Raw genomic sequence first — 112082 nt, 5'->3', positions numbered from 1 at the left:
TGAGACTTGGCCCTCGAGCACGACATCGCAAAAGCCCTTGTCCTCATCGCCCGCGAGCAAACGGCAAAAGATCGGATCGCCATCCAGTCGCGGAAAGCACCACCACACGATCCGTGCGCCTTGATCGATGAGCGCAGCAACGCGTCCGTTGCCGATTGCCGCGACGTCGAGCGATGAGCGATACGGTTGGGAGGTCGTCAGGGTCATCGGGTCCCCCTAGGGAGTGATTTGCAAACGGGAACAACTCTTAAGCAAGCGCGTTGGTTGCCTGCAGCGCAGAATGCGAGGACCCATGTACGGCGCGCCGGGCGAATTCCAGAAGACTTTGAAGCTCGGTGATTTGCATCACGGGATGAGTCTTCTCCAAGGTGTCCGCATCGATTGCTAGAACAGTATGCTCCGCGACGGAGATGGCTTCGTAGGAGATCGGGCCAACAAAAAGGCATTTCAAGAGCGCATTAAGGAATGGCGCTTGATCGGCGAACTCAAGAAACGCGCCGTTATCCATAGTGCGATCGATGATTTCGCCGCGGCCTCCGCGCCGCTGTCCCCCGCCGCACCCACCGGAAAACTCTCTACGCGACCTGGTTGGACGGGCTTTCTGCGGAGCGGCGCTGCTCGGCACCATGGCCCAGGAGCGCAACGAGATCTTTGACTTCAGCCGGATTGTAAGGCTTCGTCAGGTGCGGATAATCCCTGAGCCGCAGCGGCAAGAACACCAGATCGTTGTAGCCCGTCGTGAACGCGAACGGGATCCTGCGCCGGTCGAGAATCTCGGCGATGGGCGCACTGTTGTCCGCACCGAGATTGATATCGATGAGCGCGATGTCGAAGTTTGAATCCGTTGCAGCCTTGAGCCCCTCGGACAGCTGAGCGAACGGACCGACGACCGTGTGACCCTCGGCCTCGAGGTCGAGCTGCAACTGCATGGCGATCAGCGCCTCGTCTTCCACGAGGAGGATGCGCCAGGGACCGGGAACCGCCAAGTTGGGCGGGAGCAAAGGCACGCGCGGTCTTGGTACGATTGCGATGTGCCGCGTGCCAACCATATGGGCGCGCGACGACAGCTCTCCGAGGAAATTGAATTGAAAGCCTTCCGGCGCGAAAGTCATTTCCGCGACCCCGCCGCACTCGGATGCGGCACTGCGAATGACGGCCAGCCCAAATCCGTTGCGCTCGGGCTTGGTACAAAGAGGTCCCCCGCTTTCCTGCCAGGAGAACCTGATTTTATCGCCGTCCGGTGTCACGATCCGCGCCCAGTCGACAGATACGCGGCCGCCCGGCTTCGATAGAGCCCCGTGTTTGACGGCGTTCGTGACGAGCTCATGCAGAACGAGCGCCATTGACTGGCCGAACTTTGACGTGAGCCGCACACGTTCGCCTTCGACGACAATGTCGTTGTCCGAGCGGGAACGGAAAGGCGCAAGCGCCCCCTGAACGAGTTCGTGAAGATCGACGCCGGTCCAGCTGCTTTGCCGCAAAAGGTCATGCGCTGCCGACATCGCGTGAATGCGCCCATCGAGCGCCGCAGCGAACGATTTGACGGAAACGGCATTGGAACTGGAAAGCCGCGCGATCGCCGCGACGTTGGCGAGAATGTTTTTCACGCGATGGTCGAGTTCGGCCATGAGCAGCTGCTGATGGCTTTCGGCCGACTTGCGATCGGTGATGTCGAGCAGGGTGCCAAGTACGCGCGGCGTCTCGGCATTGTTGGTGTTGAAGGCCCTGGCGCGGGCGAGGATCCATGCAACTCCGCGCGCGCCCGTTACGCGAAACTCCAATTCTGCCGTCGTTTCGGCATAATTGGCCGTGCGAACGTAGCTGCGCACCATTTCGCGATCGTCTTCATGCACGAACGCCATGAACGACTCGAAAGTTTGATGCAGCGGAAGCTTGTTGTGAAGAACGTCGGAGATGTTGGCCGACCACTGCAGCGTTTGTGACTTCTGGTCGAATTCGAATGTCGCGAGCTTCGCTGCTTCGCTGGCGAGACGAAGGCGCTCTTCGCTTTCCTGCAGTCGCGCATGAGATTCTTCGAGCTGTTGCGCGCGCTGTTGCACGCGTGCCTCGAGCTCGGCATTGAGAGTGTCGAGTTCCCGGCTTTTTCTGTAAAGCTCGACGAAGATCTGGACCTTCGCCTTCAGAATTTCCGGCACGACCGGGACGGATACGTAATCGACCGCACCCGTCCGGTACCCCTTCAGGAGATCGTCGGTTTCAAGCCGGACCGCCGATATGAAGATGACCGCGGTCTTCTCGTGCCGCGGATGGTCTCTGATCATCGCCGCAAGCTCGAACCCGTCGAGATCGGGCATGCAGACGTCCATCAGGATGACGGCGATGTCGGTCTTGAGAAGCGCGGTGAGCGCTTCCTCGGCCGTCGTCGCCTTGATGAGCGTCGCGTCGAGACCATCGAGAATGGCCTCGTACGTGAGCAGCTTTCCGGGCTGATCATCGACCAGAAGAATATTGATGGGATCTATCGAAACGGATTCGCCTGCCATGTCGTCTCCGTTACCGGTGCAGCCACATGCGCAGCGCCGAAATCAGCTGCTCGGTATCGACAGGCTTCGCGAGATAATCGGATGCGCCGGCTTCAAGACACTTCTCGCGGTCGCCCTTCATCGCCTTTGCAGTCAGCGCGATGATCGGCAACCGCTGGTTCTTCTCGCTGCTCCGGATTTTCTGCATAGTCTGATAACCGTCCATTTCCGGCATCATGATGTCCATCAAGACGATGGAAACATCGGTCGAGCTCAAGGTTTCGATGGCTTCCAGTCCGGTGTTCGCCGTCAGGACTTCCATTCCGCGACGCTCGAGAAGACTGCTCAACGCAAATATATTTCGCGCGTCGTCATCAACGAGAAGCACCTTGCGTCCGATGAGATAGTCGTCCGTATCGTGCAGTCGTGACAAGAGTTCCTGCTTTTCGGCTGGAAGTTCGGTCACAACACGGTGCAGGAACAACGCAGTCTCGTCCAGAAGCCGTTCCGGGGATTCAACGCCCTTCACGACGACGGTACGGGCGTACTGACGGATCTGCAAGTTCTCCTCGCTCGACAATTCTCGTCCAGTGAAAACAATCACGGGGATATCACGCATCGTCTCCTGGCGGCTCATATGCTCAAGGATCTCGAAGCCGGACATGTCCGGCAGTTTGAGGTCGAGTACGACACAATCGACGTCTTCACGATTTAGAATTTCGATTGCCGATTGCCCGCTTGATGCGGACAAAATCGAGAGGTCGTGGTCTTCGAGCAGTGCCGAGATGCTCAACAGTTCTGCCGGGTCGTCTTCGACGATCAGGAGCTTCTTGGTCGTCGATGTCGAGAACGTGCCGATCTTGCGTAACGCCGATTTCAGCTGATCGGCCTGCAGCGGCTTAGTCAGGAACGAGTAGGCGCCGCGCGCCAGGCCATGATGGCGATCGTCATCGAGCGTCAGCACTTGCACCGGAATATGCCGCGTCAGCGGATTATGCTTGAGCTGACTGAGAACCGACCAGCCGAGTACGTCCGGCAAATGGATATCGAGTGAAATGGCCGTCGGATTGAAATCGGTCGCGATCGTCATTGCCTCAACGCCGCGCTGGCAGATGATGCCTTTGAAGCCGGTGTCGTGTGCGGCATCGAGCAGGATCCGCGCGAAGTTGATATCGTCCTCGACGATGAGAAGTACCTGGTCGCCGGCCGCGATGTTGTCGCGATCGTCCTCGACCGGGGCAGGCAACGGGCCGGCGAGAGACAACGGCGTCGGCACGGAGGGCGAAGCTTCGGGCTTTGTGCGAACCTCGCTCGCCAGCGAGGCGTATCGAAGCGGCAGGTAAAGAGTGAACACGCTGCCGGCGCCCGGCTCGCTTCTGAGCTGGATCTCGCCGCCGAGAAGGTGGGCGAGTTCGCGGCTGATCGCGAGACCGAGCCCGGTGCCGCCGTACTTTCGGCTCGTGCTGGCGTCGGCCTGCTGGAACGCTTCGAAGATGAGCTTTTGCTTGTCGGCCGGAATGCCGATCCCGGAATCCTCCACCTCGAACGCAACGACTGTCTGTGCCGTCGAGAGGATGGGATGATCGCTGCTCCACTTGGCGGTTGCGGGTTTGACTGTGAGCCGGACATGCCCTTCGCGCGTGAATTTGAAGGCGTTCGAAAGCAGGTTCTTCAGCACCTGCTGCAGGCGCTTCGAGTCGGTGAAGATTGTTTTCCCGAGATCGGCATTGAAGGTGACTTGGAAGTTGAGCGCCCGCCGCTCTGCCTCGTGGCGGAACGGCCGTGCCACGGCTTCGATCAAGCCATTGAACGCGATCTCTTCGGCATCGACGGAGACCGTTCCGGACTCGATCTTCGACAGATCGAGAATGTCGCTGATCAAATTCAGAAGATCGGTGCCGGCGCCGTGAATGGTGCGTGCGAACTCCACCTGCCTGTCGGAGAGATTGCCATCCGGATTGTCGGTCAGCTGCTGCCCGAGAATGAGAATGCTGTTGAGCGGCGTCCGTAGCTCGTGGGACATGTTCGCAAGGAATTCCGACTTGTAGCGTGACGTCAACGCCAGCTCGGCAGCCTTCTCTTCGACGGCGCGGCGGGCCTGATCGATTTCCTCGTTCTTGCGTTCCACTTCGAAGTTGCGTTCCGCCAACTGCTGCGCCTTTTGCGCCAGCTCCTCGTTCGTCTTCTGCATCGCCTTTTGCTGGTCTTGCAGCTCGGCCGCCAGCTGCTGCGACTGCATCAGCAGGCTTTCGGTTTGCATCGTCGCCTCGATACTGTTCAAAACGACGCCGATGCTGACCGAGAGCTGTTCAAGGAACGTCAGCTGCGCCGGTTCGAAATTTTGGAGCGAGCTGAGCGAGATGACGGCCTTGATCTGATCTTCGAACGTGATCGGATGCACGATGACGCTGCGGGGCGGGGCCCGGAAAACGACGGCGTCGATGCTGCCCGCCGGTTCCGGAATATCCGTCAGGACCCGGCGTTTCTTTTCGATAGCGCATTGTCCGATGAGGCTCGAACCAAGTTCCAGTCTTTCCGGATAGCGAGCGTCGACGTCGTCCGCGTATTTCGCGAGAATCTTGAGTTCGCTTCCTGTCGCGTCGTACTGATAGATGACGCCCTGGTGTGCATTGATCAGCGGCACGAGTTCCGACAGAAGTTTTCTGCCCACGGTGACGACGTCGCGCTGGCCCTGCAACATGCTGGTGAAGCGCGCGAGGTTCGTCTTGAGCCAGTCCTGTTCGGTGTTGAGCTGCGTTGTGAGGCGCAGGTTGCCGATCATCGTGTTGATGTAGTCTTTAAGCTCCGCGACTTCGCCGCGCGCTTCCACCTGAATCGAGCGCGTCAGGTCGCCCTTCGTCACCGCTGTCGTAACTTCGGCGATCGCGCGTACCTGTGTGGTGAGGTTCGCCGCGAGCAGGTTGACGTTGCCTGTGAGATCTTTCCACGTGCCAGCAGCGCCGGGCACGTTCGCCTGACCGCCGAGACGGCCTTCGACGCCGACTTCGCGCGCAACCGTCGTCACCTGATCGGCGAAGAGCGCAAGCGTGTCCGTCATGTCGTTGATCGTTTCGGCAAGCGCCGCGACCTCGCCCTTCGACTTCACAGTCAGCTTGGGCTTGAGGTCGCCGTTGGCGACGGCCGTCACGACCTTCACGATGCCGCGAACCTGTTCGGTGAGGTTCGCAGCCATGACGTTCACGGTGTCGGTCAAATCTTTCCACGTACCGGCGACGCCTGGCACGGCCGCCTGACCGCCGAGACGGCCTTCGGTGCCGACCTCGCGCGCAACACGCGTGACTTCGGATGCGAACGCGTTGAGCTGGTCGACCATCGTATTGATGGTGGTCTTGAGATCGAGAATTTCGCCTTTGACGTCGACGGTGATCTTGCGCGAAAGGTCGCCGCGCGCCACGGCGGTCGTCACTTCGGCGATGTTGCGAACCTGCGTCGTAAGGTTGGCGGCCAGAAGGTTGACGTTATCGGTCAGATCCTTCCACGTACCGCCGACGCCGGGCACGACGGCCTGACCGCCAAGACGGCCTTCGGTGCCGACCTCACGGGCAACGCGCGTCACTTCGGCCGCGAACGAGCGAAGCTGCTCTACCATCGTATTCAACGTCTCTTTGAGCAGCAGAATCTCGCCGCGAACGTCGACGGTGATTTTCTTCGACAAGTCGCCGCTCGCGATCGCCGTCGCGACCTCGGCAATGTTGCGAACCTGAGCCGTCAGGTTACCGGCCATGAAGTTGACGTTGTCGGTGAGATCCTTCCACGTACCGGCGACGCCCGACACCTGTGCCTGTCCGCCGAGCTTGCCTTCGGTGCCGACTTCGCGCGCGACGCGCGTGACTTCCGAAGCGAATGCGTTGAGCTGATCGACCATCGTGTTGATGGTATTTTTGAGTTCGAGAATTTCGCCTTTGACGTCGACGGTGATCTTGCGCGAAAGGTCGCCGCGCGCCACCGCCGTCGTCACCTCGGCGATGTTTCGCACCTGCCCCGTCAAGTTGCCGGCCATCGAGTTGACGTTGTCGGTGAGATCCTTCCACGTACCGGCGACGCCCGGCACGGTCGCCTGTCCGCCAAGTTTGCCTTCGGTGCCGACCTCGCGCGCAACGCGCGTCACTTCGCCGGCAAAAGCATTGAGCTGATCGACCATCGTATTGATGGTTTCCTTGAGTTCCAGCACTTCGCCGCGAACATCGACGTCGATCTTCTTCGACAAGTCGCCGCTCGCGATCGCTGTCGAAACCTCGGCGATGTTGCGCACCTGCGTCGTGAGGTTCGACGCCATCGAGTTGACGCTGTCGGTCAAGTCTTTCCATGTACCCGCGACGCCCGACACCTGCGCCTGTCCGCCGAGCTTGCCTTCGGTGCCGACCTCGCGCGCGACGCGCGTCACTTCCGAGGCGAAGGCATTGAGCTGATCGACCATCGTGTTGATGGTTTCCTTCAGCTGCAGGATCTCGCCCGAAACGTTGACGGTGATCTTCTTCGACAGGTCGCCGCGCGCGATGGCCGTCGCAACTTCGGCAATGTTGCGGACCTGACCCGTGAGGTTGCCGGCCATCGAGTTGACGTTGTCGGTCAAATCTTTCCACGTGCCCGCGACGCCGAGCACGGTCGCCTGGCCGCCGAGCCGGCCCTCGGTGCCGACCTCGCGCGCGACGCGCGTCACTTCCGAGGCGAAGCCATTGAGCTGATCGACCATCGTGTTGATGGTGTTTTTCAGCTCGAGAATTTCGCCTTTGACGTCGACGGTGATCTTGCGCGAAAGGTCGCCGCGGGCGACCGCCGTCGTCACTTCGGCGATGTTACGAACCTGCGTCGTGAGGTTGGCGGCCAGCAGGTTGACGTTGTCGGTCAAGTCCTTCCACGTGCCGCCGACGCCGGGCACGACGGCCTGGCCGCCGAGACGGCCCTCGGTGCCGACCTCACGCGCAACGCGCGTCACTTCGGCCGCGAACGAGCGGAGCTGCTCGACCATCGTATTGATGGCTTCCTTCAACTGCAGAATTTCGCCGCGAACGTCGACGGTGATCTTCTTCGACAAGTCGCCGTTCGCGACAGCGATCGTCACATCGGCAATGTTGCGAACCTGCGCCGTGAGGTTCGACGCCATAGAGTTGACGCTCTCCGTCAGGTCCTTCCAGACGCCGGTGACCTCGCGAATTTGCGCCTGCCCGCCGAGCTTGCCTTCGGTGCCGACTTCGCGAGCGACGCGCGTCACTTCCGACGTAAAGACCGAAAGCTGCTTGATCATCGTGTTGACGATCGTCGCCGAACGCAGGAACTCGCCCTTGAGCGGGCGGCCGTCCACATCGAGGCGCATCGGCTGCAGCAGGTTTCCCTGTGCCACGGCTTCGATCGTGCGCGTCACTTCCGTCGTCGGCTGCAGCAAATCGTCGATGAGCGAGTTCACCGACTGTTCCATCTCGCCCCAGGCGCCGTGCGCAAGGCCAAGCGTCACGCGCTGGTTGGTCAGCCCTTCCTTGCCGACAACATGGCCGACGCGTTGCAGCTGATCGGCCATGCGCTGGTTGGTAATAATAATGTCATTAATGGTGTCTGCGATTTTTCCAGGAAGCCCATCCCAATCGCCACGCATGCGCACGCTGAAATCGCCGGCCTTCACCGCCTGCAGTGTCTGGAGCATCTCGAACAAAATACTGTTCGGGCCCGTAGAAATTCGGTCGGACCCAACGGCGCCGAGCTGCTCCGACATACAAAACTCCCCTCGCGTGTGCTTAACCCCGGCAAACGCGCTGAACAGGGAATTGGTTCCCTGCCTGTTAATCACTGCGATTACACCGGCATTCACGGCCGTTTTTCGGCCGGGAAGCCGTTATGGAATATTAATTAGCCATACAAGATGAGCGGGATTTTATTATTCGCGCTCCCCACCTTATGTGCCGGTTTCGAAGACTGTCACGGTGATCCATTCGCTGAGCCAGCCCCGTTCCACTATTTGCGCACGATGAAGGGTTCCTGGTCGTCCGTCGCGGGACGCCCGGTCATCTCTTCGAGCAGCCGGCTCCGGGCCCGGTTGACCCGGCTCTTCATCGTTCCGACGGCGCAGCCGCAGACCTTTGCTGCGTCCTCGTAGGAGAAGCCTTCCGCGGTGATCAGCAGCAACGCTTCGCGATGATCGGCGGTAAGACGCATCAGCGCTTTCTGCATATCGTCGAATTCGAGATGCGTCAGCTGTGTCGCCGGAACGCTGGCGTTCATGGCGGCATGATCCTCGTCCAGTTCTTCGCGCTGCGATTTGCGATAATGTGTAAAATACGTGTTGCGAAGAATGGTGAAGAGCCAGGCCTTCAAATTGGAATCGGGCACGAACGAATCTTTATGCGTCCAGGCCTTGAGAAGCGTTTCCTGAACGAGATCGTTCGAAAGCTGCGCATCGCCGCTGAGCGAGTGAGCGAATGCCCGAAGATTTGGGATCGCTTGAATCAGGGCATCGCCGAAACTTGGAGATTCCGTCACTCTGAATCCTCCTTGCCCTCGAGCTTGCGAACGAGACTGAGGAGGTCGTCGGGTATTGGTTCCTGGACGATGTTTTCATACATGGCACGCATACGCTGGCCTATAAGCTGAGCTGCGAAGCCCGGGAGCCGCGGAACCGAGGGCTGTGCAGCGTCATGTTCCGGATGGCGCGTCAAATCCGGAAGCTCGTCGTCCGGCCGTGCGCAATCATCCGGCATATCGAGGCGCTTCTGCATGATAGCCTTGTGCCCTTGAAGATTTGGATTGGCCCCGATTGGGACAAACTCCTCTAGGAAAGTTGTGATGGGGGCTCGTCCGACGAACGTCGCGCGAGAGAAATTGTTCCTGCGGGGGAACCATCCCGATTACTCATGCGTTGGTGTTTCGGTGCATATTGGCCGCCATGCTGAAACACGCGGTGGAGTTGGCGGTTCCAGAGAACTGAAAAATGTTCTTCTGACTGTTTCGGGAGGCGCAGAATAAATGTCGATTGCCCAGACAATCCGCGTGCATTTGCCATATCTTCGGCGGTTTGCGCGCACGCTGACGGGGGCTCAGCAGACGGGCGATGCCTACGTTGCGATGCTGCTCGAAAGCCTGGTTTCCACCCCGTCCGATTTTCCGGCGAACATGCCGCCGAGAGTGGCGCTCTATAATTTATTCCTGAGGGTCTGGAATTCGGTCCGCCTCGATGGCGGCCCCCCCGAGGAAACCCCGAATTCCATAGGCACCGCGCAGAAGCGCATAAATTCCATCAGCTCGCTGCCCCGCCAGGCATTTCTGCTCGTCGCGGTGGAAGGGTTCACGTCTTCGGAGACCGCCGCAATTCTCGAGGTTGACGAGGCCGAGGTCGAAAAGCTGCTCGAGATCGCGGGACAGGAAATCGCGCATCAGGTCGCGACGAACGTCCTCATCATCGAGGACGAGCTGTTGATCGCGATGGACCTCGAGACGATCGTCACCAGTCTCGGTCACACCGTTCAGGATGTCGCAACGACGAAGAACGAGGCGCTCAACGCAGTGAAGCGTCAGATGCCGGGGCTCATCCTCGCCGACGTCAAGCTTGCCGACGGTAGCAGCGGCCTGGAAGCGGCCAAGGAAATTGTCTCCGAGCGTGAGGTGCCGATCATCTTCATCACGGCCTATCCGGAAAAAGTCCTGACCGGAGAACGACCGGAGCCGACTTTCCTGATTTCGAAGCCATTCCAGCGCGACACGGTCATGGCCATTATCAGTCAGGCCCTTTTTTTTGATACCAAAGCCCACCCGCGCACCGCGGCGGCTTAAGGGCGGCGAAACCGCCTTCTGCGCCGCCTTCAGCCGAAAGCGGTTGCGTCTACGCGACACTCCCTTCGTAATATAGTAACACGGTTGTGAACCCGCCCGTCGTCGTTTTTTCGTAAGAGCGGGGAGCAGAGAAGAAGGGGAGTGACATCAATGAAATTCACACAGGGCCTTGTGATCGCCGGCACCGTCGCCGGCGTGCTCGCCGGAGCTTCGCTCGCTCAGGCGGCAAGCATCGCTGTCGGCAAGAAGCTCGAGCTTAAAGTCAACCCGGCGAAGATGAAGGAAGAGCGCGAGAGGCTGTGGGCTCAGTTCGGCGGCTGGTGTGCGATCAAGGATTGGCATCCGGCAATTGCCAGCTGCGAGGAGAGCACCGAGGGTGGCGCAAAGTTCCGTACTTTGACTCTTAAGGACGGTGGCAAGATCAAGGAAAAGCTCCTCGACGAAAAGCCGAACTTCTATCGCTACGAGATTGTCGAGAGCCCGTTGCCCGTCAAAAATTATCAGGCCCAGTTCGCACTGACGCCCGACGATGATGACGAGGACGAAATCAATTTCGCCTGGTCGGCGGTTTTCGATGCTGCGGATGGCAAAAGCGACAAGGAAGCCAAGGATGTGATCACCGGAATCTTCAAAGCCGGTCTCGATAATATCAAGGCCACCGCTAGCGCCAAGTAAGGCGGCTGACCGTCGTCGAAGATCACGAAAGAGAACGAAGGCGCCGCTGCTCCGGCGCCTTTTTTCTTTAGGTCTTGAGTGTTTCGATTGCGAGCCGGATGAGATCGGCGGTGCGATCGACGCCGAGCTTGACCTTCATCTGCGTGCAGATGTTGGCGACGGTCTTGTAGGCAATCCCTAAGCTGTCCGAAATCGCAGTCATGCTCTTACCTTGGCCGAGCATGCGAAGGATCTCGACTTCACGTGTCGATAGCGATTGCAGCGGATCGTCGGACGAGATCTGGCTGACCGCAATTTTCGAGGCGAGATCACGATCGATATACTGCTCGCCCGCCCGAACTTTGCGGATCGCGCCGATTAGTTCCTCGACTGGCGCGCTCTTGCTGACGTAACCGCGGGCTCCACCGCGAAGCGCGCGGACCGCGTAGAGCGGTTCATGGTGCATGCTGAAAACGACGACGCGTGCCGCGCTGTCGATGGACGTAATTCGCCTGAGGACTTCGAGCCCGCCTGCGCCTTCGAGGTTGAGGTCGAGCACAACGACATCCGGCCGCTCTGCCGCATAGACCGCTAGTGCATCATCGATGCCTGCCGTTTCAAGCACGTTCGCTTCGAAATGCGCGACGAAGAGTTTGCGCAAGCCTTCACGAACGACGCCATGATCGTCGACGATAAGAATTTTCATGCTGCACTCGTTGTTATTGGTTCGTGCTTGTTGCCGCTTCCGTTCGTGGCGGGAAGGGGAATTTCGACAATCAACATAACGCCTTGGCCATTTTCCTGATCGCTAATGCTGAGCCGCCCATCGAGTGATGCGACCCGCTCGCGCATTCCGGCGAGACCGAAACCTCGCGTCGTCTTTGCGGTAATTCCAGAGCCGTCGTCAGAAACGACGATACGCAACACTTCGCCTGTCCGCCGCGTGGTCAGCCCGATCGTGTGTGGCTGCCCGTGGCGAACGGCATTGCTTGTTCCTTCCTGCAGGATGCGGAATGCCACTTCTTCGATGGCCGTCGAGAAGCGCTCGTCTTCGATGTCCATCTGAAAATCGATCTGCGGCCGTCGCGCCTTCCAGAAGGCGACGAGCTGCTCAACCGCGATCGCCAGTCCCTGATCGATCAGATGCGCCGGCCGCAGCCGGCTCAGCACGCCCCGCAGATGCACCTGCATATGCTGCACGGATTGCCGGATCGCCTTGCTGCGATCGACGACTTCTTCCGAAGCCTGTCGCGATACGAGAGAAGGGATAGCCTGCGCGTCGACATCCGCCGCGAAGAGAAACGGTCCGATTTCGTCATGAAGATCGCGCGCGATCTCGGAACGCTCTTCCTCTTGCACGGTCGAAAGCTGTTCGTTGAGCCGCTGGTTCCGCTGCTCGGAATCCTGCAATTGCTCGGCCATCCGATTGAAGGCGCGATAGATGCGTTTCAAATCATCGGGGCCGTCTTCTGAGACGTGCGCCGTGTAATCGCCCTCGCCCACGCGATCGAGCGCCGAGGAGAGCTGCTCGAGAGGTCTCAACGCCCGGCCGAGGGACGCGTAGATGAGCCCAAACACGATGGCGCAGAAGCTTCCGACGATCGCGAACTTGAGTTTGAGATCCTCCCAGACCTCGCTCACCTCGTTGTGCGAGTCCGCAGCGATCGTGATCGTGCCCATTTGCCCGAGATCCGCGGGAAGGTCGAACGTGCGCTCGCGTGGCTTGCCGGAGAGCAGCCAATAGAGCCAATGCGGCGGCGGATCCACTGGCTGTAGGAGATGTGAACCCTGGACGGATTTTCCGTCTGGGGAGACGAGTCTCACCTTGATATGGCGGTCACCGTCAAACGAAGAGAGCAGCCGGAGGACTTGTGATCTCGCATCTCCACCGGAGGCGATCGTCGAAAGGGCATCGCTGACGGCGCTCGAAGCCACATCGATCGCCGACGACATTTCGATGTCGACCTTTCTGAGGCCGTTCCAATAGGAGAGCGCGCCTCCGGCGATAAGGCAAAGCGCCAGGACGAGCGCGATAAGCGCGAGAATGCGGCGTCTCAGTGGCATCGTAGGTACGTCGGCGATTGTGTAACAATGTAGCTTTGAGGCACGCCGAAGTGGCAGTCAAGTTCCCTGATTATAAGGAAAAATTCCCGGCCCTCGCAGCTGGCAGAGAATCTGCATCCCAGAAGGGAAGAGTGCATCCGGGGCCGGAACCGTATCGTTTTATGTCAAATTTTAAATCATATGTCTCGAACTTGAACCGGGTGCGCCTTGGGGAGCTGATCGATCACCAACTGTCGCGGGCGCGGCGTGCCAATATCAGCCTTTCGATCGTCAACCGTCCGCTTGTCTTGACGTCCGCGACCGATCCAAACGCGTCGTCCGAGCGACCGGATTAACCACGCTGCCCCATGAGCTCCGGAACCCGAAGCTGCACCGAGCTTTACTCGACCTTGTCGGAAGGGAGAACGGTGCTCAGAAAAATCTCTCGTACACGTAGACGGTGTCGCTCGGCTTCACAGGGTAGTCGCCGGGAACCTCCAGTTCTTGCATGAAGCCGTTGTTGGCCCGCCGCTTCACCCGGAAGCTGCGCTCGCTCGCCCGCTCGGTGTAACCGCCGGCGATCGCGACGGCCGTTTCAACCGTCATTCCTGAAACGTAAGGATACTGGCCCGCATTCTTCACTTCTCCGAGAATGAAGAAAGGCCGGTTCTGCTGAATATCGACGGTCACTTGCGGGTCTTTGACGTACTCGGTGCCGAGCCGCGAGCGTATGATGTTTTGAAGCTCGTTCGTCGTCTTCCCGCGCGCGGTGACATTGCCGATCAGAGGCACGGAAATCTTGCCTTCCTGACTGACGATGTAGAGACGCGAGAGATTGGGCTGGCCGTAAACGAAAATGCGAAGACGGTCGCCGGTATCGAGCAGATATGGGCCGCCGGAGTTATCTGCAACTCCAGTGTAGACAGCCGGCGTACCCCACGCGACGGTCTCTGCCGAAGCGGGCAGGACCGGAACCGGGTATCCGTCCTTCACGGAAGCGCTGTCATTGAAGGTCGCTGTCTCGCCGGTGATCCGGGTGTCGAGGTGGGCAAGGTCCCGGTCTGGCGAACAGGCGCCTGCGAGCACCGACACAACGGCGGCAAGAATAGCGAGCAAACGGACCGACATCGGCAGCATTCCGGCAACAAATGAACGTGCGGAACATTAGGTCGCCGAGGGTTAACAAAACCTAAGAGATTGTATTTTTTCAGCGCGCTTAAGCAGTTGCTAACCTCGACGGCCGCTTATTGAAAGGTGCTGAAACCCCTGATCGAGCAATGATATGCCGCCGCGAGCCGCCGCTTCGCCCGACGAAATTCAGATGTCGACCGTCTTCGGAGCTTTAAAGCGCAAGAGCCGGTCACTCGTGCTTCTGAGCCTAGCAGCGGGATGCGCAACGTTCGGTGTGCTCACGATGATGGCGCCGCGCTATCAGAGCGAAGCTGAGCTGGCCATCGTGGCGAAGGGTACGTCGAGCACCTTTTCCGATCCGCGCAGCGCGCCCTCGGGTTCCGATCTCGTCATGACACGGATGGACAAGGAAGCCATCAACACGCACGTGCGAGCGCTCCAGGCACCCGATCTCATGCAGCAGATTGCGAGCAACCTGAAGCTTAACGAGCGGCGCGAATTCAATAGCGCGCTGGGGCCGGTGGATCAGCTCGACGCCGCACTTCGCATGATCGGCATCGGCGGACCGCGGAGCGGCGAAAGCGAAGTCGATCGCGTCATGTCCGCGTTTCGCAGCCGGCTCGAGGTCTACTCGCCGAAAGAAAGCCGATTCATCGGCGTTCGCATGACTTCGCTCGATCCGGAGCTTGCCGCCAAAATCGCCAACGCGATCACTGAGAACTACCGCGCATCTCTCGCCGAACAGGGCGTCACCGAGATCGACGAACTGCAGACGGTCTTGAAAGCCAAGATCGAGAAGCTCTCGGCCGAAGTCGCAAACGCCGAGACGGAGATTGATCGTTATCGCGGCAAGGTCGAGGCGTTTCGCAGCGGCGCGCAGAACTCGGGTCTCAACGAGCAACAGATGTCGGACTTGACCGCCGAGCTGACGCGAGCCAAGGCTGCCCGTGGCGAAGCGGAAGCACGTGCCGCATCCGCACGCGAGATGATAAAGGCAGGCTCCGCCGACGCCTTGGCCGATGTGCAGAAATCGCCACTCATTCAGAACCTCGTGCAGCAGCGCGTGCAAATCGAACGGCAGATCTCGGAGCTTTCCGCGACGCTCCTCCCGGGCCATCCACGCATGCGCCAGCTCAAGGCGGACCTCGCGGGCCTCAAGCTGCAGATCGATTCCGAAATCGGCAAGATCGTCGCGAGCCTCGAAAAGGATGCGAAGGTCGCGCAAGGCCGAGAGATCAGCATCGCGCAAAGCCTTGCCGACGTCAAAGCGCGCATCGTGACGACTGCGCCGGAAGAGGCGCAGCTCCGGCAGATCGAAGCCAACGCGAAAGCGAAGCGGTCCGAACTTGAAAATCTTCAGGTGCAACTAGAGGCCAATCGTAAGAAACGCGACGCGCGCGCCCAGCCCGTCGAGGCGCAAATTATTTCCAAGGCGCAGGCCGAAAGTGTTCCGGTCTTCCCGAAGAAGCTTCAGCTCTCGTCTCTGGTGACGTTCGCATCGCTCATGTTCGGAACGGCTTGGATCGCCATGGGGGCGCTCTTCCGAACCGTGCCGCGGCAAGGGTATCGCAAGAAAGACGCCTCCGACAGGCGCAACGCCGAGCCCCTGCTGGTCGCTTTGGACGAAGAGCCGCTTATCAGTGAGATGGTAGATGAAACAAATGAGCCGGCCGTTCCTGAGCCGCCGTCAATTTCGTTTCCTGCATCTGCTTCGGAGGCGCACACCGTCGCGCCAAAGATCGAGACGCCCGAAGACGTGGCCCCACCCGCGGCTTTCGCTGACGGCAACATGGAAGCCGTGGCGGAGCGCATCCGAAAACGGCGCACGGTCGGCGGGGGCTACCGGACACTGATAACGGGCGAGACGGACGAGATCGTTCCCTATGCAGAGGCAATCGAACTCGTTAAGGCGCTTGCGAAGGGAAGCACGCAATCGATCCTTGTTGATTGGAGTCCGAGCGGCAAAGGCTTTGCTCGCGACGCCGGTCTCGACACAAGCGCCGGCTTCAATGACTTGCTTTCGGGCAACGCGGGCTTCGACGAAATCATCCAGCGTCTTCCCGGAGCGAATGCGCACGCCGTCGCGAGCGGGAGAGCCGTCAGCGGTGACGAAGGCGAGATCGACGCCGATCATTTGAATCTCGTGCTCGACGCACTCGACGAGGCGTACGATCACATCGTTGTCGTCGGTCGTCGCGATGAGGCGAGAAGACTCTTCGAAGTCATCGAGGGACGCTTCGATGCGGGCATAGCCGTCGTATCGTCTCGGGGATCGCCCGCAAGCGAGGATCGCGGCAACATGTTCCTTGGCTTCGAGGTCGCCGAAATCGATGTCATTCGCTATGAGCGGCAGGAACGTGCTCCGGCTGATCTGATGCAACGCCTGGCGCGCGTTTCACAACAGGACGTGCCGATGGCCCGGCGGGCACAGCACGCCTGATCAGTAGCACGGGGTGGTGAGGCGCGCTTTCTCCGCTGCGCTCGGGCGGGACAGGGAAGTCACGCGTCGGGACGCTGCATCCAGGCGATAAGCCAGCCGGCGGGTAACACCCAGAGCAAACCCGCAACGATGTAGTAAACGAGTTCCGCAACCGTGCTGACGTTGCGCACTTGCAGGACGATCGCCACCGCGACCGCCAGAACCGCATAGACGGCGATCATCAATAGCAGCGCGACCGTGCCTACAAGCTTCCTTTTGCGTTGCGTCATCTCTCTCGAAATCGCCCCCGAATTCCAGGTTTTTGTACCGCCGCGCCGCATGGGCGCATTGTCCCGCCGCCATGAAAGGGTATCACACGCGCTCTGGGACGGCTTGAGGATATGTCCGACCGATGACGATGACGCAACTTTCGGAAGTACGAGAAACCGCCAGCAAGCTCGCAGCCGATACAGGTAACCGGGCCGTTTCGCTTTGGCTATGGTTTGTCGCGTCGCTTGTCTTTGCGATGGTCGTTGTCGGAGGCGCGACGCGGCTGACGGAGAGCGGCCTCTCCATCACCGAATGGCAGCCGCTACTCGGCGCATTTCCGCCACTCCACGAAGCCGACTGGATGACGGCCTTCGAAAAGTACAAACAAATACCTCAGTACACCGCGCTCAATCACGGCATGTCGCTGGAGGACTTCAAGTTCATCTATTGGTGGGAATGGAGCCACCGGCTGCTCGGACGCCTCATCGGCATCGTGTTCGCATTGCCGCTCGTGTTCTTCTGGTGGACCGGCCGTCTCGATCGCGGAACGGGAATGAAGTTCCTAGGCATCCTCGCGCTCGGCGCGCTGCAGGGTGCCATCGGCTGGTACATGGTGAAGTCGGGACTGAGCGACCGCATCGAAGTCAGTCAGTACCGCCTCGCGCTGCATCTGACCACTGCCTTCCTGATCCTCGGCCTGCTGGTCTGGCTCGCACTCGACGAGTGGCCGGCGGAACCGCACATCACCGGCGAAGTCGCGACGCCGCTCATAAAGCGCATGGCATCGATCATCGTCGCGGCCATAACTCTGCAGGTGGTTTTCGGGGCGTTCGTCGCGGGCCTCAGAGCCGGGCTGATCTACAATACGTGGCCGACGATGGACGGCCAGTGGTTCCCTAGCGATTACTGGATCAATCCGCCGTACCTGAGCTTTTTCGAAGGCCACGCCGCCGCTCAGTTCAACCATCGCATCATGGCTTATCTCGTGGTCGCGCTCGTTCTCGTGCAGATCGGGCTGACCCACCGGACGCCGGTCGATGACCGCATTCGCCTTACCGCGCTTTGGGTCGGCGGCGCGGTCATTCTCCAGGTTCTGCTCGGCATCGCAACGCTTCTCAGTCACGTTCCGTTGGATTTGGGCCTCGCCCATCAGGCAGGCGGGGCACTCGTGTTTGCAACCGCCATCGTGCATCTCTATGCGACGCGGCGCGCTGGGATCGTGCCTCGCGACTTCTCTAGTCGAGGCCGAGCATCAGCTTGATGTTCTGAACCGCCGCACCCGCCGCGCCCTTGCCGAGGTTATCGAGCCGCGCAACTAGGACAGCCTGGTTCAACGCCGCCTTGCCGAAGACGTAGAGCTCGAGCTTGTCCGTGCCGTTCAGCTCTTCGGCCTCGAGCCGCGAAAGGCTCGCCGACGGTTCGGTAGCGACGCGGACGATCTCGCTCCCCCGATAACGCTCGGCGAGTGCGGACTCGATATCGCGCAGGCACGGCTTTCCCGGCAGCACGTCGAGGTGCAACGGCACCGAGACGAGCATGCCCTGCCGGAAGTTGCCGACGCTCGGCACGAAGATCGGCCGGCGCGTCAGGCCCGAATACGTCTGCAGCTCCGGCACATGCTTGTGCTCGAGGCCGAGACCGTAAAGCTCGAACGCGGGTGCGGTTCCGGCCTCGTAGGCTTCGATCATGCTGCGGCCGCCGCCGGAGTAGCCGGAAACGGCGTTGACCGTCAGCGGATGGTCTGCCGGGATGATGCCGGCGTCAACGAGGGGCCGGATCAGCGCGATGCCGCCCGTCGGGTAGCAGCCGGGGTTGGCGACGCGTTTGGCCGCCCTGATTTTTCCGGCATGGTCCGCGGTCATCTCGGCAAAGCCGTAAACCCAGCCGTCGGCGACGCGATGCGCGGTCGAGGCATCGACGATCTTCGGGGCCTCAGCGCCGAGTTCATCGGCGAGCGCCACCGTTTCCCGCGCCGCGTCGTCCGGCAGGCAAAGCACGACGAGATCGACATTGCGCAACATTTCGGCGCGCGCGGCGCGGTCCTTGCGCTTCGCCGGGTCGATGCTCTTGACGCCGATCTGACCGACGCCTGCGAGCCGCTCGCGGATTTCGAGGCCCGTCGTGCCCGCTTCGCCGTCGATGAACACGGAAGCAAGTTTGGTTTTTGCCGTCGTCATGGTCATAACACTAACCGCCAAACAAGAGGCCAAGCCGGTGCTTGATGCCCTGGATGATCGTTTCTGAACAGCCGACCCCGTACGTCTGGCAGACGATACGATGGCTGTCGCGATAGATCATATCGGCCGCCACGTAGAGAATAATAAGGAGACCAAACCACGCGATCCAAGGATACTTGGCAAGAAGCTTCGCGATGAAGGTGGAAGCGACGGCCATCAGGATAATGGCAACGGCAAGCCCGATGACCAGCACCAGGGTGGATTCGCCCGCCGCGCCCGCCACCGCCAGCACGTTGTCGAGAGACATCGACAGGTCGGCGAGAATGATCGTCCAGAGCGCGGCCCAGAATGACGTCTCGTTGGGGTGCGGGACGTTGGACGCGAGATTTTTTTCCACCTCATGGATCGAGTGCGTGTCAGCCTCGACGATCTGCTTGTACATCTTCCAGCAAACGAAGAGCAGCAGAATGCCGCCCGCGAGCGTCAAGCCGATCACCTGCAGCATCTGCTGTGCGATGCTCGAGAAAACGATCCTGAGGACGACCGCTCCGAGAATGCCCCAGAAGATCACCTTGGCGCGCATGGACACCTGAACGCGCGACGCCGCCATGCCCACGACGATCGCGTTGTCGCCGGCGAGGGTGAGGTCGATCATCAGGATATTGAAGAGCGCCACGGCATGCGTGCGCCACCAGTGGGGGGACATGAGATAACCAATGTCGGTCACGAGTGTCGAAAACATCTCGTGCAACCCGTTCAGCAGCCAGTCCATTGTGTCTCCGAAACCCCGGGGGCCCCCATTTTACGGCCGAGCCGCGCTTGCCTGCCGGGCGTATGTGGCATTGAGGGGGCGTGCCCGCAACCCTTCTGCCACAGGAAAAAAACAGCCCGCCGAAGGGGCGGGCTGTTTTAGTCTCAGGTATCGGAAGCCGATTAGCGCTTCGAGAACTGGAAGGACTTGCGCGCCTTGACCTTGCCGTACTTCTTACGTTCGACGACGCGGCTGTCGCGGGTCAGGAAGCCCTGCTTCTTCAGCACGCCACGAAGGTCCGGCTCATAATACGTGAGCGCCTTCGAGATGCCGTGACGAACGGCGCCGGCCTGGCCGGAAAGCCCGCCGCCGGCGACCGAAATACGAATGTCGTATTGCGTTGCGCGGTTGGCGAGATTCAGCGGCTGCTGCAGAAGCATTTGCAGAACGGGACGGGCGAAATAGGCCTTGAAATCCTTTTCGTTGACCGTGATGAGGCCCTTGCCGGGTTTCAGCCAGACGCGCGCGACGGCGTTCTTGCGCTTGCCGGTCGCATAGGCGCGGCCAAGCTTGTCGAGCTTCTGGGTCCGGACAGGCGCGGCCTGCGGCTCGGCGCCCTTCACGGCGCCTAGATCGGCCAGGGTCTTAGTTTCGGTAGCCATGGATCTCAGACCCTCACATTCTTACGGTTGAGCTTCGCGACATCGAGCTTTTCCGGATTCTGCGCTTCGTGGGGATGCGCGCCGCCCTTATAAACTCGGAGGTTGCGCATCAGCTGACGGTGCAAAGGACCGCGTGCGAGCATGCGCTCGACAGCCTTCTCGACGATCCGCTCGGGATGCTTGCTGTCGAGGATCTGGCGCGGCGTCCGCTCTTTGATGCCGCCCGGATAGCCGGTGTGGCGGTAGTAGACCTTGTCTTCACGCTTGGCGCCCGTGAAGACGACCTTCTCAGCGTTGATCACGACGATGTTGTCGCCGCAATCGACGTGCGGCGTGTAAATCGGCTTGTGTTTGCCTTTGAGGCGCGTCGCGATGAGAGCAGCGAGCCGGCCGACAACGAGCCCTTCGGCGTCGATGAGAACCCACTTCTTCTCCACCGTGGCCGGCTTGGCGACATAGGTAGACATTATCTTGAAGCTCCTTGGCGGATGGCTGCGCACGCTTCAATCGTCCACTGCGCGCCGCATTCCGAGAAGCGGCGTGCATACGCGAAGATACCAGCGTCTTGCAACAAGAATTTGAGACATCTAAAAATATCAAGCAAATTCATAAGCTTGGTTGCGTAGGTATTATAATACCACCGAGCGGTATTATTTTACCACCAAAAACCTGCCGATTGTCGGCTTGACAAACCCACGGGGGTTTTCAACCGTTGCGTGCCGGTCATTTTGCAAAAATTGGGGGCCGTCAGCGCTTTTTGGGCGCGGCCTTCTTGGCCGTCGTCGGCTTCGCTGGTGCAGCCTTGGCGATGGCTCCCAGTGCTCGGTCAAAAGCTTCTGGCCGATCGTCAGTTTCAAATTCGCGCGCGGTGTCGATGAACTTCTGGCGCTGTGTGCGCGTGTCAGGCTTTTCAGGTTTGGTTCTCGTCATGAGCTAAGCATACATCTGTTCGGCGCGTGCCGCGAGACTTCGGCTCGAAGTGTCACTCATCCCGAGGATGGGGACGCATGATGACCCAGGATGGCGCAATTGATGCTTTGGCAGAATGCCTTTATCTGCGGTTCGAGCGCCTTGATCCGACCGGTCGCGGGGCGTGGCCAGATCTTTTAGAAGAGGAACGAGAGTACTACAGGAAAGGAATACGTGAGATTTTGCTGGAAAAAACTCTTCTAGCTCTTGCGATGGGCGTTTCGAGAGATTCGCCAACGACTACATAATATCTCGGCCCTCCGTAACGAGCAAATAAGCGTATGCGAGAGACAACATAGGTCTTCCCGTTTGAACGCTGATAGCCGAGTTCAATCTCGTGAAGCGAACTCGATTTTGGCGCAATCGTCTGGACTGGCTCCCCGCCAATCAGGCTCATGCTCTTTGTGTCGCCTCTGCATATCAAGTCTAATAATATAGGTCGAAATTTAGCGCTTCCCAACTCGGCAGCGGCGAATGCGTGACCGATTTTGGCGAGCATTCTGCAAAGCATCTGGTTATCCCAATAGGCCGTCGCGAAATTAGACACGTTATATTTTTTCAGTAACAGGGCTTGATCGTGCCTTAGTATCGCGACGCTCATACCTTCGAAAGCGCGGCCAGGACCATCATTTTCGGCGGTGAATGAAGATGGGGTGTAATTAGGCATTGAAAACACAATTGGGTAATCATCTATATCGACTTGGACGATAGTAGGTCGTCCGTCGACTGTCGTCTCAAGCGGAAGTTTGTTAGGATGCGGTCCGCTGCCAGGTTTCTTGAGACGAAGAAATACCCTCAAGGCCTTCATGGTTCGACCAAGAACATCACCCTCGACCATACGACCGGTAATGTCTTCATGTTCTTGGCAACTGGCCTGCGGCAGCTCAAGAGTTCCACCGATGCCTTCCGGGATAATGTGTTCCCCTCCTAAGGGATGCCGACGAATATTTGGTTTTGTGGAATAGGTGTCAGCGCCGCAGTAAATGCACTCGCTGACACTCTCGTACTTCTTCACGCCGTGATCTGGCGATAGTGTCGTCTTCCTAAACGGATGGTAGGATTTCCTGGAGAGAGCATACCGAATGCGACTGAGAATTAGCCGAGACTTTTTCTTAGCTCGGAGAACTATTTCGCTCACGATTGATTTGCATATGGCCCAGATATCAGATGCGGCATGGGCCAAGAGCATCCAAATTGATGTCGAAGGTTGCATTTGAGTCGCCGCGAATAGGGCGCGCGTTAAGGCCCGCAAGTCCGCGGCGCTCACTTGGAGTGGTACAATACTCTCTCCAATCTGAACAATAATGCCCGGGTTCGAGCGAAATCTGCCAAAGTTCCAGCGGGACATTGGTACTGGATCACGATTTACTAAGTTGATACCTGGGAGCGGCTTCCCAGATGCCAAGAACGCAGCGTGCGAGGCCCTTAGGAGATTGCTTGCGATGACGCCGACTTGGTCAGGAGCCAACACTCCAGCCAACAAGTTTGTGTTGTCAGTAACAATTTTGAACTCAACGGTCCCGTCTGGGCGCGGGTTAGTAAGTAGCTGGCAAGGTTTCTCTGATGGCGGTAGGTCGGACATCCTATCGCTGCTTTCCTTTACCGCTCGGCACGGGAATTTGCGCTGTCAGGCTGTCGATATGTCAACCGCTTGCCCTTGATCCCCATAAGCGCCTTCACCGTGCGCTCCGCATCATCAACGCCAAGCTTCACGCGATTGCTATAGCGAAAATCGAATTCCGCCAAATACCGGTGCAAGTGCTTTTCTGAACAGTGCTGATAAACACCCTTCATGCCGCGCTTGAAGATCGAGAAGTAGCCTTCAATCGTGTTCGTATGGATCTCGCCGCGTCCATACTGACCCGCCGAATGATTGATGAAGGCGTGTAGAAATTCCTTGTCGAGGTTGCGGTAAACACCGGCGTCGTCCGTGATCACCTTGGCCTCCTGCGCAAGGTTCTCGCGGATGATCGGCAAGATGTTCTCTTGGTTCGCTTCGTCGATGTGGAAGCTGCGGGCTTCGCCGTCGCGGCTGACGAGGGTCAGGACGGCGCGCTTGTGGGCCGTGCCAGCCTTGCGGACCTTGCCCTTGTTGCCGATGAAGGTCTCATCGATTTCCACGATCGATCCGCCACCACCCATAGGAGGCAGCAAGCCGCCAGAGCGCATCGCTTCGCGAATGCGATGGCTCATGAACCACGCGGCTTCGTAGTTGATCTCCAAGGTGCGGTGGAGCTGATGGCTCGAAATGCCCTTCTTGGACGAGCACATCAAATGCACGGCCTGGAACCACTTGTGCAGCGGGATGTGGCTGGACTCGAAAACCGTGCCAACGCGGACCGTGAACTGCTTCCGGCAATGGCCGCACTTCTTGAGACCGGGACGCTCGACGCCTTCCGGGTTTTTCTTGCTCGGCTTCGTTCGGACGCCGCTCAACTTATAGATGCGTTCCTTGCCGCCGCGCCGATATAATACTTGACGTACCCAACATTTTGGCCTATTCATTGAATAGGAGAAATGAGCCATAACAGCCCTTTCAGCGAAATATTTCCACGATGAAGAAGAAGCGTACCGCTTCGTGGAGGCGCGAGTCTGGCCAGATGGGCCCGTATGCCCTTATTGCGAGGGCAGCGACCGCATCTCCAAGATGAAGGGCAAGTCCACGCGGATCGGGACGTACAAGTGCTACGCCTGCCGGAAGCCCTTTACCGTGAAAATCGGCACTGTCATGCACGACAGTCATTTGCCGATGACTGTCTGGCTTCAGGCCTTCTTTCTGCTTTCGTCGAGCAAGAAGGGGATCAGCTCCAATCAACTGCATCGCACCCTTGGGATAACCCTCAAGAGTGCGTGGTTCTTGTCGCAGCGCATTCGCGAAGCCATGCGGGTTGGCGGGTTTTCGCCATTAGGCGGGGGCGGTTCAATTGTTGAAATCGACGAAACGTTCCTTGGCCGCAAAGGCAAAGTCGTAGGCAAGGGGCCGCATCACAAAAATGCGGTGCTGACGCTCGTTAGCCGCGAAGGCGAGGCGAGAAGCTTCCATATCGATGAAGCCACTCGAGCCAACATAATGCCGATTATTCGGGAAAATTTAGCGGCTGAGGCGCGCGTGGTAACGGATGATGCTGGCTACTATCGGAGCTTAGACAAGGAATACCTGCACGTATTCGTCAATCACTCCGCTGGACAGTACGGCCGGGGTGAAATTCACACGAATACGATTGAGGGTTACTACTCAATATTCAAGAGAGGTATGAAGGGAATTTATCAGCACTGTTCGCAGAAGCACTTGCATCGCTACCTGAGCGAATTCGATTTCCGATACTCGAACCGCATGCGTCTTGGCATTGACGACGAAGAAAGAGCCGACAAGGCCCTCAAAGGAATATCGGGCAAGCGCCTGACGTATCGCCAACCAACGTCGAAAACTAAAACCTAACTCATTGAACTAGGCTGATTTAAAGAAATTGACTGCAGAATCAACATATTATACATTCTACGCGTGGTGCCCCTGGCGGGACTTGCACCCGCACGGACCGATCGCCTCGACCAAAGGCGGTCCACCAGCTCCCAAGGCTGGCGCGTCTACTTGTTTCGCCACAGAGGCAACGCATGGCCTGAGGAGAGGCCGAAACCTCTCCTCACATTTTCAGTCGAGTTATGGCGGTTCCATAACGGAACACCTCCTTTCTCTGCTATCAGCGGCGACAACTGCTTCACCGGTTGTCGCCGTTGCTGTTTGGCCCCCAAACGCAGAACAAGAGGCATGCCGTTTAAATGACGGGATACCAACGCCCGTCTGTATTGAGGATCTCTTCGTCTTCCGTCTTCAGTCTATGCAGCGCAGTCCGCACCGTTCGTTCAAGAATGGAAGGGTCCACCTTCCGCGCAGCATCGACAATCTCGACACCGCGCAACCCAGGCGTTTCATTCACGATCTGCCAGACAATCTCTTTCGCGGATCGCTTCTCTATCTGGGGCTGCGGTGGCGGAGGTTCGGGGTTTTTGGCGGGTTGTTCCGGCGGAGGTGGTTGCTGTTCTTGCAGAGCCGCTGTGAAGCGCCTCCACGCGGCATCCCATCCGGCGTTAAATCCCGCGTCGTACCCCAACGTGTAGAGAGTACGTTCCAAGTGCAGTGTAGCATCGTGAAGGCCCGTTCGAGCCTGCTGAAGCGCGTTGGCCACTGCGTTCGGTTGTTCATTCGTATCGCTCATTCGACCGATCTAGCCGATACATGTGGGTCAGTCAAGTAGGGTAAATATGATCCATTGAACGATTCAGGTGATGACATGCCTAAAAGAAAAGAGCCGGAATTGGACCCTGCAGAGCGGCTTCGACGCTTCAAAGAGGCGGCGAAAGCCGTCGAAGCCGACGAAAGTGGTGCGGAGTTCGAAAAAGCATTCAAAGCGGCCATGCCGCCGCGTAAAAAGCCCAAAAAATAGCTTGAAAAATCAGCCGTCTAATTCGCGGAACTATTGGGTACGTCAAGGATGATATCGCCAAAAACCTCCCCCAGTGCAGTGCCCGCCTTGTTCATTGGCGATAAATCCAGCATGCGATAGATCAAGGGAAGGCCTCGGACCCGCGCAGTCCGAAATTCGGGGCGGTTTGAGGTAAACGCTTCTTATTCTTGTCTTAGTCGGCGTATCAGTTCGAACGGTAATCGCTCGCAAGAGGCGGGCGCAATGTGGAGCAACACGATGGCGGTCTCTCTGACCCGGACGGCGGTGCGCGTATTCATTGGCGGCCTAGGACTATGCGCGGCGATGTCGATTGCTGCGGCTGAGGACGCGGCCGCACCGAAGGCAGCGCCAGCCGAGCAAGGCGCAGCACAAGCGACCGCCGCCACTCCGTCACCGTCCGACGATGTCAAGCAGATCAAGTTGACGGACGAGCAGGTGACGCGCTTCATCGCCGCTCAGACGGATCTCGCGGCAATCGCATCGAAAATCCAGGCCGCCGGCGACAAGCCCGATTCCGCTCTTCAGACCGAATTGGAAAGCATCGCGACGAAGCACGGCTTCACGAACTTCGCAGAGCTCGATAACGTCGCGGCGAACATCTCGATCGTCATGGCTGGGCTCGATACCACGACAGGCAATTTCGTCGACCCGGTCGATGCGCTGAAAAAGGAGCGCGACGACGTCCAGAAGGACAACAGCATTCCGGAAGCCGACAAGAAGCAGCTTCTTGATGAGCTGAATGAAGCGATCGGCACGACGCCGAAACTGCAGTACAAAGAGAACGTCGACCTCGTGAAGGCGCATCGGGCCGAAATCGAGAAGGCGCTGCAGTAGAACTGCGCGCCGACGGAAGCGGCGAACACGCCGCGAACTGGCAGGTTCTCGCATGCAAGAACGTTCGAATGTCGGGACCCAATTGGTCCTGACACACACCGTCGAACCCGGCATCGTCCGCCTCACATTGAACCGGCCGGAAGCGCGCAACGCGCTTTCGCGGGCGTTGCTGAGCGAATTGCAGCGAGAGATCGAACGGCTTGGCAATGATAAATCTGTCGCCGTCATCATTCTTGCCGCCGCCGGCCAGGTCTTTTCTTCCGGTCACGACCTGAAGGAACTGACCGCCCGCCGCGCCGACCCCGATGGCGGCGAAGCCTTCTTCCGGGAGACCATGACGTCGTGCTCGGCGGTCATGCGTGCCATCGTCGCCTGTCCGAAGCCGGTCATCGCAGCAGTGCAGGGACGCGCGACGGCGGCGGGCTGCCAGCTCGTGGCGACCTGCGACTTGGCCGTTGCTGCCGAGACGGCAGACTTTGCAACTCCGGGCGTGAATATCGGCCTCTTCTGCTCGACGCCGATGGTCGCTCTCTCCCGCAATGTCGCGCGCAAGCGCGCAATGGAAATGCTGCTTCTCGGTGAACCGATTTCCGCAGCCGATGCGCTCGCCTACGGTCTCTTGAATCGCGTCGTCCCGGCGGACGATGTCATGACGGTCACCTTGGACATGGCCCGCACGATCGCCTCCAAATCGAAAGCGACGGTTGCAATCGGCAAGACGGCCTTTTATCGGCAGGCCGAGCTTACGCTCGACGAGGCCTACGCCTACGCGAGCGAGGTGATGGTCAAAAATATGATGGAGGCCGATGCAGGCGAGGGCATCTGTGCTTTCATCGAAAAGCGTAAGCCCGAATGGAAGGACCGTTGAGTTGGAGTCTCGGATTTCGTTTGTCACCCTGGGCGTCAAAGACGTCGGAAAATCTCGTAAATTCTATGAAGCGCTGGGCCTTCGCGCGTCTGCCGCCAGCCAGGCTGACGTAGCCTTCTTCAGCCTGGGCGGGATTGTGCTTTCGGTTTTCGGCCGCGACGCCTTGGCGAAGGACGCGGGCTTGCCGGTGAGCGAGCCCGGATTCTCCGGCATTTCTCTCGCTCATAACGTCAACTCGGAAGCCGACGTCGATCGGGTTTTGAACGAAGCCGTCGTGGCTGGCGGAAAGCTGTTGAAGCCCGGCCAGAAAGCCTTTTGGGGCGGCTATTCCGGCTACTTCGCCGATCCTGATGGCCACCTCTGGGAGATCGCCCACAACCCTTTCATGCCGCTTGATGCTGAGGGACGCGTCACGCTTCCGGAACCGGCGCCATGAGCATCGACGGACTGAGCGACGATGACGTCCGCGCGATCTTGAAGCGGGTCAAGACATTCGCCGTCATCGGCGCGTCGGCAAAGCCGGAACGCCCGAGCTATGGCGTCATGCGTTTTCTCATCGACCAGGGGTACATCGTGAAGCCGGTGAATCCCGGCATCGCAGGCAAGACCATTCATGGCCAATTGGTTTATGAAACTCTGGCCGCCGTGCCCGCGCCCGTCGACGTCGTCGACCTATTCCGCGCCTCCGCCGCCGTGCCCGAGATCCTGCGCGATGCAATCGCGGTGAAGAAAAGCACGGGCGCCAGCGTGATCTGGATGCAGCTCGGCGTCATCAACGAGGAGGCGGCTGCAAGCGCACGCGCCGCCGGCTTTACCGTCGTCATGGACCGTTGCCCGAAAATAGAATTCGCCCGGCTGATGCGACGCTGAGAACTTCCAATATGCCGGAAGGGGATCCGGTCGTTAACTGACCCGCGTCATCCTGACCTTCTAAATCTTTGCCGAGAGCATGCCCAACTATGCGCATCGGCAACACAATCTGGCTTGGCTGTTCCCTTAGGAACAACCCGGAGCCCGACGTAGGTACGAAACTTTGCCTTCTCTCGACAAATGGGGCATATGCCTTTTTGAGCTCCCGGAGCTACGGTAAACAATGAAGTCGGGTACCTTGACGTCTGTGCAACTGCCAGCTGACTGGTCGGTGGAAACCATTCTGCCGATTGAATTCAAAGGCCAAGAGCTGATGCTCGAAGCCCACGCGTATCGCGGCGCCACCGATGAAGAGCAGATCTTGGCGCTCGTTCATCGCGATGCCAGCAAGATGAATGGCGCATCTCCGATCCCGGTCGTTCGCGTTCACTCCGGCTGCGTGACCGGCGACATCTTTCATTCGCTTCGCTGCGATTGCTACCAGCAGCTTCAAGCCGCGCTGAAGATCATTACCGAGGTTCCCTACGGCGCGATCATCTACGTGCCCTATCATGAGGGCCGTGGCATCGGTCTCTTCAAGAAGATCCAGGCCTACGCGCTGCAGGATCAGGGATTGGATACCGTCGAAGCCAACATCGAGGTTGGCGCACCGATCGATAGTCGCGATTACGGCCTGACCGCTCGCGTCCTGAGCGACCTTCAAATGCCGGAAATCAAGCTGCTGTCAAACAACCCGGCGAAGGAATTGGCACTCAAGTCGCATGGCATCCGCGTTGTCGAGCGGCTGCCCATCGTCGCCATGCCGAACAAGTTCAACGAGCGCTATCTCGAGACGAAGCGCGCGCGTATGGCCCACAAGCTTTAAAGACCTGGCGCACGTGGCTTCTCGGTCGTCTTCGGAACGGTGAAGCCGCCTTCTGCGACGAGGCGCGAGAAAAGTCCGCCGCGTTCCGCAAGCTCGACGAACTGCCCGCTCTCCACGATCTTCCCCTGATCGAGAACGAAGATCTGGTCGGCATCGGCGACCGTCGATAGCCTGTGCGCAATGACGAATGTCGTCCGGCCCGCCCGCAGCGTATCGAGCGCCCGCTTGATCTTCGCTTCCGTCTCGGAATCGAGCGCGCTCGTTGCTTCATCGAGAATGAGGATCGGCGCGTCCTTCAGGATGGCGCGGGCAATCGCGATGCGCTGACGCTCGCCCCCCGATAGGGACAAGCCGCGTTCCCCGATCACGAAGTCATAGCCGCCGGGCTTCCGCATGATGAAGTCGTGCGCCTCCGCCAGCCGGCTGGCGTGCTCGACCTCGGCGTCCGTCGCATCCGGCTTGCCAATGCGGATGTTCTCGCCGATCGATCGGTTGAAGAGCCCTGCATCTTGGAAAACGACCGCAATCGCGCTTCTCAATGACTGCAGCGTGACCCCTGAAATATCCTGGCCGTCAATCAGGATGCGTCCGGATTTCGGCTTCAAGAAGCGCTGCAGCAAACCGATCGTCGTCGACTTGCCCGATCCCGTCGGACCGACGAAAGCAATCGTCTCTCCCGCCTTGGCGTCGAACGACAAGTCACTGATGCCCTGCGAGCCGCCAGGGTAGCGAAAGGTCACGTCGTCGAAGGTAACGGCACCATCGACCGTGCGCAGCGGCTTGGCTCCCGGTGCGTCCGCTGGCGCTCCGGCTTCGTCGATCAGCGCGAACAATGCTGTGATGGTCGGCGCCTGCTGGTCGATCCGCACAGCAAAACCCGATAGCGCATCGAGCTTCGAAATCAGCAGCGCAGCGAATGCGACGAAACTGACGATCTCGCCGACGGTTAGCTCGCCGCGCCCGGCGAGAACAGCGCCCGCCGTGAATATGATGACCATCGTCAGCGTCGCGGCCGAGCGCTGCAATACCATCAGCACGCCCCACCACGTCAGCACCGGATATTGCGCGGTGAGGAGATCGTTCGCGAGGCTGCGAAGTGCGTCGCCCTCGGCCTTGAGCCGCGCGTAGCTCTGCACGACCGTCACATTGCCGATGACATCGACGACGCGGCTCGAAAGCGCCGTCTCGTGCTCCTCGACGGCCGCCTGCCCGACGGCTGTGCGCCTCACCACGATGACATGCATCAGCGTGTACGCGGCGGCGAGCGTCAACAGAATGGCCGCCATCCGCGGGTCCATCGCGAACGCCGTCGGCACAAGGAGGATGATGGCGAACACGACCGCCAGCTGCTCGCGCATGACGCCGAGCCACAGCCAGAACAGCCAACCCATGCCCGAGAGGATCGTTCTGATCGTCGCGCCGGAACCGCGCGAAGCGAGCGAACTTTGCGGCAAAGCAATCGTTTTCTCGAAGATGCGGGCGAGATGCGCGAGCTTCTGGCGATGCGCCAGCCGATCCGCGTTGATCCCGACGATGACGCCTGCAAAAATCCCGAACAGCCCGAGCAGCGCCCAAAGTCCGATGTAGAAGTAGGCGCTTTCGCCCTTGCTCAGCGCGTCCACGACCTTGCCGAAGAGAATGGGCTCGGCAAGTTGCGTAACGGCGATCACAACGCCCGCTGCCGCGAGGCCCATCGCCAGATATTTCTCGGGAGCCAAAAGCGCGAGCGCGCGCCGGTAGATTTCAACAAGGCCGAGCGGCTTAGAAGTCATGACCGGGTGCTATGAGAGTTGGGAGGAAGGAATGCCAGTGGACGAAGTGCGAAATCCCGGAGCGGCCCACGGTTACGATCATTCGGCGACACGGTCATTCGACCGCCTTATATCATTCTGAGATCTCATGACATCCGGCAAAATTGACAGTGAAGTGTCTTTGCAATCGGTTTTCGAACCGATCGTCGCCGCGCCGCGTGACCGGCCTTTCGTGGTCGCGCAGCTTGGCCAATCTCTCGACGGCCGGATTGCGACGATCGGCGGCGACTCCAATTACATCAACGGCCCCGCCGCACTCGACCATTTGCACCGCCTGAGGTCCAGCGTCGATGCCGTCGTCGTCGGCATAGGCACGATCATCGCGGACGATCCGCAGCTGACGGTCCGGCGTGTTGACGGCCCGCAGCCGGTCCGCGTCATCATCGACCCAAGAGGGCGCCTGCCGGCGTCGGCGCGCTGCTTGGCGACAGGCGAGAGCAAGTGTCTCGTCGTGACCGGCAGCGAAGCGGCGGTGCCGAAGGGCGCGGAAGGCCTTGTCATAAAATCGTCCGCTTCGCGCATTGAACCCAGCGACATCGTCGATGCGCTCTTCAAGCGTGGCCTTAAAAGAATTCTGGTGGAAGGCGGCGGCATCACGATCTCGCATTTCATCGATGCCGGAGCAGTCGACAGGATACACATTCTCGTGGCCCCGCTGATATTTGGGTCGGGAATACCAGGACTTTCATTGCAGCCTATCCGTAGCGTCGGCGAGGCGCTGCGGCCTGAAACTACAGTGAGCGTTCTTGACGGCGGCGATGTGCTGTTCGATTGTGATCTAAGGCATCAGCGGCGAGGCTAACGCATGGCCCAGGATCCGAAATACGACATCCCGACGTACACGCCGATTGCACGCGGCCTGCATTGGTGGATCGCGCTGCTCGTCCTCATTCAGCTGCCGCTCGGCTTTTACATGGCCTATCGCGGCAACGAGATGCCGGGCGTCAATGAAAAAGGCGAGCCGGTCAAAGGCGTCTGGGACGCGCTGACGGGTACTCTGTACAGTTCGCACAAGGTCATTGGGCTGACGATCTTGCTATTCGTCGTCCTGCGGTTGCTCTATCGTCTCACGCAGGGCGCGCCGCGTTCCGATCCGACCGTTCCGCCCGCATTGACCGGCGTCAGTCATCTCGTCCATTGGCTTCTATATGCGCTGCTGATCGCTGTTCCGGTCATCGGCTACACGGCGATCTCATACGGCGACTACCTCGACGTCTTCGGAGTTCATCTGCCGGCCATTACCGAAAAGAACGAAGACCTCTCGAAGGAGATTTTCGAATGGCACGAGACAGGCGCTGTGCTGATCGTCGTCTTCGCTTCGATACATATCGCGGCGGCCGTCTATCATCATTTCGTGCGTAGGGACCGGGTCGTCGAGCGGATGATCCCGAAGCGGGCGAGCTGATAGCTGCGATCAGCCCGACGTCAGGGCGGCGCGGCGAAAACGTCGGTGTGCCCGACGAACGCCGCCGTCCGCGTGACGTTAAGCCAGCTCACGATGGCTTTCTCGTCCACGCCGCCGCTCTCGGTCACCGCAACCGCATGACCTCGGATCAATTCATCGATCAGCATGCGGTCACTGCGTTCGAGCCGCCAAGGGCTCTCGCCCTCGCTGACGACATGTCCATTGATGCGGAACTGATCGACCAGATGCGAACCCGCAAGCGGCCCGGCCGCCGGACCGAAGCCCTTGTCGCGCATCTGGTGACGTTGAAAAGCCGCCGTCATCTGATTGTCGGCAGGCCGGTGCGGCGTCCACTTTTGCAGGCCGCTGTAGGTCAGCGTCGCGTAGAAGGCAGCGCCGATGCCGGTGACGGCCTTCGCCAGCATCCGGATGTAATCTTCCGACGTCAGGTCGAAGAAGGCCGAAGCCGTAACGAGCTGGGGCTTGTCGTCGAGAAGCGCCTCAGTATCGCGCGCGAGATCGGCAACCTTGAAGAGAATGGTGATGCGCCGCGCGCCCTTGTCGAGCACGAGCCTTTCGCCATCTACTTCATGACGGTCCGCCCACCGGATGAGTTTTGCTTTCGCCACATCCAATAGAGCAGGCTCGTGATCGACAAGTGTCCACGTCTGCCGCTCCGGCAACAGGGCCGATGTCGCGCGGAGATTGGCTCCTGTGCCCGCACCGAAATCGAGCACGCTGAGCTCGGCTCGAAGCGCAAATCGCGCCGCCAGCGCATTCGCGACATTTTGATTGCGCGAACGCACATCAGCGGCTTCGCGCAGTTCGAGCCATTCCGCCGAAAAATCGCTCACGGCCGCAATCCCAGAATGACGGCTGCGATGCGCCGTGCCGTTTCATGCCATGTCGGCAACGTGCGCCCGGCTTCCCAGGCCGCGTCCGCGAGCCGATCGCGAAGTTTCTTGTCGGTCAGCGCCTTTTCCAGCGCCGACGTGAGTTCGCCGACACTGCCGGCCTCGACATGGAGCGCCGCGAATTCACCCGCGGTATCGGCCGCCGCGCCTCCAGCCGCGAGAACGATCGGCAAGCCCCGCGCCATCGCTTCGGCGAGAACCATTCCGTATCCCTCGAAGAGCGATGCCGAGACGAAGAGATCCGCGCTTTCGTAAAACCGTTCGAGCGTCGCCGGCACGACCTTGCCGGCAAGCGTGACGCGATCTTCGAGACCATTCTTGGCAATCGCACCTTGAAGGGCCTCGACGGCCTGAGGATGACGGTCGATCGCGCCAGCGATCGTCAATCGCCAATCGAGAGGCTTGAGCGGCGCAAGCGCCTCGACGAGAAGGTCATACCCTTTGCGCGGCGAAACCGCGCCGACGGCCAGAATTTGTAACGGTGCGCCGGTGCCGGTTGCACGTTGCGCCGGATCCGTCCCCGGCTCGGCGATCGTTATTTTATCGGCCGAGATTGCCATGTGCTCGGTCAGGATGCGCTTGGTGGCGCGGCTCGTCACGATGATGTGGTTGGCCCGCTGCAGCGCGCGCTCTTCGCTGACTTTCAATTCCACCTTGCGCGCGTGCGGCAGTCCGGTTTCGAGAAACAACGGATGGTGGACGAGCCCGATGATACGCCCGCGAAGAGCGCCGAGGATGCTTTCGGGAAAGGCACCAAAGGCGAGGCCGTCGACGAGAAGCACCGAGTCTGCATGCCGCTTCTCGAGAATGAGCCGCGTTTCGTCGAGGTCGTTGGCATCCGGGTTCGGAAACGAGCCCGGCAATGGAAGTACGGAAACCGGAACGCCGAACGCGGGCAGCAGCTCGATGACGCGCCGGTCATAGGCATAGCCGCCGGTCGTAGCCTTCAAATCTCCAGGAATGGCGAAGACGGCTTCAGCCACCGATCGGTCCCTCGAAGCTGGCGCGCGCCAAGTCGGTTTCCGACAACGTCACGCGGATCCGCGAAAGCGACTTACCGTCGTCGCCGAGCGCCCCGGAAGCGGCCGCCTTCGCAATGCGATCGAAGACATATTTACAGAGAAATTCGGTGGTGGTCAGCGCGCTTTTGAATTGCGGAAGAACGTCGAGGTTCTGATAGGCGAGGGGTTCGAGCGTTTGGCCGAGCACCTTCAACGCCGCGCCGATATCGACGACGACGTTCTGCGGCGTGAGCTTTTCGCGAAAGAACGCGACGTCGACGACGTAGGTCGCCCCGTGCAGGTTCTGCGCAGGTCCGAAAAATGGATCGGGCAGCGAGTGAGCAATCATGATGCGGTCGCGAACTTCGACGGAGTACATGGATGTATGAAACCTGTAACAATTAATAGCGGACGATGGGCGGCAGGTCCGGCGACGACCAGATTTTCGGCAGCATCGAGGGCAGATCCTCGAAGCTGACGTCATCGGCCACGAGCACATCTAGACGCTCGTCGTCCAGCATGGCAATCGCGCGTTCCATCCGGTCTTTATGTTTGAGCTGGTTGCGGTGGCTCGGAGCCACGTGCCCAACCTGCGAAGAGATGATCTTGAGGCGACGGCTATGGAACGCGCCGCCGAGGTTCACAGTCACTGGGTTCGTGCCATACCAACTCATCTCGATGACACATCCTTCAAACGCACATGCGTTGATTGCGGTTTCGAGCCCCACGCTTGTCGCGCTCGCATGAAAAACGATGCGGTTGTCCGCCGGGACGTCTGACGGGGACACGAACTTGATCCCGAGCGCTTCCGCGTATTTTGCCCGCGCCGGGTTGATGTCGGCGATCGCGACCTCCGTTCCCGTAATGCGACTGGCGAGATGCGCGGTCAGCAAACCGACGATGCCCGCGCCGACGACGAGGATGCGATCGCCGGGCGCCGTGCCCGCGTCCCAATGGGCGTTGAGGGCCGTCTCCATATTTGCGGCGAGCACGGCCCGGCGCGACGGCACGTTGTCCGGCAGGATCGCGAGCAACCCCTCTGGCGCGTGAAAATGGTCCTGATGCGGGTGCAACACAAATACCCGCTTGCCGGCATAACTCTCGGGACCGGCGGTGACGCGCCCAGTCGCGGAATAGCCGTATTTGACGGGAAAGGAGAAATCTCCGGCTTGCAACGGCGCACGCATTCGCGGCCATTCGCTTTTGGGAATTTCGCCGAGTGCGACCATGCGCTCGGTGCCGCGACTGATTGCGGAATATTCCGTTGCGATGCGTGCCTCGCCTAATGCAGGCGGAGACAGGCGTTCAGGTCGTACTTCCGCGACGCCAGGCTTGACGTACCAGAGGGCCCGAGCAACCACGATCTGGCCCTGGCTGCGCCTTATGGGTTGGCCACTGGAGTCGAATCTGCTCTGCGGGTCACTCATTGCGAAGGATGGTTCCGTAATGACGATCGGTGCCGAGCACGAGAGGGTCTCGGACCTTAATGGAACGATCGTCGTTGAGGCACCAAGCCTTACGACTCCCCGCGGCCAGGAGGCAATAGCCGCCCTGACGAAGCGGCGTCGCCTCGTCCTGTTCCTCAATTCCGCGACGTGGCTTCTCATCGTAATCGCTGCTGGCGCGATTTTCTCGACTGGCGGCTGGACGGTTCTCGGTGCCTTGATGGTCATTTGTCTCGCCTTCGGCGCTCCATGGCCTGTTCTGGGCTTCTGGAATGCTGTCATCGGCCTGTGGCAGCTTCATGGGACAAAGGGGAAGGCCGAAACCGGACAACTCTATCTCGACGAAGCGGCTGATCAGTCGCCGCTGACGGTTAACACGGCGGTCCTTATGACCCTGCGCAACGAGGACCCTGCGCGTGCCCTGCTGCGTCTGAAGACGGTGAAGGCAAGCCTCGACCGCACGCACGAGGGCGCTCGCTTCTCCTATTTCGTCCTGAGCGACAGCGATCGCGAGGACGTCATACGGCGCGAGGAAGCGGAAGTCGCCGCATGGCGGAATGCCGATCCGGATCGGGAACGCATCATCTATCGCCGCCGGAAGGACAACTCAGGATTCAAGGCAGGCAACCTCCGCGAGTTCGCACGGCACTGGGGCTCTGATTATGAGTTCATGCTGCCGCTCGACGCCGACAGTCTGATGACGGGAGAGGCCATCGTCGCGCTCGTGCGGATCATGCAGAAGAATCCGCAAATCGGCATTCTGCAGAGCCTCGTCGTCGGCACCCCGTCATCCTCGGCATTCGCGCGCATCTTCCAGTTCGGCATGCGGCTCGGCATGCGCACCTACACGATGGGGCAAGCCTGGTGGGTGGGGGACTGCGGACCATTTTGGGGGCACAACGCGCTCCTGCGCATCGAGCCCTATCTTCAGCATTGCGCGCTGGATGGCTTATTGAAGCGTGGTCAGATTTTATCGCACGATCAGGTCGAGGCCGTGCTCATGCGTAAAGCCGGCTACGAGGTTCACGTGCTGCCCGTCGAAACGGGCTCCTATGAAGACAATCCTCCCGATGCCCTCGAATTCATGCGCCGCGACGCGCGCTGGTGTCAGGGCAACATGCAGTATTTGAAATTGCTCGGAATGAAGGGCATCGAGCCGGTAAGCCGCTTTCAACTGCTGTGGGCCATCCTGATGTTCCTTGGCGTTCCAGCGTGGACGCTGCTCGCGGCCCTCTTTCCGCTCGCCATGCTCCGAGCGCAGGACCAGGCTGACTTTCCCTGGTACGCGGTCGAGATCATTTACGCGCTGCTTCTGGCGATGCATCTCGCGCCGAAGCTCGCCGGTATCGTCGATGCCATTCTGACGCGCGGTGAAGTCCGTCGCTTCGGCGGCTGGCTGCGATTTGCATCGGGCGCGATCATCGAGATCATATTCTCGCTCATCCTCGGCGCCGTGACGACCATCCGAACGTCCATCTTCATGTTCGGCCTGATCATCGGTAAATCCGTCGTTTGGAACGGCCAACGCCGCGACGGAGAAGGCGTGACCTGGGCCGACGCGTTGCGATGGCTTTGGCCGCAATTCCTGTTCGGATCGTCGCTCTACCTGGCGATGGCGTTGATTTCGCCCGCCGCGGTAATATGGAGCCTGCCTCTGACCGCCGGATACGTGCTCGCTGTCCCATTCGTCGTATTTACGGCGAGCCCAGCCGTCGGCCGCTTCTTTCGCCGTCACGGCATAGCTGGAATTCCCGAGGACTTCGCACCGCCTGTCGAAATTCGAGCCGTGCAGGCAGGGATCTAGGTTCATGGTGTCACCGTCACTTGAGGGCGTGTTCCGATCGCTGCGGATCTATCTCGGGCCCGATGCCCCGCGAAGTGCGATGGACGCGCTCTATCGTCGTTTCGTCGAACCGGGCGATCTCGTCTTCGATGTCGGCGCCCACGTCGGCGACCGCGTGTCGTCATTCCGACGTCTCGGCGCGCGCGTCGTCGCGATCGAGCCGCAGCCATTGCTCTTCTCCGCCCTGAGCCACATCCACGGTCGCGATCCTTTGGTTGAGATCGTCGACCGCGCGGTTGGCGCCGAAGCGGGCACACGCGAGCTTTTCGTCAACACGACGAACCCGACCGTTTCCACCCTCTCGCCAGATTTCGTTCGCCAGGCCGAAGGCGCGAAAGGCTGGGAAGGCCAGACCTGGGACGGGCAAATTCCGATCGAGGTTGTCACACTCGATGGACTAATCGCGCGCTATGGACTGCCGGCCTTCGTCAAGATCGACGTCGAAGGCTACGAGGACGCGGTGCTGCGCGGCCTCTCACGCCCGCTCAAAGCACTTTCATTCGAGTTCACGACGATTGCCCGCGATGTGGCGATGGCTTCTTTCGACCGGCTATCGTCGCTTGCAGCCTACGGCTACAACGTCGCGCTCGGCGAAGGACAGACTTTGGTCTTCGATCGCTGGCTCTCTGATACGGAGATGGCCGGCTATCTCAGCAAACTGCCGCATGATGCGAACTCTGGCGACATTTATGCTGTGCTCGAGCCGCGCTAGAGCAATTCCAGCAAAAGTGCGCAGCGGTTTTGCGTCCGGAATTGCGTCAATACGAAGGGCTAGGACGTTTTCGCTTTTCAGAGAAAAGCGGAAACGCCCTAGACCGGCAAAACCGAATGAATTGAAACGGAGTCGTGAATGCCATTTTACGTTCGCCTGCTGGCCGCCGCGCTGTTGTTGCTGGGGTCCGAGATCATGCCGGCTTATGCCGCGTCCTTGGACGGTCTTGCCGTCGACGTTTTGAATCAGAGCGAGCAGGTTCTCTGCGCTGAGAAGGATAACGTCGCGATCTCGCTGGCCAATAAAAACGTCCGGGCATTTCGAATTGAAGCCGCGCATCCGGTCTATCTCTCGGCTGGTATGCGCGCAAACGTCGAAGCCGACTGGACCGCCTGCGATATGGCTTCCGATCCAAGCTACGCCGCGCCGAACCCGCCTAAGAAAGTAACGCTCTATGAAGACGAAAAGCTTTGGCTCGTCGGCTTCTCCTATCCGACGTTCTGGCGTCCCGCGACGACGACGGTGCGCGTCGGGGATCGCGTCGAGAGCGGTCTCCACTTGCTGCAACTCTGGATCAAGCGCGACGACGGGGCCGAAGAGGTCCTCGTACTCTATCCTCAGGACGGCTATTGGCGCGCGCGCCCCATGACCCCATCGAGCATGCGAACCACCGCCTATGGCTCGTCCTTCATCGTCGGTCCGATCGAGCAGGATGGCCGCCCGCTGGTCAAAATCAAGGAAGTTTCGTACGAGCCGAAAACCCGCACATTCAATCTCGCGTTCGAGAAGGGCGGCTCGGCTGCGGTCCGCATGGTGAGCGTCGACGCCAACAAGCAAGCGATCGATGTCGTCTTCGATAAGGGTATCGATGGCGGCCCGTTCGCAATGCTGCGATCGATGTACATTACCGAATTCAACAACGACACGGCGCGCATCGCTGTTCGCGAGCAGGGCGCCAAGGGCTGGCGCGAAGACAACATCATGAAGTTCGATCACGCGCGCGCAACCGATGTCTGGATCGGCAGGCTCGCGCCGTCTCAGCACAACACGACCTCGCCCGATATCGTGTTCAACAGCTTCTCGGATGGTCCGGCACCGAAGCGCCCGAAAAGCGAGCCGCCGGCACAGCCGCCTTTGACGGACGCAAAATCGAAATAAAGCGCGGGAAACGCTACCAGGCGAGTTCCAGCATAGCGCCGATAGCCGGCGGCGAGCCCGGTCCGAACAAGTCGGACAGCTTCGCCGTCGAGAGGTCGATACCGTCGACAGTCTCGTGCCGATGAATTCCGGAGGCGATGAAGAGCGCGTCGCAGCCGTAGTTTTCGGCCCCCTTGAGATCCGTTCGTAGCGCATCGCCGATGACGAGCACCTTGCTGCGCTCGACGTTGGCGTTGCGCAGCGCTTCGGCTTTTTGATGCGCTGTCTCGTACGTGTTGAGGTAAGGCTTTCCGGTCCAGAAAACCGGGCCGCCCATGTGGACATAAAGATCCGCGATGGCTCCGGCGCAAAAGAGAAGCGTTCCGCCGACGTCGACGACGAGATCCGGATTTGCGCACACGAACGGCAGACGCCTCGCGAGTGCCGTTTCGAGAAGCGGCCGGTAATCGTCGGGCGTTTCGTTACGGTCGTCGTTGAGCCCGGTGCAGATGATCGCCTCAGCCTCTGCCAGCGGAACGGAGCGCGCGCGAAGTGCCGAGAAGAAGGCTTGATCGCGGTCCTGCGGGCCGATGCAGTGCAGCGTCTGGAAGCCGCGCGCGGCAACATGGTCAAGCGCAAGATCGCCGGATGAAACGATATCGTCCCAGGCGCTCGTCGGAACTCGCTTTGAGGCGAGCATGTCGGCCACGCGCCGCTTGGGCACGGGCGCGTTGGTCACAAGTATGACCGTGCCGCCGCCGGCCCGGAACTTTTCGAGTGCCCGGCAGGCGCCTTCGAAGGCCGTCGCTCCGTTATGGACGACGCCCCATACGTCGCAGAAAATGACGTCATAGCGCGCGAGGAGGGGACCGGCATGCGCCAAGATCGAAGGTACTTTGGGGGCTTGGCCGGACGATGATTTTCGCAAATTCGGTCTCGCACATGGGCTGGCGTGAATTGGACACGCGGTTTTGATTGGATCGATCGGAGCAGAAGGGGTCACCGTGAGTTAACGGCCATCGAGTTCGCAATCAAGTTCATTCCAAGCGGACCGATGGCGGAAAGCTATCCCGAAGCGCGACGCCGCCGCGCGGATGAGCATAAGACTTATGCCGCAGTATGACTGGCTAAGTAGCCAGTAGCAGCCTGGCTCACCGAACGACAATATGGGCAAAAATTTTAATTCATTTGTAGACTGATTAATTTCTGAAGACGCGATTTCCTGAAAGATGAAGATGAAGCCCGGCGGCCGTTCCTCCACGCTTATTGCGCGTAGAACTTACAGGTCCGGAAAAAAGCAGATCAAACAAACGAGCGGGCTATTCGAGCGCGCGATGAGCGGCATGGTGCGTGGCCTGGCAATCTTCGACAAGGAACATCGGCTGGTCGTTTGCAACAATCTCTACCGGGAGATTTTTGATCTGCCGGATGAGCTGACGAAGCCCGGCGCCACATTCACGGATATCATCGCCCATCATGTGTCGATAGAAAGAGGTATCGACGCGAAGGGAGATCGCGCCCTCGAGCAACGCTGGATCAACGAACATCTGATAGCCCTGTCCGAAGGCAAGCCATTTCAAGAAACGAGATATCTGAAGAGCGGCCGGATCATCCTCCTCTCGAGTCAGCCTCTGCCGGATGGCGGATGGGTCGACATCCAGGAGGACATTACCACGGAGCGCCAGGCGGAAAAAAAGATCGAGTGGCTCGCGCGGCATGATGCGCTGACCGAACTTTACAATCGCGTCCATTTCCGCGACGAGCTTCAAGGCGCCCTTGCAAGCGGCAGAACTCTCGCGGTTCTCTGGATCGACATCGACGACTTCAAAGGCATAAACGATGCATTTGGCCAGCCGGTTGGCGATGCTTTGCTGAAAAGTGTCGCAAGACGCTTGTCCAAGGTCGTCCGCAAATCAGATGTTCTCGCACGGCTCGCCGGCGACGAATTCGCGCTGATAAGGTTCGATCCTGCGACCCGAGAAGAGGTCGAGCGCCTGGCGCAGCGGTTGCTGTCAGCCATAGCAGCCGAACAGCGGCTTCTCGGCCGCAAGCTGCACGTCACCGGCAGCCTGAGTATCGCGCTCGCTCCCGAGCATGGCGCCAATGCCGACGAAATACTGAAGAACGCCGACCTCGCGCTTCATCGCGCAAAAATATCGGGACGCGGCGGCTACGAAATCTACGATCCGCAGGGCGATTACGCGTGCGGCAGGGCGAAGCGCCTCGATATCGATATGAAGGTTGCCCTGAAGAAGAAGCAGTTCGAGCTGCACTATCAGCCGATCGTCGACGTCGCCGCGCGTGCCGTCAGCAGTTTCGAGGCACTGATACGCTGGCGGCATCCGGAACGCGGACTGATCCCGCCGGCCGATTTCATTCCCTTCGCTGAAGAGAGCGGCTGGATTGTCGAAATCGGCAAATGGGCGCTAGGCCGTGCCTGCAAGGACGCGGCTGCATGGCCTGCCGGGATCAAGGTTTCGGTCAATCTGTCTTCGGTGCAGTTCGAGAAAGGCGACCTCTATGGCGCCGTCGCCGAGGCTCTCGCGGGATCGGGGCTAGCCCCGGGCCGTCTCGAGCTCGAAATCACCGAATCCGTCTTGCTGCGCGACCATCCGAAGACGCACGACCTTCTGCACCGGTTCCGATCACTCGGCGTCAAAATCCTGCTCGACGATTTCGGGACTGCCTACGGCTCGCTGAGCTATCTGCGGAGTTTCCCCTTCGACAAGCTGAAGATCGACCGCTCTTTCGTGCGCGATTGCTGCGGGGTGCACGGGCGAGACTGCTCGGCCATCGTGCAGTCGATCGCCGAACTCGCGAAACGCCTGCGCATGACGACAATCGCCGAGGGCGTCGAGACGGCGGAGCAACTCGCGATGGTGACGAAAGCCGGTTGCGAAGAGGTTCAGGGCTTTTACTTCAGCAAGCCGGTTCCTGTTGGCGAAACCGTCGCCACGATCTCCCGATGCCGGGAAACCCTCTTCTCGGCCTTGCAGGCGAGCGCGTGAGCGCACGCCGGTCCGCCCGTCCCCCCAATTCCTGGCCGCTCGCAGAAAGATTTCGCCGCCGGCCGTCGTAACCAAATTGATCTCGCGTTAGCCTGCAGCGAATCGGCAGGTCCGGCGCCGGGCCGGATAGGGACGAAAGGGGAGTGCCATGCTGGTCGTTACAACGAACGACATTCCAGGATTTCGCATTGTTCGCCATTTGGGTCTGGTGCGCGGGTTGACAGTCCGCTCGCGCAGCGTCGTCGGCAATATCGGCGCCGCGATCCAGATTTTCTTTGGTGGCAACATCTCGGTCTATACGCGGCTTGCCGAACACACCCGCCAGGAAGCCTTCGACCTTCTCGTCGAGCACGCGCAGAGCATGGGCGCCAATGCCGTCATCGCTATGCGTTATGATGCCAATGAGATTGCAGCCGCGGTGACCGAGGTCCTTGCCTATGGCTCGGCCGTCGTCATCGAGCCCATTGCGGACTCCGGCTCGGCCCCGGCCGACCCGGGACCCTGGGCGCCCGCCCGCCGGTGACGTCTAGAGGAAGCTTCGAGGCCGAGGCTTCGGGGGGCTCAGGACAGCCAAAAGAGATTTGGGGTGGCGATCGGAGCGGCTTCCGAGCGCCCCTCCGATGCGATCTATCGCAGGCGCACCTAGAAAAAAGGCGCCAGCGGGGCTGACAAGGCCTCAAACATCAGTTAAGGGTGCACGCCCCGAAAGAGGCTGCTCGACGATCGGGTTTTCGCTCGCATCGCGTTTAGGGGTGTAGCTCAATTGGTAGAGCGTCGGTCTCCAAAACCGAAGGTCGGGGGTTCGAGACCCTCCGCCCCTGCCAGCCTCGTGACGGTTTGATCTGCCGACCGACCCGGTAAAATTGCCGAGGCCGGTGCGGCATGTTGTCGCTTATGCGCACGGAAAGCAGTTTGATGGCGAAGTTGAATCCCATAACCTTTATGAAGGAAGTTCGGCAGGAAGTCGCGAAGGTGACCTGGCCGACTTGGAAAGAGGTGTGGATCACGACTTTGATGGTGCTCATCATGGTCGCGCTCGCCTCTGTTTTCTTTTTGCTTGTTGATCAGGCGTTGAGTCATATCGTGCGTTTCGTCTTAGGGGTGGGCACCTGAAAATCGGCTCGCATAATCGATTTTAGTGACGCGCCAGAGGGCCTTTGAGAATGGTTGTCGCGCAAGAACGCGAAGATAAAGCATCGGTTGCCGGTACGCGCTGGTACATCGTGCACGCATACACGAATTTCGAACGCAAGGTCGCTGACGCCATCCGCGAGCGCGCCAAGGCGGGCGGTCTCGATGAGCTTTTTGAAGAGATCGTCGTGCCGACGGAGGAAGTCGTCGAAATCAAGCGCGGCCGGAAGATCCCGACCGAGCGCAAGTTTTTGCCGGGCTACGTCCTCGTCAAAATGAAGATGACCGACGCCGCGTTCGTCATGATCAAGAACACGCCAAAGGTGACGGGCTTTCTCGGCGCGGACAACAAGCCGATGCCGATCCCCGAAGCTGAGGCGATGCGCATCTTGAATCAGGTCAAGGAGGGCGTCGAGCGGCCGAAGCCGACGATCACCTTCGAGATCGGCGAGAACGTCAAGGTGGCCGACGGCCCGTTTGCCTCGTTCACCGGCATCGTCGAAGAGGTCGACGAGGAGCGTTCGCGCGTCAAGGTCGCGGTTTCGATTTTCGGGCGTCCGACACCGGTCGAGCTCGAATTTACGCAGGTTGAAAAAGTACCCGCCTAAGGCTGCCGCTTGGTGGCTCAGGCAAGAGTTCCGGCGCAATGCCGCTGGAAACCGTTTCGGAGTTTGAATTCCGGAGCGGCGATGTGCGGGAGGGCAGGTCATCCGATACGGATGCCGGTCCGTTTGACCGCTAACCCTGAGCCCGGCCATCCGGTGCGGGCTCTAACGCTGAAGGGGAACTATGGCGAAGAAAATAGACGGCTTCATCAATCTTCAAGTGCCGGCCGGGGCGGCCAATCCGTCGCCTCCGATCGGTCCCGCGCTTGGTCAGCGTGGCGTCAACATCATGGAATTCTGCAAGTCCTTCAACGCAAAAACGAAGGACCTCGAGCAGGGTACACCGATTCCCGTGAAGATCACGGTCTACTCCGACCGTTCCTTCACGTTCGAGATGCGTCAGCCCCCGGCGACGTATCTGATCAAGAAGGCCGCTGGTCTTCGTCCGACGGGTAAGGGCGGCCAGGGTTCGAAGGAACCGGGTCGCATCGTTGCCGGTCAGGTGACGATCGCGCAGCTGAAAGAGATTGCCAAGGGCAAGCTCAAGGACATGAACACCGACGACATCGATGCCGCAGCCCGCACGCTTGCGGGAAGTGCGCGTTCGATGGGTCTCAAGGTGGTGGAGTAGTCCGATGGCAAAAGCTCAAATCAGCGCTGAGAAGATCAAGGAAACGCGCGAAGCCGGCGGCAAGCGCATGGAAGCCATCAAGCAGGGCCTTCCGCCCGGCAAGGCTTACGGCGTCGACGAAGCCGTGAAGATCATCAAGCAGCGCGCCAAGGCGAAGTTCGATGAAACGATCGAGGTTGCAGTCAACCTCGGCGTCGATCCGAAGCATGCCGACCAGATGGTGCGTGGCGTCTGCAACCTGCCGAACGGCTCGGGCCGTACGGCACGCGTTGCCGTCTTCGCGCGCGGCGCCAAGGCCGACGAAGCGAAAGCTGCTGGCGCCGACGTTGTCGGTGCCGAGGATCTCGTCGAAATCGTCTCGAAGGGCACGATCAACTTCGATCGCTGCATCGCGACCCCCGATATGATGGGCCTCGTTGGCCGTCTCGGTAAGGTGCTGGGTCCGCGCGGCCTGATGCCGAACCCGCGCGTCGGTACGGTGACGATGGACGTCACGGGCGCCGTCAAGGGCGCGAAGGGCGGCTCGGTCGAGTTCCGCGTCGAGAAGGCCGGCATCGTTCACGCCGGCGTCGGCAAGGCAAGCTTCACCGAGGAAGCCCTGGTCCAGAACATCAAGGCGTTCGTCGATGCGGTCATCAAGGCCAAGCCGGCGGGCTCGAAGGGCACGTACCTGAAGAAGGTTTCGTTGTCCTCGACGATGGGGCCGGGGGTGAAGCTCGATACGGCGACCGTCGCATCGGGACCAGTCGTCTGAGTTTGAAGAATTCCGGGGCAACCCGGAAAACCCTGAACCGGAGCTTCGTGCTTCGGTTCGGCACTGTCCGAGATTGTGGGTGCCGTTCCGGTTCGCCGGGAAGCCTAAGTCTCTCCTTCGAGAGAGAGCCTGCATGAGACAGAAGTGGATCGGATTTGAGGCGAGAGCCTCGGGTTCGGTTTGAACCTTCTGGGTCAGCACCGTGCCGCTTATCACACGCGGTCTACGGGAACGAGGACAGACCAAGCGTCGCCCGATCCTCAATGGAGACGGCGGCAAAGGTGCAACCCGCGGAGCTTCGCAAATGAAGCTTCGCAGCAAGGAGACGAGACGTGGATAGAGCCGCGAAACGTGAGCTCATAGATCATCTCCACACCGAGCTGAAAAGCACGGGCGTGGTTGTGGTCGCCCACAACACCGGCATGGTGGCCGCTCAATCCGCAGAGTTCCGCAGGCGCGTCAAAGACGCCGGCGGCACTGTGAAGGTGGCCAAGAACAAGCTGGCGCAGCTCGCGCTCAAGGATACCGACGCCGAAAAGCTTTCAGATCTTTTGAAGGGGCCGACCGTTCTGGCCTTCTCGAAGGACCCGATCGCGGCGGCCAAGGCGACCGTCGCTTATGCCAAGGGGAACGACAAGCTCGTGATCCTCGGCGGCGCGATGGGCAAAACGATCCTTGATGCGAAAGGCGTGCAGGCTCTTGCCGATCTGCCGTCGCTTGATGAACTGCGCGCAAAGATCATCGGTCTCTTGAATGCTCCGGCGACGAAAATCGCCCGGACCGTCAAGGAGCCCGGTGCCAAGCTCGCACGCGTCATCCAGGCGAAGGCGTCAAAGGAAGAGGCTGCCTAGCCGAAGCCAAGTTGTGGGCTCTTTGAGCCCTCGGAAACCACATGGAGCACGGCCCATAAGGGGGTGCTGCAATTCAACCTCTAGGTTCAAACCGTAAGGACCCTATATATGTCGAAGATTGAGAAAATTGTTGATGACCTGTCGAGCCTCACCGTGCTCGAGGCCGCTGAGCTCGCCAAGGCTCTGGAAGAGAAGTGGGGCGTGTCGGCAGCTGCAGCTGTCGCAGTTGCCGCACCTGCAGCTGGCGGTGCCGCTGCTGCACCGGCAGAAGAGCAGACGGAGTTCACCGTCATCCTGAAGTCTGGCGGCGACAAGAAGATCAACGTCATCAAGGAAGTTCGCGCCATCACGGGCCTCGGCCTGAAGGAAGCCAAAGACCTCGTCGAGGCCGGCGGCAAGACTGTGAAGGAAGGCGTCTCGAAGGACGAAGCCCAGAAGCTCAAGAAGCAGCTTGAGGATCAGGGCGCTGTCGTCGAGGTGAAGTAATCGATCGTCGGCACCGGCTGGGATTTTCCTGGCCGGTGCCGATGCATGCTTCCCACCCGTCAGCCGGGTGTCACGAACATACCGCGCATTGCGGCTGGCTCCAGACGTGGAGCTTCAATGCGCAAACAAAACGGTTTTCCGGAGGGTCCGGGGTTCCAACGAACCTCAAAACGGACCTTCCGGTGAACCGTTTCAAGAGGTCCCGGTTCTCCAGGGGCCCTGAGCGCGTCGCATTTGGATCGCGGGTCTCACCCGCAAACGAGAGCACGAAGGGACCGATATGGCTCAAACCCTCACCAGCCGCAAACGCCTCCGTAAGCAATTTGGTTCTCTCGGCGAAGTCGCCAGGATGCCGAACCTCATCGAGGTTCAAAAAGCATCCTATGACGACTTCTTGATGGTCAAAGAGCCGCCGGGCGGCAGGCAGGACGACTTCGGACTCCAGTCGGTTTTCAAGAGCGTTTTCCCGATCTCGGACTTCGCTGGAAAGTCGACGCTGGAGTTCGTCAGCTACGAATTCGAACCGCCGAAATTCGATACCGACGAGTGCATGCAGCGCGATATGACATACGCGGCGCCGCTCAAGGTCAAGCTACGCCTGATCGTATTCGACATCAACGAAGAGACGGGCTCGAAGTCGATCAAGGACGTCAAGGAGCAGGACGTCTACATGGGTGACATGCCCCTGATGACTTTGAACGGCACCTTCATCATCAACGGCACCGAGCGAGTCATCGTCTCGCAGATGCACCGCTCTCCGGGCGTCTTCTTCGACCACGATCGTGGCAAGACGCACTCGTCCGGCAAGCTGTTGTTCGCGGCTCGCATCATCCCCTATCGCGGTTCGTGGCTCGATTTCGAGTTCGACGCGAAGGACAATGTCTATGTTCGTATCGACCGTCGCCGCAAATTGCCGGTGACGACGATGCTCTATGCGCTGGGCCTCGATGACGAGGAAATCCTGGCGCACTTCTACAAGCACATTCCGATCAAGGAATCGAAGCGCGGCTGGAAGATGCCGTTCATCGCGGAGAAGTTCCGCGGTGTAACTCCGCAGTCGGATATCGCTGATGCCAAGACGGGCGAAGTCATTGCGCGCGCCGGTGAGAAGATCACCGCGCGGCGTTCGCGCGAGATCGCCGAGAACGGCGTCAAGGAAATCCTCATCTCCGCCGAGGACCTCGCTGGCCGCTTCATCGCCGAAGACATTGTCGATCTCGAGACCGGTAAGATCTTTGCCGAAGCCGGCGACGAGCTGGATGAAAACCTGCTGGCCGAGCTCAAGGAGCAGAAGGTCAAGGACTTCCATATCCTCGACATCGACTACGTCAACGTCGGCGCCTTCATCCGCAACACGCTGAACATCGACAAGAACGCCAATCAGCAGGAAGCGCTGATGGACATCTACCGGGTCATGCGCCCGGGTGAGCCGCCGACCATCGAAGCGGCGACCAACCTGTTCCACGGCCTGTTCTTCGATGCGGAGCGTTTCGATCTCTCGGCCGTCGGCCGCGTGAAGATGAACATGCGTCTCGAACTCGACGCGCCCGACACGATGCGCGTGCTCCGCAGGGAAGACATCCTCGCGGTCGTGAAGACGCTTGTCGATTTGCGCGACGGCAAGGGCGAGATCGACGACATCGACCATCTCGGCAACCGCCGCGTTCGGTCCGTCGGCGAGCTGATGGAGAACCAGTATCGCGTCGGCCTGCTCCGCATGGAGCGCGCCATCAAGGAGCGTATGTCATCGGTCGATATCGACACGGTGATGCCGCAGGACTTGATCAATGCCAAGCCGGCAGCGGCTGCGGTGCGCGAGTTCTTCGGATCCTCGCAGCTCTCGCAGTTCATGGACCAGACGAACCCGCTCTCCGAGATCACCCACAAGCGCCGTCTTTCGGCACTTGGACCGGGCGGTCTGACGCGTGAGCGCGCGGGCTTCGAAGTCCGCGACGTGCATCCAACGCACTATGGCCGTATCTGCCCGATTGAGACGCCGGAAGGCCCGAACATCGGTCTCATCAACTCGCTCGCGACGTTCGCGCGCGTGAACAAGTATGGCTTCATCGAAAGCCCATATCGCAAGGTCGTCAACGGCCGTGTGACGGACGAGGTCGCCTACCTCTCGGCCATGGAAGAGATGCGCCATCACGTGGCGCAGGCGAACGCCGCCGTCGATGCCAAGGGCAAGATGACGGAAGATCTCGTCACTGTCCGCCACAACGGCGACGTCATGCTCGTGCCAACGGACCGGGTCGACTACATCGACGTGTCTCCTAAGCAGCTCGTCTCCGTCGCCGCCGCGCTTATTCCGTTCCTCGAGAACGATGACGCCAACCGCGCGCTGATGGGCTCGAACATGCAGCGTCAGGCCGTGCCTCTGATCAAGGCGGAAGCGCCGCTGGTCGGAACCGGCATGGAAGAGCGTGTTGCGCAGGATTCCGGCGCCGCCATCGCGGCACGCCGGACGGGCATCGTCGATCAGGTCGATGCAACCCGTATCGTTATCCGCGCTACGGAAGAGCAGGATCCTTCGAAGCCGGGCGTCGACATCTACCGTCTGCGCAAGTTCCAGCGCTCGAACCAGAACACCTGCATCAACCAGCGTCCGCTGATCAACGTCGGTGACCACGTCAAGGCGGGCGACATCATCGCTGACGGTCCTTCGACCGAGCTTGGCGAGCTGGCGCTAGGCAAGAACGTGCTCGTCGCGTTCATGCCGTGGATGGGCTACAACTTCGAAGACTCGATTTTGATGAACGAGCGCGTCGTCTCCGAAGACGTGTTCACCTCGATCCACATCGAGGAATTCGAGGTCATGGCGCGAGATACGAAGCTCGGGCCTGAGGAAATCACGCGCGATATTCCGAACGTCTCGGAAGAAGCGCTGAAGAACCTCGACGAAGCCGGCATCGTCTATATCGGCGCCGAAGTACACCCGGGCGACATCCTCGTCGGCAAGATAACGCCAAAGGGCGAAAGCCCGATGACGCCGGAAGAGAAGCTGCTTCGCGCCATCTTCGGCGAGAAGGCGTCCGACGTGCGCGATACCTCGCTCCGTCTGCCGCCGGGCGTTTCGGGAACGATCGTCGAAGTGCGCGTCTTCAATCGTCACGGCGTCGAAAAAGACGAGCGTGCGATGGCGATCGAGCGCGAGGAGATCGAGCGTCTCGCGAAGGACCGCGACGACGAATTGCAGATCCTCGACCGTAACGTCTATGCGCGCCTCAAAGACGCGCTGATGGGCAAGGAAGTCGCGAAGGGTCCGAAGAATGCTCGCAAGGGCACCGTGATCGACACCGCGATCCTCGACGACATCCCCCGCAGCCAGTGGTGGGAAATCGGCCTTGCGAACGAGAAGGCGCAGGCCGAGGTCGAAGCGATCCAGAAGCAGTACGAAGATGCCAAGAAGGGCTTGGGTCTTCGGTTCGCGGATAAGGTCGACAAGCTTCAGCGCGGTGACGAACTGCCGCCGGGCGTCATGAAGATGGTCAAGGTCTTCGTCGCCGTGAAGCGCAAGATCCAGCCGGGCGATAAGATGGCCGGCCGTCACGGCAACAAGGGTGTTGTGTCGATGATCGTTCCGTCGGAAGACATGCCGTTCCTCGAGGACGGCACGCCGGTCGACGTCGTTCTGAACCCGCTCGGCGTGCCGAGCCGCATGAACGTCGGACAGATCCTCGAAACGCATCTTGGCTGGGCCTGCCGCGGTCTCGGTCGCATGATCGACGACGCTATTCACCAGTTCCACGAGAGTGGCCAGGCGAAGGCGTTGCGCGATCAGATGACGCGCGTTTACGGCTCGGATGAGATCAAGCCGTCGATGAAGGACGAAGAGCTTCTCGGTATCGCGGAAAACCTGAAGACGGGTGTTCCGATTGCAACGCCCGTGTTCGACGGTGCGCGCGAGAAGGACATCGTCGACATGCTGCAGCTCGCGGGCTTCGATACCTCGGGCCAGTCGACGCTGTTCGACGGACGGACCGGCGAGCCCTTCGACCGCAAGGTCACGGTTGGCTACAAGTACGTTCTGAAGCTGCACCACCTTGTCGATGACAAGATCCACGCCCGTTCGATCGGTCCCTACTCGCTCGTCACCCAGCAGCCGCTGGGCGGTAAGGCGCAGTTCGGCGGCCAGCGCTTCGGCGAAATGGAGGTCTGGGCTCTCGAAGCTTACGGTGCTGCCTACACGCTGCAGGAAATGCTCACCGTCAAATCGGACGACGTCGCGGGCCGCACCAAGGTCTACGAGGCGATCGTCAGGGGCGACGATGCGTTCGAGGCCGGCGTTCCGGAAAGCTTCAACGTGCTCGTCAAGGAGATGCGCGCTCTCGGCCTCAACGTCGAGCTTGTCAACAGCGAGGCGCCTCCGGTGATCGAAGCCGAGGCGGAGCCGGAGGAAGAAGCGCCTCAGGCACAGCTGCCGCCAGCGGCCGAATAACGAACAACGAAGACGGCCTTCGCTCACGATGGAGCGGAGGCCATCACGACTCGACCACTAAGATTCCACGGGCGCGGCCACCCCCGCCGAGCCCCCGAGGAGACAGCCGATGAACGAAATCACCAACATCTTTAAATCGCAGGCTCCGGCTCCGGTTTTCGACCAGATCCGGATCTCGATCGCTTCGCCCGAGGACATCCTGTCCTGGTCCTATGGTGAGATCAAAAAGCCGGAAACGATCAACTACCGCACGTTCAAGCCGGAGCGGGACGGTTTGTTCTGCGCCCGCATCTTCGGACCGATCAAGGATTACGAGTGCTTGTGCGGCAAGTACAAGCGCATGAAGTACAAGGGCCTGATCTGCGAAAAGTGCGGCGTCGAGGTGACGCTCGCAAAGGTCCGGCGCGAGCGTATGGGGCACATCGAGCTTGCGGCTCCCGTTGCGCACATCTGGTTCCTGAAGTCGCTGCCCTCGCGCATCGGCCTGCTGATGGACATGGCGCTCAAGGATCTCGAGCGCGTTCTCTATTTCGAGAACTACATCGTCATCGAGCCGGGCACGACGCCGTTCGCAGAGCGCCAGCTCTTGACCGAAGAGCAGTACAATCAGGCGATCGATGAGTACGGCGCCGATACTTTCACCGCCGGCATCGGCGCGGAGGCGATCCGCGAGCTTCTGTCCGCGATGGATCTGCCGAAGATCGCAACCGATCTCCGTCAGGAAATCGCCGAAGCGACAACCGAGCTGAAGCCGAAGAAGCTTGGCAAGCGCCTGAAGGTCATCGAAGCCTTTATGGAAAGCGGCAACCGTCCGGAGTGGATGATCCTGACGCAGGTTCCGGTCATTCCGCCGGAACTCCGTCCGCTCGTTCCCCTCGATGGCGGCCGCTTCGCGACGTCCGACCTCAACGATCTTTATCGCCGCGTCATCAACCGTAACAACCGTTTGAAGCGGTTGATGGAGCTGCGCGCGCCGGACATCATCATCCGCAACGAAAAGCGGATGCTGCAGGAAGCCGTTGACGCTCTCTTCGACAACGGCCGCCGCGGCCGCGTCATCACGGGCGCCAACAAGCGTCCGCTGAAGTCGCTCGCCGACATGCTCAAGGGCAAGCAAGGCCGCTTCCGTCAGAACCTGCTCGGCAAGCGCGTCGACTATTCGGGCCGTTCGGTCATCGTCGTCGGTCCGGAGCTGAAGCTGCACCAGTGCGGCCTGCCGAAGAAGATGGCGCTCGAGCTCTTCAAGCCGTTCATCTACGCGCGTCTCCAGACGCTCGGTCAGGCGGCAACGGTCAAGCAGGCGAAGAAGCTCGTCGAAAAGGAGAAGCCCGAGGTCTGGGACGTTCTCGACGAGGTCATTCGCGAGCATCCCGTGATGCTGAACCGCGCGCCGACGCTTCACCGTCTCGGCATCCAGGCGTTCGAACCGCAACTGATCGAGGGTAAGGCCATCCAGCTTCACCCGCTGGTCTGCGCGGCCTTCAACGCCGACTTCGACGGCGACCAGATGGCCGTGCACGTTCCGCTGTCGCTCGAAGCGCAGCTCGAAGCGCGCGTCCTGATGATGTCGACGAACAACATTCTGCATCCGGCGAACGGCCAGCCGATCATCGTGCCGTCGCAGGACATCGTGTTGGGTCTCTACTACCTGTCGATGATGCGCGACGGCGAGCCTGGCGAGGGCATGATGCTCGGCTCGATCAACGAGGTGCTGCACGCCCTTGAATCGAAGTCCGTCAGCTTGCACGCCAAGGTGAAGGGCCGTTTCACGGCGGTCTCGCCCGATGGCGAAAAGGTCGTCGAGATCCACGAGACGACGCCGGGCCGTCTGTTGCTTGCGGAGCATCTGCCGAAGTCGGGCAACGTCAAGTTCGCGCTCGTCAACCAGCTTCTGACGAAGAAGAACATCTCCGGCATGATCGACGCCGTGTACCGTAACTGCGGTCAGAAGGAGACTGTGATCTTCTGCGACCGCATCATGGCGCTCGGCTTCCATCACGCCTTCAAGGCAGGCATCTCGTTCGGCAAGGACGACATGTTGATCCCGGAGACGAAGGAAAAGATCGTCGAGAAGACCAACGTCGAAGTCCGCGATTTCGAGCAGCAGTATCAGGACGGTCTGATCACGCAGCTCGAGAAGTACAACAAGGTCGTCGACGCCTGGTCGCGCTGCACCGACTTGATCGCCAAGGAGATGATGGACCGTATCTCCGCCGTCCAGAAGGATGCGGTGACCGGACGCGATCGTCCGATCAACTCGGTCTACATGATGAGCCACTCGGGTGCGCGCGGTTCGCCGGCGCAGATGAAGCAGCTCGCCGGTATGCGCGGCCTGATGACGAAGCCTTCGGGCGAAATCATCGAGACGCCGATCATCTCGAACTTCAAGGAAGGCCTCTCCGTTCTCGAGTACTTCAACTCGACGCACGGCGCACGTAAGGGTCTGGCCGACACCGCCTTGAAGACGGCGAACTCAGGCTACCTCACGCGTCGTCTCGTCGACGTCGCGCAGGATGCCATCATTTCCGAGATCGATTGCGGAACCGACGCCGGCATCAACGTGCAGGCGGTCGTCGACGCCGGTCAGGTTATCGTGTCGCTTGCGGCGCGCGTGCTTGGCCGTACGGCTCAGGAAGACATCAAGCATCCGGTCACGGGCGAAGTCATCGTCGCCAACGGCGAACTGATCGAGGAGAAGCAGGCCGAAGCCATCGGCAAGGCCGAGATCCAGGAAGTTCGCATCCGTTCGGTGCTGACGTGCGAGACGATCAACGGCGTCTGCGCCAAGTGTTACGGCCGCGATCTCGCTCGCGGTACGCCGGTCAACATCGGTGAGGCTGTCGGCGTCATCGCCGCGCAGTCGATCGGTGAGCCGGGCACGCAGCTGACGATGCGTACGTTCCACATCGGCGGCACGGCGAACCTTGTCGATAGCTCGTTCATCGAGAGCAACTTCAACGGTACGGTGAAGCTCAAGAACCGCGCCATCGCGAAGGACTCGAAGGGCCAGAACGTCGCGATGACCCGGATCATGTCCGTCGTCATCGTTGATCAGTCGGGCAAGGAGCTTGCGACCCATAAGATCAGCTATGGTTCGCGCATGTTCGTTGACGAAGGCGATACCGTGAAGCGCGGCACCAAGATCGCGCAGTGGGATCCCTACACCCGTCCGATCCTTTCGGAAGCCAACGGTACGGTCGATTTCGAAGACTTGATCGAAGGTGCATCCGTCCGCGAGCAAACGGACGAGATGAAGGGTACCTCGAACCGCGTCATCGTCGATTGGCGGACGTCGCCGCGCGGCAACGAGCTGAAGCCCGCCATCGTGATCAAGGACTCGAAAGGCAAGCCGATTAAGGTCGCGCGCGGCGGCGATGCTCGCTACCTGCTTTCGGTCGAAGCTGTTCTCTCAGTCGATCGCGGCGCCGACGTGAAGGCGGGCGACGTTCTCGCTCGTATTCCGACGGCTTCGGCGAAGTCGGGCGACATCACCGGCGGTCTGCCGCGCGTCGCCGAACTCTTCGAGGCCCGGCGTCCGAAGGATCACGCGATCCTCGCGGAAGTCTCCGGTACGGTTGAGTTCGGCAAGGACTACAAGAACAAGCAGCGCATCACGATCAAGCCTGATGACGAGTCGCTCGAACCGGTCGAATATCTGATCCCGCGCGGCAAGAGCCTCGCGGTTCAGCACGGCGATCGCGTTGAGCGTGGTGACTTCGTGTACGACGGTAATCCGGCGCCGCACGACATCCTGGCCATCAAGGGCGTCGAGGAACTCGCGAACTATCTGATCAACGAGATCCAGGACGTCTATCGTCTGCAGGGCGTGACGATCAACGATAAGCATATCGAAGTGATCGTTCGTCAGATGCTGCAGAAGGTCGAAGTCACGGATGCGGGCGAGACCGAGCTCATCAAGGGCGAGCAGCTCGACCGTATCGAGTTCGACGAGGTTAACGCTGCGGCTGAGAAGGCAGGCAAGCGTGCGGCCACGGCAACGCCGGTTCTGCTCGGCATCACCAAAGCGTCGTTGCAGACCCGCTCGTTCATCTCTGCTGCGTCGTTCCAGGAAACCACGCGCGTGCTCACCGACGCGGCCGTTAACGGCAAGTCGGATACGCTCGAAGGTCTCAAAGAAAACGTCATCGTCGGCCGTCTCATCCCGGCTGGTACGGGCGGCATGCTGCGTCAGCTCCGCAAGGTCGCGGTGCAGCGTGACGATCTGATCGCTAAGGAGAAGGCGAAGACGACCAATCTTCCTTCGCCCGACGCGGGGGGTGGCCCTGCCGGTCGCCGCCGCAGGCGCCCGGCAGAGGAGGCCGCGGAGTAAGATCTGCCGCCTTCAAATAATTCAGACTAGCCAAAACGGCCGCTTCACCACGAAGCGGCCGTTTTGCTTTGTTCTTTCGCGATGCAACTCCCCATCTGATTAACGGGGAAATCTTGCCGGCCCCGATTTCGGCGGCGTCGAAATGCGCTATGCCTTCGAACCGACAACGGGTCGCAGGTCAACTTTGCCCCACAGCAGGGCAAAGAGCGAAAATAATTTCGCAACCTATTCCAGGGCCTGTTGACCAACATGTCGGGTGTGTATATAGCTCCGCCCACTCTCACGGGTTGGTGGTAGGTCACGCGGCGCTTTTAGCGCCAATTTTGGACCTAAACGCTCCCGTCAATAAAGCAGAGCACATCGACGGGCCAAGATCTGTCACCCTCCGGGCGGCACGATCCTCTGGTTTTTTACTTGCTAGGGGCGGACTTCGCGCACCTGGCAGGTTTGCTTGGCGCATTTCCGCTTCGGAGGTGTGTCGCGAAGTCAGGATTGGGCGAATGCCGACGATACAACAGTTGATCCGGAAGCCCCGGGTAAAGCCAGTCTACCGCGAGAAATCGCGCCACATGGAAGCCTGCCCGCAGAAGCGTGGCGTCTGCACGCGCGTCTATACGACGACGCCGAAGAAGCCGAACTCCGCTTTGCGTAAGGTCGCCAAGATCCGGCTGACCAACGGCTACGAGGTTATCGGCTACATTCCGGGCGAGGGCCACAACCTTCAGGAGCACTCCGTGGTTCTGATCCGTGGCGGCCGCGTCAAGGACTTGCCGGGCGTACGTTATCACATCATTCGTGGCGTCCTCGATACGCAGGGCGTCTCTGCCCGCCGTCAGCGTCGCTCGAAGTACGGTGCAAAGCGGCCGAAGTAAAAAGCGGTCTCGTCTGGGCCGGTTCGTCTGGCCCGTAAGATTTAAAAAGAATTCGAAGCGAAGGGTCAGTCAGGATGTCTCGTCGTCACGCGGCGCAAAAGCGGGAAGTGATCCCCGATCCGAAGTTCAACGACATCGTCGTCACCAAGTTCATGAACGCGGTGATGGAGCACGGTAAGAAGTCGGTTGCCGAGCGTATGGTCTACGGTGCTTTCGATAAGATGGAGCAGCGTGGCAAGGCAAATCCGATCGACCTTTTCCGTCAGGCGCTCGATAATGTCATGCCGTCGGTGGAAGTTCGCTCTCGCCGTGTCGGTGGCGCGACCTACCAGGTGCCGGTCGAAGTTCGTAACGAGCGCCGTCAGGCACTCGCCATTCGCTGGTTGATCGCCGCTGCTCGTGCGCGCAATGAATCGACGCTGATTGACAAGCTCTCGGGCGAATTGCTCGACGCCGCAAACAACCGCGGTACGGCCGTCAAGAAGCGTGAAGACACGCATAAGATGGCGGAAGCCAACCGCGCCTTCTCGCACTACCGCTGGTAGGACTGGCGCACCAGGGTAATTACAAGGATTTCGAGGCAGATATGGCCCGGCAATACGCAATTGAGGACTACCGCAATTTCGGCATCATGGCCCACATTGATGCCGGGAAAACCACGACCACGGAGCGCGTCCTCTATTTCACCGGCAAGTCCTACAAGATCGGCGAAGTCCATGACGGCGCCGCGACGATGGACTTTATGGATCAGGAAGCTGAGCGCGGCATCACGATCACGTCCGCCGCGACGACCTGCTTCTGGCCCGGCCGCGACGGCAGAAAGCGCCGTCTGAACATCATCGACACCCCAGGCCACGTCGACTTCACGATTGAAGTCGAGCGTTCGCTGCGCGTGCTCGACGGCGCCGTGTGCGTTCTCGACTCCAACCAGGGCGTCGAGCCGCAGACGGAAACCGTCTGGCGTCAGGGCGACAAGTACAACGTTCCGCGCATCATCTTCTCCAACAAAATGGATAAGATCGGCGCAGACTTCTACATGTGCCTCGCTGACATCAAGGATAAGCTTGGTGCCCGCGCCGTGCCGCTGCAGATTCCGATTGGCGCTGAATCCGACTTCCGTGGCGTCGTCGACCTCATCCGTATGGTCGCGATCACCTGGGATGGCGACGGCAAAGAAGCCAAGATGACCGAGGGGCCGATCCCGGCCGATCTCGCGGACAAGGCTGCCGAATATCGCGCCTCGATGATCGAAGCCGCCGTCGAAATGGACGATGCTGCGCTCGAAGCCTTCCTCGAGGGTAAGGAGCCGGACGAGGACACTCTGCGGAAGCTTATCCGCAAGGCGACTGTCACGCGCGCATTCTATCCGATGATGTGCGGCTCGGCGTTCAAGAACAAGGGCGTGCAGCCGTTGCTCGACGCCGTTGTCGACTTCCTGCCGTCGCCGCTCGATCGCGAAGCCTATACCGGCATCGATCCGAAGACGGACGCCGAGATCCTGCGCAAGCCGTCGGACAGCGAGCCGCTGTCGATGATCGCCTTCAAGATCATGAGCTTCGAGCACGTCGGCTCGATCACGTTCTGCCGCATCTACTCGGGCAAGCTCGAGCAGGGCATGGCGCTTGCAAACACGACACGCGACAAGAAAGAGCGTGCGGGCCGCATGTATCTCATGCACGCCGCCGATCGCGAAGAAATCAAGGAAGCCTTTGCGGGTGACATCGTCGCTCTGCAGGGTCTGAAGGACACCCGCACGGGCGAAACGCTCTGCGATCCGTCGAAGCCGGTCATTCTCGAAAAGATGGAGTTCCCGAACCCCGTCATCGAAATGAAGGTCGAGCCGAAGACGAAGGCCGATCAGGAAAAGATGGCGATCGCGCTGCATACGCTCGCGCTCGAAGATCCGTCGTTCCGCGTTTCGGTCGATCCGGAATCGGGCGAGACGATCCTGAAGGGCATGGGCGAGCTTCATCTCGACATCAAGGTCGACATCCTGAAGCGCACCTACGGCGTCGAAGCCAACACGGGCGCGCCGCAGGTTGCTTATCGTGAGACGCTCGCGCGTCCCGCCGATATCGACTACACGCACAAGAAGCAGACGGGCGGTACGGGTCAGTTCGCGCGCGTCAAGCTGAAGCTCGAGCCGAACGAGACGGGCAAGGGCAACGAGTTCACGACGACGATCGTCGGCGGCTCGATCCCGAAGGAATACATCCCGGGCGTCGAAAAGGGCGTCAACTCGGTTTGGGACAGCGGCATGCTCATCGGCTTCCCGATGGTCGACATGAAGGTCAACCTTTATGATGGCGCCTTCCACGAAGTCGACTCGTCGGCAATCGCCTTCGAAATCGCGACCCGTGCGGCCATGAAGGAAGGCTGCGAGAAGGCCGGCGTTAAGCTGCTCGAGCCGATCATGGACGTCGAAGTCGTCTCGCCGCAGGAATTCGTCGGTGGCGTCATCGGCGACATCAACTCCCGGCGCGGTCAGATCCGCAACCAGGAAATGCGTGGCAACGCCGTCGTCATTCGTGCCTACGTGCCGCTCGCAAACATGTTCGGCTACATCAACACACTGCGCTCGATGTCGACTGGTCGCGCTCAGTACACGATGCAGTTCGCGCACTATGCGGACGTTCCGCGCAACGTGGCGGATGAGGTCAAGGCCAAGTACGCCTGATAAGAGCTTGGGCCCGCCGGCGAGAGTAAACGCCATCGAGCTCGAAGAAACGAAGCCTGAATGCCCGGATCGGAAGATCACGGGACCTGATAGTAGGACTAAGGAGAGCCAACGATGGCGAAGGCAAAATTTGAGCGGAACAAGCCGCATTGCAACGTCGGTACGATCGGACACGTCGACCACGGCAAGACAACGCTGACCGCAGCCTTGACGAAGGTTTCAGCCGACCGCGGCTGGACGGCGACCTCGATCGCCTATGACGAAGTTGCAAAGGCTTCCGAAAGCCAGGGCCGCCGCGACCCGACGAAGATTTTGACGATTGCTACGTCGCACGTCGAATACGCGACGCCGAACCGTCACTATGCGCACGTCGACTGCCCAGGCCACGCCGACTACGTCAAGAACATGATCACCGGTGCCGCCCAGATGGACGGCGCGATCCTCGTTGTGTCCGCTGTCGACGGCCCGATGCCCCAGACGCGTGAGCACATCCTTCTCGCTCGCCAGGTCGGCGTGCCGAAGATCGTCGTCTTCTTGAATAAGTGCGATATCGTCGAAGACGAAGAGCTCCTTGACCTCGTCGAGATGGAAGTTCGCGAACTTCTCTCGAAGTACAACTTCCCGGGCGACGACACCCCGGTTATCCGCGGCGCAGCCGTCAAGGCCCTCAACGGTGAGAAGGGCCCGCTCGCCGACGAAGCCATCATCAAGCTCTACGAAGCGATGGACTCGTTCATTCCGATCCCTGAGCGTCCGAAGGATCAGCCGTTCCTGATGCCGATCGAAGACGTGTTCTCGATCTCGGGCCGCGGCACCGTCGTCACCGGCCGTATCGAGCGCGGAGTCATCAAGGTCGGCGAAGAAGTCGAGATCGTCGGTCTCCGCGACACGCAGAAGTCGGTCGTCACGGGCGTCGAAATGTTCCGCAAGCTGCTCGACTCGGGCGAGGCTGGCGACAACGTTGGCTGCCTCCTTCGCGGCATCGACAAGGAATCGGTCGAGCGCGGCCAGGTTCTCTGCAAGCCGGGCTCCGTTAAGCCGCACAAGAAGTTCACCGCCGAGGCCTACATCCTGAACAAGGAAGAAGGCGGCCGTCACACGCCGTTCTTCACGAACTATCGTCCGCAGTTCTACTTCCGCACGACCGACGTCACGGGCACCGTCAAGCTCGCCGAAGGTACGGAAATGGTTATGCCGGGCGACAACGTTTCGGTCACCGTCGAACTCGTCCAGCCGATCGCCATGGAAGAGAAGGTTCGCTTCGCCATTCGCGAAGGCGGCCGTACGGTTGGCGCCGGCGTGGTAACGAAGATCATCGAGTAGCAGGCATTTCAGGGGAAGCGTCCCTCAGGATCGCTTCCCCCAATCTTTTTCTGCGAGAAGTGAAAGCAAAAAGCCATGCACGGCCAAAACATCCGCATCCGGCTCAAAGCCTTCGATCATCGAATACTCGATGCGTCGACCCGCGAGATCGTGAATACGGCGAAGCGCACTGGTGCTGAGGTCCGCGGTCCCATTCCGCTGCCGACGCGCATCGAGCGCTTCACGGTGAACCGTTCGCCGCACATCGACAAGAAGAGCCGCGAGCAGTTCGAAATGCGGACCCACAAGCGTTTGCTCGACATTGTCGATCCCACGCCGCAGACGGTCGATGCCCTTATGAAGCTCGATCTCGCAGCCGGTGTCGACGTCGAAATCAAACTCTAAACCAGAACTTACGGGCCCTCTGGCGGTAACGCGAATGGCCCCAACGATAGGAAGGAATGCAGATGCGTTCCGGAGTAATAGCACAGAAGATCGGTATGACCCGGATCTTCACCGACGCGGGCGAACATGTTCCCGTAACGGTGCTGCGTCTCGAGAACCTCCAGGTTCTCGCGCACCGCACCGAGGAGAAGAACGGCTATACCGCCATCCAGGTCGGCGGCGGCACGAGGAAGCCCTCGCGTCTGACGAAGTCCGAGCGCGGCACTTTCGCAAAGGCCGAAGTCGAGCCGAAGCGTAAGTTGGCAGAGTTTCGTGTCAGTCCTGAGAACCTTATCGATGTTGGCGCGGAAATTACCGCCGACCACTTCGTCCCGGGCCAGTTCGTCGACGTGACGGGCACCACCCAGGGTAAGGGCTTCCAGGGCGCCATGAAGCGCTGGAACTTCGGCGGTCTGCGCGCAACCCACGGCGTTTCGGTCACGCACCGCGCCCACGGTTCGACGGGTCAGCGCCAGGATCCCGGCAAGGTGTTCAAAGGCAAGAAGATGGCCGGTCACCTCGGTGACGAGCGCGTCACGACGCAGAACCTCGTCGTTGCCAAGATCGACAAGGAGCGTGGTCTCGTGATGGTGCGGGGCGCGGTTCCGGGTTCCAAGGGTGGCTGGGTCGTTGTTCGCGACGCCGTCAAGAAGGCTGCGCACGCTGATGCTCCGAAGCCCGGCGCATTCAAGGCGCGCGGCGAAGCTAAGAAGGAAGGCGCGTGATGAAAGCCGAAGTCACCAGCCTCGAGTCCGGCAAAGCCGGCGATATTGAGCTTGCCGACGATATCTTCGGGCTTGAGGTCCGCAGCGATCTCATTCACCGCATGGTGCGCTATCAGACCCTGAAGCGCATGGCCGGTACGCATCACGCTCAGGACCGCTCGGAAGTCGCGGTCACGGGCAAGAAGATGTACAAGCAGAAGGGCACCGGCGGTGCTCGTCACGGCGACAAGTCGGCTCCGCAGTTCCGCGGCGGCGGCAAGGCGTTCGGTCCGAAGCCGCGTTCGCATGCGATCGATATGCCGAAGAAGGTTCGCGCCCTGGCTCTCCGTCACGCGCTGTCCTCGAAGGCCAAGGCCGGCGAGATCGTTGTCATCGACAAGGCAACGTCGTCGGAAGGCAAGACGGCTGCGCTGAAGGCTCAGTTCGCGAAGCTCTCGCTCGTCAACGCGCTCATCATCGATGGTGCCGAGCTTGAGCCGACGTTCGCACGCGCCGCTCGCAACATTCCGAACATCGACGTGCTCCCGGTTCAGGGCATCAACGTCTACGACATCCTTCGTCGTAAGAAGCTGGTTCTGACACGTGCCGCCGTCGCAGCGCTGGAGGCGCGCTTCAAATGACGAGCAAACGTTCCGCATACGACGTCATCGTCGCGCCGGTCATCACCGAGAAGGCGACGCTCGCCTCCGAGGCGAACCAGGTGATCTTCAAGGTCAAGCGCGACGCGACGAAGCCTGAGATCAAGTCGGCTGTCGAAGGCTTGTTCAAGGTCAAGGTCAAGGCCGTCAATACGATCGTCCGCAAGGGCAAGCAGAGAACGTTCAAGGGCGTCAAAGCGCTGTTGAGCGATACGAAGAGGGCCGTCATCACGCTCGAGGAAGGCCATTCCATCGACGTGACGACCGGGCTCTGAGGATAACGCATCATGGCGCTTAAGACATACAACCCGACTTCGCCCGGACGCCGCCACCTGATCCAGGTCGACCGTTCGATGCTCTGGAAGGGCGCTCCGCTCAAGACGCTCGTCGAGGGCAAGACGAAGAGCGGCGGCCGCAACAGCGACGGCCGCATCACGTCACGCCACATCGGCGGCGGCGCGAAGCAGTCCTATCGCCGGATCGACTTCCGCCGCCGGAAGTTCGATGCGCCGGCGAGCGTGGAGCGCCTTGAGTACGATCCGAACCGGACCGCGTTCATCGCTCTGATCAAGTATGAGGACGGCACCCAGGCCTACATCCTGGCGCCGCAGCGTCTGGCCGTTGGCGACAGCGTCGTCTCGGGACAGAAGGTCGACGTGAAGCCTGGCAACGCCATGCCGCTGTCGGCGATGCCGATCGGCACGATCGTGCACAACGTCGAGATGAAGCCCGGCAAGGGCGGTCAGGTCGCACGTTCGGCAGGCTCGTTCGTTCAGCTCGTCGGTCGCGACTCCGGTTACGCCGTGTTGCGCTTGAACTCGGGCGAGACGCGCAAGGTCAGCGCCGAATGCATGGCGACTGTCGGTGCGGTTTCGAACCCCGACCACATGAACACCGTCACCGGCAAGGCTGGCCGCACGCGCTGGCAGGGTCGCCGTCCGACGGTTCGCTCGATTGCGATGAACCCGGTCGACCATCCGAACGGCGGTCGTACGAAGGGCGGTAAGCACTGGGCGACGCCGTGGGGCAAGCCGACCAAGGGCTTCAAGACTCGCAAGAACAAGACGACCACGAAATACATCGTACGCTCGCGCCAAAAGGCGAAGAAGTAGCGGCGAACTGAAGGAGATCGACTTTGACACGTTCAGTCTGGAAAGGTCCGTTCGTTGACGGCTACCTCCTTAAGAAGGCGGACAAGTCACGCGCATCGGGGCGCAATGAAGTAATCAAGATCTGGAGCCGTCGCTCCACGATCCTGCCCCAGTTCGTCGGACTGACCTTCGGCGTGCACAATGGCCAGAAGCATATCCCCGTCAACGTGACGGAAGACATGATCGGCCACAAGTTCGGTGAATTCGCTCCGACCCGTATCTTCCACGGGCACGGCGGCGACAAGAAAGCGGTGAAGAAATAATGGGCAAGCCAAGCCACGAGCGGCGCCTCCCTGACACCGAGGCCCAAGCAGTCGTCAAATCGCTGCGCATTTCACCGCAGAAGCTCAACCTCGTCGCGGGCTTGATCCGTGGCAAGAAGGTCGACCAGGCTTTGGCTGTGCTTGAGTTCAGCGAGAAGCGCATCGCCGGCGACGTCCGTAAGTGCGTGATGAGCGCTGTCGCCAACGCCGAGAACAACCACTCGCTCGACGTCAACGATCTGATCGTTGCGGAAGCGTTTGTCGGCAAAAACCTGGTCATGAAGCGCTTCCACGCTCGCGGCCGCGGCCGTGGCGCTTCGATCCTGAAGCCTTTCTCGCAGTTGACCGTCATCGTCCGTCAGGTCGAAGAGGAAAAGACCGAGAAGAAAGCCGCAAAGAAGCCCGCGACGAAGTCCGCCGCGGCGGCCAAGGAGGCCAAGTAATATGGGTCAAAAAGTCAATCCCGTCGGCCTCCGCCTCGGTATCAACCGGACCTGGGACAGCCGCTGGTTCGCTGCTCGCGGCGAATACGGCAAGCTGCTCCACGAGGACCGTGCGATCCGCGCTCACATCATGAAGGAGCAGCGCGAAGCCGGCATCTCGAAGGTCGTCATCGAGCGCCCGCACAAGAAGTGCCGCGTCACCGTCATGACGGCTCGCCCCGGCATCCTGATCGGCAAAAAGGGTGAGAAGATCGAGCGCCTCCGCGCGGACCTCGCAAAGCTGACGAGCTCGGAAGTTCATCTGAACATCCTCGAGATCCGCAAGCCCGAGATCGACGCGACGCTGATCGCCGAGGGCATCGCTCAGCAGCTCGAACGCCGCGTTGCGTTCCGCCGTGCCATGAAGCGTGCCGTTCAGTCGGCGCTCCGCCTCGGCGCGGTCGGCATTCGTATCAACGTCGCAGGCCGTTTGGGTGGCGCGGAAATCGCCCGTACCGAGTGGTATCGCGAAGGTCGCGTGCCGCTGCACACGCTGCGCGCCGACATCGACTTCGGTTACGGCGTTGCACGTACGGCCTACGGCATCATCGGCATCAAGGTTTGGGTCTTCAAGGGCGAGATCATCGAGCACGATCCGATGGCCTCTGACCGCAAGCTCACGGAAATGCAGGAAAGCGGTGCACCGCGCCCGCGTCGCGACGATGACCGTGGCGAGCGCCGTGATCGTCGTCCGGGACGTGGCGGACGTGGTGGTGGACGTGGCCAGGGCGGTGGTGGCGGCGGCGGTAACGCGCCTGCGGCCTCGGATGCCGGCTCGTCGACGCCAGAAGCGTAAGGATTCCAGAGGCAACTCATCATGCTGCAACCGAAACGGACGAAGTTCCGCAAACAGTTTAAGGGCCGCATCCACGGCGCCGCCAAGTCGGGCACCACGCTCGCTTACGGCGAAGTGGGCCTGAAGGCCATGGAGCCGGAGCGCCTGTCGGCGCGCCAGATCGAAGCCGCTCGTCGTGCCATCGCTCGTCATACGAAGCGTGCCGGCCGCATGTGGCTGCGCATCTTCCCGGACGTGCCGGTGTCGAAAAAGCCGGCCGAAGTCCGCATGGGCTCCGGTAAGGGTTCGCCCGAGCTTTGGGTGGCACGCGTTAAGCCGGGCCGCATCATTTTCGAGCTCGGTGGTCTCAATCAGCAGGTGGCGAAGGAAGCGCTCATTCTTGGAGCCGCCAAACTTCCCATCAAGTGCCGCGTCGTTACGCGGATCGAATAGGCGAGGTGAGGATAGTCATGGCCGACGATTTAAAGGGCATGTCGCTCGATCAGCTCGACGACCAGCTGGCGAAGCTCAAGAAAGAGCAGTTCAACCTGCGCTTTCAGCGGGCCTCGGGCCAACTTGAAAACACGGCGCGCATCCGGATCGTCCGTCGAGACATCGCGCGCATTAAGACCGCAGCCGTTGCCCGGCGCGGTGGCAGCGTCAAAAAAGGCGCGTAAGGGAGAACGAGATTATGCCGAAGCGCGTGCTGCAGGGTGTCGTGGTATCCGACAAGAACGACAAGACGATCGTCGTTCAGGTTGAGCGTCGCTACACCCATCCGCTGCTGAAGAAGACCGTGCGCCGTACGAAGAAGTACCACGCGCACGACGAACAGAATTCGTTCAAGGTTGGCGACCAGGTCTCGATTGAAGAGACCCGGCCGATTTCCAAGAACAAACGTTGGATTGCCATAGCGTCTTGAGGTTATAAGCCTCGATTCGCTGAAGCGATCGAACGCCGGGAGCCGCCTTTCGAGCCGTCGGAGAGTTGGGAGTTATCCCAAGACCCCGCGAGCCAGATTGGCAAATGTAGAGATGGGCATCGAGAGCACGACTCTTGAGGCCGTGAAAGAAGGAACGCCGCGATGATCCAGATGGAGAGCAATCTCGACGTCGCCGACAACTCGGGCGCGCGCCGCGTTCAGTGCATCAAGGTGCTGGGCGGCTCGAAGCGCAAGTACGCGACGGTGGGTGACACCATCGTTGTCTCCGTCAAGGAGGCGATCCCGAAGGGACGCGTCAAGAAGGGTCAGGTGATGAAGGCCGTCATCGTCCGCGTCGCGAAGGGTATCCGCCGCGCCGATGGCTCGCTGATCCGCTTCGATCGCAACGCCGCTGTGCTGATCAACGCCAACGGCGAACCGGTCGGCACGCGTATTTTCGGACCCGTGACGCGTGAACTTCGCGCCAAGAACCATATGAAGATCGTATCGCTTGCGCCGGAGGTTCTCTGATGTCGGCATTTAAAATCAAGAAGGGCGACAAGGTCGTCGTTCTCGCCGGCCGCGACAAGGGCAAGCGGGGCGAAGTGATCGAAATCCGCCCGAAGGAACACCGCGCTCTCGTCCGCGGCGTCAACATGGTGCGCCGTCATCAGCGCCAGTCGGCGTCGCAGGAAGGCGGCATCATTTCTAAGGAAGGTCCGATCGACCTCTCGAACCTCGCGATCGAGGATCCGAAGGACGGCAAGCCGTCCCGCGTCGGCTTCAAGGTCCTTGAAGACGGCAAGAAGGTCCGCATCGCAAAGCGCTCGGGCGAGCAGATCCCGGAGAAGAACTAGGCCATGGCAAAAGACACAGCAAAAGGCGCCAAGCCTCAGGGCGGCTCACCGCAGGGTGCTGGCGAAGGCAAGAAGGCGCGCGCCGACAAGAAGGCCGCAGCATCGGCAGCTCCGCGCGAGCCCGCAGCTCCGCGTCCGGCCGATTACAAGCCGCGCCTCAAGTCGCATTACGAGAAGGTCGTCCGCGGCGCTCTCAAAGAGAAGTTCGGCTACGCGAACGTGATGCAGATCCCGCGTATCGAGAAGATCGTGATCAACATGGGCGTCGGCGAAGCCGTCAACGACCGTAAGAAAGTCGACGTCGCTGCAGGCGATCTCGCTTTGATCGCCGGTCAGAAGCCGGTCATCACGCGGGCCCGCAAGGCCATCGCGACCTACAAGGTTCGCGAAGGCATGGCGATCGGCGCCAAGGTGACGCTTCGCGGCGACCGCATGTACGAATTTCTCGACCGGTTCGTGACGATCGCACTGCCGCGCGTGAAGGACTTCCGCGGCTTGAACCCGAAGAGCTTCGATGGCCGTGGCAACTATGCGACCGGCCTCAAGGAGCACCTCGTGTTCCCCGAGATCGACTACGACAAGGTCGACAACGTATTGGGCCTCGATGTGATCGTTTGCACCTCGGCCAGAACCGATGACGAAGCCCGTGAATTGCTCAAGGGCTTCAACTTCCCGTTCCGTAGCTAGAGGACCTCGGCAGACGCCGAAAGGCCTTTGGAGGAGATGAAATGGCTAAGACCAGTTCGATTGAGAAAAATAACCGTCGCCGCAAGATGACGGCCGAGCAGGCTCCGAAGCGCAAGCGCCTGAAGCTGCTTGCCAAGGATAGGACGAAGACGCCGGAAGAGCGTTTCGCCGCTCGCCTGAAGCTTGCCGAAATGCCGCGTAACGGCTCGAAGGTTCGCATCCGCAATCGTTGCGAGATCACCGGTCGTCCGCGCGGCAACTACCGCAAGCTCAAGATGTGCCGCAACCAGCTCCGCGAGCTGGCGAGCCAGGGGCGCATCCCGGGCATGGTCAAGGCGAGCTGGTAAGAGGAAGCATCAATGTCCGTGAATGATCCGTTGGGCGATATGCTGACCCGCATCCGGAACGCTCAGTTGCGTCGCCGGCCGAAGGTCGCCACCCCTGCTTCTAGCCTCCGCGCCCGCGTCCTCGACGTGCTCGCCGAGGAAGGCTATATCCGCGGCTACAGCCGCGTCGAATTGAAGGGCGAACTGCCTCAGTTCGAGATCGAGCTCAAGTATTACAATGGCCAGCCGGCCATCCGTGAGATCGAGCGCATCTCGAAGCCCGGCCGTCGCGTCTATTCGGCGGTAAAGGGAATTCCGGTCGTCGCCAACGGCCTCGGCGTCGCTATCCTGTCCACGCCGAAGGGCGTCATGTCGGACTCGAAGGCGCGCGAAGCCAACGTCGGCGGCGAAGTCATCTGCAACGTATTCTAAGGCTGGGGCTTCGGCCTCGGCGAAACAAGGTTTGAAGAAGCCATGTCGCGCATCGGTAAGAAACCCGTTCCGGTCCCGTCGAACGTGACGGCGACGATCGCCGGTCAGACCGTCAAGATGAAGGGTCCGAAGGGCGAGCTCGCCTTCACGGTTCCCGACGCCTTGAAGGTCCAGCGGACGGACGAAGGCATCGACGTCAGCCTTCTCGAAGACACGAAGCTTGCTCGCTCCGAGTGGGGCATGTCGCGGACTCAGATCGCGAACCTCATCAAGGGCGTGACCGAAGGCTACAGCCAGGATCTCGAGATCCACGGCGTCGGCTTCAAAGCGTCGATGAAGGGCAAGGATACGCTGACGCTTTCCGTCGGCTACAGCCACGACGTCGTGCTGAAGATCCCGGCGGGCGTGGATGTCAAGGTCGGCGGCGCAAAGAGCGAACTGGTGTCGGTCTCCGGCATCGACAAGCAGGCGGTCGGCCACGTGGCATCCGTCATCCGTGCCTCCCGCAAGCCGGAGCCCTACCAGGGCAAGGGCGTGCGCTATAAGGGCGAATACATCCTCCGCAAGGAAGGCAAGAAGAAGTAGGACCGGCACCGATGGCCAACAGCAATCAGAAATTTACGAACCGCAAGGCGCGTGTTCGTCGAAGCCTCAAGGCCGCCGCGAATGGCCGCCCCCGGCTTTCCATTCACCGCTCGTCGGAGAATATCTACGCGCAGGTGATCGACGACGTGAAGGGCGTAACCCTCGCATCGGCTTCGACGCTCGAAAAGGACGTCAAGGGCTCGCTGAAGACGGGCGCCGACAAGGCAGCAGCTGCTGCCATCGGCAAGCTCGTCGCCGAACGCGCCGTCAAGGCTGGCGTCACCGAGGTCGTCTTCGACCGCGGCGGCTTTCTGTTTCATGGGCGCGTCAAGGCGCTCGCCGATGCCGCCCGTGAGGGCGGACTGAAGTTTTAAGAGATACCCGAGAGGAACCGAAACGTGGCACGTGGACCCCAGAGAGACCGTGGCAGAGATCGCGAGGAGCGCGACAGCGAGTTTTCCGATAAGCTCGTTCACATCAATCGCGTCGCCAAGGTCGTCAAGGGCGGTAAGCGCTTCGGCTTTGCTGCGCTCGTCGTCGTCGGCGACTTGAAAGGCCGCGTCGGCTTCGGCCACGGCAAGGCCCGTGAGGTTCCGGAGGCGATCCGCAAGGCGACCGAAGGCGCAAAGCGCAACCTTCTTCGCGTGCCGCTTCGCGACGCACGTACGCTTCACCACGATAGCGTCGGCCGTCACGGCGCCGGCAAGGTGATCCTGCGCTCGGCTCCGGCCGGTACCGGTATCATCGCAGGCGGTGCAATGCGCGCCGTTTTCGAGATGGTCGGCGTGCACGACATCGTCGCGAAGTCGATGGGCTCGACGAACCCCTATAACGTCGTTCGCGCGACGTTCGATGCGCTCAAGGCGCAGGAAAATCCGCGCGGCGTCGCTGCTCGCCGCAACAAGAAGGTTTCCGACATCGTGTCGCGTCGTCGCGACGGCTCGGCCGCTGCCGAGGCGGGTGCGGACGTCTGAAGCAAATAACGGAAGCGCTGCAGCAAATCTGCCGCTTCACAAAGGGACCTGAGGTTACGATATGGCGACGAAGAAGACGATCACGCTGAAGCAGGTGCGGAGTGCCAACCGGCGCCCCGAGCGGCAGGCCGACACGCTGATCGGCCTCGGGCTGAACAAGATCGGTCGCACCTCGACGGTTGAAGACACGCCGGCTGTTCGCGGCATGCTGAAAAAAGTTCAGCACCTCGTTCAGGTCGAAGAAGGGAAATAACGGTTATGCGGCTCAACGGTATTAAGGACAACCCCGGCGCCAAGAAGACGCGCGTCCGCATCGGTCGCGGTATCGGCTCGGGCCTGGGCAAAATGGGTGGCCGCGGCGGCAAGGGTCAGACGGCTCGTACCGGCGTCGCGATCGGCGGCTTCGAAGGCGGTCAGATGCCCTTGCATCGCCGTCTGCCGAAGCGCGGTTTCAACAAGTGGCGCCCTGAGCATTTCAACGAGATCAACATCGGCTCGCTGCAGCAGGCGATCGAGGACAAGCGTCTCGACGGCTCGAAGCCCGTCGACCTGGCGTCCCTGATCGAAGCTGGTATCGTGCGCCGCGCGAAGGACGGTCTTCGTCTCCTCGCCGACGGCGAGATCAAGACCAAGATCTCGATCACGGTCAATCATGCCTCCGCGAAGGCAAAGGCAGCGATCGAGAAGGCTGGCGGCACCGTCACCGTGATCGAGCGCAAGATCCTCGCTGCGGACGAAGAGAAGCGCAAGAAGTCGGCCGACAAGAAGGCCGCCCGTGGCAAGAAGCCTGGCGCTGCGAAGTCGGAGGAATAACGCGGACGCGCGATTTGGCCTGGGGAACCAGCTTGATTGAGCGTTCGAGCCCGGGAGGCGCCGGAAACGGCGTTATCCGGGCCTAAGTTGCGACGGTGCCATTTGGCATGGTCACAACGGTTAGGAGAAGAGACCAATGGTTTCCGCTGCCGAGCAGCTTGCTTCGAATCTGAACTTCAGCGCCTTCGCCAAGGCGGAGGATTTGAAGCGGCGCCTGTGGTTCACGCTTGGCGCACTGATCGTTTTCCGGCTCGGCACGTTCATCCCGCTGCCAGGCATTAATCCGGCTGCATTCGCCGAAACGTTCAAATCGCAGGCCGGTGGCATCCTGGGCATGTTCAACATGTTCTCGGGCGGCGCACTCGAGCGTCTCGCGATCTTCTCGCTGAACATCATGCCGTACATCTCGGCGTCGATCATCATGCAGTTGATGAGCTCGATTTCGCCGAAGCTCGAAGCTTTGAAGAAAGAAGGCGAGGCCGGCCGCAAGCAGATCAACCAGTATACGCGGTATCTGACGGTCATTCTCGCAGCGCTGCAGGCCTATGGCATCGCCGTCGGGCTCGAAGGCTCGCGCAACGCGGCCGGCGCCGTGGTTCTGGATCCGGGCATGTTCTTCCGCATGACGACGGTGATCACCCTCGTCGGCGGCACGGTCTTCCTGATGTGGCTCGGCGAGCAGATCACGCAGCGCGGCGTCGGTAACGGCACTTCGCTGATCATCTTCGCGGGTATCGTCGCGGGCCTTCCTCATGCGCTCGTGCAGCTTTTCGAGCTGTCGCGTACCGGCTCGATTTCGCCCGGTATTCTCGTATTCTTCCTGGTGCTGGCTCTGGCCGTTGTCGCCGCGATCGTGTTCTTCGAACGCGCGCAAAGGCGTTTGTTGGTCCAGTATCCAAAGCGGCAAGTCGGGAACAAGATGTTCCAGGGCGAAGCCTCGCATCTGCCGCTGAAACTCAACTCTTCGGGCGTCATTCCGCCAATCTTCGCGTCCTCGCTCCTGCTGTTGCCGATCACGGTTGCGCAGTTTACGGCGGGCCAGGGTCCGGAATGGCTCAACGAAGCGGTCGCGGCGCTTGGCTCGGGCCAGCCGCTGCACATGCTTGTTTACGCGCTGCTGATCCTGTTCTTCGCGTTCTTCTACACCGCAGTCGTGATCAACCCGAAGGAAACGGCGGATAACCTCCGCAAGTACGGCGGCTTCCTTCCCGGTATCCGCCCTGGCGAGAAGACGGCCGAATATATCGACTATGTCTTGACCCGTATCACTGTCGTCGGCGCCCTTTATCTGGCCGCGGTCTGCGTCCTTCCCGAGATCCTGACGTCGTATGCCGGCATTCCGCTCTATTTCGGCGGCACCTCGCTGCTCATCGCCGTCAGCGTCACGATGGACACCGTCGCCCAGGTCCAGAGCCACCTGATCGCTCAGCAGTATGAAGGGCTGATCAAGAAGGCCAAACTCCGCGGGGCCCGGCGATGATCCTGATACTGCTTGGGCCGCCAGGAGCGGGCAAGGGTACCCAGTCTCAGCTGATCTCCGAGCGCCTCGGGCTGCCGCAACTTTCGACCGGCGACATGCTGCGCGCAGCCGTCAAGGCCGGCACGCCGGTTGGTCTCAAGGCGAAGAAAATCATGGAGGTGGGCGGCCTCGTCAGCGACGAGATCGTCATCGGCATCATCGCCGACCGCATTTCCGAGCCCGACTGCGCCAAGGGGTTCATCCTCGACGGGTTTCCTCGCACGCTGGCCCAGGCCGATGCCCTGGACGAGCTGCTGAAGTCCAAGGGCCGCCATCTCGATGTCGTCGTCGAGTTGAAGGTCGACGATACGAAGCTGATCGAACGGATCGAATGCCGCGCCCGCGAAACCCTCGCGGCTGGCGGCACGGTCCGCGCCGATGACAACGCCGAAGCCCTGAAAACGCGCCTGATCGCCTACTACCGCGAAACGGCGCCGCTCATTGGCTACTATTACGCCCACCGGCTGCTCAAGTCGGTGGACGGCATGAAACCCATTCCGGAGGTCAGCCGCCTGGTCGGTGAGCTTCTGGACCAATTCCAGCATGCGTGACACAAAGAAGCACGGATTGACGGAAGGGATGACCCGCGGTAGAACACACAACTTTCTTTTAGGGCTCAACTTGATCCGGACCAGGGCACGAAACCCCGGTACTGCGGTCGTTGTGCCTATTTGCACTTGAGAATCAACAAGATCGCATCGTTATTCGGCTCGAGATTTAAAGTTTAAAGGCAGGAGACTGAAGTGGCCCGCATCGCAGGCGTCAACATTCCAACGGGCAAGCGCGTCGAAATCGCGCTTCGCTATATCCATGGCATCGGGCCCAAATTCTCGAAAGAGATTTGCGCGAAGTGCAACATCCCGGCCGAACGTCGCGTCAACCAGCTGACGGACGCCGAGGTTCTTCAGATCCGTGAGACGATCGACCGCGATTACACGGTTGAAGGCGACCTGCGCCGCGAAGTTCAGACCAACATCAAGCGTCTGATGGACCTCGGTTGCTACCGCGGTCTGCGTCACCGCAAGGGCCTGCCCGTCCGCGGTCAGCGCACCCACACGAACGCCCGCACCCGCAAGGGCAAGGCCGTTCCGATTGCAGGCAAGAAGAAGGCGACGAAGTAGTTCGTCACCACATAGGGTTCATGCACGCCGGCTGGCGCGCGCAACGATTTACGCCTCTGCTTGAACGAGGCATGGAGCATCGACGGTAATGGCCAAGGAAGCAGCGGCAGCACGCGGCAAAGTTAAGAAGCGAGAGAAGAAGAACATCACGTCGGGCGTCGCGCACGTCAACGCGTCGTTCAACAACACGATGATCACCATCACGGACGCCCAGGGCAACACGATCGCTTGGTCGTCTTCGGGCACCAAGGGCTTCAAGGGCTCGCGCAAGTCGACACCTTACGCCGCTCAGATGGCCGCCGAAGATGCCGGCAAGAAGGCCCAGGAGCACGGCATGAAGGTGCTCGAGGTCGAAGTTTGCGGTCCGGGCTCTGGCCGTGAATCGGCGCTACGCGCTCTGCAGGCTGTCGGCTTCCAGATCACCTCGATCCGCGACGTGACGCCGATCCCGCACAACGGCTGCCGGCCGCGCAAGCGCCGCCGCGTCTAAACGAGATTTTGCACGCGCCGGGACCGCCCGGCGCGGCTCCATTTGTAAGTTACCGCCAAGAGATTCCGCGGCCCGCTCCCCCGTCCGCGCAAAACTAGACGAGGTTTCTCGTGAACGTTCTCCAGAAGAACTGGCAAGACCTGATCAAGCCTTCGAAGCTTGAGATTCAGTCCGGCCGCGACCGCTCGCGCATCGCGACCGTTGTGGCAGAACCCCTCGAACGCGGCTTCGGCATGACGCTCGGCAACGCGCTGCGCCGTGTGCTGCTGTCGTCGCTCCAGGGCGCCGCCATCAAGACCGTCCAGATCGACGGCGTGCTGCATGAGTTCTCGTCCGTCCCCGGCGTCCGCGAGGATGTGACGAACATCATTCTCAACATCAAGGAAATTGCGCTCCGCATCCATTCGGAAGGCGTGAAGCGCATGGTGTTGAAGAAAGAAGGCGCAGGCCCCGTTACGGCAGGCGACATCGAAGCTTCCTCCGAAGTCGAAGTGCTGAACCCCGATCACGTGATCTGCCACCTCGACCAGGGCGCGGCGATCCGCATGGAGTTCACGTCCGACATCGGCAAGGGCTACGTCGCATCCGACCGCAACCGTCCTGAGGACGCGCCGATCGGCCTGATCCCGGTCGACAGCCTCTATTCGCCGGTCAAGAAGGTCTCATACAAGGTCGAGAATACGCGCGAAGGCCAGATCCTCGATTACGACAAGCTGACGATGGTCGTCGAAACGGACGGCTCGATCCGTCCCGAGGACGCGGTCGCTCTCGCTGCCCGTATTCTCCAGGATCAGCTCGCCGTCTTCATCAACTTCGAAGAGCCGAAGAAGGCCCAGGAAGAGCAGCGTCATCCGGAGCTCGCGTTCAACGCCGCGCTCCTCAAGAAGGTCGACGAGCTCGAGCTTTCGGTCCGCTCTGCGAACTGCCTCAAGAACGATAACATCGTCTACATTGGCGACCTCATTCAGAAGACCGAAGCCGAAATGCTTCGCACGCCGAACTTCGGCCGGAAGTCGCTGAACGAGATCAAGGAAGTTCTGGCGACGATGGGTCTTCACCTCGGCATGGAAGTGCCGAACTGGCCGCCGGACAACATCGATGAGCTGGCGAAGCGCTTCGAAGACCAGTATTGACGAATTCCTTCTCCCTCTGGGAGAAGGTGCCCCGAAGGGGCGGATGAGGGGATTGTCTCCAAGCCCCTCACCCTAGCCCTCTCCCCAAGGGAGAGGGAACTGCAAGGCGAAGGTGAGGCCATAGAACCTCCCGCGCCGAACCGGATGGCGAAGGCCAACGGTCAATTCAAGCCTTGCGGCATGTGCTGCGGGCCAACAATGTAAGGATGAAGACACTATGCGACACAAGAAGCTTGGCCGCCGCTTCGGCCGTCACGTCGGCCACCGTCAGGCAATGTTCTCGAACATGGCCGCAGCCCTCATCAAGCACGAGCAGATCATCACCACGCTGCCGAAGGCGAAAGACCTGAAGCGCGTCGTCGACAAGTACATCACGCTCGCAAAGCGCGGCGACTTGAATTCCCGCCGCCTGGCGATTGCCCGCCTCCGCGACGAAGACATGGTCAAGAAGCTCTTTGACGTGCTTGGACCGCGCTACAAGACCCGCAACGGCGGCTATACGCGCGTGCTGAAAGCTGGCTTCCGCTACGGCGACAATTCTCCGCGCGCCGTGATCGAACTCGTCGATCGCGATGAGAGCGTGAAGGGCGCCGAGGACAAGGCCCGTCACGAAGCGTTGCTCGCTGAGCAGGCTGCTTCGAACTGAGGCTCATAAGCCGCGAGCGTCCGTCTCGCTGGCATCGTCCAATTAAAAAACCCCGGCGCTGGAAAGCGCCGGGGTTTTGCTTTGAGGGCCATGTCGCGATCGGATAGCAGGCGCGGGATGTGTTCTGCAGTCGATGCGCGTGAATTAGGCCCTCTTCAGCCGGGGGGAGACTAATTCCTTGGCTGTTACAGCAGTGTGACGTTAGTAGGGCAATCGCCAATGCCTTGAAATTGCTGAGACGCCAGCTGTTTGTTGCCGATCGGACATTGCCATGGGCAAGCGTTCCGATGACTATCCGATCGATCGGAGCGCACGGGGCGCACCGGCGGCCGATAGGTGGCTCACCCCATGGCATCACATCCACCGGTCGTCGTCACGGGCGCGTCCGGGCTCATCGCCAAGCATACGATCGCCGAATTCCTGCGTCGCGGCTTCGCCGTACGGGGAACGCTTCGAAGCATGGAGAAGGCGGAGGAAGTCAGCCGCGCCGTGGCCGCGCTCGGCTGCGATGCCGGCAAAGTTTCGTTTATCGTCGCTGACCTCTCGAGCGACGGCGGATGGAACGAAGCCGTCGCCGGCAGTCAGATCGTCGTCCATACCGCGTCGCCATTCCCCATCGCTCAGCCGGATGATCCGGAAGAGGTGATAGCGCCGGCGCGCGATGGAACCTTGCGCGTCCTCCGGTCCTCAACGGTCGCAGCCGTTGCACGCGTCGTCCTGACCTCGTCGACGGTCGCGATCTTCTATCCGAGCGGCGTCGCAAAGGGGCACGTTTATTCCGAAGACGATTTCTCGGACGAAACGCGCAGCGATCTGACGCCCTACATCAAGTCGAAGACGATCGCCGAAAAGATCGCCTGGGACTTTATCGAGTCGACGCCCGGCGCCCCGGAGCTCGCCGTCATCAACCCGAGCTTCGTGCAAGGCCCCGCTCTCGATGGCGATCTTTCGACGTCGCACGAACTTTATCGCATCATGGCGCGCGGCACCTACCCGGCCGTCCCGAAAATCAGCTTTCCGGTCGCGGACGTTCGCGATGTCGCCGCCGCGCACGTCGAAGCCGCACTGACACCGCAGGCAGCCGGAAATCGATATCTGATCGGAGAAGGCCACCTGAGCCTCTATGAACTCGGGCAGATCCTGGCGCGCGAGTTGCCCGATCTTCGCTCCAAGGTTCCGAAGTTCGAGCTGCCCGATGCCGCTGTGAGAGCCATGGCGCTCGTCGATAAGAAGATGCGGACGGTTCTCCCGGAACTCGGCGAGAAGAAAGATTACACGAATTTAAGGGTGAAGACGGATCTCGGCCTCGAGTTCCGGTCCGCTGATGCGGCTGCGACGGCCGCGATCCGGTCATTACGAGAGCTTGGATTGATCTAGCCACCTTCCCGAACATATTTCTTCCGTTCGATTCGACTTGATTGAGCCCGTTCGATATTTGAACGGCACAGTTTCCCACCTGGAAGAGCTCATCGATGAAAATGAAGAACGTCGTCATGGTTTGCGCCGCAGCCGTTGCTGGCTTGAGCATTGCGCCGAAGCTCTTCAGTCCAACCGAAGTCTCCTTCGCCCAGGAAAAACTGCCACCGCCCTCGCGCGAGGCCACGCAGTATTCCTTCGCCCCGATCGTGAAGAAGGCCGCGCCGGCCGTCGTCAACGTCTACGTTCGAACGCGCGTTCAGACATTCGACTCCCCGTTCGCCAACGATCCGTTTTTCCGCCAGTTCTTTGGCCGCGCGCTCGGCCGCCCATCGGAACGGGTGATGAGCTCTCTCGGCTCCGGCGTCATCGTCAGTCCTGACGGCCTGATTGTTACGAACACCCACGTGATCAAGGGCGGCGGCGATACGGCGATCCGCGTCGCGCTTTCCGACAAGCGCGAATTCGACGCGAAGGTCATTGCGCAGGATGAAAAGGCCGACATTGCCGTGCTGAAGATCGACGGCGCCAGCGCGGAGAGTTTTCCCTATCTGCGGTTCGACGATTCCGACAGCCTCGAGGTCGGCGACCTCGTGCTTGCCATCGGCAATCCGTTCGGCGTCGGACAGACCGTGACGAGCGGCATCGTCTCCGCCTTGTCGCGCTCCGAGGTCGGACAATCCGACAGCCAAGTCTTTATTCAGACCGATGCCGCGATCAACCCCGGCAACTCCGGCGGCGCGCTCGTCGATATGACCGGCCGTCTCGTCGGCATCAACACGATGATTTACTCGCAGTCCGGCGGCTCCGTCGGCATCGGCTTCGCGATCCCCTCGAACCTCGTTCGTATCTATGCCGAAAGCGCAGCCGGCGGGCGGAAAGTCGAAAGGCCCTGGATCGGCGCCAAGCTCGAAGCCATGTCGCACGATATCGCGGAAGGCCTCGGTCTCAACCGCGTGTCGGGCGCAGTCGTAACGCGCCTCTACGACAAGGGACCGGCGGCGGCCGCGGGCCTCCAGGCGGGCGATGTCATCACCCATGTCGATGGCGTCGAAGTGATCGACGCACGCGCGGTCTACTATCGCCTGACGACGAAAGGCATCGGCCAGACCGTTCGCTTGACCGTTCTTCGCAGCAATAAGCCGGTCGATGTTAATCTGCCCCTCGTCGGCGCGCCGAAGCCCGGCAAGGACGACGCGAAAAATCTGTCGGGCAATCATCCCCTCGACGGCGCGAGAATTTCAAACATCCTGCCATCGGTCGCCGATGAATTCGGATTGGATCAGACCGACGGCGTCGTCGTCACATCCGTGCGAGACGGGTCCACGGCCCAGACGTTCGGCTTCCAGCCGGGCGATGTCATCGCCGCGATCGGCAAAAACCAGATCGCGGGCGTCGACGATGCCGAGAAGGCCCTCGCGAACCGCCAGCGGCTATGGCAGATCTCGGTCAGGCGTGGCGGACGTGTTCTGCAACTCCAGGTCCCAGGCTGAACGGCAATCTTTCGCCGTTAACCGTGATGCACGACGGGGGCGCCTTGTCGATAAGCTGACAAATTCATGGCCGAGGGTCGTTCCGCGGCTTCGCCGCCGCTATAGCGTAAGTGTGCGTCATGGAGTTCGCCGATGTCCGATAATCGTGGTGTGCTGATCATTGGCGAAGGCGCCGTATTGAAGGGCGAGGTCAAGGACGGCCGCAAAGTCGAGATTTGGGGCTACGTCGAGGGCAAGGTTTCCGCGTCCGAAGTCCTCGTCCAGGAAGGCGGACAACTCTTCGGAACCGTCAACTCCAGCACCGCTGAAATCCGCGGGCAGGTCCAGGGCGACGTGCGCGTGCAGCAACTCATCCAGATCAAGAGCACAGGCCACGCGGCGGGCAAGATAAAATACGGCCGCTTGTCGATGGAGGAGGGCGGCGAATTATCGGCGCATGTCCGCAACATCCCGCCGGCGATCAGCGGCGATCTCGATTTGACGGTTCAGAAAGGACGCTCGGTCCGCATCACCACGGCCGACTTGAATGCCGTGGATCCGGACGACAAGCCCGAGGATTTGCACTTTCAGATCTCGAACGCCGCCGGCGGCTACATCGCGCTTGCAAGCGCCCCGAAGCACCCGGTCTCGTCGTTTTCCCAGGCCGATATCGAGAAGGGCACCGTTTATTTTGCTCACGACGGCTCGGACGCGCAGAAGGCCCGGTTCGATGTTCAGGTCACGGATCTCTCCGGCGCCAATTCCGGCCCTGCCAAGACGGTCAACGTCGCGGTTCGGAACTAGCCGGTTCGCGATCCTCGGGCTCGCCTTACGGACGAGCATGGAATGAGCGCGCGATATGTCATTCTGTCGGGCTGCTCCGGCGGCGGAAAGTCGACGCTCCTCGCCGAGCTTCGACGGCGAGGCTACAACGCCGTCGATGAACCCGGCCGGCGCGTGATCAAAGCCGAAATCGACGGCGGGAGACGAGCGCTTCCTTGGGTCGACCTCGCGGCGTTCGCGCGGCGCGCGATCGAAATCTCCATCGAGGATCGTAACGCGGCAGCAGACCTACCGGGTTGGGTGTTCTTCGACCGCGGCCTCGTCGACGCCGCCAGTGCATTGGAGCATGCAACCGGCGAGTCTGCACTGGAACGGCTCGGATGGCTGCACCGCTACAATCCGACAGTCTTCCTTACTCCGCCTTGGCCCGAAATCTATGTCCCCGACTCCGAGCGTAAGCATGACTTCAAGGCTGCAATATCCGAGTACGAGCGGCTTGTGCAAACGTATCCGGCGTTAGGCTATCGAGTGGTTGTGCTTCCGAAGATGAGCGTCGAGAGGCGGGCTGACCTTGTTTTGGCCGAACTGGGAACGGCATTCACCTGAAACCGGCCCTCGCTCAGGCCCGGCAAGAAAGGTGGAAGAGACAGCTTTGCCATTTGGACGGCGGCCGCTGAGCCTTATATAACCCCGGCATGGCCAATCTCTTCGAAGCTGCCGGACTGGAGAAAAGCGCACCGCGTCCGCTTGCCGACCGGCTGCGCCCGAAAACGCTCGCCGAGGTCGTCGGCCAGGACCATATCGTCGGACCCGACGGCACGCTGACGCGCATGTTGAAGAACGGCCGTGTCCCAAGTCTCATCTTCTGGGGACCTCCGGGCTCGGGGAAGACGACAATCGCCCGCCTTCTCGCCAACGAAACGAAGCTCGCCTTCGAGCAGCTCTCCGCCATATTCTCCGGTGTCGCAGATCTGCGCAAAGCCTTCGATCGCGCCAAGATGATGCGCGAGCAGGGCAAAGGCACGCTGCTTTTCATCGACGAGATCCATCGTTTCAACCGGTCGCAGCAGGATAGCTTCCTGCCGTACATGGAAGACGGCACGATCACCCTCGTCGGCGCGACGACCGAGAACCCGTCGTTCGAGCTCAACGCCGCCGTTCTTTCGCGCGCCAGCGTGCTGGTGCTGAACCGCCTCGATGACGCGAACCTTGAAACGATCCTGGCACGCGCCGAAACCGAGGTTGGCCGTCCGCTGCCTCTGACCGACGACGCCCGCACTGCGCTGAAGGGCATGGCCGATGGCGACGGCCGCGCCATTCTCAATCTCGTCGAGGACGTCTTCGCCGCCGCGCCGGCCAAGGCCAAGCCGCTCGATCGCGAAGCTCTGGTCAAGCTCGTGCAGCGCCGCGCGCCGCTCTACGACAAATCGCGCGAAGGCCATTACAATCTGATTTCTGCACTGCATAAAGCCGTCCGCGGCTCCGATCCTGACGCGGCGCTCTATTACTTCTGCCGCATGCTCGATGGTGGTGAGGACCGCCTCTTTCTCGCCCGGCGATTGGTGCGCATGGCGGTCGAAGACATCGGCCTTGCCGACCCGCAAGCGCTCGTCGTCTGTAACGCGGCGAAGGACGCTTTCGATTTTCTCGGAAGCCCCGAGGGCGAGCTGGCGCTGGCGGAAGCCGTCATCTATGTTGCGACGGCGCCGAAGTCGAACGCCAACTACGTCGCCTTCAAAGCCGCGATGCGGGCTGCGAAGGAGCACGGATCGCTGTCGCCGCCGAAGACGATCCTCAACGCACCGACGAAGTTGATGGAGGAGGAGGGCTACGGCTCCGACTACCTCTACGATCACGATCAGCCGGACGCATTCTCGGGCCAGAATTATTTTCCGGACGAATTCCGGAAACGCCCGCGATACTACGATCCGCCCGAGCGCGGCTTCGAGCGCGAAATCAAGAAGCGCCTGGACTACTGGGCGAAGCTCCGCGCCGAACGGAATAAATAATCACAAAGTCCGACCAAGCGTCCCATCGTACCGGCGATTTTTAAGTTTTGGTAAGTCCGTTAGCGGTCGAATTCCGCTACAAGCAAACGGCTGGCGAAATACGCCTGCAAATTTTCTATACTATACGTTCTGTGCTCCCTTTGCGTCTTCGCATTTTTCTGGATGGTCAAGATGGCTCAAGAAGATTCAACGTCCGCGTCGCAATCGCCGACGCCGACGCTACACCCGATTGCAATCACCGATCTCCGGCCAACTCAGATGACTGTCGGCATGCGAGAGGTCGAGCAAAAGCGCCAGGACTGGCGCGGCCTGGCGCCCACCAAGTCGGGCCAATTTCTCGGCCGTCACATGATCCCCGTCGTTCGCGGCCCGAAAGGCCGCTACTACGTGATCGATCATCACCATCTTGCGCGTGCGCTGTACGAGGAAAAAGTAGAGCAAATTCTCGTCTCGCCAGTCGCCGATCTCCGCGCCCTGGACAAGGATGAGTTCTGGACGTTCATGGACAATCGCAACTGGATGCATCCCTTCGATGCCGACGGACAGCGCCAACCCCGCACGTCTCTTCCCAAAAGCGTCGCCGATCTCGTAGACGATCCCTATCGCAGTCTGGCGGGCGAGTTACGGTTTGCGGGCGGATACGCCAAGGACACGACGCCCTTCAGCGAATTTGTCTGGGCTGACGCGTTGCGTCGCCGGATCGACGTCAAGACCGCTAAAAACGACTTCGAAACGGCACTGCAGAAAGCCCTCGACTTCGCCAAGAGTCCCGACGCCGGCTATCTGCCGGGTTGGTGCGGCCCGCACGCGAGAACGTAGACCAAGTCATGAAGTCAGAAACGGAGGCTAAGAAGGCCGTGGTTGCAGCCGAGCAGCACGTCGTCGAACGATTGAACTGGCTCCGCGCCGCCGTGCTCGGCGCAAACGACGGCATCCTCTCCACCGCGAGCTTGATAGCCGGCGTGGCCGCTGCCGATTCCTCGCCCAAATCCGTTATAATTGCGGGCATCGCCGGGCTCGTCGCGGGCGCGCTCTCGATGGCGGCCGGCGAATATGTATCCGTCAGCTCGCAGGCCGATGCCGAAGGGGCGGACCTCGCGCGCGAACGCAAGGAGCTTGTCGAGCAGCCGGAATTTGAACTGCAGGAACTCGCCGATATCTACACCAAGCGCGGTGTCGAGCCTTCGCTCGCACGCCAGGTTGCCAAGCAGCTCATGGCGAACGATGCCCTCGCCACCCACGCGCGGGAAGAACTTGGAATTTCAGAAATAACCAGCGCCCGCCCCATCACCGCTGCCCTTGCCTCGGCCGCGTCGTTCGCAGTTGGCGCTGCCGTGCCGCTGGTGGCCGCAATCGCGGCCTCCGGAGGCCACGTGACGCTGATTGTAACCGTCGCCTCGCTCATATGCCTTGCGGGTCTGGGCGCGCTCGGAGCCCGCGTTGGCGGTGCAAATGTTTGGCGTGCAATCGTGCGTGTCACGTTCTGGGGCGCCCTGGCGATGGCCGTCACGGCAGCTATCGGCCATCTTTCCGGGTATGCGGTTTAACTCCGTCGAGGATGCCGCTCTTCCTACCTGAAACTATCGGAGCTATACGGAACCTTACTTATCGTTGGGATTCCGCATGAGATTACTGCTTCTTGCTTCGGCGGGCGGTGCGATCGGCACCGGCTTTCGTTTTTTGATTAATCGGGTTTTCGCCCATGCGGGCCTGATCGAATTTCCGTGGGCAACGCTCACGATCAACGTACTCGGATCATTCCTCATGGGCGTGCTGATTGAAACGCTCGCGCTACGCTTCAATGCCTCCAACGAACTGCGAACCTTTTTCGCGACGGGCATCCTCGGCGGCTTCACAACATTCTCGGCATTCTCGCTCGAGTTCGCCACGCTCTATGAACGGGGCACTATGGTGGCGGCCTTCGGCTATGTGCTGGCATCTGTAATCTTGAGCTTGCTCGCGATCTTCGCTGGACTGTCCGCAATGCGCTGGGTGCTCGCATGACCACGGCATCTCCCAAAGTCGAGACGCTGCGCGTCGCCGACAGCGAAGACGATATGCGTCTCGATCGCTGGTTCCGCGTGCATTTCCCGGAAGTCGGCTACACGTATCTGCAAAAGCTCCTGCGCTCCGGCCAAATTCGCGTCGATTCCAAGCGCGCCCAAGCCAACGATCGCTTACGCGCCAAATCCGAGATCCGCGTTCCGGCGATCGTCCGTCAGCCGAAGAAAGCGGCGCCCGGATTGCAGGCGCCCCCCGGCGTCTCCAAGGGCGACCGTGACGCCATCGAGAAAATGATCCTGTTCGAGGACGAACATGTGCTCGTCCTCAACAAGCCGTTCGGCCTCGCCGTACAGGGCGGCACCGGCACGAAAAAGCACATCGATGGCATGCTCGAAGGCATGGCCGATCGTTTCGGCGGTGAACGCCCGCGCCTCGTTCATCGCCTCGACCGCGATACGACCGGTGTGCTGCTCGTCGCCAAAACCCGCGACGCCGCCGCGAAACTCGGCAAGACGTTTCAAACACGTTCCGCCGCAAAGACCTATTGGGCGCTCGTCAAAGGCGTGCCGAAGCCACCGCAAGGCAAGGTGGAGGCTGCGCTCGTCAAAGCCTCGGGTCCTGACGGCGACCGCGTGCGTAAGGCGAAGCCCGGCGAGCAGGACGTCGCCATGCACGCGACGACGCATTATTCCGTCATCGACCGCGTCGCGCACAAAGCAGCATGGGTATCGCTTAAGCCCGTAACGGGCCGCCAGCACCAGTTGCGTGCGCACATGCATCTCATCGGCCATCCGATCGTCGGCGACAACAAGTACGAGGGCGACGTGAACATGCCGGCCGAAAACATCGAGAAGAAGCTGCATCTCCACGCCCGCCGCCTCGTCATTCCGCACCCCAAGGGCGGTAAGACGATCGATGTCACCGCCCCGTTGCCGGCGCACATGCGGGGGACGTGGGAGCTTTTGGGCTTTGATGAAGAAAAGTTCGAGTAGTTTAAGGAAAATCCGAGACTTGCCGGTTGGTCCGGCCGCGTCAAACCGGGCTCTCGGCGGTGCGAGAGCCCGGTTTTGCATCGTCCTTCACGCGTGCTAAATACCCCGCATGAAGCTCGTTGTTTTCGATTGCGACGGCACGATCGTCGATAGCCAGGCTGGCATCGTGTTGTCGATGAATCACGCCTTTTCATCGCTGGGGCTGATTGCCCCGACACGCGCCGCGACGCTCTCGGTCGTGGGCTTGTCGCTGCCTGAGGCGTTTGCAGCTCTTGCGCCTGATCACGACCGCAAAATACGAGCCGAACTCGCCGAGCGCTACAAATCCGCCTTCCGCGAATTGAAGCACGACCCCTCGGAATCCGAGATCCTGTTCCCGAAGGCGAAGGAAACGATCGCCCACATTGCCTTGCGCGATGACCACCTCCTTGGCATCGCGACGGGCAAATCGCGCCGTGGCGTCGACCGGCTGTTCCAGCGCGAAGGCTGGCACGAGAGCTTCGCGACAATTCAAACAGCCGACGACCACCCCTCGAAGCCGCATCCTTCGATGCTTCTGCGCGCCATGCTCGAAACCGGCACGACGCCGGATCTGACCGTCATGGTCGGAGATACGACCTACGACATGGAGATGGCCCACGCTGCGGGCGTCGCGGCGATCGGCGTTGCATGGGGCTATCATGAAGTCGCCGCGCTGCAGGAAGCGGGCGCGCATCTGATCATCGAGCGTTTCGAGGATCTTCCCGAGGCAATCGATCGAGCCCTCGCCGTGGAAAGATGTGAAGCATGAGCATCGGTACTGGCAACGGCAACGGCAATGGCAACGCCGGTCCGGGTTCGGGCTCGGCGCGTCCGTCGGGTGGTCCTCGCAGTCCCATCACCGACAGCCTCGCAAAACCGCTTCCCAAACGCTTCTATAAGGACGTGACGGTCGGAGGCGCCGCGCCGTTTCAGATCCTTCTCGACGGCCGGCAAATCAAGACGCCGAAGAAGCGTCCGCTCGTGGTTCCGGCGCGTCCGCTGGCAGAGGCCATTGCCGAGGAGTGGCGGGCGCAGACGGACGTCATCAATCTTGCGAAGATGCCGTTGACGCGCTTCGCCAACACCGCGATCGATGCTGTGGCCGATACGCTCGATGCTGTTGCCGCTGATATCACCGCTTACGCAGGGAGCGATCTCGTTTGCTATCGCGCGGAGACGCCTCAGCAACTCGTGGAAAAGCAATCCGAGCACTGGGACCCGATCGTCGCCTGGGCGAACGAAACGCTCGACGCGCATTTTCAGGTCGTCACGGGCATCGTTCACGTGGCCCAGCCCGAAGCATCTCTCGTCGCGTTCTCGGAGGCTTTGCCCCGCGACGCGTTCCGGCTTTCGGCAATGCATGTCATCACCACGCTGACGGGATCGGCGTTGATCGCGTTGGCGTTGTTCCAGCAATGGCTGAGCCCCAAAGCCGCGTGGGAAGCCGCCCACGTCGACGAGGACTATCAGATCGCACTTTGGGGCGAGGACGCCGAAGCAGCCGCCCGGCGGCGCGGCCGTCATGCGGAATTCGACTCCGCCAACCGTTTCCTCGCGCTCGTCGCCCAGTCTGCCTAGGAGGTCTGCCTAGGAAGCTTGCCGCCGTAGCGGCGTCGAGCGGGTTGCCAGCACCTTGTCGATCCGCCTGCTGTCGAGATCGACCACCTCGAACCGCCAGCCGCTGATGTCGATGTATTCACCGGTCTTCGGAATGTGCTGCAGTTGGGCGAGCACGAAGCCGGCAACGGTCTCGTACGAACGGTTTTCCGGAAGCAGGATACCGATCTTGTCCGCCATCTCATCGACGGGCATGGCGCCCGACAGCAACCAGGAGCCGTCGTCGCGCTCGACCGCATAGGGCTCCAATCCTTCCGCGTCTGACTTGAAGACGCCAGCGATCGCCTCGAGAATATCGGCGGGCGTGACCAACCCTTCGAAATCCCCGTACTCGCCATGGATGAGAGCCATGGGAACTTCCGCATCGCGCAGCACCGACAAGACATCCAGCGCCGCGCTCGTCTCAGGGATCATCGGCGCCTTGCGGATGTAGGCCTGAACCTCGAACGGCTTGCCCGCAAGAAGCCCCGCCAACAGTTCGCGCGTCTGCACGACGCCGATCATTTTGTCGGGCGAGCCTTCGCCGGCGGGCAGGCGCGAATGCGGCGTCGAAATCAGCCGATCCTTGATGGCAGCCTCGGTCGCGGTGATATCGATCCAGTCGACATCGGTGCGCGGCGTCATCAGGCCGACGACGGCGCGGTCCGCAAGGCGCATGACGCCCGAGATGAGTTCGCCTTCGCCGCTCTCGAGCACACCCGCCGTTTCCGCCTCGGCGATGAGCGTTTTGATCTCTTCGTCGGTGACCTTGTTTTCACGCTCAGGCGACAGCCCGAGCAGGCGAAACACGAAACGCGTCGACGTGTCGAGCAACCAGACGACCGGTCTCGCAGCTTTGGCAAACCCGGTCATGATCGGCGCGACGGCGCACGCGATGCCCTCGGCGTTGCGCAACGCCAGCGTCTTCGGCACCAGCTCGCCAGCGATAACCGAGAGATAGGTGATGGTCGCGATAACCGCGCCGAAGCCCAGCGAATTCGCCACGGTCTCACTCAATCCGAGGCTCCGGAGGTATGCGGAAGCATATTCGCCGAAAGTCTCGCCTGAATAGGCGCCGTTGATGATGCCGATAAGCGTGATCCCGATCTGAACGGCCGATAGAAAGCGCCCAGGATCGGCAGAGAGGGCGATGGCGCTGTGGGCCCCAGGCCGGCCAGCGGCGGCCATCGCCTTGAGACGGGGGTGGCGGGCGGAGACAATCGCCAGCTCGGAAAGCGCGAAAAGGCCGTTAACGAGGATAAGGGCCAGGACGATGAGTAATTCGGTCACAAAGTTGTCGGCCGACGGACTGCGTCCAAGCCACTCCCAATTGTTGAAAGCGAAATCTATGGCCTCGCCGCCCTCAAATCAAGGGAGTGCCCAGAGGCGCCATTAATGGGCGTTTCGGTCAACATCGCGCCGTCGAGGCTTGCTCTTAGGCCGCCTTTCGAGAAAACTTGCGCAGTGATTCGGTTAAGGGTCAGTGCCCTATGCTCCATGCGCCGCGCATCCCAGAGCTCGCGCAACGCGACCGGTTCGTACGCCGCGCGGTCGCGGAAGGACGCGTGCTGACGCTCGCGGACGAAGAAAACGCCTCCGTGCCATCGCAGAAAGTTGCGGGCAGGACTGTACAACTCTTCTGGTCGAGCCCGCTCGAAGCCGAGCGCTGGGCCGAGGCATTGGCAGGCAATAGCGAGCTTCAGGATCTCTCGCTGGAAGTCTTCGCAACCGATATTCTGCCGGGCATCGCGAAGGCGAAAGGGTTCGCCGGCACGGATTGGGTTTCTGACCCCATCGAGGCCGAGATCGATCCGCGCGATCTTCTGATCCGGCTGCAGATCGAGGCCGTGCCCCCCTTTGCCGCCGCCGCTCGCGCGAAGGGCGAGGTCTATTTCGTCGGCGGGGAGGATAGCCCGCTGGTGACGCCGGGCGCTCAAAAGCCCCGGTCGGCGGACCGGCTGCACGTCTTTTCCGCCCGTGCCGACGCCGAAGCCCACATGAAAAAACTGGCCGGTAAGAAGGTCATCGCCGATCCGATCGCCGACTTCGTGGGGTCGACACTCCCCTGGGCGGCCGGAAAGGGACATGCGGTCGTGATCGAGCCGATCCGCGGCGCCGGTTTCGTTGAGGTAAAGACCGCCGATTTCGTGGCTCACCTCAGCAAAGAGGCTGCCGGCACCCCCTAAAACCGGCCATTTCCGCACCCAAGGCCGCCTCCCGCACCACCCTTCGCGCGTCGCGACAACTCATCGTTTGCGCTGTGAGGGAGCCATGCTAGAGAGCCGTTCCGGCACATTTTTCGAGCCAGCCAAGGGATTCCATGAAAGACATCATCGACGAGCTTGAGAAGCGTCGCGACAACGCCCGTCTCGGCGGCGGCCGCGCCCGGATCGACGCCCAGCACGCGAAGGGTAAGCTGACGGCGCGCGAACGCATCGAGCTCCTGATGGACGAAGGCTCGTTTGAAGAGTTCGACATGTACGTCGAGCACCGCTGCACCGACTTCGGCATGGAAAAGACGAAGGTTCCGGGAGACGGCGTCGTGACCGGCTGGGGCACGATCAACGGCCGCGTGGTCTACGTCTTCGCCAAGGACTTCACCGTGATGGGCGGCTCGCTTTCCGAGACGCACGCGAAGAAGATCACGAAGATCCAGGATATGGCGCTGAAGAACCGCGCCCCGATCATCGGTGTCTTCGACGCCGGCGGCGCCCGCATCCAGGAGGGTGTCGATGCTCTGGGCGGCTACGGCGAAGTATTCCAGCGGAACGTGCTGGCATCCGGCGTGATACCGCAGATCTCGGTCATCATGGGCCCGTGCGCGGGCGGCGACGTCTACTCGCCGGCAATGACCGACTTCATCTTCATGGTGAAGGATACGAGCTATATGTTTGTCACCGGCCCCGACGTCGTGAAGACCGTAACGAACGAAAACGTCACGGCGGAAGAGCTCGGCGGCGCCAAGGTGCACACGACGAAATCGTCGATCGCCGACAAAGCCTACGAGAACGATCTCGAAGCGCTGCTGCAGATGCGCCGGCTGATGGACTTCCTGCCCTCGAGCAACAAGGCGGGCGTTCCGGCTATTCCGAGCCACGACAGCCCGGACCGTATCGATCACTCGCTCGATACGATCATCCCGGACAATCCGAACAAGCCCTACGACATCAAGGAACTGATCCTGAAGGTCGTCGACGAAGCCGATTTCTTCGAAATTCAGGAAGCCTTCGCGAAGAACATCGTCACCGGCTTTGCGCGCATGGAAGGCTCGACAGTCGGCATCGTGGCAAACCAGCCGATGGTGCTCGCCGGCGTGCTCGACAGCGACGCCTCGCGGAAGGCCGCACGGTTCGTGCGCTTCTGCGATTGCTTCGACATTCCGATCGTGACGTTCGTTGACGTCCCGGGCTTCCTGCCGGGAACGGCGCAGGAATATGGCGGCTTGATCAAGCATGGCGCGAAGCTGTTGTTCGCCTACGCCGAAGCGACCGTGCCGAAGGTGACCGTCATCACCCGCAAGGCCTACGGCGGCGCCTACGACGTGATGAGTTCGAAGCATATCCGCGGCGACGTGAACTATGCCTGGCCCACCGCCGAGATCGCAGTGATGGGTGCGAAGGGCGCAGCGGAGATTCTCTATCGCTCCGAGCTGTCGGATCCCGTGAAGATCCAGACGCGCATCGATGAATACAAAAAGCGCTTCGCCAATCCCTTCGTTGCGGCCGAGCGCGGCTACATTGACGAAGTCATTACGCCGTCAGCAACGAGAAAGCGCCTTTGCCGCGCGCTCAACATGCTGCGCAACAAGACGCTCGAAAATCCCTGGAAGAAGCACGACAACATTCCTCTGTAGTCGTCGCTAAAGCTCTGACATCGAAAGCCATCCTCGGCGTACCGAGGATGGCTTTTTTACGCACCGATTGCTGTAAATCGCTCTCTCTACAGATCGACCCACACGCCTCCGCGCCAATAGCCGTGGCCTTCGTGCTCGCGCCACCGGTAATGCGTTGCATCGGAATCGCGCCACTTCCAGCTATCGGGGTGGATGCGAAGATGTAGGTCAGGCGCGTATTTGTGGCGCTCCTTGACGTGCCAGCAGTCGCCGTCGCCGTTGCAAACGATATCGGCTGATGCCGTCGTCGCGGTCAAGGCAAGCATGCTCGCGCCCAAGAGAGCAGCAGTCGTCACAAGCTTCATAAGTCATCTCCTTTCCGTCTGCTTCAATCTCAAGGCAAACCGGCTCGCCGCTTGATGGTTTCCGCGGCTTGAGCAAGTTTAATCTTTCTCGCAACGCGCTGACGAAGATTGGAAAAAAGCTATCCCGTGCGCTGCGGACGGTCGCCACGATCGCCGCTTGAATCCGCGAGCCGCTAACTCTGAGTAGGCCTTGCGAATTGCTGCACCGCTGCAGCCGCAGTCCAAAAGTTCCCCTGCTACCAGCGGAAAATGACGCTCCCTCACGCCGCGGAACTCAATGAGTCCGGCGCGCGTTGCTTGCCCGAACACAGTGATATGGAGGACCGCATGGGTGGTAATCTCATTTACTACGCGATCGTCTTTTTGATTGTCGCGATCGTCGCAGCCGCTCTTGGTTTTGGCGGCGTGGCGGGCACCGCCATTTCCGGCGCTCACCTCCTGTTGATGGTCGCCGTCGTGTTTATCGTCGTTGGCCTTCTCGCCAGCGTTCTTCGCAGAGGCGTCTAGACATCGATATCCTTGGCGATAAGCCAAGGCAGCGGTTCTTCGTCCGATAGAACCGCTGAGGCCCCGGCGTCCGACAGCGTCGGGGCTTAGTTTTGCGAAGCACCTAGCGGGATGTGGGCCTAAGCATCGCGTAGCCGGTGGCATTTCGAAACCGCTCCCGGCGGGCTTTCGGCATGAACATCGACTGCAGGACAAACATCAGCTTCACCGGCATGGGCAACTCGATCGGTCTGCCGAGGCGATCCGATTCCTCGCTGAGATAGCGGATATCGGCTGCGCGCCAGCCATGTGCCGCGAAAAATCCCGACCAGTCGTCGGGCCGAAATTTGAATGGCGCATTTTTCAAGCGCCTGCCCATCATCCGCTCGCGCGCCATTATCAGCTCCGGCGAGAAGAAGTCGACAATCCAACCTGCCGCATGATCAAGAGCGCGCAAGTCGTCGGCGAGCGCGGCGACTTGCTCTTCCGTCAGATAGGGAACGACGCCTTCGGTCAGCACCAGCAATTTCTTTGCGTGCGCGTTTGTGTCGGCCAAGAGCTGCCGCCGTGCCACCGCATCAGCCAGATCGCACTTCACCCGCGTCAGCTTGAAACGCGGCGCCTCTTGCGCGAGACGCTCTTCTTTGTATTCGATGACATGAGGATAATCGGCTTCGATCCAGGTAAGGGAAGCGGGAAGATCCAGGCGATAGGGTCGCGTATCGAGTCCTGCGCCGAGGTTGAGAACCGTGTCCACTCCTTCATCGACAGCCGTGCGAATGAAATCATCGATGATGCGCGTACGGATAGCGATGACCCAGCACGACATGAAGCCGCGCGGCATGGCTTCGGCAATCGACTTTCCGCGGTCGCCGGCAAGGGTCCCGGCGAGTGGATCGCGAAAAAGGGCGTCGTTTCGTCTCGTCTCGACGCCCCGGTAATGTGCAACCCAAAAAGCCGTGTCGGAGACGCTGTCGACCGTCGCATTTGTCATGTGCATCGTCCTCGTCCGTGTGCGGGACCAGCCGATTAAGCTAGAATTGAGGTGCTATTTGGAGCGCGCACGGCTCACACATAGATCATCTTCACGGTCATGCCGCCATCGATCGTGATGTTCTGGCCGGTCATGAAATCGGCGCTCTCGGCGAGAAACAGACACGCCTTGGCGATATCGTCCGGCACGCCAACCCGGCCGGCAGGATGCTGCTCATTGTCAGCTTTCGAATGATGCGGTTCTTTGGCCCGGCCGGAGAATTGCCAATCGCTCGTCTCGATCCACCCGGGGCTCACCGAATTGACGCGAATGCCATACGCCCCAAGGCTGATGGCCATGCCGCGGGTCAGCGCCAGGATCGCACCCTTCGATGCGGTGTAGGCTTCCGTACCGGCTTCCGACATGAAGCCGCGCGTCGATGCAATATTGATGATCGCGCCGCCGAGCTTGTGCTTCACCATCTCCCGCGCGACGGCCTGCGAGCACATCACCGCACCGCGGACGTTGACCGCCTGCACGCGATCGAACTCCTCGATCGGAAGTTCGAGGAAGGGCTGGTTAGCGCTGATGCCCGCATTGTTGACGAGGACGTGAGGACAGCCGAGATCCTTGCCCGTGCGCGCTATCCATCGCGTCACGTCGGCCTCGAGTGATGTGTCGGCGCGTTCGTAAAGACAAGGCGTTCCGAGTTCTCGGATGTGCGCCGCCGCTTCTTCGCCGGCATCCGCAACCGGATCGGCGAGCGAAACGACATAGCCTGCTTTGGCGAACGCATAGCCGATAGCGCGCCCGATGCCCTGAGCCCCGCCCGTGATCGCGACGACCTTCGCACTCATACTGAATCCTCAGTTTTCTGCCGACGCGGCAATTTTATCGGCGCGCTGAGATTGACGGAAGCTGCGGGAAGTCGTCAACGAAGTTCCAGCGTCGCCGGCATGCCGAACTTCGGCGGCATCGTAATCTGCGGCTTGATGTCGATGACCGCATCAGGGGCGAGGGTGAACTTGTATTTTTGCCCGACGGTAGCGAGCACGATCATCGCCTCCATCGTCGCGAAGTGACTGCCGATGCACAGCCGCTGTCCGCCGCCGAAGGGGTAATAGGCGAACTTCGGCAACCGCGCGGCCAATCCATCGAGCCAGCGCTCGGGCAGGAATTGCTCCGGCTTCGGAAAGTATTTCGGGTCCCGGTGGCTGACCCATTGGCTCATCAGGATCGTGTATCCGCGCTTGACGCGGTATCCCCCGAGTTCGAGTTCTGTCATTGCCTCCCGGCCAATGGCGTACACGGGCGGATAAAGCCGCATCGCCTCGTTGATGACGGCAGACGTGTACGGAAGCGCGGTGAGATCCTCCGCATTTGGGGATCTCCCGCCAAGAACGCGCCGCCACTCGTCCGCAAGCCTTCGCTCGGCTTCCGGATGCTGCGAAAGGAGGTACCAGCTCCAGGTGAGCGTCAACGCCGTCGTCTCATAACCAGCGAGATAGAGCGTCATGGCTTCATCGCGGAGCTGTTGGTCGCTCATGCGCGATCCGTCTTCGCGCTGGGCCATGATCATCGTCGAGAGGAGATCATTGGCGAGCGGACGAGACCGCTTCTGCGCGATGAAACCGTCAACGAGCGCTTTGACGTTCGCGATGGCGCGGCGCAGTCTCAAATTCGTCAGCGTCGGCATCCAGAGCGGCAGTCGAATGGGGGCGTCGACGCGTGCCGTCAGAGAATCGAAGGTCTCGATCAGGCTCGCATCCACCTTTGCCCGATCGCCGTGATCATCGAGGCCGAAAAGCGTTTTGAGAGCGATTGCACTTGTAAGGCCGCTGAATTCAAATTCGAGGTCGACAGCTTTACCGGGGCTCCACTCCGCAAGCATCGCCGTCGTGAGTTCGGCCATGATCGGCGCATAGGACAACACCAGCGCCTTCAGGAACGACGGTTGCATCATGCGCCGCTGACTGAGCCAGAAATCGCCCTCGCTCGTCACGAGCCCGTTGCCGAGTATCGGTTTGAACGCGCGCGCGCCGAAATGCTTGATGTAGTGCCGCGCATCGGTCACCAGAACCTGCTGGATCAGCTCCGGATCGCTGACGAGAAAGACGCGCCACCGGCCAACGCGAAAGCTCGCGACTGGCCCATATGTCTGCGCAAGATCGAGAAAGAAGTCGACCCTGCGAGGTCCCATCTGAGCGGCATTGCCGCCGATCAGAGTCCCTTTGGGACCTGGCGGCAGACCGGCTTTCGCGATTGTGATCGATCTGCTCATGACAGCATCGCAACAGCAGAAAAATCGATGTTCAAAAATTACGTTGACACATTTCTGGTGTGTCGAAGTCGATGGAATTTAAGAAGCGGCAAGTGCCGGGTATCCATTTTCAGCTGTGACCAAACCTCCGGGTTTGCGCACATTCGTGTAAGCGAAATTACGCTTCGCCCGCGTCCTTCGCGGCAAGTGATCCGACAGCCGACCAATCGAGATTGTCGCCGCCATTTGCGAGCAAAGTTAAAAAGCGGTCGCGCAGCAGGCTGGCGAGCGGCAGCGGCACGCGTAAGTCCTGCCCCGCAGCGAGCGCCAGTCCAACGTCCTTCAGTCCGAGCGGAGCGGCAAAGCCCGGCGGCTCGAATTTCCCGTCGGCGATCAGCGTGCCGTAAGTCTTGTAGACGGGCGCGCCAAAGAGCGTCGATGTCAGGATCTCGAGATACTGGTGCTTATCGATGCCCGCCTTGCCAACAAGCGCCATGGCTTCGCCGAGCGATTCAATCACGGCGGCGATAAGAAAATTGCCGCTGAGCTTCACGACGTTCGCCGCTTCCGCCTGCTCGGAAATCGTGAACGTCTTTTGTCCGATGGCGTCCAAGAGGGGGAAAACTGCCTTTACGGCATCGCTCTTCCCGGCGGCGACGACGAAGAGCTTTCTTGCCGCCGCCGCTTCGGGGCGGCCGAATACAGGGGCGGCAACGTAGAGCTGACCTTTTTTGCCGTGGTCGTCGGCCAGCCGCTTCGAGAGCGCGACGCTGATCGTGCTCGACGAGATATGGGCGGCACCCTTATTGAGCGTCGCAAGCAAGCCGCCGTCCCCGTACACCACCGCCTCGACGGCCTTGTCGTCAGCCAGCATAGTAAAGACGGCGTCGCCCCTGCAGGCGTCGCTCGGCGTCGCTGCGATTTTGGCCCCTTCGGATGCCAGAGCCTCGGCCTTTGCGCGCGTGCGGTTATAGACGGTGACATCGTGTCCGGCCTTGAGCAGGTTGGCCGCGATGCCGGAACCCATATGCCCCAAGCCGATAAATCCGATTTTCATGCGTCCTCGCAACTTGGCCGTGGTTCGGCCGATCGCGTCAAATGGCCATTTTCCGGCTTATCCGGAGCCAGGGAACCGGTCGAGCGGCGGCTCCGTGGCACCAAACTCTCACATAGACAATTAGGCTTTATGGATTGTTCCGGAAGACGTACATCGGCGCGCTTTTCGGGAGGTCGGGTCGAAAAGTTGATCGATGGCCGGAAACTAGCGGTATCCATGCAGCTTTATGCGTGCTATCGACGGCCCATCGAACTTTGGCCGGATATTGCGAGGCACTCAGCCTCTGGCGCAGCCAAGCGCACAGACGTCTTTCCAAAATCGAACTGTGAGGCCGGCGTATGCGTCCGCATTGACGCATGGGACAGCCTCAACCATCAGAGCCTAAAGGGAACATTCTATGATCACGGGTACCGTGAAATTCTATAACGATCAGAAGGGCTACGGCTTCATTGCGCCGGACCAGGGCGGGAACGACGTGTTCGTTCACGCAACTGCTCTCGAGCGCGCCGGCATGCGCGGCCTTTCGCAGGGCCAGAAGGTCGCTTTCGAGACCGAAACCGATCGTCGCTCGGGCAAGATTGCCGTCAGCGTCATTCAGAGCGCTTAAGTGACATTGCGCTGCGGGTAGGGCCGATGGCCTTCCCGGCGGTGTCTGTCGCTTTTTTGATCTAGGTCGCATAGGCCGCGGGTACGCATGCGTATTCGCGGCTTTTGCTTTTCACGTCATGCCATCCCGCGGCTCAAATCTGGCTGCGCGCGAAGTTCTGCGATCGTCTTCCGAAGCTTTTCGGTCTCGGCGCGCGCATACGCATCGGCCGCATGCCGCCCGAGATTGACCAGCATTTCCCGCTCGTTGGAATCGATGTCGGTGCCTGCCTCATGCGGGCCGTAAAGCATAACGGCATACGTATGAACACGGTTCGCAGCTGGAACCGCGAGGATCGGTAAATCGAGCCCGGCCGGAAACCTGGCCTCCTCGGCTGCGGCCTTTTCGAAGCTGCTCGTCTCGCCCTCGAGCAGATTTTTCATCGCTCCCTCGCCGGGACGTAAATCGCGCACCGCCTTGTCATCCCAGCCGACGCTGGTGGCCTCGAAGCGATGAAATCCGCTCTCCGTCCCTCGAAATGTCGCCGCCGATGCAAGCTTCAGGGCTCTGGCGACGCCATCCGACAGAAGCTGGTCGATCTCTTCCGCCGTCTTCGCCCGGAATATGGCGCCGGTGATTTCTTTTTCCGTCTTGTCGAGCACGCGATTGAAATAACTGTCCGCAAGCTCGACCGACCATTCATGCAGCCTGCTTATGACGAAGAGAACGAGGGCGCCGATAACGAGCCACGACCAGCCGGGGAGATCGACGAACTCGTGCAGATGTTCCGCTTGCTGATGAAGAAGCAGCGCAGGCAAGCTCGTCATCAGCGCCAGAACGGTAACGCGCCTGAGCGGTATCGCGACGTTGACGACGCGCTGGCGGCGTATGGCTTCGACGACGAAAAGGCACAAGATGCCATTCACGAGATAGAGAAGCCCGACGACATCCTCCGGCAGAACGAACCCGTCCCAATTCGCAAAAAGCGTCGTGTATTCGTTGAGATCGGCGATGACGAATGCGGGAAGTCCGATCAGGCATCCCCACATCACCCATCTGAGGCGCTGATTGTCCTTGGGCGAGAGCGAACTACGTCTCTTGAGTAGGATCGCGACGGCGCCGACGCTCACGATAATTCCGAATAGGATCGTTGCCCGCATCAAGAGTTCGGTATGAAAACCGAATGCGTTGCCGTAGGCGGCCAACTGAACGACGGCCACGACGGCGGCGAGCGGAGGGAGCGCCCGTTCGAAACGTTCCCACGGCGGCTGAATCGCCCCGGTCGGGGCTCGCATCACGAACACGAGCAGGCCCGCGTAGCCGGCGGCTTGTGAAAGGCTACCGAGTACGTTCTGCCCGAGAAGCAACAAGGGCCAGCGCTGCAATTGCGCATAAAACTCGTAGGACTGCCCGGGATTGTACCAGATCACGTAGAGGAAAAAGCCCCAGGTCATACGGCTCGGTCGCGTCCAGACCAGCCATCCGGCGGCGAGTATGACGGCAATGCCCGCAATCTGATCGAGGACCAAAACCAGACGGGCGAACCAGTTTGTCGGGCGCTGTTCCGCGATCAGCGTCACGTCCCGCGCGTCCCCGGTCGCTGTCGGCAAAAGATTGATGGTCGTCTGCCGCCCGGGCAACACATATTCGTTGCCGCCGACCGCCGCTATCGTGCTCGCGCAAACATACGCGTCATAGGGAATGCAGCGCATGCGCGTGAAGTCGAGGTGGTCCCCGGTGCGCACACCGGCCCTCCAGGCGGGTGATTGAGCCTCGCTATCGAACGGTCCTGCGACGTCATAGATCAGGCCGTTGCTGTCGGCGTAAAAGCCGAACGAGCCGAGTGGGCGAACTGCGCGCACGAAGTCCGGCACGATCATCGCGAGTGCCCAGATGAGCAGTCCGAAAAAGATGACGCGGTGGCGTGTCATGGCATTAGCTCAGACAATAGGTCTGTTGTTGCATGGGGCGTACCAAACCTTTCCGCTCGTCGCGGCATGGTAAGATGCAGCCGGGACCGGCGGCAAGGCAACGCAAAACGTCCCTTCGTCATGGAGTTAACAGTTTCCCGTCGCCGAGGCCGATGAGATGTTCAGCCTACAGCCGCACGAGATCATTTTTATGCGCTCGACCGTTTAAGAATGGAGAACGTCCGCAATGGAAATGCAGTTACACCCAAGCGTGCTCGATATAACGGTGCGTCTTGGCCTGACGCTGATAGCCACCATCCTCATCGGTCTGAATAGGGAAAGTGCCGGCCATGGAGCGGGGCTGCGCACTGTTGTCCTGGTCGGCCTTTCCGCGTGCATCGCCACGAGCCAAGCCAACATCCTGCTCGGCGTCACGGGCAAAACCCCCGACCTGTTCGCAACCTTTGACGTGATGCGTCTGCCGCTTGGCATTCTCACCGGCATCGGCTTCATCGGGGGCGGGGTCATCCTGAAGCACGGTAGGAATGTGTCGGGTGTAACGACCGCCGCAACGATTTGGGCGGTGACGGTCATTGGCATCTGCTTCGGAGGAGGTCAGATTCTGCTCGGCAGTGCGGGCACGGCGTTGATCATCCTAACGCTGTTGATCCTCCGCTGGATCGATATCCGCATCCCGCGCGACCATCGCGGAGAGCTTATCGTCGCCTCCAGTTTGGACCAACCTCCCTTTCCGGATTTGGGAGAGCTTTTGCGCGGTTCGGGTTACCGCGCCCAGTTCCAGGGGTTGAGCCGCAACGCCGGTTCCGGAGAGACCTTACTGAGGTTCGAGCTGCGCTGGGCGCAAAGTGAAATCGAGGAGCCGCCTCTCGACATTCTGAAGCAAATCCGGCCGGACTACGAAGTGAGAAGCTTCGAGGTGTTCAAGGAGTCGGAGCATTGAACGCAACGATCCGCCTCCAAGTCCCGGTCAGCTGATATCCACGTTTCGCAGTCGAAGCGCATTCCCGATCACGCTTACGGACGATAAGGCCATCGCCGCTGCCGAGATGATCGGAGAGAGAAGCAATCCGAAGACGGGGTATAGAATGCCCGCCGCAATCGGCACACCGCCCGCGTTATAGATGAACGCGAAGAAAAGGTTCTGCCGGATGTTCGACATCGTCGCCTGCGAGAGCTGACGCGCCCGTGCGATCCCTTCGAGGTCGCCTTTGACGAGGGTAATGCCGGCGCTTTCGATCGCAACGTCGGTGCCGGTTCCCATTGCGATACCGACATCGGCTGCCGCGAGCGCCGGCGCATCGTTGACGCCGTCGCCGGCCATCGCCACCGCATGACCTTGTCTCCGGAGCTCGGAAACGAACTTGGCCTTATCCTCGGGCAGAACATCCGCCCTCACGTCATCGATGCCGAGCTTGGCGGCGACGGCCTTCGCCGTTGTGGCGTTGTCGCCCGTAAGCATGACGACGTGCACGCCGCTTTCCTTGAGCTTCCGAACCGCTGACGGCGTCGTCGCCTTGATCGGATCGGCAACCGCGATGATGCCGGCGGCTTTGCCGTCAATGGCAACGTAAATGGCCGTCGCGCCGTCGCCGCGAAGCTTTTCCGCATCGGCGGCAAGAGCGGATGTATCGATACCTGCCTCGTCGAAGATCGTGCGATTGCCGATGACGACATTGCGATTGTCGATGACACCGGACACGCCCTTGCCCGATGGCGAAGCGAAATCGCGAACTTCGGACAGCGCGATATTGCGCTCGCGTGCGGCCTGGACGATCGCCGCCCCGAGCGGATGCTCGCTCGCCTGCTCGAGACTCGCGGCGAGCCTCAGAAGCTCGGCATCGCTGATCGGCGGTACTGTCCGGACCGCGGTCACCGTCGGCTTGCCTTCGGTGAGCGTCCCGGTCTTGTCGACGACGAGCGTATCGATTTTCTCCATCCGTTCGAGCGCCTCGGCATTCTTGATCAGCACGCCGGACTGCGCACCGCGGCCAACGCCCACCATGATGGACATCGGCGTTGCGAGGCCGAGCGCGCACGGGCAGGCGATGATCAACACCGATACGGCGGCGACGAGCGCATACGAGAAGCGCGGCTCGGGGCCAAACATCATCCAGGCGGCGAAGGCAAGCACCGCAACTCCGATGACGAGCGGCACGAACCATCCGGCGACTTGATCGGCGAGGCGCTGAATGGGTGCGCGGCTGCGCTGGGCTTCGGCGACCATTTGAACGATGCGCGCGAGCATCGTATCGCGGCCGACCTTTTCGGCTCGAATGATGAGCGCGCCCGATCCGTTGATCGTCCCGCCGATGACTTTCGCTCCAGCACTTTTCGAAACGGCAAGCGGCTCGCCGGTCACCATCGATTCATCGACGTTGCTCTTGCCGTCGGTGACGATGCCGTCGACGGCGATGCGCTCGCCGGGCCTAACGCGCAAGAGTTGGCCGACCGTGATCGCATCGATCTGCACCTCTTCGTCCGAACCATCGGGCTTGAGGCGACGCGCCGTTTTCGGTGCGAGATTGAGAAGTGCGCGAATAGCGCCGCTCGTTTGCTCGCGGGCTCTGAGTTCCAAGACCTGCCCGACGAGAACAAGCACCGTGATGACGGCAGCAGCCTCGAAGTAGACAGGAACGGCGCCGTCCATTCCGCGCAGCGATGCCGGAAAAATTTGCGGAAACAGGGTCGCGACGACGCTGTAGATCCACGCGACGCCTGTCCCAAGCGCAATCAACGTGAACATGTTGAGGTTGCGCGTTTCGAGCGATTTCCAGCCGCGCTCGAAAAACGGCCATCCCGCCCAGAGCACGACAGGCATCGCCAGCGCGAACTGCACCCAGTTCGAAACAGTCGGACTGATGATGTGATGCAAATTGAAAAGATGGCTGCCCATCTCGAGGATGAAAACGGGAAGGGTAAGCGCCGCGCCAATCCACAGCCGCCGCGTCATGTCCTGAAGCTCGGCATTCGGGGCAGCTTCGGCGGTGACAAGCTCGGGCTCGAGTGCCATGCCGCAGATCGGGCAGGAGCCCGGGCCAACTTGCCGGATCTGGGGATGCATCGGGCATGTGTAGATGGTGCCCGCGGGAACCGGCTCCGCCTTTGCGGCTTCCGGCGTCAGATATCGCGCAGGATCGGCGACGAACTTCGTCCGGCATCCGGCGGCGCAGAAGTAATAGGTCTTTCCGTCATGCTCGGCGCTGTGCTTCGCCGTGCTCGGATCGACTGTCATTCCGCACACCGGGTCTTTCGCCTTGGCAGACGTATCACCCGCATGCTCGTGCGCAATATGTCCGTGTGCAGCATGGTTGTGCGAGCAGCAGCTCTTCGCAGGAGTTTTCGGTTCGGGCCCGGTTTTCGGCGTATCGGCGGTCATGACGCAATTCCTAGCTGAACCCCGGCATCTTCCGAGGCCATTCTCGGAGTTGACACATATACCCCCATAGGGTATAGGTCAAGACATGGACAAACAATCGAAAGCTGCATGTCTCAAGCGCCTCAACCGCATCGAGGGCCAGGTTCGCGGCCTCGCGAAGATGGTGGAGGAGGGGCGTTACTGCATCGACGTCGTCACGCAGATTTCGGCCGTTCGGGCAGCGCTTCGGCGCGTCGAGGAAGAAGTGCTGCGTGATCACGTCGCCCATTGCGTCGAGCATGCGATCGCGAGCGGCGATGCGGCCGATCAGCGCCGCAAGGTGGCCGAGCTGATGGACGTGCTCGCGCGAACCTCCCGTTGAGGCGATATTGCGACCGCAAATAAGGCAGCTGCGAACGCGCCTTGAAATGCGCGATTGCGTGCGCACTCAGTCACCCAAACCTTTGCCAGTACGCAAAGTTCGTAATGTGATTTGAATCGTATGCCGTACCCTTTGCCATTTGTTTGCCACGCCAATGACCACTTCGCGCGCGAAGCTCTCGCGATGGAACCTGACAGTCTTCGTGAATGTTGGGCCGGAGCGAGTGAGCTATGGGTGCGCGGGGTTCTATGAAATCTTTTCTCTTTGCGATCATTGCGGCGTCGGCGACGGTCGGTGCATCAAGTCATGTCTTCGCGCAGCAGTGGGATCCCTGGGGTGGCCCGCGGCGTCCACCCGTGCAAGTCCTGCCTGACGACGACGATTCCTATGCCGATCCTCAGGACGATCGTTATTCGAACGAGCGCGGCTACGAAAACCGCGTGGGGCCGCGCGTCGACAACCGCCAGAATTATCGCGATGACGATCCCCGGAGATACGATCCACGCTACAACGGCGATCCCGGCTACGGCGACGACGATCGCGACGGCCCGCGCTACGACGATCAGCGCTACAGCGAACCAAGTCCCGCCGGCCGGGACTATTTTAACGATCGAACGACACCGGCTTCGCGCTACTTTAACGAGCGCGACGATTACGGCGCCTGGGATGCTGCACCCTCTCCCGATGACGAAGCACGCCTCAGCAAGACGCCCGGAACGACCGGCGGTGATAGGCCCTACATCAGACCTGTTGCGCCCGCGCAGGTGGCCTTCAGCGGACCCTATTCACCGGGATCGATCGTCATCGATACTGGCGCGCGAAAACTCTATTACGTGCTGAGTTCGACGTCGGCCTACGCCTATTCGATCGGCGTCGGGCGTCAGGGCTTCACATGGACTGGCAAGGAAAAGGTTTCGCGCATTGCCGATTGGCCCGACTGGTATCCGCCAGCCGACATGCGGCGGAGGAAGCCCGAGCTGCCTGAGCGCATGCTGGGCGGCATGCGCAATCCGCTCGGCGTAAAAGCAATTTACCTCGGCAATACGCTCTACCGCATTCACGGCACCAATGACCCGAAGTCGATCGGCAAGGCAGAATCGTCCGGCTGCTTCCGCATGCTGAACGAGAACGTGCTGCATCTGGCGTCGCTGGTGCGCCCTGGAACCGAAGTCACCGTCGTCCGTTCGCTCAGCGGCAAGATTGCAGCGAATGCAAAGGCAAAAGCCGCGTCGCCGCCGCGATCGTATGCGCGCGGCGCGAACGCCCCTATGGATGATTACGATCCGTATAACGGTTGGCACTAAGTGCGCTGCGCGGCGTGGAGGGCTTTGAATTCCTCCATGCCGAGTGTTGCGACCGTGTTCAGATTGTCGTCGAGAATTTCGTAGACGAGGTTTTCGATGTTCCGGTTGCTGAAGAACGCAATCACGTCTTCGTCGCCACCGCCCTCGCGATGCGGCTCGCCATCCGCCGTTCCCGAGACATAGGCCCCGGTCGGCCGGATTTCCTTCAACTCGCCGTTCGGCCGGTAAATGCGCAGTTCTCCGCGAAGCGTCAGCGTAATGTAGTCGGCCTTGTGCCGGTGCAGCGCGATCTGGGAATTGGCGTCGAACTTGAAGAGAATATCGACGATGCGCTTTTTCTCGTCGACCGCGCAGATGTGATAGGCGAGGTGCGGAAAGCCTTCGAGCGTGTACCAATCAATATGATCTTCGAACGGAACCGTCATCTGGGGCTTCGCGTGCAGGGCTGTGGTCATCGGTTTTCCCGGTTTCTTGGTTTGGGGTAGCACGCGCATAAACCGTGCGCGCTCATAACGCTAACGTGACTTGAAGCCGCCTCCACTGCTTGCCATTTTGCGCCACGTTTGAGGGAAACTTTAGCCCGGCAGCAGCGATGGCGCCCCGTCTTTCAGGAGTTACCAGGGCAAGCTCACTTGGCCCCATAGCAACATTCATGGAATGCCATGGCGGCTCGATCGCGCGGGTGCTTCGCAAGGTCGATTTGCCGTTTGCAATTCTGGAGCAGCGCGAATTGATCGTGCCGCTTCGCGAGCAATTTCGCCTGCTCGAGAAAGCGGCTCGCGAGACCGGCGATGCGTACTTCGGCGCGCGCCTCGGCCAGGCCGTGAAGAGTGAGGACCTGAGCGCGTTCGGTGCCTGGGTATGCAAGGCTAAAACGCTCGGCGATGCGATGGTTCGCGCTCACGCCGGTCTGAACGTGATGCTGCAGACGTCGACGGTTCTCACCGTCTCGCGTCACGGACCGCGCGTCCGCTGGTCCATCGAGTTCGTCGAACCGGAAACCGACGGGCGGCACCACAACGAGTTTCTCGCACTTGGCTACGCCATGGATGTTGTGCGCGGTTACGCCGGACCCGGTTGGCGTCCGAACGTGGTAATGACCGCGCTGCCTCTGGGCTCGCCCCGCGCGCAGCTTGAGGACATTTTTTCAGCGAACATTTCGCACGGACACGCGGTTCCGGCGATCGAGTTCGATGCCGCCCTGCTCGGGAACATGATCTATTCGGGAAGATCGGCATCGGACGAATGCGGTGTCGGCAGTGAGCCGCCTGTTCCCCGTCAAAGCGATGTTCTGGCGACGACGGTTGCGGTGACGGAGCTAGCTCTGCACGAGGGCTATCCGCGCATTGCCTGGGTCGCTGCCAAGCTCGGCACGACGCCCCGATCGCTGCAGCGCCGGCTTGGCGAGAACGGCACGTCCTTCGTCGACCTCGTCGATGATCTGCTAAGCCGCCACGCGAAGCGGCTTCTGCAGGAGGGCCGGACGTCCGTGACGGATATCGCTTTGAACCTCGGCTATTCGGACCCTGCGCATTTCACCCGCGCGTTCCGCAGGTGGACAGGACAATCGCCCCGCGCGTACCGACATGCTGCGATCCATGGCTAATTTCAGCCATGGCTCCACGTGGTGAAAGGCGAACGGGCAAGGCTTGAGTTCTCGTAGCGCGGGTCGCTCGTCACTTCATCACCGACCCATGGAGGCAGCGTGATCGATTGATCGGCGCTCTCGAGTTCGACTTCAGCCAGAACCAAGCCGGCGTTTGCTCCTTGGAAAACGTCCACGGTCCAGATGTTGCCCTCGAAGGGAACGTCGTAGCGAACCTTCCTGATCGGAGACTCCATGCTGAACTGCCGTAGCATCTCCGCAGCATCGGCTTTCGGTATCTTGTATTCGAATTCCTGCCGCGACATCAAACCCGCCGCATTCGCACTCTTCAGCGTTACGTAGCCGTTGTCGCCAAAGATGCGAACGCGGGCTTTCACCAGTGGCGTGCGCGCGAAATAGCCCTGCTCGATCGGCGCGCAGCCGATCTCAAATTGCCGCCAGCCTTCGTCGCGCACGACAAATTTTCTTTCAATTTCGATTGCCATTCGATCTCCGCCAGAGAAGCAGCCGTTAAAGGATTGTGGCTTCAGACTAGGTAGGGTGCCTATTGGTTCAAATCCACAGGTAGCGCGTGGATGCGAAGTTAATGTATCGCTGCATTGCAGGCTGCGGATCGGCGGGGCCGCTATGCATCTTACGGCTACCAACGGCGGCGCCGCGATGGAATATATCGAGCTGCCTGAAATCGTTCGAGTTCGGGCTCAGACCCGCACAATTTGAACTGGATTGATCCGATGAAAGTAGATCTTACAAACAAGACGGCCGTCGTCACGGGCTCGACGGTCGGCATAGGCCTCGCGATCGCAAAGGGTTTGGCGCGGGCAGGGGCCAAGGTGGTCATCAACGGCCGGCGTCAGGAAAGCGTCGATAAGGGCATCGCCGCCGTCCACCATAGCGTCAACGCGGCAGCGGTCTCGGGAGTTGCAGCCGACGTCTCCACTGCCGAAGGCTGCGCTGCCCTCGTCAAGGCGGCTCCGGCCGTCGACATCCTGATCAACAATGCCGGCATCTTCGAACCGAAACCGTTCTTCGAAATTACCGACGCCGATTGGATACATTTTTTCGAGACGAACGTGATGTCGGGCGTGCGCCTGTCGCGGGCACTCATTCCGGGAATGCTCGAACGAAATTGGGGGCGTGTGATTTTCATATCGTCGGAATCGGCGGTGAACATTCCCGCCGAGATGATCCATTACGGCCTCACCAAAACCGCGCAGCTCTCGCTCACGCAGGGCCTCGCGCAATTGACGGCCGGAACGAACGTCACCGTCAATTCCGTATTGCCTGGCCCGACGCGATCCGAGGGCGTCGAAGACTTTCTGAAAGCCATGGCCACAGCGAACAGCAAGACGCCCGACGAGATGGCCGCAACGTTCGTCCAGACGCACCGGCCGACATCGCTCCTCCAGCGCTTCGCGACAGTCGAGGAGGTCGCGAATATGGTCGTTTACGCCGCGTCGAAGGAAGCCTCGGCGACGAACGGTGCGGCGCTACGCGTTGAAGGCGGCATTCTCAGAACGATCGGATGAACCAAAAAGAAGAGCCGCCTATCGCGCGACGGGCGGCTCTTTCGTCAGTTATTCATGAACGTCTAATTCGCTGGCACATCGACCTTGACGCCTGGAGCATCGACACGCGTACCGTGCTCGTCCTTTTCGACGTGAGCGAACGGCGCATCGACTTTCGTCTCGCCGGTGGCCTTGTTTGTTTCAATGCGTACGGCCGGGACGTCGACCAATACGTCGGACTGCGAGCGCTGATAAGCAGCGACGCCGCCCACGACGGCAATCACGGCCACAACACTCAAACCTACATAGATCATGAGCTGGCGTGCTTCCATGGTGTCTCCCATTCCGGTTCGTACCGGTCTGGTGTAACGCCTGAACCCGGGGAAACGTTCCGCAACGATACAGTTAAGGGGGCGCCCCGTGCAGGGAGACCTCCAGCACGGTCCCCCCGGTCGCAGTCGATCTCAACGCATAAACCCTTTTATTTTCAGCGGGGGTCCGTGCAATTTCCACCGCATTTGAAAGGAAATTGCCAAGCTTCGACAACACGAGTTCCCCCGGCGAACAGGCCGTGAGAACGGCCGACGTGCCGGGCTTCAGCTCCCGCGTCCTCCCCGCGAAGGAATAGCTGACGCCGCCGCTCGATAAGTTCATCACTTTGAAGGAATAGATTTCTGTGGCGGGCCGGCCCAACAGCTCGACCGAAATGAACTTTGGCTTCGGACCGGGCGCACGCGCAACACCCACGCCGATCTCGGTTACGGAGGCGCGCATCATGTTGGTGCGGTGTGGAGGTGAATTCATCCAACCCGCGATAGCCTGAAGTGCAAGGGCGCCGGTATCGAAGCCCTGGCTGTTTTCGTCCATGGCGAGATTTTCGGCGATGTCGCAATGCTTGTAGCCGGCGCTCTCCGCGCGTTGGGCAGGCGTGCGTCCGTCCGCCGAATGGGAGAAGGTTCCGCTAAGCGCCACCCGTTCGGCGTAGGCACGCGCGGCTCTTGCAAGTATCGCGTTGACCTTCAATGGCGCGAGCTTCTGGTCTTGCCGCGCCTTGTTCGTAATTTCGACGATGTGCTGTTCGACCTGCGGCAGGTCCGGCACGAGAGCTGCCATTACCCAATTACATCCCGCTGAGCTTGATAGTGTTGGAGATTTAGCTGCCGTCGTCCTTCGATGCCACCGGTCCCGGCGAGCTACGGTCCCTCTTTGTGGAAGAGTGGCCGGCCGGCACCTGCGGCACGCCATTTTGCGTCCAAATGGCGCGGCGCAGCGCACCGGCCGTAGGACGCAAGGTCGCCCAGGCTTGAGAGCGCCCCGGCGGCGCTGTAGGGAAGCGCCATGACCACAAAACCGATTCTACCGGGCGAGGGCCCGATCGAGCCCGTCGAACTCCGGACCGCTCTTGAAGAGCGTTATCTGGCTTATGCTCTGTCGACGATCATGCATCGCGCGCTCCCCGACGTGCGCGACGGCCTGAAGCCTGTCCATCGCCGCATCCTCTATGCGATGCGCGAGCTGCGCCTCAATCCGGAGGGCAGCTACATCAAGTGCGCCAAGATCGTCGGCGAGGTGATGGGCGACTACCACCCGCACGGCAATGCCGCGATCTACGACGCCCTCGCGCGTCTCGCGCAGGATTTCGCCGTGCGTTATCCGCTCGTCGACGGCCAAGGCAACTTCGGCAACATCGACGGCGATAACCCGGCCGCCGAGCGCTACACGGAAGCGCGCATGACCGAGATCGCCGCGCTCATCCTCGAAGGCATCGACGAGGAAACGGTCGACTTCCGTCCGAATTACGATGGCCGCGTCGAAGAGCCGGTCGTATTGCCGTCGGCATTTCCGAACCTGCTTGCCAACGGCTCGACCGGCATTGCCGTCGGCATGGCGACCAGCATTCCGCCTCACAACGTCGACGAGCTGTGTCAGGCGCTTCTGCATCTGATCAAGCACCCGAACGCGACGATCGAGAAGCTCGTCGAGATGATCCCGGGGCCCGATTTTCCAACCGGTGGCGTCATCGTCGAGCCGCGAGAGCAGATCCTCGAAGCCTACAAGACCGGCCGCGGCGGTTTCCGCGTCCGCGCCCGCTGGAGCAAGGAAGAAACCACGCGCGGCGGTTATCAGATCGTCGTGACCGAGGTCCCCTACGGCGTCCAGAAGGCGAAGCTCGTCGAGAAAATCGCCGATCTGATGAGCGAGAAGAAGCTGCCGCTCCTCGGCGACGTGCGCGACGAAAGCGCGGAAGAAATTCGCCTCGTTCTGGAGCCGAAGAGCCGCACGGTCGATCCCGTTCTGCTGATGGAAAGTCTGTTCCGGCTGACGGAGCTCGATGTCCGCGTCAGCCTCAACATGAACGTGCTCTCGGCCGGCCAGATCCCGAACGTGCTCGATCTGCGCGACGTGCTTTGGCAGTGGCTCGAGCATCGCATCGAAGTTCTGGTTCGCCGCTCGACGCATCGCTTGAAAAAGATCGAGCACCGCCTCGAAGTCCTCGACGGCTACCTGATCGCTTACCTCAATATCGATGAGGTGATCCGCATCATCCGTCGCGAGGATGATCCGAAGGCAAAGCTGATCTCGAAATTCAGCCTCAGCGAAGTTCAGGCCGAAGCCATCCTGAACCTGCGATTGAGGTCTTTGTCGAAGCTCGAAGAAGTCGAGATCCGCGCCGAGCACGACAAGCTTTCGAAAGAGCGCCGCGAGCTGAAGCAGCTTCTGAAATCGGAAGAGCTGCAATGGGAGCGCGTCGCGGGAGAGGTCAAGGAAACGCGCGAGAAATATTCGAAGAAGACGCCGCTCGGTAGACGCCGTTCAACCTTCGATGATGCGCCGGAGGTAGAACTCGATCTCGCGGCCGCCCTGGTCGAGAAGGAGCCGATCACGGTCATCCTGTCCGAGAAGGGCTGGGTCCGCGCCATGAAGGGCCATCAGGACGACCTGTCGAAGCTTGAGTTCAAGCAGGGCGACGAGCTGAAGCGCGCCATCAAGGCGTTCACGACGGATAAGCTCGTTCTGTTCGCGACGAACGGACGGTTCTTCACCCTCGAGGCTGGCGCGCTTCCCGGCGGCCGAGGCCACGGCGAGCCGTTGCGCTTGATGATCGATCTCGAGGAAAATCACGACGTCGCGGAAATTTTCGTCCACGATCCGGCGCGCAAGCTGCTCGTCGCATCGACCGGCGGTTACGGGTTCATCGTCCCGGAGGAAGAGGTCATCGCCTCGACCCGGAAGGGCAAGCAGATCCTCAACGTCACCGAGCCCGAGGAGGCGCGCGTCTGCGTTCCGGTCGAAGGTGATCAGGTCGCGACCATCGGCGAAAACCGCAAGCTTCTGATCTTCAAGCTCGACGAAGTTAACGAGATGACGCGCGGTAAGGGCGTCATCCTGCAACGCTTCAAGGATGGTGCGCTGTCCGATGTCCGCGTCTTCAAGAAGTCGGCCGGCCTGACCTGGCTAGATAGCGCAGGCCGCGAATTTACCTTGTCCTGGAGCGAATTGAAGGAGTGGGTCGGCGACCGCGCGCAAGCAGGACGTGTGGCGCCGAAGGGATTCCCACGATCCAATTCATTCGGTCCGCGCTTTTAGTTCGGGATGTTGATTGCCGGCGCTTGTCGCAATGCTTGAGCAAAGCTACGACTGCCGGCCATGGGTGGGCTCAGAAGACGTGCGGCCATCGCCGCAGCCGGAATAGGTCTTGCGATTGTTGGGGGCTGTCCCGGTCTCCGGGCGGACGAAACCCCGGCGACGTGCAGCAAGGAAGAATTCGAGTCCGCCGTCGAAGCGGCGGCCGGAAGCCTGCGCGACTTGAACAATCAGAACCGCCCCGTCTTCCAGGAAAAGCTGCGCGAACTGAAAGAAAAGCGCCACTGGTCGCATGACGACTTCATCGCGCAGGCAAAGCCGTTCGTGAAAGACGATAAAACAGCCGTCTACGACAAGACGGCGGACGAATTGTTATCGGCGATCGCCTCGATGGGGCAGGAAGGTTCTGCCGCAGCTGCGCCCGACTGCGCGTTGCTGCTCGAGCTTCGCGCGCGCATGAAGCTGCTCGTCGACACGCAGTCGGCCAAATGGATTTACATGTTCGAGAAGCTCGATTCCGAGCTCGCGAAATAAGCCAGGCAGGCTTCAGTCGTCGTCGTCGCTGGAAATCCGTTCCCACCGGTCGGGCCCGAGACGCTCTTGCGGTTTGAAGCGCGTCTTGTAGGCCATTTTCCGCGAGCCATCGATCCAATAGCCGAGATAGACGTGCGGCAGTCCGATCCGCCGCGCGAACGCGATGTGTTCGAGGATCATGTAGGTGCCGAGCCCCGCGTCCGCATCCGCGGGATCGTAGAAGCTGTAGACCATGGAGATGCCATCGGTGAGCCGGTCGCAAAGCGCAACGGCCTTCAGCGGCCAGGAGTCGAAATCGAGATCCGTGGCGTCGGCAGGCTTCTGCCGGTATTCGGTGAGGAAGGTTTCGATCACCGTATCTTCGACCATCATCCGATAGTCGAGGATCGTCATGTCCGCCATTCCGCCATCGCTGTGGCGTGCATCGATGTAGGCGCGAAAGAGCCTGAATTGCTCCATCGTCGGCGTTGGCGCCGTACGCTGAGCAATGAGTGATGAGTTCCTGTTCCAGCTCCTGCGCATCGAGCGGTCTGGTTGGAATTCATCGACGAGCACGCGCACCGAAATGCAGGCTTGGCAGCCTTCGCAGTACGGTACGTAGGCGATGTTTTGACTGCGCCGAAAACCTGTCGTGAGCAGCCGGTCGACCAGTTCGGGCGGCTTGTCGTGCGTCAGGTGCGTGAAGAGCTTGCGCTCAAGCCGGCCCGGCAAGTACGGGCAAGGCTGTGGAGCAGTGACATAGAACTCTGGAAACTTCTTTTGCTGCTCCGTCATTCCGACGCGTCCCTCGGGCTCGAACCGACCAAAGATGATTGGAGTAAGGATGGTCCAAATTCAAGGTATCCGAGCTTACTACGCAGCATCAAAGGTAAACCGCAGGCAAATTTATCGAATTCCTTCAGAAAAGATCAGTTATTTCAAAAGTTGGAACAACAGACAGACTTGTACCCACCGAAATTTTGCAAGCAAAACGCTCTCGCGGGCTAGGGATGTTTGTACCATGCCAAGTCGGTCCTGAACACGGGATGAAGCCTCCGCGATCCGGGAATGACAGATCGCACCGCGGCGCGATCGCCTCGCGCACGCAGGGTCTTGGAAAAATCCAGCTTGGCAGGTGGGTAAAACTCGGGACGCCTTAAACCTTCAGCGTCGGTTCCACGGCTTTTCGAACGCGAATGTCGTCCGCTCCAACTTGGCTCGCCAGTGCATAGAGCGTGCAGGCGAACACGATGGCGACGGTGATGATCCCGATCCAGAGCGCCGAGCGCCGGACGAACCAACCGACGGTCGGTGCAGGAGTAGCGTGCACGCCGTCGAACGCTGCACTTTGGGCTGCCTCGGCCCCGTGATTAATCATATTCCGATCTGCCGCCTTACAAAGTCCGCCCCGCGACTCACCCTAGTCACATCGCTCCGACACCCCACCTTGCACAAGTTCGGTGTTGGCCATTTCGGTAAAAATCGAATCAATTGTTGCCTTCGCGCATGCTTATCGAATGCGATAGCAATCCTGGCAAGGCGGAAGTGTGGCACAAGCGATACGATTTGAGGGCCGATGCGGGGTCTTTCGGCCACATTCCTGAGGCAAATCCCTCGTGACTTCAGAATAGGCAAGACCTGCGACAGCCGTGTTCTTGTGCGATGTATAATTTCCTTCATACTTGGACAATTCTTCCCGCGAATGAACAAAAAGCAGACATGAGGAACCGCCCAGGGCTAACCGGACCGCTTTAACGAGCGGTCGGCCGACCAACACCTGGAGGTCCTATGATTGAGCTTGTCTTCGCCGTCTGCATGGTTGATCAGCCGTCGCGTTGCAGAGATGTCACCCTGAATTTCGAAGGCGACAGGGTCAGCGCTCAGCAGTGCATGTCGAACGGCCAGATCGAGATGGCCAAGTGGGTCGGCGAGCACCCGAACTGGGTCATCCAGAAATGGCACTGCGGGATCGCGGGGCAGTTCGCAAAGCTCTAAGGATCATGAGGCTGCCGGCCGGACTTGGGGTCGGCGGCCGATAGATGCAGCGTGCCAGTGACGGTGCGCTGTGGGCATGGAATACGGGCTTGCCGTTCCGGACCACCGCAACGTCAGGGTGCACTGGCGAGCGTCTTTGATAGCTATCGAGAACGCGGCGCGACCAGCGCCGTCGCCCGAGAGCGGCGAAACCTCCATCCCATCAAAAGATTGTCCAAAACGTGCCCGCGCCGTCTTCACCTTTGACCTCGAAGGCAGATATGAAGCGGCACGAACGTCGTTTGGGGTTGAAGCGGCCCGGCCTTCTGGCCAACATCTAGCCGGGTAGTGTATCAGTTTGAAAAATATCTCGATTGACGCCGCGGTCTAAGCGGCCTGATCCCGTGCTATGCTTAGCGCTATGGATCAACGCACCCAGAGAGACTATATTCGGTGGAGAGGCCCCGAGCTGGCCCGTTCTGGGCAGTACCGGGG

General features: G+C 60.5%; 118 protein-coding genes and 2 tRNA genes (1 of these 120 running past the window's edge). 81 read left to right on the top strand and 39 right to left on the bottom strand.

The window, feature by feature from the left end; genetic code table 11:
* The 6 genes from AB4Z24_RS10100 to AB4Z24_RS10075 form a co-directional block, all read right to left on the bottom strand.
* Window positions 1–207: the beginning of a glycoside hydrolase family 15 protein gene (locus tag AB4Z24_RS10100; RefSeq protein ID WP_441707972.1), read on the bottom strand. Its footprint begins 1704 nt before the window's first position; 207 of the gene's 1911 nt are visible here — the first part of the coding sequence; its start codon is at window positions 205–207; its stop codon lies off the left edge, out of view.
* Between the two features lie 40 nt (window positions 208–247).
* Window positions 248–508: a hypothetical protein gene (locus AB4Z24_RS10095; protein WP_441707970.1), complete on the bottom strand. Its 261-nt coding sequence runs from the start codon at window positions 506–508 to the stop codon at window positions 248–250.
* A gap of 67 nt (window positions 509–575) precedes the next feature.
* A complete protein-coding gene (locus AB4Z24_RS10090; RefSeq protein WP_441707968.1) occupies window positions 576–2504 on the bottom strand; it encodes a response regulator in 1929 nt (642 codons plus the stop codon).
* 10 nt (window positions 2505–2514) lie between these two features.
* Window positions 2515–8211 carry a HAMP domain-containing protein gene (locus AB4Z24_RS10085; protein ID WP_441707967.1) on the bottom strand — a complete coding sequence of 1899 codons (5697 nt, stop codon included), beginning with the start codon at window positions 8209–8211 and terminating at the stop codon, window positions 2515–2517.
* Window positions 8212–8450: 239 nt separating this feature from the next.
* A complete protein-coding gene (locus AB4Z24_RS10080) occupies window positions 8451–8975 on the bottom strand; it encodes a sigma-70 family RNA polymerase sigma factor (protein ID WP_441707965.1) in 525 nt (174 codons plus the stop codon).
* Window positions 8972–9211: a NepR family anti-sigma factor gene (locus tag AB4Z24_RS10075; RefSeq protein ID WP_441707963.1), complete on the bottom strand. Its 240-nt coding sequence runs from the start codon at window positions 9209–9211 to the stop codon at window positions 8972–8974. Before AB4Z24_RS10075 ends, AB4Z24_RS10080 begins: the two co-directional genes overlap by 4 nt.
* Before the next feature lie 247 nt (window positions 9212–9458).
* On the opposite strand from AB4Z24_RS10075, the gene AB4Z24_RS10070 reads away from it, so the two are divergent.
* Together AB4Z24_RS10070 and AB4Z24_RS10065 are read left to right on the top strand one after the other, a co-directional pair.
* On the top strand, window positions 9459–10262 hold the full coding sequence (locus AB4Z24_RS10070) for a response regulator (protein WP_441707962.1): 804 nt from the start codon (window positions 9459–9461) through the stop codon (window positions 10260–10262).
* A gap of 150 nt (window positions 10263–10412) precedes the next feature.
* Window positions 10413–10937 carry an SRPBCC family protein gene (locus AB4Z24_RS10065; protein ID WP_441707960.1) on the top strand — a complete coding sequence of 175 codons (525 nt, stop codon included), beginning with the start codon at window positions 10413–10415 and terminating at the stop codon, window positions 10935–10937.
* A 67-nt stretch (window positions 10938–11004) separates the two neighbouring features.
* Here the strand turns inward: AB4Z24_RS10065 and AB4Z24_RS10060 are convergent, their stop codons facing one another.
* The 3 genes from AB4Z24_RS10060 to AB4Z24_RS10050 all read right to left on the bottom strand — a co-directional run bounded on the left by AB4Z24_RS10060 (window position 11005) and on the right by AB4Z24_RS10050 (window position 14087).
* Window positions 11005–11622, bottom strand: a complete 618-nt coding sequence (locus tag AB4Z24_RS10060; protein ID WP_441707958.1) for a response regulator — start codon at window positions 11620–11622, stop codon at window positions 11005–11007.
* Window positions 11619–12980, bottom strand: a complete 1362-nt coding sequence (locus tag AB4Z24_RS10055) for a HAMP domain-containing protein (protein WP_441707956.1) — start codon at window positions 12978–12980, stop codon at window positions 11619–11621. The genes AB4Z24_RS10060 and AB4Z24_RS10055 overlap by 4 nt, the downstream gene beginning before the upstream one ends.
* Before the next feature lie 411 nt (window positions 12981–13391).
* A complete protein-coding gene (locus tag AB4Z24_RS10050) occupies window positions 13392–14087 on the bottom strand; it encodes a polysaccharide biosynthesis/export family protein (RefSeq protein WP_441707954.1) in 696 nt (231 codons plus the stop codon).
* Window positions 14088–14241: 154 nt separating this feature from the next.
* On the opposite strand from AB4Z24_RS10050, the gene AB4Z24_RS10045 reads away from it, so the two are divergent.
* A complete protein-coding gene (locus tag AB4Z24_RS10045) occupies window positions 14242–16530 on the top strand; it encodes a GumC family protein (RefSeq protein ID WP_441707953.1) in 2289 nt (762 codons plus the stop codon).
* Window positions 16531–16589: 59 nt separating this feature from the next.
* Here the strand turns inward: AB4Z24_RS10045 and AB4Z24_RS10040 are convergent, their stop codons facing one another.
* Window positions 16590–16799 carry a DUF2842 domain-containing protein gene (locus AB4Z24_RS10040; protein WP_441707951.1) on the bottom strand — a complete coding sequence of 70 codons (210 nt, stop codon included), beginning with the start codon at window positions 16797–16799 and terminating at the stop codon, window positions 16590–16592.
* Between the two features lie 122 nt (window positions 16800–16921).
* On the opposite strand from AB4Z24_RS10040, the gene AB4Z24_RS10035 reads away from it, so the two are divergent.
* Window positions 16922–18040 (top strand): COX15/CtaA family protein, encoded by a 1119-nt coding sequence (locus tag AB4Z24_RS10035; RefSeq protein ID WP_441707949.1) that lies wholly within the window; start codon window positions 16922–16924, stop codon window positions 18038–18040.
* Here AB4Z24_RS10035 and argC read toward each other — a convergent pair.
* The 7 genes from argC to AB4Z24_RS10000 all read right to left on the bottom strand — a co-directional run bounded on the left by argC (window position 18015) and on the right by AB4Z24_RS10000 (window position 23843).
* Complete coding sequence (argC, locus tag AB4Z24_RS10030) at window positions 18015–18956, bottom strand: N-acetyl-gamma-glutamyl-phosphate reductase (protein WP_441708281.1); 942 nt, start codon at window positions 18954–18956, stop codon at window positions 18015–18017. The genes AB4Z24_RS10035 and argC overlap by 26 nt on opposite strands.
* Before the next feature lie 10 nt (window positions 18957–18966).
* On the bottom strand, window positions 18967–19728 hold the full coding sequence (locus AB4Z24_RS10025) for a TerC family protein (RefSeq protein ID WP_441707947.1): 762 nt from the start codon (window positions 19726–19728) through the stop codon (window positions 18967–18969).
* 161 nt (window positions 19729–19889) lie between these two features.
* Window positions 19890–20369 carry a 30S ribosomal protein S9 gene (gene rpsI, locus AB4Z24_RS10020; protein WP_441707945.1) on the bottom strand — a complete coding sequence of 160 codons (480 nt, stop codon included), beginning with the start codon at window positions 20367–20369 and terminating at the stop codon, window positions 19890–19892.
* Window positions 20370–20374: 5 nt separating this feature from the next.
* The gene (gene rplM, locus AB4Z24_RS10015; RefSeq protein ID WP_290991161.1) at window positions 20375–20836 is read right to left on the bottom strand and encodes a 50S ribosomal protein L13; all 462 of its coding nucleotides are present in this window, start codon (window positions 20834–20836) and stop codon (window positions 20375–20377) included.
* 280 nt (window positions 20837–21116) lie between these two features.
* Window positions 21117–21299: a hypothetical protein gene (locus AB4Z24_RS10010; RefSeq protein ID WP_441707943.1), complete on the bottom strand. Its 183-nt coding sequence runs from the start codon at window positions 21297–21299 to the stop codon at window positions 21117–21119.
* Window positions 21300–21495: 196 nt separating this feature from the next.
* The gene (locus tag AB4Z24_RS10005) at window positions 21496–22353 is read right to left on the bottom strand and encodes a hypothetical protein (RefSeq protein WP_441707941.1); all 858 of its coding nucleotides are present in this window, start codon (window positions 22351–22353) and stop codon (window positions 21496–21498) included.
* Between the two features lie 584 nt (window positions 22354–22937).
* The gene (locus tag AB4Z24_RS10000; RefSeq protein ID WP_441708280.1) at window positions 22938–23843 is read right to left on the bottom strand and encodes an IS1595 family transposase; all 906 of its coding nucleotides are present in this window, start codon (window positions 23841–23843) and stop codon (window positions 22938–22940) included.
* A gap of 19 nt (window positions 23844–23862) precedes the next feature.
* Between AB4Z24_RS10000 and AB4Z24_RS09995 the strand changes: the two genes are divergently transcribed.
* On the top strand, window positions 23863–24777 hold the full coding sequence (locus AB4Z24_RS09995; RefSeq protein ID WP_441708279.1) for an IS1595 family transposase: 915 nt from the start codon (window positions 23863–23865) through the stop codon (window positions 24775–24777).
* Between the two features lie 64 nt (window positions 24778–24841).
* Here AB4Z24_RS09995 and AB4Z24_RS09990 read toward each other — a convergent pair.
* Both AB4Z24_RS09990 and AB4Z24_RS09985 read right to left on the bottom strand, forming a co-directional pair.
* Window positions 24842–24945 (bottom strand) — tRNA-Pro (locus AB4Z24_RS09990).
* A gap of 166 nt (window positions 24946–25111) precedes the next feature.
* Window positions 25112–25552, bottom strand: a complete 441-nt coding sequence (locus AB4Z24_RS09985) for a hypothetical protein (RefSeq protein ID WP_441707939.1) — start codon at window positions 25550–25552, stop codon at window positions 25112–25114.
* Between the two features lie 54 nt (window positions 25553–25606).
* On the opposite strand from AB4Z24_RS09985, the gene AB4Z24_RS09980 reads away from it, so the two are divergent.
* From AB4Z24_RS09980 to AB4Z24_RS09955, 6 genes are all read left to right on the top strand, one after another.
* On the top strand, window positions 25607–25780 hold the full coding sequence (locus AB4Z24_RS09980) for a hypothetical protein (protein ID WP_441707938.1): 174 nt from the start codon (window positions 25607–25609) through the stop codon (window positions 25778–25780).
* Window positions 25781–26038: 258 nt separating this feature from the next.
* Window positions 26039–26635 (top strand): hypothetical protein, encoded by a 597-nt coding sequence (locus AB4Z24_RS09975; RefSeq protein ID WP_441707936.1) that lies wholly within the window; start codon window positions 26039–26041, stop codon window positions 26633–26635.
* A 52-nt stretch (window positions 26636–26687) separates the two neighbouring features.
* Complete coding sequence (locus AB4Z24_RS09970) at window positions 26688–27503, top strand: enoyl-CoA hydratase (protein ID WP_441707934.1); 816 nt, start codon at window positions 26688–26690, stop codon at window positions 27501–27503.
* A 1-nt stretch (window position 27504) separates the two neighbouring features.
* Complete coding sequence (locus AB4Z24_RS09965) at window positions 27505–27939, top strand: VOC family protein (protein WP_441707932.1); 435 nt, start codon at window positions 27505–27507, stop codon at window positions 27937–27939.
* Window positions 27936–28373, top strand: coding sequence for a CoA-binding protein (locus AB4Z24_RS09960; protein WP_441707930.1), 438 nt, complete (start codon window positions 27936–27938; stop codon window positions 28371–28373). The genes AB4Z24_RS09965 and AB4Z24_RS09960 overlap by 4 nt, the downstream gene beginning before the upstream one ends.
* A gap of 223 nt (window positions 28374–28596) precedes the next feature.
* Window positions 28597–29238 (top strand): GTP cyclohydrolase II, encoded by a 642-nt coding sequence (locus AB4Z24_RS09955; RefSeq protein WP_441707928.1) that lies wholly within the window; start codon window positions 28597–28599, stop codon window positions 29236–29238.
* Here AB4Z24_RS09955 and AB4Z24_RS09950 read toward each other — a convergent pair.
* On the bottom strand, window positions 29235–31010 hold the full coding sequence (locus AB4Z24_RS09950; RefSeq protein WP_441707926.1) for a glucan ABC transporter ATP-binding protein/ permease: 1776 nt from the start codon (window positions 31008–31010) through the stop codon (window positions 29235–29237). The two genes, AB4Z24_RS09955 and AB4Z24_RS09950, sit on opposite strands and share 4 nt — an antisense overlap.
* A gap of 127 nt (window positions 31011–31137) precedes the next feature.
* On the opposite strand from AB4Z24_RS09950, the gene AB4Z24_RS09945 reads away from it, so the two are divergent.
* Both AB4Z24_RS09945 and AB4Z24_RS09940 read left to right on the top strand, forming a co-directional pair.
* Window positions 31138–31851 carry a RibD family protein gene (locus AB4Z24_RS09945; protein ID WP_441707925.1) on the top strand — a complete coding sequence of 238 codons (714 nt, stop codon included), beginning with the start codon at window positions 31138–31140 and terminating at the stop codon, window positions 31849–31851.
* 3 nt (window positions 31852–31854) lie between these two features.
* Window positions 31855–32454 (top strand): cytochrome b, encoded by a 600-nt coding sequence (locus AB4Z24_RS09940; protein ID WP_441707923.1) that lies wholly within the window; start codon window positions 31855–31857, stop codon window positions 32452–32454.
* A gap of 20 nt (window positions 32455–32474) precedes the next feature.
* On the opposite strand, the gene AB4Z24_RS09935 is transcribed toward AB4Z24_RS09940, so the two are convergent.
* The 4 genes from AB4Z24_RS09935 to AB4Z24_RS09920 are packed head-to-tail and all read right to left on the bottom strand — an operon-like array spanning window position 32475 to window position 35730.
* Window positions 32475–33308: a class I SAM-dependent methyltransferase gene (locus tag AB4Z24_RS09935; RefSeq protein ID WP_441707921.1), complete on the bottom strand. Its 834-nt coding sequence runs from the start codon at window positions 33306–33308 to the stop codon at window positions 32475–32477.
* Window positions 33305–34351, bottom strand: coding sequence for a glycosyltransferase family 4 protein (locus tag AB4Z24_RS09930; RefSeq protein ID WP_441707919.1), 1047 nt, complete (start codon window positions 34349–34351; stop codon window positions 33305–33307). Before AB4Z24_RS09930 ends, AB4Z24_RS09935 begins: the two co-directional genes overlap by 4 nt.
* Complete coding sequence (locus AB4Z24_RS09925) at window positions 34344–34748, bottom strand: 6-pyruvoyl trahydropterin synthase family protein (protein WP_441707918.1); 405 nt, start codon at window positions 34746–34748, stop codon at window positions 34344–34346. The genes AB4Z24_RS09930 and AB4Z24_RS09925 overlap by 8 nt, the downstream gene beginning before the upstream one ends.
* 22 nt (window positions 34749–34770) lie before the next feature.
* Entirely contained in the window at window positions 34771–35730 is a 960-nt protein-coding gene (locus tag AB4Z24_RS09920) for a zinc-dependent alcohol dehydrogenase (RefSeq protein ID WP_441707916.1), read from the bottom strand.
* Window positions 35731–35815: 85 nt separating this feature from the next.
* Here AB4Z24_RS09920 and mdoH point away from each other — a divergent pair, with 85 nt between their 5' ends.
* The 3 genes from mdoH to AB4Z24_RS09905 all read left to right on the top strand — a co-directional run bounded on the left by mdoH (window position 35816) and on the right by AB4Z24_RS09905 (window position 39527).
* A complete protein-coding gene (gene mdoH, locus AB4Z24_RS09915; RefSeq protein ID WP_441707914.1) occupies window positions 35816–37618 on the top strand; it encodes a glucans biosynthesis glucosyltransferase MdoH in 1803 nt (600 codons plus the stop codon).
* A gap of 4 nt (window positions 37619–37622) precedes the next feature.
* Window positions 37623–38369, top strand: a complete 747-nt coding sequence (locus tag AB4Z24_RS09910; protein ID WP_441707912.1) for an FkbM family methyltransferase — start codon at window positions 37623–37625, stop codon at window positions 38367–38369.
* A 138-nt stretch (window positions 38370–38507) separates the two neighbouring features.
* Window positions 38508–39527, top strand: coding sequence for a hypothetical protein (locus AB4Z24_RS09905; RefSeq protein ID WP_441707910.1), 1020 nt, complete (start codon window positions 38508–38510; stop codon window positions 39525–39527).
* Between the two features lie 13 nt (window positions 39528–39540).
* On the opposite strand, the gene AB4Z24_RS09900 is transcribed toward AB4Z24_RS09905, so the two are convergent.
* Window positions 39541–40434, bottom strand: a complete 894-nt coding sequence (locus tag AB4Z24_RS09900) for a TIGR01459 family HAD-type hydrolase (RefSeq protein WP_441707908.1) — start codon at window positions 40432–40434, stop codon at window positions 39541–39543.
* 301 nt (window positions 40435–40735) lie between these two features.
* Between AB4Z24_RS09900 and AB4Z24_RS09895 the strand changes: the two genes are divergently transcribed.
* The 53 genes from AB4Z24_RS09895 to AB4Z24_RS09635 all read left to right on the top strand — a co-directional run bounded on the left by AB4Z24_RS09895 (window position 40736) and on the right by AB4Z24_RS09635 (window position 85852).
* The gene (locus tag AB4Z24_RS09895) at window positions 40736–42514 is read left to right on the top strand and encodes a putative bifunctional diguanylate cyclase/phosphodiesterase (protein ID WP_441707906.1); all 1779 of its coding nucleotides are present in this window, start codon (window positions 40736–40738) and stop codon (window positions 42512–42514) included.
* A 148-nt stretch (window positions 42515–42662) separates the two neighbouring features.
* Window positions 42663–43037, top strand: a complete 375-nt coding sequence (locus AB4Z24_RS09890) for a YbjQ family protein (protein WP_441707904.1) — start codon at window positions 42663–42665, stop codon at window positions 43035–43037.
* Between the two features lie 225 nt (window positions 43038–43262).
* A tRNA-Trp gene (locus AB4Z24_RS09885) sits at window positions 43263–43338 on the top strand.
* Between the two features lie 91 nt (window positions 43339–43429).
* Window positions 43430–43627, top strand: coding sequence for a preprotein translocase subunit SecE (gene secE / locus AB4Z24_RS09880; protein ID WP_045837840.1), 198 nt, complete (start codon window positions 43430–43432; stop codon window positions 43625–43627).
* Between the two features lie 50 nt (window positions 43628–43677).
* Window positions 43678–44253, top strand: a complete 576-nt coding sequence (gene nusG, locus AB4Z24_RS09875; RefSeq protein ID WP_290991203.1) for a transcription termination/antitermination protein NusG — start codon at window positions 43678–43680, stop codon at window positions 44251–44253.
* A 181-nt stretch (window positions 44254–44434) separates the two neighbouring features.
* Window positions 44435–44881, top strand: a complete 447-nt coding sequence (gene rplK / locus AB4Z24_RS09870) for a 50S ribosomal protein L11 (RefSeq protein ID WP_013948203.1) — start codon at window positions 44435–44437, stop codon at window positions 44879–44881.
* Window positions 44882–44885: 4 nt separating this feature from the next.
* Entirely contained in the window at window positions 44886–45635 is a 750-nt protein-coding gene (gene rplA / locus AB4Z24_RS09865) for a 50S ribosomal protein L1 (protein WP_441707901.1), read from the top strand.
* Window positions 45636–45967: 332 nt separating this feature from the next.
* Window positions 45968–46486: a 50S ribosomal protein L10 gene (rplJ, locus tag AB4Z24_RS09860; RefSeq protein ID WP_290991210.1), complete on the top strand. Its 519-nt coding sequence runs from the start codon at window positions 45968–45970 to the stop codon at window positions 46484–46486.
* Window positions 46487–46594: 108 nt separating this feature from the next.
* Window positions 46595–46972 carry a 50S ribosomal protein L7/L12 gene (rplL, locus tag AB4Z24_RS09855; protein WP_290991213.1) on the top strand — a complete coding sequence of 126 codons (378 nt, stop codon included), beginning with the start codon at window positions 46595–46597 and terminating at the stop codon, window positions 46970–46972.
* 280 nt (window positions 46973–47252) lie between these two features.
* Window positions 47253–51413 (top strand): DNA-directed RNA polymerase subunit beta, encoded by a 4161-nt coding sequence (gene rpoB / locus AB4Z24_RS09850; RefSeq protein ID WP_441707899.1) that lies wholly within the window; start codon window positions 47253–47255, stop codon window positions 51411–51413.
* A 109-nt stretch (window positions 51414–51522) separates the two neighbouring features.
* A complete protein-coding gene (rpoC, locus tag AB4Z24_RS09845) occupies window positions 51523–55743 on the top strand; it encodes a DNA-directed RNA polymerase subunit beta' (RefSeq protein WP_441707897.1) in 4221 nt (1406 codons plus the stop codon).
* 500 nt (window positions 55744–56243) lie between these two features.
* Window positions 56244–56615 (top strand): 30S ribosomal protein S12, encoded by a 372-nt coding sequence (rpsL, locus tag AB4Z24_RS09840; protein WP_013948196.1) that lies wholly within the window; start codon window positions 56244–56246, stop codon window positions 56613–56615.
* A gap of 74 nt (window positions 56616–56689) precedes the next feature.
* Window positions 56690–57160: a 30S ribosomal protein S7 gene (gene rpsG, locus AB4Z24_RS09835; RefSeq protein WP_339084490.1), complete on the top strand. Its 471-nt coding sequence runs from the start codon at window positions 56690–56692 to the stop codon at window positions 57158–57160.
* A gap of 41 nt (window positions 57161–57201) precedes the next feature.
* Window positions 57202–59292 carry an elongation factor G gene (gene fusA / locus AB4Z24_RS09830; protein ID WP_441707894.1) on the top strand — a complete coding sequence of 697 codons (2091 nt, stop codon included), beginning with the start codon at window positions 57202–57204 and terminating at the stop codon, window positions 59290–59292.
* A 114-nt stretch (window positions 59293–59406) separates the two neighbouring features.
* Window positions 59407–60615: an elongation factor Tu gene (tuf, locus tag AB4Z24_RS09825; protein WP_290989289.1), complete on the top strand. Its 1209-nt coding sequence runs from the start codon at window positions 59407–59409 to the stop codon at window positions 60613–60615.
* Window positions 60616–60690: 75 nt separating this feature from the next.
* A complete protein-coding gene (rpsJ, locus tag AB4Z24_RS09820; protein ID WP_013215045.1) occupies window positions 60691–60999 on the top strand; it encodes a 30S ribosomal protein S10 in 309 nt (102 codons plus the stop codon).
* 62 nt (window positions 61000–61061) lie between these two features.
* Window positions 61062–61763 carry a 50S ribosomal protein L3 gene (rplC, locus tag AB4Z24_RS09815; RefSeq protein WP_441707891.1) on the top strand — a complete coding sequence of 234 codons (702 nt, stop codon included), beginning with the start codon at window positions 61062–61064 and terminating at the stop codon, window positions 61761–61763.
* Entirely contained in the window at window positions 61763–62383 is a 621-nt protein-coding gene (gene rplD / locus AB4Z24_RS09810; protein ID WP_290989285.1) for a 50S ribosomal protein L4, read from the top strand. Before rplC ends, rplD begins: the two co-directional genes overlap by 1 nt.
* Window positions 62380–62676 (top strand): 50S ribosomal protein L23, encoded by a 297-nt coding sequence (locus AB4Z24_RS09805; protein WP_290989283.1) that lies wholly within the window; start codon window positions 62380–62382, stop codon window positions 62674–62676. Before rplD ends, AB4Z24_RS09805 begins: the two co-directional genes overlap by 4 nt.
* 12 nt (window positions 62677–62688) lie before the next feature.
* The gene (gene rplB, locus AB4Z24_RS09800; protein ID WP_290989282.1) at window positions 62689–63513 is read left to right on the top strand and encodes a 50S ribosomal protein L2; all 825 of its coding nucleotides are present in this window, start codon (window positions 62689–62691) and stop codon (window positions 63511–63513) included.
* A gap of 23 nt (window positions 63514–63536) precedes the next feature.
* Window positions 63537–63815 (top strand): 30S ribosomal protein S19, encoded by a 279-nt coding sequence (gene rpsS / locus AB4Z24_RS09795; RefSeq protein WP_441707889.1) that lies wholly within the window; start codon window positions 63537–63539, stop codon window positions 63813–63815.
* Entirely contained in the window at window positions 63815–64258 is a 444-nt protein-coding gene (rplV, locus tag AB4Z24_RS09790) for a 50S ribosomal protein L22 (RefSeq protein ID WP_441707887.1), read from the top strand. Before rpsS ends, rplV begins: the two co-directional genes overlap by 1 nt.
* Before the next feature lies 1 nt (window position 64259).
* The gene (gene rpsC / locus AB4Z24_RS09785) at window positions 64260–65093 is read left to right on the top strand and encodes a 30S ribosomal protein S3 (RefSeq protein WP_441707885.1); all 834 of its coding nucleotides are present in this window, start codon (window positions 64260–64262) and stop codon (window positions 65091–65093) included.
* A gap of 21 nt (window positions 65094–65114) precedes the next feature.
* Entirely contained in the window at window positions 65115–65525 is a 411-nt protein-coding gene (gene rplP / locus AB4Z24_RS09780; RefSeq protein WP_290989277.1) for a 50S ribosomal protein L16, read from the top strand.
* A gap of 17 nt (window positions 65526–65542) precedes the next feature.
* Entirely contained in the window at window positions 65543–65749 is a 207-nt protein-coding gene (gene rpmC / locus AB4Z24_RS09775; RefSeq protein WP_441707883.1) for a 50S ribosomal protein L29, read from the top strand.
* 14 nt (window positions 65750–65763) lie between these two features.
* Window positions 65764–65994, top strand: a complete 231-nt coding sequence (rpsQ, locus tag AB4Z24_RS09770; RefSeq protein WP_092866881.1) for a 30S ribosomal protein S17 — start codon at window positions 65764–65766, stop codon at window positions 65992–65994.
* Window positions 65995–66156: 162 nt separating this feature from the next.
* Window positions 66157–66525 (top strand): 50S ribosomal protein L14, encoded by a 369-nt coding sequence (gene rplN, locus AB4Z24_RS09765; RefSeq protein WP_013215056.1) that lies wholly within the window; start codon window positions 66157–66159, stop codon window positions 66523–66525.
* Entirely contained in the window at window positions 66525–66851 is a 327-nt protein-coding gene (rplX, locus tag AB4Z24_RS09760) for a 50S ribosomal protein L24 (RefSeq protein ID WP_045835886.1), read from the top strand. The genes rplN and rplX overlap by 1 nt, the downstream gene beginning before the upstream one ends.
* Before the next feature lie 3 nt (window positions 66852–66854).
* Window positions 66855–67538, top strand: coding sequence for a 50S ribosomal protein L5 (rplE, locus tag AB4Z24_RS09755; RefSeq protein ID WP_441707881.1), 684 nt, complete (start codon window positions 66855–66857; stop codon window positions 67536–67538).
* A gap of 41 nt (window positions 67539–67579) precedes the next feature.
* Entirely contained in the window at window positions 67580–67885 is a 306-nt protein-coding gene (gene rpsN / locus AB4Z24_RS09750) for a 30S ribosomal protein S14 (protein WP_441707880.1), read from the top strand.
* Window positions 67886–67897: 12 nt separating this feature from the next.
* Window positions 67898–68296 carry a 30S ribosomal protein S8 gene (gene rpsH / locus AB4Z24_RS09745; protein WP_290989271.1) on the top strand — a complete coding sequence of 133 codons (399 nt, stop codon included), beginning with the start codon at window positions 67898–67900 and terminating at the stop codon, window positions 68294–68296.
* A gap of 42 nt (window positions 68297–68338) precedes the next feature.
* Complete coding sequence (rplF, locus tag AB4Z24_RS09740) at window positions 68339–68881, top strand: 50S ribosomal protein L6 (RefSeq protein WP_441707879.1); 543 nt, start codon at window positions 68339–68341, stop codon at window positions 68879–68881.
* A gap of 11 nt (window positions 68882–68892) precedes the next feature.
* On the top strand, window positions 68893–69255 hold the full coding sequence (gene rplR / locus AB4Z24_RS09735) for a 50S ribosomal protein L18 (protein ID WP_290989268.1): 363 nt from the start codon (window positions 68893–68895) through the stop codon (window positions 69253–69255).
* Between the two features lie 24 nt (window positions 69256–69279).
* Window positions 69280–69855 (top strand): 30S ribosomal protein S5, encoded by a 576-nt coding sequence (rpsE, locus tag AB4Z24_RS09730; RefSeq protein ID WP_045835892.1) that lies wholly within the window; start codon window positions 69280–69282, stop codon window positions 69853–69855.
* A 61-nt stretch (window positions 69856–69916) separates the two neighbouring features.
* Entirely contained in the window at window positions 69917–70108 is a 192-nt protein-coding gene (gene rpmD, locus AB4Z24_RS09725) for a 50S ribosomal protein L30 (protein ID WP_045835893.1), read from the top strand.
* 5 nt (window positions 70109–70113) lie between these two features.
* Window positions 70114–70668, top strand: a complete 555-nt coding sequence (gene rplO / locus AB4Z24_RS09720; RefSeq protein WP_441707876.1) for a 50S ribosomal protein L15 — start codon at window positions 70114–70116, stop codon at window positions 70666–70668.
* 136 nt (window positions 70669–70804) lie between these two features.
* On the top strand, window positions 70805–72148 hold the full coding sequence (gene secY / locus AB4Z24_RS09715; RefSeq protein WP_441707875.1) for a preprotein translocase subunit SecY: 1344 nt from the start codon (window positions 70805–70807) through the stop codon (window positions 72146–72148).
* Window positions 72145–72738, top strand: coding sequence for an adenylate kinase (locus AB4Z24_RS09710; protein ID WP_441707873.1), 594 nt, complete (start codon window positions 72145–72147; stop codon window positions 72736–72738). Before secY ends, AB4Z24_RS09710 begins: the two co-directional genes overlap by 4 nt.
* Before the next feature lie 192 nt (window positions 72739–72930).
* On the top strand, window positions 72931–73308 hold the full coding sequence (rpsM, locus tag AB4Z24_RS09705) for a 30S ribosomal protein S13 (RefSeq protein ID WP_290989261.1): 378 nt from the start codon (window positions 72931–72933) through the stop codon (window positions 73306–73308).
* 88 nt (window positions 73309–73396) lie between these two features.
* Complete coding sequence (gene rpsK, locus AB4Z24_RS09700) at window positions 73397–73798, top strand: 30S ribosomal protein S11 (protein ID WP_045835898.1); 402 nt, start codon at window positions 73397–73399, stop codon at window positions 73796–73798.
* A 110-nt stretch (window positions 73799–73908) separates the two neighbouring features.
* A complete protein-coding gene (locus AB4Z24_RS09695; protein WP_290989258.1) occupies window positions 73909–74931 on the top strand; it encodes a DNA-directed RNA polymerase subunit alpha in 1023 nt (340 codons plus the stop codon).
* Window positions 74932–75148: 217 nt separating this feature from the next.
* Complete coding sequence (rplQ, locus tag AB4Z24_RS09690; protein WP_441707871.1) at window positions 75149–75577, top strand: 50S ribosomal protein L17; 429 nt, start codon at window positions 75149–75151, stop codon at window positions 75575–75577.
* Between the two features lie 348 nt (window positions 75578–75925).
* Window positions 75926–76954, top strand: coding sequence for an NAD-dependent epimerase/dehydratase family protein (locus AB4Z24_RS09685; RefSeq protein WP_441707869.1), 1029 nt, complete (start codon window positions 75926–75928; stop codon window positions 76952–76954).
* A 95-nt stretch (window positions 76955–77049) separates the two neighbouring features.
* Window positions 77050–78486: a Do family serine endopeptidase gene (locus tag AB4Z24_RS09680; RefSeq protein ID WP_441707867.1), complete on the top strand. Its 1437-nt coding sequence runs from the start codon at window positions 77050–77052 to the stop codon at window positions 78484–78486.
* Window positions 78487–78618: 132 nt separating this feature from the next.
* Complete coding sequence (locus tag AB4Z24_RS09675) at window positions 78619–79269, top strand: cadherin-like domain-containing protein (protein WP_441707865.1); 651 nt, start codon at window positions 78619–78621, stop codon at window positions 79267–79269.
* 42 nt (window positions 79270–79311) lie between these two features.
* Window positions 79312–79854, top strand: coding sequence for an AAA family ATPase (locus AB4Z24_RS09670; protein WP_441707864.1), 543 nt, complete (start codon window positions 79312–79314; stop codon window positions 79852–79854).
* Window positions 79855–79943: 89 nt separating this feature from the next.
* On the top strand, window positions 79944–81257 hold the full coding sequence (locus AB4Z24_RS09665; protein ID WP_441707862.1) for a replication-associated recombination protein A: 1314 nt from the start codon (window positions 79944–79946) through the stop codon (window positions 81255–81257).
* Window positions 81258–81428: 171 nt separating this feature from the next.
* Window positions 81429–82076, top strand: a complete 648-nt coding sequence (locus AB4Z24_RS09660; protein WP_441707860.1) for a ParB-like protein — start codon at window positions 81429–81431, stop codon at window positions 82074–82076.
* An 8-nt stretch (window positions 82077–82084) separates the two neighbouring features.
* On the top strand, window positions 82085–82804 hold the full coding sequence (locus AB4Z24_RS09655; RefSeq protein WP_441707858.1) for a VIT1/CCC1 transporter family protein: 720 nt from the start codon (window positions 82085–82087) through the stop codon (window positions 82802–82804).
* A gap of 76 nt (window positions 82805–82880) precedes the next feature.
* A complete protein-coding gene (gene crcB, locus AB4Z24_RS09650; protein WP_441707856.1) occupies window positions 82881–83261 on the top strand; it encodes a fluoride efflux transporter CrcB in 381 nt (126 codons plus the stop codon).
* The gene (locus AB4Z24_RS09645; RefSeq protein ID WP_441707854.1) at window positions 83258–84253 is read left to right on the top strand and encodes an RluA family pseudouridine synthase; all 996 of its coding nucleotides are present in this window, start codon (window positions 83258–83260) and stop codon (window positions 84251–84253) included. Before crcB ends, AB4Z24_RS09645 begins: the two co-directional genes overlap by 4 nt.
* Before the next feature lie 109 nt (window positions 84254–84362).
* The gene (locus AB4Z24_RS09640; RefSeq protein ID WP_441707853.1) at window positions 84363–85043 is read left to right on the top strand and encodes an HAD-IA family hydrolase; all 681 of its coding nucleotides are present in this window, start codon (window positions 84363–84365) and stop codon (window positions 85041–85043) included.
* The gene (locus tag AB4Z24_RS09635; RefSeq protein ID WP_441707851.1) at window positions 85040–85852 is read left to right on the top strand and encodes an ATP12 family chaperone protein; all 813 of its coding nucleotides are present in this window, start codon (window positions 85040–85042) and stop codon (window positions 85850–85852) included. Before AB4Z24_RS09640 ends, AB4Z24_RS09635 begins: the two co-directional genes overlap by 4 nt.
* Window positions 85853–85861: 9 nt before the next feature.
* Here AB4Z24_RS09635 and AB4Z24_RS09630 read toward each other — a convergent pair whose 3' ends face one another.
* Window positions 85862–87160: a hemolysin family protein gene (locus AB4Z24_RS09630; RefSeq protein ID WP_441707849.1), complete on the bottom strand. Its 1299-nt coding sequence runs from the start codon at window positions 87158–87160 to the stop codon at window positions 85862–85864.
* 200 nt (window positions 87161–87360) lie between these two features.
* Between AB4Z24_RS09630 and AB4Z24_RS09625 the strand changes: the two genes are divergently transcribed.
* Window positions 87361–88056, top strand: a complete 696-nt coding sequence (locus tag AB4Z24_RS09625) for a DUF2750 domain-containing protein (RefSeq protein ID WP_441707847.1) — start codon at window positions 87361–87363, stop codon at window positions 88054–88056.
* 134 nt (window positions 88057–88190) lie between these two features.
* On the top strand, window positions 88191–89723 hold the full coding sequence (locus tag AB4Z24_RS09620; protein ID WP_441707845.1) for an acyl-CoA carboxylase subunit beta: 1533 nt from the start codon (window positions 88191–88193) through the stop codon (window positions 89721–89723).
* Between the two features lie 86 nt (window positions 89724–89809).
* Here the strand turns inward: AB4Z24_RS09620 and AB4Z24_RS09615 are convergent, their stop codons facing one another.
* Window positions 89810–90067: a hypothetical protein gene (locus AB4Z24_RS09615; RefSeq protein ID WP_441707844.1), complete on the bottom strand. Its 258-nt coding sequence runs from the start codon at window positions 90065–90067 to the stop codon at window positions 89810–89812.
* A gap of 327 nt (window positions 90068–90394) precedes the next feature.
* On the opposite strand from AB4Z24_RS09615, the gene AB4Z24_RS09610 reads away from it, so the two are divergent.
* Window positions 90395–90574, top strand: coding sequence for a DUF1328 domain-containing protein (locus tag AB4Z24_RS09610; RefSeq protein WP_441707842.1), 180 nt, complete (start codon window positions 90395–90397; stop codon window positions 90572–90574).
* A 103-nt stretch (window positions 90575–90677) separates the two neighbouring features.
* Here AB4Z24_RS09610 and AB4Z24_RS09605 read toward each other — a convergent pair whose 3' ends face one another.
* From AB4Z24_RS09605 to AB4Z24_RS09590, 4 genes are all read right to left on the bottom strand, one after another.
* Entirely contained in the window at window positions 90678–91547 is an 870-nt protein-coding gene (locus tag AB4Z24_RS09605) for a class I SAM-dependent methyltransferase (protein WP_441707840.1), read from the bottom strand.
* 74 nt (window positions 91548–91621) lie between these two features.
* Window positions 91622–92383: an SDR family oxidoreductase gene (locus AB4Z24_RS09600; protein WP_441707838.1), complete on the bottom strand. Its 762-nt coding sequence runs from the start codon at window positions 92381–92383 to the stop codon at window positions 91622–91624.
* Window positions 92384–92457: 74 nt separating this feature from the next.
* Window positions 92458–93807 carry a cytochrome P450 gene (locus AB4Z24_RS09595; RefSeq protein WP_441707836.1) on the bottom strand — a complete coding sequence of 450 codons (1350 nt, stop codon included), beginning with the start codon at window positions 93805–93807 and terminating at the stop codon, window positions 92458–92460.
* Window positions 93808–93964: 157 nt separating this feature from the next.
* The gene (locus tag AB4Z24_RS09590) at window positions 93965–94843 is read right to left on the bottom strand and encodes an NAD(P)-dependent oxidoreductase (protein ID WP_441707834.1); all 879 of its coding nucleotides are present in this window, start codon (window positions 94841–94843) and stop codon (window positions 93965–93967) included.
* A 397-nt stretch (window positions 94844–95240) separates the two neighbouring features.
* On the opposite strand from AB4Z24_RS09590, the gene AB4Z24_RS09585 reads away from it, so the two are divergent.
* Window positions 95241–95450, top strand: a complete 210-nt coding sequence (locus tag AB4Z24_RS09585) for a cold-shock protein (RefSeq protein WP_290989223.1) — start codon at window positions 95241–95243, stop codon at window positions 95448–95450.
* A gap of 116 nt (window positions 95451–95566) precedes the next feature.
* On the opposite strand, the gene AB4Z24_RS09580 is transcribed toward AB4Z24_RS09585, so the two are convergent.
* Window positions 95567–97360 (bottom strand): hypothetical protein, encoded by a 1794-nt coding sequence (locus AB4Z24_RS09580; protein WP_441707832.1) that lies wholly within the window; start codon window positions 97358–97360, stop codon window positions 95567–95569.
* A 226-nt stretch (window positions 97361–97586) separates the two neighbouring features.
* On the opposite strand from AB4Z24_RS09580, the gene AB4Z24_RS09575 reads away from it, so the two are divergent.
* Entirely contained in the window at window positions 97587–98300 is a 714-nt protein-coding gene (locus AB4Z24_RS09575; protein WP_441707830.1) for an MgtC/SapB family protein, read from the top strand.
* Between the two features lie 27 nt (window positions 98301–98327).
* Here the strand turns inward: AB4Z24_RS09575 and AB4Z24_RS09570 are convergent, their stop codons facing one another.
* Window positions 98328–100736 (bottom strand): heavy metal translocating P-type ATPase, encoded by a 2409-nt coding sequence (locus tag AB4Z24_RS09570; protein WP_441707828.1) that lies wholly within the window; start codon window positions 100734–100736, stop codon window positions 98328–98330.
* Between the two features lie 85 nt (window positions 100737–100821).
* Here AB4Z24_RS09570 and AB4Z24_RS09565 point away from each other — a divergent pair, with 85 nt between their 5' ends.
* Together AB4Z24_RS09565 and AB4Z24_RS09560 are read left to right on the top strand one after the other, a co-directional pair.
* A complete protein-coding gene (locus AB4Z24_RS09565) occupies window positions 100822–101097 on the top strand; it encodes a metal-sensitive transcriptional regulator (protein ID WP_441707827.1) in 276 nt (91 codons plus the stop codon).
* 248 nt (window positions 101098–101345) lie between these two features.
* On the top strand, window positions 101346–102401 hold the full coding sequence (locus tag AB4Z24_RS09560; protein ID WP_441707825.1) for a L,D-transpeptidase: 1056 nt from the start codon (window positions 101346–101348) through the stop codon (window positions 102399–102401).
* Here the strand turns inward: AB4Z24_RS09560 and AB4Z24_RS09555 are convergent.
* Window positions 102398–102856, bottom strand: coding sequence for a regulator (locus tag AB4Z24_RS09555; protein ID WP_441707823.1), 459 nt, complete (start codon window positions 102854–102856; stop codon window positions 102398–102400). The two genes, AB4Z24_RS09560 and AB4Z24_RS09555, sit on opposite strands and share 4 nt — an antisense overlap.
* Window positions 102857–103053: 197 nt before the next feature.
* Between AB4Z24_RS09555 and AB4Z24_RS09550 the strand changes: the two genes are divergently transcribed.
* Window positions 103054–104007 (top strand): AraC family transcriptional regulator ligand-binding domain-containing protein, encoded by a 954-nt coding sequence (locus AB4Z24_RS09550; protein ID WP_441707821.1) that lies wholly within the window; start codon window positions 103054–103056, stop codon window positions 104005–104007.
* A gap of 2 nt (window positions 104008–104009) precedes the next feature.
* Here the strand turns inward: AB4Z24_RS09550 and AB4Z24_RS09545 are convergent, their stop codons facing one another.
* Window positions 104010–104492: a CYTH domain-containing protein gene (locus AB4Z24_RS09545; protein WP_441707819.1), complete on the bottom strand. Its 483-nt coding sequence runs from the start codon at window positions 104490–104492 to the stop codon at window positions 104010–104012.
* Between the two features lie 249 nt (window positions 104493–104741).
* Here AB4Z24_RS09545 and AB4Z24_RS09540 point away from each other — a divergent pair, with 249 nt between their 5' ends.
* Entirely contained in the window at window positions 104742–105536 is a 795-nt protein-coding gene (locus AB4Z24_RS09540) for an SDR family NAD(P)-dependent oxidoreductase (RefSeq protein ID WP_441707817.1), read from the top strand.
* A gap of 62 nt (window positions 105537–105598) precedes the next feature.
* On the opposite strand, the gene AB4Z24_RS09535 is transcribed toward AB4Z24_RS09540, so the two are convergent.
* Both AB4Z24_RS09535 and AB4Z24_RS09530 read right to left on the bottom strand, forming a co-directional pair.
* A complete protein-coding gene (locus AB4Z24_RS09535) occupies window positions 105599–105847 on the bottom strand; it encodes a hypothetical protein (RefSeq protein WP_441707815.1) in 249 nt (82 codons plus the stop codon).
* Window positions 105848–105920: 73 nt separating this feature from the next.
* Window positions 105921–106628 carry a CAP domain-containing protein gene (locus AB4Z24_RS09530; RefSeq protein ID WP_441707814.1) on the bottom strand — a complete coding sequence of 236 codons (708 nt, stop codon included), beginning with the start codon at window positions 106626–106628 and terminating at the stop codon, window positions 105921–105923.
* Window positions 106629–106853: 225 nt separating this feature from the next.
* Between AB4Z24_RS09530 and parC the strand changes: the two genes are divergently transcribed.
* Window positions 106854–109103: a DNA topoisomerase IV subunit A gene (gene parC, locus AB4Z24_RS09525; protein WP_441707812.1), complete on the top strand. Its 2250-nt coding sequence runs from the start codon at window positions 106854–106856 to the stop codon at window positions 109101–109103.
* A 60-nt stretch (window positions 109104–109163) separates the two neighbouring features.
* The gene (locus AB4Z24_RS09520) at window positions 109164–109634 is read left to right on the top strand and encodes a hypothetical protein (RefSeq protein WP_441707810.1); all 471 of its coding nucleotides are present in this window, start codon (window positions 109164–109166) and stop codon (window positions 109632–109634) included.
* 12 nt (window positions 109635–109646) lie between these two features.
* Here the strand turns inward: AB4Z24_RS09520 and AB4Z24_RS09515 are convergent, their stop codons facing one another.
* Both AB4Z24_RS09515 and AB4Z24_RS09510 read right to left on the bottom strand, forming a co-directional pair.
* Window positions 109647–110408: an arginyltransferase gene (locus AB4Z24_RS09515; protein ID WP_441707808.1), complete on the bottom strand. Its 762-nt coding sequence runs from the start codon at window positions 110406–110408 to the stop codon at window positions 109647–109649.
* A gap of 361 nt (window positions 110409–110769) precedes the next feature.
* Window positions 110770–110991, bottom strand: a complete 222-nt coding sequence (locus AB4Z24_RS09510) for a hypothetical protein (RefSeq protein WP_441707806.1) — start codon at window positions 110989–110991, stop codon at window positions 110770–110772.
* Window positions 110992–111401: 410 nt separating this feature from the next.
* Here AB4Z24_RS09510 and AB4Z24_RS09505 point away from each other — a divergent pair, with 410 nt between their 5' ends.
* A complete protein-coding gene (locus AB4Z24_RS09505; protein WP_290989191.1) occupies window positions 111402–111608 on the top strand; it encodes a hypothetical protein in 207 nt (68 codons plus the stop codon).
* The last annotated feature ends 474 nt before the right edge of the window (window positions 111609–112082 follow it).

The sequence above is a fragment of the Hyphomicrobium sp. 2TAF46 genome (genome assembly GCF_052114865.1).
GTDB lineage: Bacteria > Pseudomonadota > Alphaproteobacteria > Rhizobiales > Hyphomicrobiaceae > Hyphomicrobium_B.
Note: the sequence above shows the minus strand (reverse complement) of the source record. Positions and strands in the feature narration are given on the sequence as shown.

Bases quoted from the DNA above. Each gene is read 5' to 3' on its own strand.
- AB4Z24_RS10095 (WP_441707970.1), bottom strand. From the start codon at position 508: ATGGATAACGGCGCGTTTCTTGAGTTCGCCGATCAAGCGCCATTCCTT.
- AB4Z24_RS10090 (WP_441707968.1), bottom strand. From the start codon at position 2,504: ATGGCAGGCGAATCCGTTTCGATAGATCCCATCAATATTCTTCTGGTC.
- AB4Z24_RS10085 (WP_441707967.1), bottom strand. From the start codon at position 8,211: ATGTCGGAGCAGCTCGGCGCCGTTGGGTCCGACCGAATTTCTACGGGC.
- AB4Z24_RS10075 (WP_441707963.1), bottom strand. From the start codon at position 9,211: ATGCAGAAGCGCCTCGATATGCCGGATGATTGCGCACGGCCGGACGAC.
- AB4Z24_RS10070 (WP_441707962.1), top strand. From the start codon at position 9,459: ATGTCGATTGCCCAGACAATCCGCGTGCATTTGCCATATCTTCGGCGG.
- AB4Z24_RS10065 (WP_441707960.1), top strand. From the start codon at position 10,413: ATGAAATTCACACAGGGCCTTGTGATCGCCGGCACCGTCGCCGGCGTG.
- AB4Z24_RS10060 (WP_441707958.1), bottom strand. From the start codon at position 11,622: ATGAAAATTCTTATCGTCGACGATCATGGCGTCGTTCGTGAAGGCTTG.
- AB4Z24_RS10055 (WP_441707956.1), bottom strand. From the start codon at position 12,980: ATGCCACTGAGACGCCGCATTCTCGCGCTTATCGCGCTCGTCCTGGCG.
- AB4Z24_RS10050 (WP_441707954.1), bottom strand. From the start codon at position 14,087: ATGTCGGTCCGTTTGCTCGCTATTCTTGCCGCCGTTGTGTCGGTGCTC.
- AB4Z24_RS10045 (WP_441707953.1), top strand. From the start codon at position 14,242: ATGCCGCCGCGAGCCGCCGCTTCGCCCGACGAAATTCAGATGTCGACC.
- AB4Z24_RS10040 (WP_441707951.1), bottom strand. From the start codon at position 16,799: ATGACGCAACGCAAAAGGAAGCTTGTAGGCACGGTCGCGCTGCTATTG.
- AB4Z24_RS10035 (WP_441707949.1), top strand. From the start codon at position 16,922: ATGACGATGACGCAACTTTCGGAAGTACGAGAAACCGCCAGCAAGCTC.
- argC (WP_441708281.1), bottom strand. From the start codon at position 18,956: ATGACGACGGCAAAAACCAAACTTGCTTCCGTGTTCATCGACGGCGAA.
- AB4Z24_RS10025 (WP_441707947.1), bottom strand. From the start codon at position 19,728: ATGGACTGGCTGCTGAACGGGTTGCACGAGATGTTTTCGACACTCGTG.
- rpsI (WP_441707945.1), bottom strand. From the start codon at position 20,369: ATGGCTACCGAAACTAAGACCCTGGCCGATCTAGGCGCCGTGAAGGGC.
- rplM (WP_290991161.1), bottom strand. From the start codon at position 20,836: ATGTCTACCTATGTCGCCAAGCCGGCCACGGTGGAGAAGAAGTGGGTT.
- AB4Z24_RS10010 (WP_441707943.1), bottom strand. From the start codon at position 21,299: ATGACGAGAACCAAACCTGAAAAGCCTGACACGCGCACACAGCGCCAG.
- AB4Z24_RS10000 (WP_441708280.1), bottom strand. From the start codon at position 23,843: ATGAATAGGCCAAAATGTTGGGTACGTCAAGTATTATATCGGCGCGGC.
- AB4Z24_RS09985 (WP_441707939.1), bottom strand. From the start codon at position 25,552: ATGAGCGATACGAATGAACAACCGAACGCAGTGGCCAACGCGCTTCAG.
- AB4Z24_RS09975 (WP_441707936.1), top strand. From the start codon at position 26,039: ATGGCGGTCTCTCTGACCCGGACGGCGGTGCGCGTATTCATTGGCGGC.
- AB4Z24_RS09970 (WP_441707934.1), top strand. From the start codon at position 26,688: ATGCAAGAACGTTCGAATGTCGGGACCCAATTGGTCCTGACACACACC.
- AB4Z24_RS09960 (WP_441707930.1), top strand. From the start codon at position 27,936: ATGAGCATCGACGGACTGAGCGACGATGACGTCCGCGCGATCTTGAAG.
- AB4Z24_RS09955 (WP_441707928.1), top strand. From the start codon at position 28,597: ATGAAGTCGGGTACCTTGACGTCTGTGCAACTGCCAGCTGACTGGTCG.
- AB4Z24_RS09950 (WP_441707926.1), bottom strand. From the start codon at position 31,010: ATGACTTCTAAGCCGCTCGGCCTTGTTGAAATCTACCGGCGCGCGCTC.
- AB4Z24_RS09945 (WP_441707925.1), top strand. From the start codon at position 31,138: ATGACATCCGGCAAAATTGACAGTGAAGTGTCTTTGCAATCGGTTTTC.
- AB4Z24_RS09940 (WP_441707923.1), top strand. From the start codon at position 31,855: ATGGCCCAGGATCCGAAATACGACATCCCGACGTACACGCCGATTGCA.
- AB4Z24_RS09925 (WP_441707918.1), bottom strand. From the start codon at position 34,748: ATGTACTCCGTCGAAGTTCGCGACCGCATCATGATTGCTCACTCGCTG.
- mdoH (WP_441707914.1), top strand. From the start codon at position 35,816: ATGACGATCGGTGCCGAGCACGAGAGGGTCTCGGACCTTAATGGAACG.
- AB4Z24_RS09910 (WP_441707912.1), top strand. From the start codon at position 37,623: ATGGTGTCACCGTCACTTGAGGGCGTGTTCCGATCGCTGCGGATCTAT.
- AB4Z24_RS09905 (WP_441707910.1), top strand. From the start codon at position 38,508: ATGCCATTTTACGTTCGCCTGCTGGCCGCCGCGCTGTTGTTGCTGGGG.
- AB4Z24_RS09895 (WP_441707906.1), top strand. From the start codon at position 40,736: ATGAAGATGAAGCCCGGCGGCCGTTCCTCCACGCTTATTGCGCGTAGA.
- AB4Z24_RS09890 (WP_441707904.1), top strand. From the start codon at position 42,663: ATGCTGGTCGTTACAACGAACGACATTCCAGGATTTCGCATTGTTCGC.
- secE (WP_045837840.1), top strand. From the start codon at position 43,430: ATGGCGAAGTTGAATCCCATAACCTTTATGAAGGAAGTTCGGCAGGAA.
- nusG (WP_290991203.1), top strand. From the start codon at position 43,678: ATGGTTGTCGCGCAAGAACGCGAAGATAAAGCATCGGTTGCCGGTACG.
- rplK (WP_013948203.1), top strand. From the start codon at position 44,435: ATGGCGAAGAAAATAGACGGCTTCATCAATCTTCAAGTGCCGGCCGGG.
- rplA (WP_441707901.1), top strand. From the start codon at position 44,886: ATGGCAAAAGCTCAAATCAGCGCTGAGAAGATCAAGGAAACGCGCGAA.
- rplL (WP_290991213.1), top strand. From the start codon at position 46,595: ATGTCGAAGATTGAGAAAATTGTTGATGACCTGTCGAGCCTCACCGTG.
- rpoB (WP_441707899.1), top strand. From the start codon at position 47,253: ATGGCTCAAACCCTCACCAGCCGCAAACGCCTCCGTAAGCAATTTGGT.
- rpoC (WP_441707897.1), top strand. From the start codon at position 51,523: ATGAACGAAATCACCAACATCTTTAAATCGCAGGCTCCGGCTCCGGTT.
- rpsL (WP_013948196.1), top strand. From the start codon at position 56,244: ATGCCGACGATACAACAGTTGATCCGGAAGCCCCGGGTAAAGCCAGTC.
- rpsG (WP_339084490.1), top strand. From the start codon at position 56,690: ATGTCTCGTCGTCACGCGGCGCAAAAGCGGGAAGTGATCCCCGATCCG.
- fusA (WP_441707894.1), top strand. From the start codon at position 57,202: ATGGCCCGGCAATACGCAATTGAGGACTACCGCAATTTCGGCATCATG.
- tuf (WP_290989289.1), top strand. From the start codon at position 59,407: ATGGCGAAGGCAAAATTTGAGCGGAACAAGCCGCATTGCAACGTCGGT.
- rpsJ (WP_013215045.1), top strand. From the start codon at position 60,691: ATGCACGGCCAAAACATCCGCATCCGGCTCAAAGCCTTCGATCATCGA.
- rplC (WP_441707891.1), top strand. From the start codon at position 61,062: ATGCGTTCCGGAGTAATAGCACAGAAGATCGGTATGACCCGGATCTTC.
- rplD (WP_290989285.1), top strand. From the start codon at position 61,763: ATGAAAGCCGAAGTCACCAGCCTCGAGTCCGGCAAAGCCGGCGATATT.
- AB4Z24_RS09805 (WP_290989283.1), top strand. From the start codon at position 62,380: ATGACGAGCAAACGTTCCGCATACGACGTCATCGTCGCGCCGGTCATC.
- rplB (WP_290989282.1), top strand. From the start codon at position 62,689: ATGGCGCTTAAGACATACAACCCGACTTCGCCCGGACGCCGCCACCTG.
- rplV (WP_441707887.1), top strand. From the start codon at position 63,815: ATGGGCAAGCCAAGCCACGAGCGGCGCCTCCCTGACACCGAGGCCCAA.
- rpsC (WP_441707885.1), top strand. From the start codon at position 64,260: ATGGGTCAAAAAGTCAATCCCGTCGGCCTCCGCCTCGGTATCAACCGG.
- rplP (WP_290989277.1), top strand. From the start codon at position 65,115: ATGCTGCAACCGAAACGGACGAAGTTCCGCAAACAGTTTAAGGGCCGC.
- rpmC (WP_441707883.1), top strand. From the start codon at position 65,543: ATGGCCGACGATTTAAAGGGCATGTCGCTCGATCAGCTCGACGACCAG.
- rpsQ (WP_092866881.1), top strand. From the start codon at position 65,764: ATGCCGAAGCGCGTGCTGCAGGGTGTCGTGGTATCCGACAAGAACGAC.
- rplN (WP_013215056.1), top strand. From the start codon at position 66,157: ATGATCCAGATGGAGAGCAATCTCGACGTCGCCGACAACTCGGGCGCG.
- rplX (WP_045835886.1), top strand. From the start codon at position 66,525: ATGTCGGCATTTAAAATCAAGAAGGGCGACAAGGTCGTCGTTCTCGCC.
- rplE (WP_441707881.1), top strand. From the start codon at position 66,855: ATGGCAAAAGACACAGCAAAAGGCGCCAAGCCTCAGGGCGGCTCACCG.
- rpsN (WP_441707880.1), top strand. From the start codon at position 67,580: ATGGCTAAGACCAGTTCGATTGAGAAAAATAACCGTCGCCGCAAGATG.
- rpsH (WP_290989271.1), top strand. From the start codon at position 67,898: ATGTCCGTGAATGATCCGTTGGGCGATATGCTGACCCGCATCCGGAAC.
- rplF (WP_441707879.1), top strand. From the start codon at position 68,339: ATGTCGCGCATCGGTAAGAAACCCGTTCCGGTCCCGTCGAACGTGACG.
- rplR (WP_290989268.1), top strand. From the start codon at position 68,893: ATGGCCAACAGCAATCAGAAATTTACGAACCGCAAGGCGCGTGTTCGT.
- rpmD (WP_045835893.1), top strand. From the start codon at position 69,917: ATGGCGACGAAGAAGACGATCACGCTGAAGCAGGTGCGGAGTGCCAAC.
- rplO (WP_441707876.1), top strand. From the start codon at position 70,114: ATGCGGCTCAACGGTATTAAGGACAACCCCGGCGCCAAGAAGACGCGC.
- secY (WP_441707875.1), top strand. From the start codon at position 70,805: ATGGTTTCCGCTGCCGAGCAGCTTGCTTCGAATCTGAACTTCAGCGCC.
- AB4Z24_RS09710 (WP_441707873.1), top strand. From the start codon at position 72,145: ATGATCCTGATACTGCTTGGGCCGCCAGGAGCGGGCAAGGGTACCCAG.
- rpsK (WP_045835898.1), top strand. From the start codon at position 73,397: ATGGCCAAGGAAGCAGCGGCAGCACGCGGCAAAGTTAAGAAGCGAGAG.
- rplQ (WP_441707871.1), top strand. From the start codon at position 75,149: ATGCGACACAAGAAGCTTGGCCGCCGCTTCGGCCGTCACGTCGGCCAC.
- AB4Z24_RS09685 (WP_441707869.1), top strand. From the start codon at position 75,926: ATGGCATCACATCCACCGGTCGTCGTCACGGGCGCGTCCGGGCTCATC.
- AB4Z24_RS09680 (WP_441707867.1), top strand. From the start codon at position 77,050: ATGAAAATGAAGAACGTCGTCATGGTTTGCGCCGCAGCCGTTGCTGGC.
- AB4Z24_RS09675 (WP_441707865.1), top strand. From the start codon at position 78,619: ATGTCCGATAATCGTGGTGTGCTGATCATTGGCGAAGGCGCCGTATTG.
- AB4Z24_RS09670 (WP_441707864.1), top strand. From the start codon at position 79,312: ATGAGCGCGCGATATGTCATTCTGTCGGGCTGCTCCGGCGGCGGAAAG.
- AB4Z24_RS09665 (WP_441707862.1), top strand. From the start codon at position 79,944: ATGGCCAATCTCTTCGAAGCTGCCGGACTGGAGAAAAGCGCACCGCGT.
- AB4Z24_RS09660 (WP_441707860.1), top strand. From the start codon at position 81,429: ATGGCTCAAGAAGATTCAACGTCCGCGTCGCAATCGCCGACGCCGACG.
- AB4Z24_RS09655 (WP_441707858.1), top strand. From the start codon at position 82,085: ATGAAGTCAGAAACGGAGGCTAAGAAGGCCGTGGTTGCAGCCGAGCAG.
- crcB (WP_441707856.1), top strand. From the start codon at position 82,881: ATGAGATTACTGCTTCTTGCTTCGGCGGGCGGTGCGATCGGCACCGGC.
- AB4Z24_RS09645 (WP_441707854.1), top strand. From the start codon at position 83,258: ATGACCACGGCATCTCCCAAAGTCGAGACGCTGCGCGTCGCCGACAGC.
- AB4Z24_RS09640 (WP_441707853.1), top strand. From the start codon at position 84,363: ATGAAGCTCGTTGTTTTCGATTGCGACGGCACGATCGTCGATAGCCAG.
- AB4Z24_RS09635 (WP_441707851.1), top strand. From the start codon at position 85,040: ATGAGCATCGGTACTGGCAACGGCAACGGCAATGGCAACGCCGGTCCG.
- AB4Z24_RS09625 (WP_441707847.1), top strand. From the start codon at position 87,361: ATGCTCCATGCGCCGCGCATCCCAGAGCTCGCGCAACGCGACCGGTTC.
- AB4Z24_RS09620 (WP_441707845.1), top strand. From the start codon at position 88,191: ATGAAAGACATCATCGACGAGCTTGAGAAGCGTCGCGACAACGCCCGT.
- AB4Z24_RS09615 (WP_441707844.1), bottom strand. From the start codon at position 90,067: ATGAAGCTTGTGACGACTGCTGCTCTCTTGGGCGCGAGCATGCTTGCC.
- AB4Z24_RS09610 (WP_441707842.1), top strand. From the start codon at position 90,395: ATGGGTGGTAATCTCATTTACTACGCGATCGTCTTTTTGATTGTCGCG.
- AB4Z24_RS09605 (WP_441707840.1), bottom strand. From the start codon at position 91,547: ATGACAAATGCGACGGTCGACAGCGTCTCCGACACGGCTTTTTGGGTT.
- AB4Z24_RS09600 (WP_441707838.1), bottom strand. From the start codon at position 92,383: ATGAGTGCGAAGGTCGTCGCGATCACGGGCGGGGCTCAGGGCATCGGG.
- AB4Z24_RS09595 (WP_441707836.1), bottom strand. From the start codon at position 93,807: ATGAGCAGATCGATCACAATCGCGAAAGCCGGTCTGCCGCCAGGTCCC.
- AB4Z24_RS09590 (WP_441707834.1), bottom strand. From the start codon at position 94,843: ATGAAAATCGGATTTATCGGCTTGGGGCATATGGGTTCCGGCATCGCG.
- AB4Z24_RS09585 (WP_290989223.1), top strand. From the start codon at position 95,241: ATGATCACGGGTACCGTGAAATTCTATAACGATCAGAAGGGCTACGGC.
- AB4Z24_RS09580 (WP_441707832.1), bottom strand. From the start codon at position 97,360: ATGACACGCCACCGCGTCATCTTTTTCGGACTGCTCATCTGGGCACTC.
- AB4Z24_RS09575 (WP_441707830.1), top strand. From the start codon at position 97,587: ATGGAAATGCAGTTACACCCAAGCGTGCTCGATATAACGGTGCGTCTT.
- AB4Z24_RS09570 (WP_441707828.1), bottom strand. From the start codon at position 100,736: ATGACCGCCGATACGCCGAAAACCGGGCCCGAACCGAAAACTCCTGCG.
- AB4Z24_RS09565 (WP_441707827.1), top strand. From the start codon at position 100,822: ATGGACAAACAATCGAAAGCTGCATGTCTCAAGCGCCTCAACCGCATC.
- AB4Z24_RS09560 (WP_441707825.1), top strand. From the start codon at position 101,346: ATGAAATCTTTTCTCTTTGCGATCATTGCGGCGTCGGCGACGGTCGGT.
- AB4Z24_RS09555 (WP_441707823.1), bottom strand. From the start codon at position 102,856: ATGACCACAGCCCTGCACGCGAAGCCCCAGATGACGGTTCCGTTCGAA.
- AB4Z24_RS09550 (WP_441707821.1), top strand. From the start codon at position 103,054: ATGGAATGCCATGGCGGCTCGATCGCGCGGGTGCTTCGCAAGGTCGAT.
- AB4Z24_RS09545 (WP_441707819.1), bottom strand. From the start codon at position 104,492: ATGGCAATCGAAATTGAAAGAAAATTTGTCGTGCGCGACGAAGGCTGG.
- AB4Z24_RS09540 (WP_441707817.1), top strand. From the start codon at position 104,742: ATGAAAGTAGATCTTACAAACAAGACGGCCGTCGTCACGGGCTCGACG.
- AB4Z24_RS09535 (WP_441707815.1), bottom strand. From the start codon at position 105,847: ATGGAAGCACGCCAGCTCATGATCTATGTAGGTTTGAGTGTTGTGGCC.
- AB4Z24_RS09530 (WP_441707814.1), bottom strand. From the start codon at position 106,628: ATGGCAGCTCTCGTGCCGGACCTGCCGCAGGTCGAACAGCACATCGTC.
- parC (WP_441707812.1), top strand. From the start codon at position 106,854: ATGACCACAAAACCGATTCTACCGGGCGAGGGCCCGATCGAGCCCGTC.
- AB4Z24_RS09520 (WP_441707810.1), top strand. From the start codon at position 109,164: ATGGGTGGGCTCAGAAGACGTGCGGCCATCGCCGCAGCCGGAATAGGT.
- AB4Z24_RS09515 (WP_441707808.1), bottom strand. From the start codon at position 110,408: ATGACGGAGCAGCAAAAGAAGTTTCCAGAGTTCTATGTCACTGCTCCA.
- AB4Z24_RS09510 (WP_441707806.1), bottom strand. From the start codon at position 110,991: ATGATTAATCACGGGGCCGAGGCAGCCCAAAGTGCAGCGTTCGACGGC.
- AB4Z24_RS09505 (WP_290989191.1), top strand. From the start codon at position 111,402: ATGATTGAGCTTGTCTTCGCCGTCTGCATGGTTGATCAGCCGTCGCGT.